Origin of the sequence: Pseudoblastomonas marina (genome assembly GCF_014641655.1) — a bacterium.
Lineage (GTDB): Bacteria > Pseudomonadota > Alphaproteobacteria > Sphingomonadales > Sphingomonadaceae > Alteriqipengyuania_A > Alteriqipengyuania_A marina.
The window spans coordinates 1,157,378-1,271,282 of sequence record NZ_BMID01000001.1; the positions used below are offsets into that span (position 1 = coordinate 1,157,378).

Below are 113,905 nucleotides of genomic sequence, written 5' to 3' on the forward strand. Positions count from 1 at the left end.
CCGAGCCGTCATTGGCCGACACGGTCAGGATGCCCTGCAACAAGGCCGCGACCGAAACCTGCTCGCCGAGACCGAGGAACATGGTCGAGCCCCGACGTCGCCAGTTGCGATAACTGTCCTCGTCGAAAGTGTAGCGCTGGCGCAGGTCGATCTCGCCGCGCTCGATCATCTCGAACGCGGTATAGGCGGTCATCACCTTGGTCACCGAGGCTGGCATGAAGCGGCGCTCGGCGTTCTTCTCGTACAGCGTCTGTCCGGTGCCGAGGTCGACCAGCAGCACCACAGGTGCAAGCGCAGCCTCGGGCGGCGGGGCGACCCGCGCATCGCCGATCGCGATCGAGGGCAGGTCCTGCGAAGCGCCCGAGAGCGGCACCGCGATGGTTGCGATTGCTGCGGCTGTTACCGCGATCGCCTTTGTCATCTCCCGCATCGTTTCCGGCTCAGTCTTCGCTCACCACGCGGGCATCGCCGAAGCCGTCGGCGCGGATCCTGGCGAGGTCGCGATCCGCCTCCGCAGCCGTGGCGAAGGGGCCGCTCCGGACGCGCCACAGGCGGCCGGCCGGGTAGACCTGCCCGCCGATCCGGGCTGCCACCCGATCGGCGCGGGCGCGATCCGAATAGGCGCCGGCCTGCACGTAATAGCCTGTGGAGGCGACCGGCGTTGCCGGAGTGGGACGCTCGGGCGCAGGTGTCGTGGCGGGGGTGGGGCTTTCGACCGGCGCGGGGCGGATCGATGCCTCCGTCCTCGCCTCGGGCAATTTGCGGCGCAGCACCGTCAACAGTCCCTCGGGCGTTTCGATCCGCAGCGGCGCGGGCTCGCCGGAGCGCAGCTTGGCCCGCTCGACCTCGGGCGGGTTGACCCGTCGCACCCGCACCGGAGCCGAGGACGCGATTCCGAGCTGGGCCATCGCGTCGGCGCTCAGCGCGAGCAACTGGTTACCTTTCATCGGTCCGCGCCGCTCGACCCGCACCAGCGCGGTGCGTCCTTCGTCGAGCTCGGTTACCTCGACATAGCTCGGCAGCGGCAGCGTGTGGTGCGCTGCGGTCACGCCGGGCCCCGCGTCCACATCGCGGACGGCGTAGCCCACTTCGTCGTAATTGAGCGCGTCTTCGGGCGTGTAGGTCACCCCGTTGACGGTGTAGGCCGGACCGATGACGACCGGATAGTCGCCTGCCGGTCCTTCCGGATCGAGCGGTCCCGCGGACTGGTCCGAAGCGGGTGGCGCCCCCCCGATATAATCCTCTTCCAGCCCGAGCGTGCTGCACCCGGTCAGGAGCGTGGCGCCCGCGGACGCGACGAGAATCCTAGCGTGCGATTTCATTGGCAAGCAGTCCCACCCCCAAGGCGTAATAATTCGAACAATTGTATTCGAGGATCGTGTGATAATTCCGGGTCAGAAGATAGGCCGTATTGCCGGGCCCGTCGGGCTCGATCAGGCTGACCAGCGTATCGTCGGCGATCGCCTGTTGCGGCCGGATGCCAAGCGCGCGCCATTCGGCCACGGTCCGCCACGGCGCGTGCCGTTCGTGTACCCGCGGGCAATAGGGCGCGGTCATCGGGTTGGCGAAGACGCTGCGGTCGAAGCCGGACGGCACCGTCGCGGGAACGCCCCAGGGCGATCCCCGCTCCCACCCGGCATCGACGAAGTAGCGCGCAATCGAGGCGAGCGTGTCGTGGGCCGAATTCCAGATATCGGCCACGCCGTTGCCATCGCCGTCCTGCGCGAGCCGGAGATAGACGGTCGGCAGGAATTGCGGGTTGCCGAAAGCGCCCGCCCAGCTGCCGACCAGTTGCGAGCGCGGGACCCCCCGATCGACCATCTTCATCAGCGCGATCAGTTCGGGCTCGAACAATTCGCGGCGGCGGCCTTCATATGCCAGCGTCGCGAGCGAGCGGGCGAGATCGAAATCGCCTTTCACCGCGCCATAGGCGCTTTCCTTGCCCCAGATCGCGACGAGGATCTCCGCCGGCACGCCGGATTCGCGTTCGACCTGCTGCGCGATCGAGCGGTAACGCGCCAGCGTGCGTCGCCCGCCATCGATCCGATCCTGCGTGACGGTGCGGCGGTAATAGGGTTGGAAGGCGGGGAAACTGCTCGAATTGGAGCTGGTCGTCGAACCGGGCTGCGACTGGTCGAACCGGACCACGCGTTCGTTGTAGGTCAGCCCGTCGATCACCTGCCGGATCGCACCTTCGCTGACCCCCTCGCCCCGCGCCTTGGCGGCGACGAGTTCGAGGTAGCCGTCGAAGCTCAGCGAACTTTGCGCGCAGGCGGCGACCGGGATGGTCATGGCGGTGGCGGCGAGCGCGGCGAGGATGGTCTTGACGGTCTGCATAGGGCTCCATTGGGGTATAGCGATGAGGATCGGATGAACCAAACGCACGAGCTCGGTAGATGGTGACATTTTAATGCCGCGCGACTAGCGACTCCAGCGACGGACAGGTGGCAGAGCGGTTGAATGCAGCGGTCTTGAAAACCGCCAAGGGTGCAAGCCCTTCGTGGGTTCGAATCCCACCCTGTCCGCCATTCCTACCCGGCACGAGAAAAGGGCCGTCCTCGCGGGCGGCCCTTTCCGGTGCTTCGGCGCCGTTGCGTGATCTACGCGCTCTCTTCCTCGGGAATTACGAGAGCGGCGAATTCCTTGCGTTTCTTCGCAGGATACTGGTCCGCTCCGACCGAGGACTGGTTCTTCAGCGCCGAATGGCGTTCGATGACCTCACCCTGCTGGTCGTAATCGACCTCGGGGTTGTCCCTGATTTCATATTCCACGCGACTCTCCTTTGCGACCCTAACGCGCAAAGTCCAGCGGCGGTTTCCGTTACGGCATGTTGGTAGCGCCGAACGGTGCGGGGTTTGCGCCAAAGGGTCAGACGTGGATCACGCGGCCATAGCTGGCGAGCACGCTTTCGTGCATCGACTCGGAAATCGTCGGGTGCGGGAAGACCGTCTGCATCAGCTCGGCCTCGGTGGTCTCGAGCGTCTTGCCGACGACGAAGCCCTGGATCATCTCGGTCACCTCGGCACCGACCATGTGCGCGCCCAGGAGCTCGCCGGTCTTGGCGTCGAACACGGTCTTGCAGAAGCCTTCGGCCTCGCCCAGCGCGATCGCCTTGCCATTGCCGATGAAGGGGAAGGTGCCAGCCTTGACTTCGTAACCGGCTTCCTTCGCCTTTTCCTCGGTCAGCCCGACGCTGGCGATCTGCGGGTGGCAATAGGTGCAACCCGGGATGTTGTTGCGGTCGAGCGGGTGCGGATGGACGTCCTTGTTGCCGAGCTCCTTGGCGATCGCCTCGGCGGTGGTGACGCCTTCATGGCTCGCCTTGTGCGCCAGCCACGGGCCCGGGGTGCAGTCGCCGATCGCCCAGAGCCCCTTCGACTTGGTGCGCCCGTAATCGTCGATCTGGATGAAGCCGCGTTCCATTTCGACGAGCTTCTCGAGCCCGACATTCTCGGTGTTGGGGACGATCCCGATCGCCACGATGCAGTGGGTGAACTCGGTCTCGGCGACCTTGCCCTTGGCGTCCTTGATCTTCGCCTTGACGCCCTTGTCGGTGACCTTGAGGTCTTCGACCCCCGCGCCGGTCATGATCGTCATGCCCTGCTTGGTGAGCGACTTGTTGAGGAAGGCCGAGACGTCCTTGTCCTCGACCGGCACGATGCGGTCGAGCATTTCGACCACGGTGACGTCGCAGCCCATGTCGTTGTAGAAGCTCGCGAACTCGATCCCGATCGCACCCGATCCGATCACCAGCAGCTTCTTGGGCATTTCGGGTGGCGTCATGGCGTGGCGATAGGTCCAGACGCGCTTGCCGTCGGCCTTGGCGAAAGGCAGGTCGCGCGCGCGGGCCCCGGTGGCGACGATGACGTGCCTGGCTTCGAGCTTTTCCTCGCCCTTGTCAGATTTCACCGTCAGCGAGGTCGGACCGGTCAGCGTCCCCTCGCCCATGTGAACGGCGATCTTGTTCTTCTTCATCAGGTGCGTGACGCCCTGGTTCAGCTGTTTGGCGACGCCGCGGCTGCGCTTCACCACGGCTTCGAGATCGGCCTCGATCTCGCCCGCGATCTTGAGGCCGTAATCCTTCGCATGCTGCGCGTAATGGAGGATCTCCGCGCTCCGCAGCAGCGCCTTGGTGGGGATGCAACCCCAGTTGAGGCAGATGCCGCCCAGCAGTTCGCGTTCGACGATCGCGGTCTTGAGCCCGAGCTGCGCGCAGCGGATCGCCGCGACATAGCCACCGGGGCCCGAACCCAATACGATTACGTCATACTTGTCAGCCATTTGTCGTCCTGTCTTCAAGTCATGCCCGAGGGAGGCATGGACCGGGTGTTACACTGTCCAGGGAAAGGAATCTTCCCGGGCGGAAATGCGGTGCGCGCACAGGCGGTATGCCATGCGCGCCGCACGGTAGGAAAGCGACGTCATGCCGCCGCATCCACGGGCCGCGGGCGGCCGTTGTCGTCGATCGCGACGAAGGTGAACTTGGCCTCGGTCACCTTGCCGCCATGTTCGGAATGACGTTCGCGCCGCCAGGCCTCGGTCGCGATCACCATGCTGGTGCGCCCGACCTTCTCGATCGTACAATAGACCGAGACCTCGTCGCCAACCTTGACGGGCTGGTGGAACTCCATCCCGTCCATCGCAATCGTGACCGCGCGCCCCTTGGCGTGCCGCGCGGCGATCAGGCCGGCGCCATGGTCCATCAGGCTCAGCAACCAGCCGCCGAAGATATCGCCATAGGCATTGGCATCGGCAGGCATCGCGGTGACGCGGATGGCGGGATCGCGCTTCAAAGGAGGGCTCCCTGTCCGGTTGGCGTCAAACCACCAGCCCCATCGGGTTCTCGCACAGCTGCTGGAAGGCTTCCATCAGCTGCGCGCCGTCGGCGCCGTCGATCGCGCGGTGGTCGAAGCTGCCGGTGGCGCTCATCACGGTGGCGACCTGGAGCGCACCGTCGACCACGTGGGGGCGCTGTTCGCCCGCGCCGACGGCGAGGATCATCGCCTGCGGCGGGTTGATCACCGCGTCGAACTGCTTGGTGCCGAACATGCCGAGATTGGAGAGGCTGGCGGTGCCGCCCTGGAATTCGTGCGGCTGCAGCTTGCCGTCCTTGGCCTTGCCGGCGAGTTCTTTCATCTCGGTGCTGATCTGCGCGAGGCCCTTGCGGCCCGCATCGCGGATGATCGGGGTGATCAGGCCCGAGGGCGCGGCGACGGCGACCGAAATGTCCTCGCGGGCATACTGGAACAGCTCGTCGCCCTGGAAGCTGACATTGCACGAGGGCACGCGCTGAAGCGCGCGCGCGAGCGCCTTGATCAGCAGATCGTTGACCGAGAGCTTGACCCCGTCGGCCTCGAGCGAGGCGTTCAATTGCTTGCGCAGGTCGAGCAGCGCGTCGAGCCGCACGTCGACCGTGAGGTAGATGTGCGGGATCGTCTGCTTGGCCTCGGTGAGGCGCTTGGCGATGACCTTGCGGACATTGTTGAGCTTGTGCGCTTCGTAGGGCGCATCGAGCTCCCCGCCCTGCTGGACGGGAGCCGAAGGCGCGGGTGCGGGTGCGGCGCTGTCCTTTGCCGGGGCGGCACCGGGCTTGGCCCCCTCGACGTCGGCCTTCACGATCCGGCCGTTGGGCCCCGAGCCCTTGATCGAGGCGAGATCGACGCCGTTCTGCTCGGCGATCCGACGCGCGAGCGGGCTGGCGATGATGCGCTCGCCGTCGACGGTCGGCGCGGCAGGAGCCTTGGCGACGTCCTGCGACGGAGCGGGCGCCGGTTTCGGCGAGGGTGCTGGCGGAGCGGTTTCGTCCGCCGAGGCAGCCTCTTCCTTCTTCTCGGGAGCAGGTGCGGGCGCGCTATTTCCCGCCGCGGCCTTGGCCTCGTCGAGATCTTCGCCTTCCTCGGCCAGCGTCATGATGACGGTGCCGACCGCGACGCCCTCGGTGCCCTCGTCGACACTGATCGCCGCGACCGTGCCTTCGTCGACCGCCTCGAATTCCATCGTCGCCTTGTCGGTCTCGATCTCGGCCATGATATCGCCGGCGGCGACGGTATCGCCCACTTTCACCAGCCATTTGGCAAGCGTGCCTTCTTCCATGGTCGGCGAGAGCGCGGGCATCTTGATCGCGATGGGCATCGAAAATCCTTGTATGTCGTAGCGGCGGAGCGCGTTCAGCCGCTCTCTGCCCAAACCGCGCGCGCGGGGCAAGCGCGCTGTCCACGCTTGCTTATCGCCGGCTTTGCATCCTACACCCCCGCGCAGGGAGAGGAACTGGATGCGCGTATACCTTGTCATCATCGACGAGAGCCCGGAGGCGAAGGTCGCGATGACCTATGCCTCGCGCCTCGCGCTGCAGGCGGGGGGGCAGGTGCACATGCTCGCGCTGGTCCCGCCGCAACAATTCAGTGCCTTCGGCGGGGTGCAGGCGACGATGGAGGAAGAGGCGCGCAGCCGCGCCGAGGTGATGGTGACCTCGGCCGCCGGGCGCTATTTCTCCGAAAGCGGGCGGATGCCGGTGATCTCGGTCGAGCTGGGCGAACCCGAGCGCGTGGTGCGCGAATACCTCGCCACCCACCCGGAAATATCGGCGCTGGTGCTAGGCGCTTCGCGCGACGGGGCGGATCCGCTGGTCAGCCATTTCAGCACGCATTCGGGTACCCTGCCCTGCCCGCTCTACATCGTGCCGGGCGACTGGGTCCCCGAGACGGTCGAGGACCAGTTCTGAGCGACCGAGGCCCGCTCGTGCCGAACGGGTCCTAGCGCTTTTTCTTGCCGCGCCCCTGGTGGCGGATATTGGCCGGGCGACCGCGCTTGCCCTGGGCATGCTTGGGCTTGTCCTTGGGCGTACCCTTGTGCTTGCCATGGCCCTTGCCGTTATCCTTGCCGCCGTCGCGCTTCTTCTTGCCGTGCGGACGATTGCCGCGCTTTTCGACGCGGCCTTCCTGCCCCGGCACTTCGAATTTGAGCGCGCCGGTGATCGGGTTGGCTTCGGCGAGCTTCAATTCGAGCCGGTCGCCGACGGTGTAGCTTTCGCCCGAACGCTCGCCGACCAGCGACTGCGCCTTCTCGTCATACTGGAAATAGTCGTTGCCGAGCGTCGAGACCGGCACCAGCCCGTCGCCGCCGAACTCCAGGATGGTGGCGAAGAAACCGAAGCTCTGCACCCCTGTGATCCTGGTCTCGAAGGTCTGCCCGACGCGGCCCGAGAGCCAGGCGGCGATATAGCGGTCGGTGGTGTCGCGCTCGGCCTCCATCGCGCGGCGCTCGGTCTTGCTGATCGCATCGGAAATCTTGCCGAGATCGCTGCGATCCTGGTCCGACAGGCCCGAAGTGTCGGGCAGCTTTCCCTTGGGGGCAGGCTGTTCGAGCTTGTAGGCGTCGACCAGCGCGCGATGGACCAAGAGGTCGGCATAACGGCGGATCGGCGAGGTGAAGTGCGCGTAGCTGCCCAGCGCGAGGCCGAAATGGCCGGCATTGGCGGGCCCGTAATAGGCCTGCGTCTGGCTGCGCAGCACCGCTTCCATCAGCAGCGCCTTTTCCTGCTCGTCGGCGACGTCCTTGAGCATGCGGTTGAACAGCGAGGGGGTGATCACCTGCCCCAGCGCGAGCTTGCCGCCGATGCTCTCGATATAGTCCTTGAGCGCGACGATCTTTTCGCGGCTCGGCTGCTCGTGGACGCGGTAGACAACGGGCGCTGACTTGGCTTCAAGAGCCTTCGCTGCGGCGACGTTGGCGGCGATCATGAAGTCCTCGACCACGCGGTGGGCATCGAGCCGTTCGCGCACGGCGATCTCGGTGATGCGGCCCTGGTCGTCGAGCTGGACCTTGCGCTCGGGCAGCTCGAGGTTGAGCGGGTCGCGCGCTTCGCGCGCGGCGTGGAGAGCCTTCCAGCAGGCCCACAGGTTGTTGAGGTTTTCGCCCGCCGCGCCCTCGTCGATCCGGCGCTGCGCGTCCTCGTAGGGGATGACCTCGTCGATCCGCACGATCGCGCGGGTGAAGCGCCAGTCCTTGATCCGCCCTTCGGCGTCGATCTTCATGTGGCAGGCCATCGCCGCGCGGTCCTCGCCCTGGCGGAGCGAGCAGACGTCTGCGCTCAACACTTCGGGCAGCATCGGCACGACGCGGTCGGGGAAATAGACCGAATTGCCGCGCTTGCGCGCCTCGCGATCGAGCTTGCCGCCGGGGCGCACGTAATAGGATACGTCGGCGATCGCGACGAGCGCGTCGAACCCGCCCTCGTCGTTGGGCGCGGCCCAGATCGCATCGTCGTGGTCGCGCGCGTCGGCGGGATCGATCGCGACGATCGGCAGGTGGCGCAGGTCTTCGCGGTGGTCCTCGCTGAGCGGCAGTTTGGCCGCGCTTTCCGCTTCGGCGATCACCTCGTCGGGGAAGATATGCGGGATGCCGTGCTTGGCGATCGCGATCAGGCTGAAGCTCTTGGGCGCGAGCGGATCGCCGATCACCTCGGTGACCTTGACCGACGCACGCTGTCCGCGCCCGACCGTCTCGGCATAGACGAGCTGGCCGTCTTCCGCGCCGCCCAGGTCGGCGATCTTGGAGGAATTGCGCACGCTCTTGTCGACCGGGGCGAGCCAGCCCTGGCCGCTCTTGTCGATCTCGACCACGCCCATCATCTGGTCGAGCCGCTGCGGCAGCTTCTTCATCACGAAGCCGCGATGGCCCTTCCCGGCCTCCTCGGTCCGCGCGAGCACGCGGTCCCCGGTGCGCAAGGCGGCGTGTTTGCCCTTCTTCTCGATCAGGCGGATTTTCGGCGCGGGGGTGCCGGTGTCTGGCGCCCAGTTCTCCGGCACGGCGATCGGTTCGCCGTCCTCGATCTCGACCACCTTGAGCACGGTGACCTTGGGCACGCCGCCCATGCGGTGGAACGCGCTCTTGTTGCCGTCGATCATGCCTTCATCGGCCATGTCGCGCAGCAGCGCCTTCAATTGCACGCGCTCCTGCCCCTTGAGGCTGAACGCCTTCGCGATTTCGCGCTTGCCGGCGGGATTATCGCTGGTCTTGATGAATTTGAGGATCTCGTCCTTTGAAGGCAGCCCCGGATTGCGGTGGCGCGCCCTGTTCTTTTTCGGTTTCGTCATATGCCCGGCGATATGGGGAGCCGGTCAGTCATTGTCACCCCGTGGCGCGATCGGCGCGAACGCCCCGCCCGGGACCGCGCTTGCGATCGGGCTGCACACGCCCTCTGCCGAGCAGGCGCTGACGCCGAAAATCCAGTCGTCGCCGCGTACGCCTGCAAGCTCGATGGCGAAATCGGGTGCATCGGCGTCGCTGCCATGGGCGGAAGCGGATATCGTGCGCAGGGGACCGTCCCGCCAATGGCCCTCGTCGGTCCGCCGCTGCCAGATCCGGTATTCGGTCGCGCCCGGCACTTCATCCCAGCTCAGCTCGGTAAAGGTCCGCACCGCCGCGCGGGCGCGGGGCGCAGGGGGCATCGGCGCACGCGCCAGCCGTTCCAGCGCCTGGACGTTCAGCTTGGTGACTTTCGCGAGATAATCGAAGTCCATCGCGTCGACCGTGTCGCCGTAGGTCACGCCGTCCTCGGTGCGCAGGTCCTGGTGCTGGTGTTCGTAATCCTCGACCGCGACCGAGAAGCGGACCGCGGGATACCCCGCCTCGAGGAACGGGATCTGGTCGCCGCCGCGGCCCATGCGGTCGGTGCGCCAGATCTGGCGCACGTCGAGCCCGGTCGCGTCGCCATCGGCGATCCCGTCGAGCCAGCGTGAGAGGTTGCGAGAGGGACTGTCGTTCTCGCCGCCCTCGCGGCGCTGCGCAGCGCGGTAACGATCGTCGAGATCGGCGCGCGGCCCTTCGGAGAAGACGCGGACATGCGCGGCGTCGCAATAGCCGTCCGACCCGCAGCTATTGCCGACGACGTCGTTGTTGAGCACGGCCTTGACCGTATAACCCTTGCTCTCGACCCAATCGACCAGCAGCCGTGCGCCGAACAGGCCCTGCTCCTCGCCCGAAAGCAGCGCGTAGACGATGGTGGTGGGGTATTGCTGCCCCGACAGCACGCGCGCCGCCTCGATCACCAGCGCGGTGCCCGATCCATCGTCGTTCGCGCCCGGGGCTTCGACCGTGCCGTCCATCACGTCGCTCGCCCGGCTGTCGATATGACCCTGGACGATCACGACCTCGTTGGGGCGCTCGGTGCCGGGCTGGATCGCGACCACGTTGCGCAGGCGCACCGGCTCGGGGATGCGATCGCCGGAGACCATCGTCTCCGGCAGTTCGACCTCGAGGCAACTGCCGCATTCGGCGGAAATGTCGCGAAACACCTCGGCACCCCAATCGACCGCCGCGCCGATCCCGCGTTCGGGGTCGTCCTGCGAGGACAGCGTGTGCCGGGTCCCGAAGGCGACCAGCCGCTCGACATCGGCGCGCAATCGTTCGGCCGAGACCTCGTCGGCGGGGCGATCGTGGGCGATGGCAGGCGTGGCGGCGGTGGCGGCCAGCAGGGCGGCAATGGGGGCAAATGCTTTCATGCGCCGCTTCTCGCGCGCCCGCGACCGCGACGCAAGGGGCTCAGTAGGCGCGCCCGATATAGATCCGCTCGACCGCGGGTTCGCCGGTGAAGGGGCAGGTGCCCGATACGCCTTCGTCGCCCAGCGGCACGTTGCGCATGGTGAGCTTCAGGGACTTGAGCTGTTCGACCACCTTGTCGAGCGCCGCACCGGTGGGGCGTGCCCAGGCCATTTCGACCCATCCGGGATATTTGTCCTTCGATGAGTAAAAAGCGCGCAGCTCGTCGAACGTGGTCAGTCCTCGCGTGATGTTGTCGTCGCGGCGCGCACGCGCCTCCTCGAACAGCGCGGTCTGGATCGCTTCGAGCTCGGCACCGGCGCTCGCGGCGAACTCGTCGGGCGAGGGATCGCGGAAGGCGGGCTTGCCGTTCTCCGTGTTCCACAGCGCATCGCGGCGCAGCAGGCTGATCTTGGCGTTCTCGACGTCGCGCCCGCCGATCTCGACGATCAACGGTGCACCCTTGCGGACCCAGTCCCAACGCTTCTGCGCGGCCTTGCCCGGGCGGGTATCGAGATTGACCCGCAGCGGTTCACCGAACGCGCTTTGCGAACCGAGCTTGGCGGCAAGGTCGCGGCAATAGGCGAGCACCGCCTCGTCCCCGTCATTGTCACGCAGCATCGGCAGGATCACGACCTGCCACGGCGCGACCTGCGGCGGCACGCGAAGCCCGTCATCGTCGCCATGGGTCATGATCACCCCGCCGACCATGCGGGTCGAAACGCCCCAGCTGGTAGTGTGGCAGAACTGCTCGCCGCCTTCGCGATCCTGGTACTTGATTCCCGCGGCTTGCGCGAAGCTGGTGCCGAGATAGTGCGAGGTGCCGGCCTGGAGCGCCTTGCCGTCCTGCATCATCGCCTCGATCGAATAGGTCGCATCGGCGCCCGGGAAGCGTTCGTGCTCGGGCTTCTCGCCCGCGATCACCGGCAGGCCGAGATCTTCCTCGGCGAAGGCGCGGTAGACCTCGAGCATGCGCATCGTGTGCTCGCGCGCCTCTGCCTCGTTCTCATGCGCGGTATGGCCTTCCTGCCACAGGAATTCGCTGGTGCGGAGGAACATGCGGGTGCGCATCTCCCAGCGCACGACATTGGCCCACTGGTTCAATTTCAGCGGCAGGTCACGCCAGCTCCGGATCCAGCGCGCCATCGCATCGCCGAAGATCGTTTCCGAGGTCGGACGGACGATAAGCGGTTCCTCGAGCTTCGCCTCGGGGTCGGGCTTGAGGCCCCCTGCCCCGTCGGCGATCAGCCGATGGTGGGTGACCACCGCCATTTCCTTGGCGAAGCCGTCGACATGCGCGGCCTCGCGCTCGAAATTGCCGAGCGGGATGAACAGCGGGAAATAGACGTTGTCGTGCCCGGTCGCCTTGATCCGGTCGTCGAGCAGGCGCTGCATCCGCTCCCAGATGCCGTAGCCCCACGGCTTGATCACCATGCAGCCGCGCACGCCCGATTCCTCGGCCATGTCGGCGGCGGTGATGACTTCCTGGTACCAGGCGGCGAAATCGTCTGCGCGCCGCGTATTCAGCGCATGGCGGATGTTGGCCACAAATCTTCCTTCGGAGCGCCCGCCCTGGCGGACGGGTCTGGGTCTGTTACTTGTCGAGCTTGTCGAGCTTGTCCTGCATCGCCGCCATCTGGGCGCGCAGTTCTGCAAGGTCGTCGCTATCTTTGCCCTTCGGCGAGGCCTGCTGTCCCGGTGCGAGCACCGCGCGCCAGCCATCGGCGAACATCTTCATGTTGTGCTGCGCCATCTTGGCGAAGGGGTTTTCCGACAGGCCCTTGCCGAAGGAATCGCGCAGTTTTTCCTGGTTGTCGCAGAAGCTCTTCATCGAGGCGTCGAGATAGGACGGGACCAGCGCCTGCATCGAATTGCCGTATAGCGAGATCAGCTGGCGCAGGAACGACACCGGCAGCAGCTGTTCGCCGCTCGATTCGGAATCCATGATGATCTGGGTCAGCACCTGGTGGGTGATGTCGTCGCCCGACTTGGCGTCGACGACCTGGAATTCCTGGTTGTCGCGGGTCATCTGGGCCAGCGTTTCGAGCGTGATGTAGCTCGAGCTGTCGGTGTTGTAGAGCCGCCGGTTCGCGTATTTCTTGATGATGATCGGTTCGTCGGGATCTCTGGGGCGCGCGGCCATCTGGCTCTCCGGAATAGGAATGAGATTTCGCACTAGCAGCACTGCTTAGTGCAGCGCAATATTAGTGCCCTTACGCGCGGAGAAAGCGCGAACCGAGCGCGGTCAGCAACTCGTATTGCGACAGGCCGCTGACCCGTGCAGCCTCGGGCAGGTCGTATTCGGCGCGGACCCAGTCGCCCTCGGCGAGGTCGGGGGCGTGGGTCAGGTCGATCGCGGTCATGTCCATCGAGACACGCCCCAGCACCGGCAATCGGGCGTCGCCGTTGCGCATCGCGCCCTTGCCCGACCAGCAGCGCAGGTAACCGTCGGCATATCCGAGCGCGACCGTACCGATCCGCATCGCGTGCGGCGCGGTGAAGGTCGCGTTGTAACCCACCGTCTCGCCCGCCTGCAGCTCGCGCGTCTGCATGATCGCGGCGTCGATCCGGGCGACCTGGCGGATTACGTCGGCGAGCTCGGGTCGAGGGACACCGCCATAGAGCGACAGGCCGGGACGGGTCAGGTCGTAGTGATAGCCATCACCGAGTGCGATCCCGGCACTGTTCGAAAGGCTCGCTTCGCGGTGGGCGATCCTGGTGCGCGCCGCGTCGAAGGCGGTCCGCTGGCGCTCGTTGGCCTCGCCGTCCTCGTCGGCCGAATGGAGATGCGACATCAACACGTGGATATCGAGCGCGGCGACCTCCGGAGCGTCGAGTTCGGCGAGCGGCAGACCGAGCCGGTTCATCCCGGTGTCGAGCATCAGGTGGCATGGCCCTCCCCCCGCCGCGTTCCACAACCTCGCCTGGTGGATCGAGTTGAGGATCGGTCGAGCCCCCACCGCACGCGCGTAGGCCGCTTCCTCGGCATTGATCGGTCCGTGCAGCACCGCGATAGCCTCGGGTGGCACAACCTCCAGAAGATCGGGCACTTCGGACCAGTGCGCGACGAAAAAATCGCGGCAGCCCGCCTCCCACAGCGTTTCCGCGACGAGCCGTGCACCCAGCCCGTATCCGTCAGCCTTGACCGCCGCCCCTGCCCGCGCCGCACCGCTCATCCGGTCGAGCGCGCGCCAGTTCGTGGCCAGCGCCGCCCGATCGACGGTCAGCCGCAGCGTCGGCGGGGGCAGGTCAGCCATGCGTGTCTTCGAAGTCCTTCGGTGGGCCGCCGTCGACGCCCCACAGGACGATGCCGAGGCCTGCGGCGACCACGACGATCGTGTACCACAGTCCGGCATAGACGTCGCCCGTGCGCGCGACGATGATGCCCGCGATCAACGGGAGGAATCCTCCGAGATAACCGGCCCCGAAATGGTAGGGGATCGACATCGAGCTGTAACGGATCTTGGTCGGGAACATCTCGGTCAGCAGTGCGGCAACCGAGCCGTAGGTCAATGCCGAGAGCACGCCGAGCACGAGCAGCAGGCCGAGGATGCCGAGGATATTGGCGAGCGGCGGGTTCTGGCGGTCGAAATCGAAGCCGCGCTCGGTCAATGCCGCCTGCAACCCGTCGCGTCGCGCGCCAGCGTCGTCGAACCAACCAGCCTCGAGCGGGATCGCAGTCCCGCCCGCGGTTACCGCGAGGTCTTCGGATTGCGTCACCGAATAGGCGACGCCGCTGGCGGTCAGCGTTTCAAGCACCTTGCCGCAATCGCTCTGTTCGCGGTCGAACAGTTCGGCAAAGGGATCGGTGTCGCATTGCCGGCCCGAGACGACGATCGGGGTCTCTTGCGCCGCCTGCGCAAGCCCGGGATTGGCGAGACTGCCCATGCTCCAGAAGATCGGGAACAGCAGGGCAAGCGACGCGAGCGCGCCAATCACGATCGGCTTCTTGCGGCCGACCCGGTCCGACCACCGGCCCACGATCACATAGAAGCTCATCGCGATCAGTCCGGCGATCAGCAGCAGCCACTCGACCAGGCTTTCGTCGAGCCGCATCGGGCCGCGCAGGAAGCTAAGCCCCGAGAAGAACGCCGTGTACCAGATCGTGGTCAGCACGCCGGTGACCCCGAAGGCGACGAGGATGCGCTTCTTGTTGCCGGGATAGGTGAAACTCTCGACGAAGGGATTCCCAGCGGTCTCGCCGGCCTCGCGCATCGCCTGGAACACCGGGCTCTCGGACAATTTCAGCCGCATCCATAGCGAAATGCCGAGCAGGATGATCGACAGCAGGAAGGGTACGCGCCAGCCCCATTCGGCGAAGGCCTCCTCGCTGAACAGGGCACGGCAGGCAATCACCACGATGATCGAGAGGACGAAGCCGCCGACCACGCTCGCCTGGATGAACCCGGTATAGAACCCGCGCTTTTCGGGCGGGGCATGCTCGGCGACGTAGATTGCCGCGCCGCCATATTCGCCGCCCAGTGCGAGGCCTTGCAGGATGCGCAAGCCGATCACGATGATCGGTGCCGCGATCCCGATACTCGCTGCGCTCGGGATCAGGCCGACCCCGGCGGTGGCGATGCCCATCAGCGTGACGGTGACGAGGAAAGTGTATTTGCGCCCTAGTTTGTCGCCGAGAAAACCGAACAGGATCGCGCCCAGCGGGCGGAAACCGAACCCGACCGCGAAACCGGCCCAGACCAGCAGGATCTGGAGCGTCTCGTTGCCGCTCGGGAAGAATGCCGCCCCGATCAGGCCCGCAAGCGTGCCGTAGATGAAGAAATCGTACCATTCGAAGATCGTGCCGGCCGAACTGGCGGCGATCACCAGCCGCAGCTCCTTCTTGGTCGGCTCGCGCCCGTGCAGCGCATCGCTCATCGGTTTTCCCCTCCCGAAAGTTGAGCGATGCTCCTAGCCCGCTACATCGTCGGGGGAAAGCGCCCGGATCGCGGCCTTCCACGGCAGGATGATCGCGCCGTGGCGAGCGGGATAGCCGCGCGCCGGCTCGAGCAAGTCGAAGCCGGGCCAGTCTGGCAAGGGGCCCTCGCCTGCGAGCCAATCGGAGATAGCCGCATGGGCCGTGACGATCGCGGCAAGGCCCGTGCCGCGCGCATCCTGCGCGAAGATCGCCGCCGCTGCCTGGCCGATCGCGCAGGCCTGGACCTGGAGGCCGAGTTGTTCGATGGCGCCGTTCGCATCGACCGCGAGGCCAAGCGCGACCGTGCTGCCGCAGAGCGGCGCGCGCGCTTCTCCGCAGCGATCCCACGTGTTTCCCGCGAACGGATAGTCAGCCAGCGCGACCGCCAGCCCGAGAATTTCGGTGGTGTAGAGTTGCGCGGCGCTGGCCATGTCAGTCCGCGTCGGCGTCGACCGCAGCTTCCTCGGCGGCGTTCTCGCGGCGCTCCTGCAGCGCCTGTCGCCGCTCGGCGATCATCTCGACAAGCGACTGGCTGGCCGAATTGATGAAGGTGTAGCTGCGCGCCTGCGTCACCCAGTCCGGACGCCCGCCAATTCCCCAGACCGTGTCGTAGCCGAGCACCAGCACCGAGAAGGCGAAGACCGTGATCACCACCCCCTTGACCGTGCCGAAGCCGAAGCCGAGCAACCGGTCGAACGGGCCCAGTGCCGAGGCGCGCGAGGCCTTGCCGAACTGGTTGGCGATCAGCTTGACCACCGCGTAGGGCACCAGCAGCAGCAGCGCGAAGGCGAGCACCGGGGCGCCGTTGTTGAAATCGAGATAGGGGGCGATCGCGGTCGTCAGCGGTGTGTGGAGGTAGCGGATCGCGAAGATCGCGCAGATCCAGGCGCACAGCGCGAGCGTTTCTTCCACGAAACCGCGCATGAACCCTGTGATCGCGCCAAGGCCCACGATCAGCAACACAACGATATCCAAACCCGTCATCGCGGCGAGAATTACGCGCCGCCCATGATCCGGTCAACGAGTTTGGGCAGCAAATCGAGCGCGTCGTAGCTTACGCCCTTGATCGTGGCGGCTTCATCGGCCGGAGGACCGTGTGCGCGGTCGAAACCAAGCTTGGCCGCTTCGCGCAACCGCATGCTGGTATGCGCCACCGGGCGTATTTCCCCCGCAAGCGACACTTCGCCGAACCAGGTCGCGCGCGCGGCAAGCGGGCGATCGGCGAGCGCCGAGACGAGCGCGGCGACCACCGCGAGATCGGCCGCCGGATCGGCGAGGCGATAGCCGCCCGCGACGTTGAGATAAACCTCGGCGGAGGAGAAATTGAGCCCGCAGCGAGATTCGAGCACGGCGAGCAGCATCGCGAGCCGCCCTCCGTCCCAGCCGACCACCGCGCGTCGCGGCGTGGCCCCGCTTTGCAGACGGACCACAAGGGCCTGGATCTCGACCAGCACCGGGCGCGTGCCCTCGATCGCGGGGAACACCGCGCTTCCCGCCACCGGTTCCTCGCGCCCCGACAGGAACAGCGAGGACGGATTGGCGATTTCGGCAAGGCCTTCGGCGCCCATCGCGAACACCCCGATCTCGTCCACGGGTCCGAAGCGGTTCTTGAGCCCGCGCAGGATGCGGTACTGGTGCGACCGCTCGCCCTCGAAGGCGAGCACCACGTCGACCATGTGTTCGAGCACACGCGGGCCGGCAATGTTGCCGTCCTTGGTGACATGCCCGACCAGCACCAGCGCGCTGCCGCATTCCTTGGCGAAGCGGATCAACTCGAAAGCGCAGCCACGCACCTGGCTGACGGTGCCGGGCGCGCCCTCGATCTGGTCGGAGAACATCGTCTGGATGGAATCGATCACGATCAGCGCGGGCGGCTCGCCCTGCCCGAGCGTGGTCAGGATATCGCGCGCATTGGTCGCGCTCGCGAGCCGCACCGGCGCATCGGCCACACCGAGCCTGCGGGCGCGCATGCGGACTTGCGCAGGGGCTTCCTCGCCCGAGATATAGACCGCGCCGCGGCCTGATTTCGCGATATTGGCCGCCGCCTGCAGCAGCAGGGTCGACTTGCCGATCCCCGGATCGCCGCCCATCAGGATCGCGCTGCCGACCACCAGCCCGCCGCCGAGCGCGCGATCGAATTCGGCAAGTCCCGTACCGATGCGTTCGGGCGCCTCGCCGGTTTCCTCCATCCCTTCGAGCGCGATCAGCCGCCCACCGGAAGACAGGTCGTGTTTCTGCGAGAACACCGTCGCTGGCGCGTCCTCGACGAGAGAATTCCATTCCTGGCATTCGCCGCACTGGCCCTGCCAGCGCGTCGCGACGCTGCCGCAGGCCTGGCACACATAGCGTTTCTTGGGCTTTGCCATGGCCGTGCGATAGTTGGAACATTTGTGGAACGCAAGCCCGCTATTGCCCCACTCCCCCGCCCCTGCCATCAAGGGGCGGATGCGGCAGAAGGAACTCAGGATCGCGCTCGTCTGCTATGGCGGCATCAGCCTCGCGGTCTACATGCACGGGGTCACCAAGGAAGTGTGGCACCTCGTGCGGGCGAGCTGCCAGTTCCATCGCGAGGGCGGGCAAAAATCGCTCGGTTTGTCCCCCACAGCAAAGATTTACCTCGAACTCCTCGAACGAATCGAGGCCGAGAAGGGGCTTCGCCTGCGGGTGCTTAGCGATATCCTCGCCGGGGCCAGCGCGGGCGGGATCAACGCGTTGTTCCTCGCCGAAGCGGTGCATTCCGGCGGCTCGCTCGAACCGCTTACCGATATGTGGCTGGCCGAGGCGGATACCGATCGCCTGCTCGATCCCGATGCCCACAAATGGACCCGGTTCGCGAAATCGGCCGCCTCGCCGGTAATCCTCGCATTGCTCAACCGCCCGGGCAACGTGGTCAGCGAAAGCGTCGCGCCCGAAACCCGCAACGAGGTGCGGCGCAAGCTTTCGCGGCTGATCCGCTCGCGCTGGTTCGCCCCACCCTTCAGCGGGATCCATTTCAGCCGGTTGATCGACGACGCGCTGGTCAGCATGGCCCAGCAGGCCTGCGGTCCGCGTCTGCTGCCGCCCAAGCACCCGCTCGACGCGCTCGTCACCGCGACCGATTTCAAGGGTCATCTCGAGACGCTCAACCTCAACAGCCCGAAACAAGTGGTCGAAAGCGAGCACCGGCTCGCGATCGAGTTTCGCGCGTTCGGCGGCGAGCACCTCGCGGCGCGTCCCGAACTGGTGCTTGCCGCACGCGCGACCGCCAGCTTTCCGGGGGCCTTCCCCGCGCTCCAGCTGGCCGAGATCGACAAGCTCGTCGCCGAGCGGTCGATCGCCTGGCCGCGGCGCGAGTCCTATCTCAAGAGCCTGCTGCCCGCGCATGCCGAGGCCGGAAACCTCGGCCGCGTCGCGCTGATCGACGGCTCGGTGCTCAACAATGCGCCGTTCGAACATGTCATTTCGCTGTTGTCGGAACGACCTGCGCAGCGCGAAGTCGATCGCCGCATCGTCTATATCGACCCGCGCCCGGACCGGGTCGGCCGGGCGCTGCGCGAGGACGACAGCGCGCCGGGTTTCTTCTCGGTGATCTTCGGTTCGCTCTCGACGATTCCGCGCGAACAGCCGGTGCGAGACAGCCTCGACGAGCTGGCGGGACACTCGCGCGACGTCGAGCGCCTGCGCGACACGGTCGAGGCCTTGCGCCCCGATGTCAGCGCGACGGTCGAGAAACTGTTCGGTCGCACGCTGTTCCTCGACAAACCGACGGTCCCGCGGCTGACCGCGTGGCGACAAAAGGCGCAGGACGCCGCGGCGAAGCAGGCGGGCTACGCATTCCAGGGGTACGGCGAGGCCAAGTTCAACGGAATTGTGGCGGGACTGGCCGCGACAATTCACGAAGCCGCGCCCGAACTGCGGCTCGAAGTGTCCGCGATCGACGTGCGACTCCACAATTACCTCCGGCGCGAAAAGGGACTGCAGATCTCCGGAGCCAAGGGCGCGGCCAGCGCGGAGGCGATCGAATTCTTCCGCACCCACGACCTCGCATTCCGCATCCGTCGCCTGCGCCTGCTCGCGCGCCGCCTCACCCGCGACTGGGAAGGCGACGAGGCGATCCCCGAAACCGAGCGTGAACGCGCCCGAAGCGCGGTGTTCGAGGCGCTGTCGCTCTATCTCGAGCACGAACCGGCCTCTTCGTTGGGGCCCGATTTCGCGGAGATCGCCAAGGATTTCACCCGCCACCCGGGCACCGTGCTCAAGGCGATCGGGCAGCGTCGCGACCTCAAGCGGACCGATCTCGCCGTCGACCGCCTGCTGGCCGATGCCATGATGCAGGTCGGGACCGATCTCAGGCGGCGGATGCTGCTGTCCTATCTCGGGTTCCCGTTCTTCGACACGGTCACGCTGCCGATCCTCCGCGGCGAAGGCCTGACGGAATTCGATCCCGTAAAGGTCGACCGGATCAGTCCCGACGACGCGCTATCGATCCGCGAGGGCGGGACGCTGGCGACCCTGCGCGGGATCGAGTTCTACAATTTCGGGGCGTTCTTCAGCCGCAATTATCGCGAGAACGATTACCTGTGGGGACGGCTGCACGGGGGCGAGCGGCTGCTCGATATCGTCGTGTCGACGCTCGACGAGCCGCTCGACGCGAAGACCATGCGCGCCTTCAAGCGCAGGCTGTTCCACGCCGTGCTCGACGAGGAAGAAGACCGCCTCAAGGCCGATCCGGACCTGATCGCGCGGGTCCGCGCCGAAGTCGACGCGCGGATGGGCTAGGCCCCGAGCACGTCCTTGATGCGATCGAAGAAGCCCTTCGATTTCGGGCATTCGTCGCCGGTCTCGGTTTCGCGGAAGCGGGCGAGGATTTCCTTCTGTTCCTTCGACAGCCTGGTCGGCGTCTCGACCACGATTTCGGCGATCAGGTCGCCGCGACCGCGCGCCTGCAGCACCGGCATGCCGGCGCCGCGCTTGCGCAGCTGCTTGCCCGACTGGATCCCGGCGGGGATCTCCACCGTGATCGTTTCGCCGTCGAGGTTGGGAATGTCGATCGACCCGCCGAGCGCGGCGGTGGTGAAGCTGATCGGGACCTCCGTGACGAGGTTCGAACCGTCGCGTTCGAACACCTTGTGCGGCTTGATCCGCAGGAAGATGTAGAGATCGCCCGGCGGCGATCCGAACGGCCCCGCCTCACCCTTGCCCGACAGGCGAATTCGCGTGCCGGTATCTACGCCCGGGGGAATCGTGACGTCGAGCGTCTGCGGCGCGTCGATCCGTCCCTCCCCGCGACAGTCGCTGCACGGCTTTTCGATCACCTGGCCGCGGCCATGGCAATTGGGGCAGGTGCGCTCGACCATGAAGAAGCCCTGCTGGGCGCGGACCTGGCCGACGCCCTTGCAGAGGTTGCAGGTGCGCATCCCGGTGCCCGGCTCGGCGCCGTCGCCATCGCAGGTCTCGCAGACCTGGCTGGTTTCGATCGTGATCTGCCGCTCGGCGCCGTCGAAGGCCTCGTCGAGCGTGATTTCCATGTTGTAGCGCAAATCGGCACCGCGGCGCGCCTGCTGGCGCCCGCCACCGCCTCCGGCAAAACCGCCGAAAATGGTCTCGAAGATATCGCCGAGATCGGCGAAATCGCCGCCGGGATGGCCGCGTCCGCCCCCGCCGCCCGAGGCGGCCTGGGTGTAGCGTTCGTGTCCGTACTGGTCGTAGGCCGCCCGCTTCTGCGGGTCCTTGAGGCAGTCATAGGCCTCGCTGATCGCCTTGAATTTGCCCTCGCTCTCGGTGCAGCCCGGATTGCGATCCGGGTGGTGCTGCATGGCGAGCTTGCGATAGGCGCTCTTGATCGTCGCGCCGTCGGCATTGCGCGCGACGCCGAGCATCTCGTAATAATCGGTGCTGGTGGCTGGCATTTATCCCGTCCCCGAAACCGTGACGCCACCGATGCGCCGGGCATCGGTGGCGTGACAGGTTTCCATGGTGCGACTTACGACTTTTCGTCTTCGTCGACTTCGGAGAATTCCGCTTCGACGACGTCTTCGTCTTCGGAAGAGGAATCGCCCGAACCGGCTTCGCCACCCTCGGCAGCATCGGCGGCACCCGCTTCCTGCTGCTGCTGGTAGATTGCCTGGCCCATCTTCATGGACAGCTCGGTAAGCTTCTCGGTCTTCTGCTTGATCGCATCGCTGTCCTCACCCTCGAGCGCCGTCTTGGTCTCGGCGATCGCGGTCTCGATCTCGCCCTTGAGGCCGGCGTCGATCTTGTCGCCGTTCTCTTCGAGCTGCTTCTCGGCCTGGTGGACGAGGCTGTCGGCCTGGTTGCGGATCTCGGCCTGCTCGCGACGCTTCTTGTCGTCGTCGGCGAACTTCTCGGCGTCCTGGACCATCTGTTCGATGTCGTCGTCCGAAAGGCCGCCCGAGGCCTGGATCTTGATCTGCTGTTCCTTGCCCGTGCCCTTGTCCTTGGCGGACACGTTGACGATGCCGTTGGCGTCGATGTCGAAAGTGACCTCGATCTGCGGCACGCCGCGCGGTGCGGGCGGGATGCCGACCAAGTCGAACTGGCCCAGCAGCTTGTTGTCCTGCGCCATTTCGCGCTCGCCCTGGAAGACCCGGATCGTCACCGCGTTCTGGTTGTCCTCGGCGGTCGAGTAGGTCTGGGTCTTCTTGGTCGGGATCGTCGTGTTGCGGTCGATCATCTTGGTCATGATGCCGCCCAGCGTCTCGATCCCGAGCGAAAGCGGGGTCACGTCGAGCAGCAGCACGTCCTTGACGTCGCCCTGCAGCACGCCGGCCTGGATCGCCGCGCCCATGGCGACGACTTCATCGGGGTTCACGCCGGTATGCGGCTTCTTGCCGAAGAATTCCTCGACCACTTCGCGGACCTTGGGCATGCGGGTCATGCCGCCGACGAGCACGACTTCGTCGACGCCGGACTTGTCGATCCCGGCATCCTTCAATGCCTTCTTGCACGGCTCGAGCGTGCGCTTGATCAGGTCGCCGACCATCTTCTCGAGGTCCGAGCGGCTGATCGTCTCGACGAGGTGCAGCGGGGTGGACGAGCCACCTTCCATGCGCGCGGTGATGAAGGGCAGGTTGACCTCGGTGGTCTGCGCCGAACTCAGCTCGATCTTGGCCTTTTCCGCAGCTTCCTTGAGGCGCTGGAGAGCGAGCTTGTCGCTCTTCAGGTCCATGTTTTCCTTCTTCTTGAACTGCTCGGCGAGATATTCGACGATCGCGGCGTCGAAATCCTCACCGCCGAGGAAGGTGTCGCCATTGGTCGACTTCACTTCGAACACGCCGTCGCCGATCTCGAGGATCGAAATGTCGAAGGTACCGCCGCCAAGGTCGTAGACCGCGATGGTCTTGCCGTCTTCCTTGTCGAGGCCATAGGCGAGCGCGGCCGCGGTCGGCTCGTTGATGATGCGGAGCACTTCGAGGCCCGCGATCTGGCCGGCATCCTTGGTCGCCTGGCGCTGGGCATCGTTGAAATAGGCCGGGACGGTGATGACCGCCTGCGTGACGGTCTCGCCGAGATAGCTCTCGGCGGTTTCCTTCATCTTCTGGAGGATGAAGGCCGAAACCTGGCTGGGGGAGTAGTCTTCGCCGCCCGCTTCGACCCAGGCATCGCCATTCTTGCCCTTGACGATGTCGTAGGGAACGAGGTCCATGTCCTTCTTGGTCAGAGGATCGTCGAACCGGCGACCGATCAGGCGCTTGATCGCGAACAGCGTGTTGTCCGGATTGGTGACCGCCTGGCGCTTCGCCGGCTGGCCGATCAGGCGCTCATTGTCCTTGGTGAACGCGACGATCGAGGGCGTGGTGCGCGCACCTTCGGAATTCTCGATCACCTTGGGCTTGCCGCCGTCCATCACGGCGACGCAGCTATTGGTGGTGCCGAGGTCGATACCGATAACCTTGCTCATTGATTTCCCTACCTGTTTCGTTGTTGGACGCCGCTCTTCGAAGCTCCCGGCAAACCGGCAAGCCCGCATGGGCGGCTCGTGTAATGACCGGCGCGATATAGGAGGGGTTTTTCTTGTCGCAAGGGATGCGCCACGCTAGTTCGCGTCTCGGTTTCGACGAAGGACGAATGCGATGCGACAAACGCTGTTGGGCACCTCCCTGGTGATCGGGCTGGCCATGCTGGCCGCGTGCGACCGCGCGCCCGAGCAGCCCCCGCAGGAACAGTCCGCGATCGAAGGCCCCGACGGCCGCGAAGGCATCTCGGTCGGCGATGCGCGGCTCGTGCTGCCGCTGGTCGAGGGTCGCCCCGGCGCGCTCTATCTGACGGTTGCCAACGACGGCGCGAGCGCGGCCGAACTGGCGGCGATCTATGTCGAGGGTGCCGAGCGCGTCGAACTGCATGAAAGTCGCATGGAAGGCGGCGCGATGGCGATGGCCGCGGTGGACGCGATCCCGCTCCCGGCCGCGGGATCGGTCGTGCTCGAACAGGGCGGCCTGCACGCAATGGTGTTCGGCCTTGCGCCCGATTTCGATGCCGATAGCACCGAAATCACGCTGATCTTCGCCGATGGCGACAAGACCAGCATCGAAGCGCGCGTGACAACGGTCGCAGAGGCGAGCAACTGAACGAGGCAGCCCCTCTCCCTGCCTGCCCTATCGGCGGCGAACGCTCGCTGACTCCGGGCGAGGTCGAACTGGCGCGAGGCGTGTTCGGCAGCGCGGTCGATTACGGCAAGGTTCGGATAAGGCGGCGCAAGTTCATGCCGTTCCAGCCGAAGAAAGTTACCATGGCCCCGCGCGGCCACCTGCATTTCCATCCCCTCGGCGAAGCTTATTGCGACGATTTTTCGTCCGTGCCGCTGCTCCGCCAAGGCCTCTTCATCCACGAGATGACCCATGTCTGGCAGACCCAGGCGCGCGGCGACTGGTACCTGATCCTCCACCGCCACCCGTTCTGCCGCTACGATTACGCCCTCAAGCCCGGCCAGCCGCTGCACAGATACGGCATCGAACAGCAGGCCGAGATCGTCAAACACGCGTTCTGGCTGCGCAACGGCGCGAAGGTCGCCGGTGTCGCCTCGCGCGAGGCCTACGACTTGCTGGTGAGCTTTCCCGATGCAGGCTGATCCTGCCGCGCAGATGGCTTCGCGGGCCGCCGCCGAGCGGATCGTCAAGCGATACAACAATGCGATGTTTGCGGTCGTCGGCGCGTGGGTCGGCGTCGTCGTGCTGTTCTGGTCCCGCGCCCTGGGGCCCCTGCGACCCTATGATGTTGCCGCACCCGACACGACCGTGTGGCTATGGCTTGCGCTCGGCACGATCCTGGGGGCGGCGGCGACGTGGCTTCCGGGTGCCTATTACCGGCCACGGGCGTTCGAAATGCGGGGCCGTTTCTACGAAGGTCTCGGGATGAAGGCCCTGCGATCGGTCATCACCGACGGCGACATGATCACCCGGGCAGCACGGAGGAAAGACCCGAGCTACCGCAAATACGATTTTTCCGACCGGCTCGAGGGCATCCTCCAGGCGGGGGTGGCGTCCGAGAAATCCCACCATGTGTTATGGTGGTTCGGCGTCGCGACGGGTGCCTGTGCGCTGGCTGCCGACTGGACCGGCTGGGCGATCACGCTTCTCGCCTGGAACGTTCTGGCCAACCTTCTTCCGATGCTCCTGCAGCGCTATACCCGCGCGCGGCTGGCCCGGCTGAAACCGGAACTTGTGGCCGGATTCCTCGCATCGAAAGTCAGCGCAGGATCATGACTCGACCTGATCAACGGCGCCAGTACTGCCGGTAGCCGTCGGTATAGCGGCAGTCATCGTCGAGATAGCCGTTGCGATTGCCGTCGTAGAAGCCGTCGCAATCGTCGTCCTTGTCGGTGAAATAACCCGCGATCGCGCCGGCTGCGGCACCCACCGCGGCATAGGTCGCGATATCCTCGTCCGTGATCGCAGCGACCGCGGCGCCGGCCGCGGCGCCGACGGCGGCGCCTTCGATCGTGTAATTCTGGGCGCAGGCCCCGAGCGTGAGGGTGGAAAGAGCGAGCGCCGGGGCGGCAAGCATCCGAGTTTTCATCTTTTTTCTCCGTTGTCTCCCTGTTGCAAGTTCTACGGCGGGCATGCCCGAGAGTTCCGGAACTGTCCTTTCCGTAGGGGAATCCACAGACCCCGCGCTTGAGCGCCGCATCATCATTTGATAGCGATTGTGGGGTCCGGGCGGCCCAACCCGCGCCCGGCGGACATCTGACATCATGGAGCTTGAAGACTACGGTTTGAGCCGCGAGCGCGGCTATCTTTCGCATTACGAGATCGACGAAATCTCGCTTCCCGAGCAATTCGCCCCGATCGTCGAGGCGGCGGGCAATCTGTCCGCACTGCTGACCACCGGTCGGGTGCGCCATTTTCTCGATGCGCTGCCCGATCCCGAGATCGGCGAATGGGCCGAAAACGCACCTGAAGAAGAGGTCCGCACCGCGATGGTGCACTACTCCTTCCTCGTGCAGGCCTATGTCTGGGGCGAGGACGATCCCCCGGCCCACCTGCCCGCCAACCTGTCGTGCCCGATGTGCGCGCTCGCCGACCGGCTCGGCCAGGCGCCGCTGCTGCCCTATTCGGCCTATGTGCTCGACAACTGGTACCGGCTCGACAAGGACGGCCCAATCACGCTCGACAATATCGCCATGCACCAGAACTTCCTCGGTGGCGTCGACGAGAACTGGTTCGTGCTGGTCCACGTCGCGATCGAGGCCGAAGCGGGCGTGCTGCTCGACAATGCGGCCAAGCTGGTCAGCGTGGCGCGCGAAGGCGACACCACCGAGGCGACCCGCCTGCTGCGCGAAATGGACGCCGCGTGGGAGCGGATCTACGGTCACTTCGGACGCATGACCGAGCGCTGCGATCCCTACGTCTACTTCCATCGCGTGCGGCCTTACATCCATGGCTGGGCCAACAATCCGGCGCTCGAGGGCGGCGGCCTCGTCTACGAAGGCATGGAGCGCTACGAAGGGAAGCCGCAGGCGTTCCGCGGGCAGACCGGGAGCCAGTCCTCGATCGTCCCGGCTATGGATGCGCTGTTCCAGGTCGGCCATTCGGACGACCCGCTCAAGAGCTTCCTCGACGAGCTCCACCATTATCGCCCGGTCGAACACCGGCGCTTCGTCGAAGATCTTGCCAAGAAGTCGACCCTGCGCGAATTCGTCGCGGGTTCGGACGACAAGGCGCTCAAAGAGGCGTTCAACGCCTGTCTCGAACAGTCGGCGCGGTTCCGCACGCGGCATCTCGAATATGCGGCGAGCTACATCAACAAGCAGGCGGGCAGCATCGCGGGCAACGATCCCGATGTCGGCACCGGCGGCACGCCCTTCATGAAATATCTGAAGAAGCACCGCGACGAGAACCGCGCGCAGACCGTCTGATCAATCGCGTCCGGCGCGCCACCAGCCATGTTCGCCTTCGCGCGAACCGACGCTGGTGATCCGCCGGCGCGACAGGTCGATCGCGAGACCGCCGCTGTCCTCGAGATAGCGGCGGTCCGCCTTGAGCCAGCGCGGACGGCAGGAACGCGGCAGCCAGCGGTCCGAAATCACGATATCGGCAGCGCCGCAGGCGGCGGCCAGATCGCGTTCGGGCACATTGTCGCGACCCAGCGAAAGCAAGAGGTGCCAATCCCGGCCACCGCGCTCCATCACCGCCGTGCAGAAGTCGCGGTTGCACGAAGCCTCGGGGCTGTCGGCCAAGACCCGTAGATTGCTGTCGAGCCCGGCCTGTTCGGCGAGATTGTCGCGGACATAGTCGGATTGCGTGTCGCGCAACAGCGCCGCGCCGCTGCCATCGGCATCGACCAGTGCGATATGGCGACCATCGTCCGTTATGAGCAGGTCGGGCGGCCTCAGCGTGGCGAGCGCGAGCACGCCGAAGGCGACTGGTACCAGGCCGAGCAGTCGCGCGCGTCCGTGCCACAGTGCCAGCCAGAGACCGCCAGCGATGAACAGCGCGAAATGCCAGCGCTCCATCGTCGGCAAAAGCTTGACCGCGCCAGGTCGTTCGGCGGTGAAATGGGCGATGGCGAGCAGCAGGTCGAGCGACTTGCCGGTCAGCCACCACAGCGGCGCGCCGAGGCCGACCAGGTCGGCGAGCAGGGCGAGCGCGATCAACGGCATGGTGACGAAGGTCGTGAGCGGGATTGCGATCACGTTCGCGAGCGCGCCGTAGAGCCCCGAGCGATTGAAGTGGTAGAGCGCGATCGGCATCAGCGCGACCTCGATCACAATGCCCGTCAGCAGCAGCATGGCGAGCCAGCGTCCGATCCGGTGCGGGGCGCCCTCCTCACGCGGGCCCATGAAACGGCGGACGAATTGCGTTTCCGACAGCGCGATAATCGACATCACCGCGGCGAAACTCATCTGGAAGCTCGGGCCGATTACCGCCTCGGGCCATAGCAGCATCACCCCACCCGCCGCCACGGCGAGCATCCGCATCGAGAGCGGTTCGCGGCCCAGTGCCAAGGCGATCAGCACCAGCAAGGCCGCCGCGCAGCTGCGTACGGTCGGGACTTCCGCCCCGGTCAGCAGCGTGTAAGCGATCCCCGCGCCCGCGGCGATTCCCGCCGCCACCACCGGCAGGCGCACCCGCAAAGCGAGCCAGGGCGACAGCGCGAGCAGCTTGATAGCGATGAACCACGCCGCGGCCACCACCGCGCTGACGTGCACCCCGCTGATCGAGAGCAAGTGGGTGAGGCCCGCATCGCGCATCGCGTCGTCGTCGGCTTCGGCGATCGCACCGCGGTCCCCGCTGGCAAAGGCCGCGGCGATTGCGCCGGGCGACCCGCCCAGGTTTGCGCGGACATGTGCGGCGAGACGGCGTTGGGCGGAAGCGATCGGCCCCTCGCCCCTGGTCGCTTCGACGAGCTCGGGTTCGCCGATCACCGATCCGGTGGCGGACAAGCCGTCGAACCAAGCGGCGCGCGCGAAATTGTAGCTCCCGGGCAGCATCGGCGGGGCGGGCGGCATCAACCGCGCGCGCAGCCGGATTTGGGCACCCTCGACGAATTCCCGCCGGTCGAGATCGAGCGGGAGGTTGACCCGCACCGCCATCGCCCGACCTTCGTCACCGAGGCGCGTGGCCAAGGTGAGCCGCACCCGGTCGCGCGCGGGCTGTTCTTCCCGCGCGATGATCTCCCCCGTCACCCGCTCGACCATCGGGCGCTCGATCGGTTCGGCCCCCACCAGCTCGGACTTCGCCCACACCAGCGCACAGCCCAGCATCAGCGCGAGCGGGAGCGCCAGCAAAGTCATCCGCAGGTAGGGAAAGCGCTCGGCGAGCAGGGTGTTCGACCAAGCCGCGACGACGACCAGCGCGCAGGCCCCCAACCAGCCGACCCACCAGGCCGCAGCGGGTAGCACGAACCACGCCGCGATCCCTGCCCCGAGACCCACGGCGAGCCACGGCGCACGATCGAATCCCGCCCCCTCGATCCTGCGGTCCAGCCACGCGGCCCCGCTGGACAAGCGCGCACGCTTTCGCCATTGGCTTTGCTGCATCGCAGCGTCGGCCTCGTCGTCGGCGTCGAACGGCCCTGCTGGCGCTTCCCCTTGCCCCACGGCCGCATAGGACAGGAAGGTTTTTCGAATGGCAAGCGAGACGAATGCGTCCGCGCCCGTGGTGACCCGCTTCGCGCCCTCGCCCACCGGGTTTCTTCACATTGGCGGGGCACGCACCGCACTGTTTAACTGGCTCTTCGCGCGCCACCACGGCGGCAAGGTGCTGCTGCGGATCGAGGATACCGACAAGAAGCGTTCGACGCAGGAAGCGATCGACGCGATCCTCGACGGGCTCGACTGGCTCGGGCTCGACTTCGATGACGAACCGGTGTTCCAGTCGCAACGCGCCGAGCGCCATGCCGAGGTCGCGCACCAGCTGCTCGAAAGCGGCCATGCCTACAAGTGCTTCGCCACCTCCGAAGAACTCGAGGCGATGCGCGCCGAGCAGCGCGCCAACAAGCAGCCGATGCGCTATGACGGGCGCTGGCGCGATCGCGAGCCCGGCCCCGAACAGGAAGGCCAGCCCTATACGATCCGGCTCAAGACCCCGACCGAGGGCGAGACGGTGATCGAGGACGAGGTCCAGGGCACGGTCAAGGTCCGGAACGCCGAGATCGACGATTACATCATCCTGCGCGCCGACGGTACGCCGACGTACATGCTCGCGGTGGTGGTCGACGATCACGACATGGGCGTGACCCACGTCATCCGCGGCGACGACCACCTCAACAACGCCTTCCGCCAGTTGCCGATCTACGACGCGATGGGCTGGCCGAAACCGACCTATGCCCACGTCCCGCTGATCCACGGCTCGGACGGTGCCAAGCTGTCCAAGCGCCACGGCGCGCTCGGTGCTGAAGCCTATCGCGACGAACACGGAATCCTGCCCGAAGCGCTGTTCAACTACCTGCTGCGGCTCGGCTGGGGCCATGGCGACCAGGAGGAGTTCACGAAGCAGGAGGCGATCGAATTGTTCGATCTCGACCATGTGGGCAAGAGCCCCTCGCGCTTCGACCTCAAGAAGCTTCTCAACCTGAACGGGCATCATATTCGCGAGGCCGACGATGCGCGGCTGGCCAAGCTCGTGGCGGCGCGGATGGAACAGCCTCCGGCGCACGAATTGCTCGAACTGGCGATGCCGGTGCTCAAGCTCCGCGCGCGCAATCTGGACGAGCTGGCGACCGGCGCGGCGTTCCTCACCCGAAAGCGCCCGCTCGATGTCGACGAGAAGGCCGCGATCCTGCTCGACGAGGAAGGTCGCCAGCGCCTCGCGCTCGTGCATGAGCGGCTTTCTTCCGAAAAGGACTGGACTTTGGAGGCGTTGGAGGCCAGCACGAAGGCGCTCGCCGAAGAGCTCGAAGTCGGGCTCGGCAAGCTGGCGCAGCCGCTCAGGGCCGCGTTGACAGGGACGACCCAGTCTCCCGGAATTTTTGACGTGCTGGTGCTTCTCGGCAGAGAGGAAAGTCTGGCACGGATCGCCGACCAGGCGGTTTGAACATTATACCATCAAAGACGGAGGATCGCGCGTGAGCGACCAGGCCAAACTCGAAACCGGCGGCAACACCTACGAATTTCCCAAACTTTCCGGGACCTGCGGACCCGACGTGGTCGATATCCGCAAGCTCTATGCCCAGACCGGGCAGTTTACCTACGATCCCGGTTTCACCTCGACCGCGAGCTGTGAGAGCGGGCTCACCTTCATCGACGGCGAGGAAGGCGTGCTGCTGCACCGCGGCTACCCGATCGGGCAGCTGGCCGAGCATTCCTCGTTCATGGAAGTGGCCTATCTCCTGCTCAACAAGGAACTGCCCGACCAGTCCGAGCTCGACGAGTTCATCTACACGATCACGCGCCACACCATGGTCCACGACCAGCTGCGCCAGTTCTACCAGGGCTTCCGCCGCGACGCGCACCCGATGGCGATCATGTGCGGCGTGGTCGGCGCGCTGTCGGCGTTCTACCACGACAGCACCGATATTTCCGATCCCGAACAGCGCAAGATCGCCAGCCATCGGCTGATCGCGAAGATGCCAACGATCGCGGCGATGGCGTACAAGTACGCGGTCGGGCAGCCGTTCCTGCAGCCGCAGAACGACCTCAGCTACACTGGCAACTTCCTGCGCATGACATTCGGCGTCCCGGCCGAGGAATACGAAGTGATCCCGGCGGTAGAAAAGGCGATGGACCGGATTTTCATCCTCCATGCCGACCACGAACAGAACGCATCGACCTCGACCGTGCGCCTCGCCGGTTCGTCGGGCGCGAACCCGTTCGCCTGCACCGCGGCGGGTATCGCCTGCCTGTGGGGCCCGGCGCATGGCGGCGCGAACGAAGCCGCCCTCAACATGCTCCACGAGATCGGCACCCCCGACAAGATCCCACACTATATCGAGCGCGCCAAGGACAAGAACGATCCGTTCCGCCTGATGGGCTTCGGCCACCGCGTCTACAAGAACTACGACCCGCGCGCGACGGTGATGCAGAAGACCGTCCGCGAGGTTTTCGATGCGCTCGACGTCAAGGACCCGGTGTTCGAGACCGCGCTCCAGCTCGAGGAAATCGCGCTCAACGACGATTACTTCAAGGAAAAGAAGCTGTTCCCGAACGTCGACTTCTATTCGGGAATCATCCTGTCGGCGATCGGTTTCCCGACGACGATGTTCACCGCGCTGTTTGCGCTCGCCCGCACTGTCGGCTGGGTCGCGCAATGGAACGAGATGATCTCGGATCCCGGCCAGAAGATCGGCCGTCCGCGCCAGCTCTATACCGGTCCGACCCAGCGCGACTACGTCTCGATCGACAAGCGCTGATCGGAGGCCGACCTGGGCGCCGTTGGTGGCGCCCCGGCGCTACTCCTAACCGGCGGCGGAGGGCAGGGTCAGCGTGAAGCGCCCGCCCTCCCCGTCGCTGCTGGTCACGGCGAGTTCGCCGCCCATCGCCCGCGCGAGCTTGCGCGAGATATAGAGCCCGAGCCCCGAACCGCCGTCGCCCGAACGGCCGAGCCGTTCGAACTTGTCGAAAATCTTCTCGCGCTTGTTGGCGGGAATGCCCTGGCCCTCGTCGACGACGTGGACTCGCGCCTTGCCGTCACCCTGGTCGAGCTCGATCCGCACCTGCGAGCCCTGGGGGGCGTAGCGGATCGCGTTGCCGATCAAATTGAGCAGGATCTGGAGCACGCGGCGGAACTCGGCGGTCGCGGGCACGCGTTCGGTGGTGTCGGGCCCCACGAGCGCGATGTCCTTCTCGCGCGCGCGCACGCCGACGATACCCGCGGCGCGCTGCGCGACGTCGGCGAGATCGATCCGGTCGGGCGCGGTGCGGAAATCCGCCGCTTCGACGATTTCGAGGTCCGACAGGTCGTCGAGCAGCGCCATCAGGTGCTGGCCGGCAGACGCGATATCGCCCGCGTAATCGCTGTACTGGTCGGGTAGCGGACCTGCGAGCCGCGCGCGGATGGTCTCGGCGTTGGCGATGATCCGCGCGAGCGGCTGACGCAGCGCCGGCGCGACGTCGCGCGCGATCATGTGATCGACCGCCTCGTCGGGGTCATCGCCCGCGCGCACGCTCCGGTCGAGCGGGCGATCGGCGGTGAGCGTCAGCTCGAATCCGGCGAGATCGCCGACCGGGGTACGCCGGGGGTAGAGTCCGATCGTCCACTTCCGCTCCGACCCTTCGACCATGCATTGCGCGCCGTCCAGCAGGCGCCAATGCAATTTGGCGCGATCGTCGAGCCCTTCGATCCGCACGAACTTGCTCCAACGCTCGCCTTGCGCGCGGGCCATACTCTTGAGCAGCGGTGTGAGGTCGCGCGCCTCGCTCTCGGCGGCGACGATGTTCTGCTCGGCATCGAGGATCGCGGTGAAATCGGCGAGCGCGCGGTCGGCGGCGTGGGGCGCGCCTTCTCCCGAAGCGTCTCCATCGGCTTCGAATGGCATCGCCTGCCAGTTGCGGACACAGATCTCGCAGCCATCCTCGAGCGGGGTCAGCTCGATCCAGGCGGTGATCGCCTCGTGGTCGTCCTGCGCCTGCATCGTGCGCGCGATCTTGAGCCCGTATTCGCGCGCCTTGCGGACCGATTCGAGCAGCGAGGGGATCGCGATCGTGCCGGGGATAGTGCCCCCGCAATTGAATTGCAGGCTCGCCAGCGGCTCCTCGGCCGAAACGAGCCGGTCCCGGCGATCGCTGAAAGCCTTGGCGGCGGTCTTGCCCGGTGCGTTCATTTGCCGGCGACTCCCCGCGCATTGCCGCCGAGCAGCTTGAGCGCGCTGTGCTGGTCGATTTCGCCGAGGCCTTCCGGAAGGCGGGCGTCGGGATGGATCAGCAGGACCGTGCGTTCGACCTGCTGGCGATCGCGTCCGGCTGCGCGCAACATAAGGCCCAGGCGCGGCGCCTGCCCCTCGGCCACGCCGAGCGTTGCATTGTCGCGCGATACCCCGCTCGCCCGCGCCAGCGCGGTGACGAACAGCGCGATGCCCGCCTGTTCGGGATCGAGCGCGGCATCGCGGGTGGCGTCGTCATAGACGAGCAAATTTCCGACCCCGTGGCGGGTATGGCCTTCGTCGTATGAATCCTGGACCGAACGGATCGCCAGCTGCACGTGGCGGCGCGAATCGGCCTGACGATCGACCGCCTTGCGCAGGCTGGTGAGACAGAAATTGAGCAATTCTCCGGGCAGCTCGCCGAGTTCGACCTGCATGCGCCGTGCATGCTGGGCGAAGCGCGCCTGCGCGGTCAGGAAGGCCATCGCGAGCCGCGCGGTCTCGGGCTTGTCGGACCCGACCAGCTCCTTGACCAGCGGGGTCAGCACAAGCTCTGTCGAGCGCCGCTCGGCGAACCGTTGGGCGAGCCGCCATTCGATCGAGAGTGCGTGGAGGTGCGAGAGCAGGTCCTGGTCTTCCGCCAGCGCGGTGACGAGCGCATCGAGCCGGTCGAGCGGGATCGGTTCGTCATTCGCATGGCCCGCGGTGTCGAGATACCGCCGGAGCATCTGGGTCCCGAGGTGGTCGAGCATGCCGCGCACGCGGGCGAGCACTTCCTCGTGGAAAAGCGAACTCTCGCTATTGGCCACCAAGTGCCGCAGCACCGGAGCCGAGGAACTGAGCGCCTGGTCGCAGCGCTGCAGCGCGCCGCGCAGCTCGTCGGACACGGTCCCGTTTGCGCCAGTGGTGAGAGTCTCCTCGCTCATTGTCGCGCGATAGCACTCCGCTGGTTAAGCGCCCGTTAGTTGTCGCCGCGCGTCCCATAATGAAGCGCCAGCGCCAGGCATGCGAGCATCAGGACCTGGGTGACGGGCAGCAAGGCACTGAAAATAGTCGATATACCGAGAATGGCGGCAACCACCGGACGGTCGACCAGCGTCGCCCCCCAATCGCGATCGGCGAGCCGCAGCGACAGCACCAGCGCCACCCCGAGGAACACACGGTCGAGCGGCGCCTCACGCCAACCGTCGAGCGCCATGACGAGGATCCCCGCGAGCAGGATGTCGATGAACAGTCCCGGCCAAGCAGCGAAGCGCCGTCGCGGCTTCCTCGAGCGCGCTCGCGACAGCGCGCGCAGCCGCCGATAGGTGTCGCCCGCAAGCGCCGTGACCCCGAGCGCGGCGAGCGAGCCGCCGGCATAACCGCCGATCGCGAGCGCGCAGGTCGTCAGCGTCCCGAGCGCCACCGCGCCGAGCGCGAGCCCGGGCCCGCGCTCGTCATGCGCAGCCCGCTTTCCGATCAGGTCGGTGACGAAGCGCGAAAGCCGGTTGCGCGGGCCGCTGGTGCGCTTCCAGTCGCGCTCGAACCAGCCGGCCTCAATTGCCTTGGCGTCGATCTCGCTGCGCACGATCGTGTAGGCGTTCGCTTCTTCGCCGCTTTCGGGCACCGCCCGCGTCGGAATGCCCGATTGGAGCGCGATCCGCAGCAGGCTGCCACCCGGCTCGCAATCCTCGGGCAGGTCGGCGAGCCGCGCGACGAGGTTTCCGGGGAGGAACATCAGCCCGGCGGCGAGCCGGGTCAGGTCGATCCGGTCGAAGCCGTCCTCGCCCCCTTCTCGCGCCGGGATCGTCGCAATGCCGTGCCCGTCCTCGACGAAACCGGCGAGACGATCCTCCTCGATCATCAGACCCGGGGAAAAGACCAGCAATTCGTCGCCCGGTCCGACGATCCGGGCGAGCCGGTGGAGATCGCCCACCGGCTGGAACCGCGAGCCCCTGCCCTCGACTTCCTTCTGTAGCGCGAGCGGAGCGGCGATTTCCTGCGGGGCCCAGCACAACACCCGCTCGCAGCCGCAGGCCAGCGCCATCTCGGCCTGCCAGCGATAGATCGCGCGCCCCGCCACGCGGAGCGAGCCGTCAGCGCCGTTGGCCGGCTCTTCGAGCGATATCAGCGCGAACCGCACAGGCGATCGATCCTCCGTCAGGTCAGGGCGGGCGTGCCCGAGCGTGGCATAGAATACACGCACCCGATCCTTTTGGTTAACAGGCTATTTATCCACAGCTGCTTGGTGATACATTGTGGAAATCATGAAACGCACCCGTCTCGTCTCGATCGAAAACGACGCCTCCGAACAGCAGGACGCCGAAACCGTAACTCCCGATAGCGAAAGCGAAAACGGGGCCGAGAACGAAGAGGACGATCCGCTCTTCGAAGGCGAATATTACGCCGAGTACGAGGAGGAGGCTGTTCCAGCCCTGCGCGGTGGATGGATTGCGCCCACGCTCGCGACCCTCGCCATTCTCGGCTGGACGGCATTCTTCGGCTGGGCTCACCGCAGTGCGATCGCCGGTGTGACCCCGCTCGAAGCGATCGAACTGGTCGGAAGCTGGGCGCCGCCGGTCATCGTGATCGCGCTCGCCTGGCTGCTGGCCTTGCGGACGAGCCGCCGCGAGGCGAAACGCTTCGCCGAGGCAGCGCAGGTCCTCCGGGTCGAGAGCGAACAGCTCGAGGCGCGGCTCCACCACGTCAACGGCGAGCTCAGCGTCGCGCGCGAATTCCTCGCCCAGCAATCGCGCGAGCTCGAAACGCTCGGACGGCTCGCGGTTGATCGGATCGGCGAGCATTCGGGCCGCCTCGAGGAACTGATCTCGGACAATGGGCGCGAGGTCGAAAGACTCTCGGATGTCAGCGCGAATGCCTTGGAAAACATGGAGAGCCTGCGCGGCAACCTGCCCGTCATTGCGAGCTCGACCAAGGACGTCACCAACAATATCGCGCAGGCCGGGCGAACCGCGCGCGCACAGCTCGACGAGATGGTCGAGGGGCTCAAGCGGGTCAACGAATTCGGCGAAGCCAGCGAAACGCAGGTCGAACGCCTGCGCGAACGCGTCGGCGAGGCGATGGAAGAGTTCGCCGCCGCCACGCACGAGACCGGCGAAGCGCTGGCCGAACGCTACAACAAGCTCAGCGACAATGTCGGCGCGGCCCGGATCAAGTTCGAACAGGAAGAAATCGAGGCGCTCGCCTCGCTGCGCCAGCGCTGGTCCGCCGTGGGCGAGCAGATCAAGGATGCGCTCGACGAATTGGCGGGCCTCGACGAAGGCGTGATCCAGCCCGCGGCGGGCCGGATCGCCACCATGCGCGAGGAACACGGCGCGCTGCTCGGCGACGCAGCGCGCGCGAACGAGGAATTCGACAGCGAGCTCGCGCGGCGCCGCGAAGCTGCGGAAGCCGACAATCTCGCGTCGATAGACACGCTCCAGGCCCGCCTGGCCGCGCTCGACGGCGAGCTCGAGGAACGGCGCGCCGCCCACGAGGCGAGAGTCCGCGAAACAGGCGACCTGTCCGAAGCGCTCGCGGCCCGGATCGACGAGCTCACCGAAGCTGCCGGTCGGGCGAGGGAAACCGGCAGCGAAGCAGGCGAAACACTCGATCACGCGCTCGCCCGCGCCGGCGAGCGACTTGCCGCGACCGATGCGAGCCTGCGCGAGACCGACGGGCTTCTCGGCACCCTCACCGATACCACGGTGCGGCTGCTCGAACTCGTTCGCGCTACGGCCGATCACGGGAGCCAAGACCTGCCCAAGGCGCTCGTCGAGAGCGAACAGGCGCTCCTGCTGCTCGAGGAGCGCGCCAGCCAGATCAACCAGCGCGTTTCGCAGGCCGGGCGCGACGGTGCGTCCCTCGTCGAGGACCTCGAGAAATCGCAGGCGCGCCTTGCCGGCCTGCTCGCCGAATTCGAAAAGACCAGCGGCGCGCTCGACAAAGGGACCAGCGACCAGGCCGAGCGGCTCGCGAACATCGCGCTCGAATTCGATCGGTTGCAGGAAAAGAGCGAGACGCTCGCCGCGCACGCCCGCGAAGAGCTGTCGGTTTCGCTCGAAGCACTCCGCGAAGCCAATTCGGCGGCGCTGGCCCAGATCGAAAACGATGGCGGCGAAGGTCTCCAGCGCTGGGCCGAGAAGATCGGTGCCGCGAGCGGCGACGCGATCGAGCGCGAATTGCGCACCAAGATCGACGCCACCGCCGGCGCGCTCGACGAAGCCACGACCAAGGCGGCTGAACGCAGCCGTGAAGCCACGCTTCAGCTACGAGACCAGCTCGCCAAGATCGACGAGCTCACCGGCAACCTCGAACGCCGCATAGCGCGCGCCCACCAGCGCGCCGAGGAACAGGTCGACAATGACTTCTCGCGCCGCGCCGCGCTCATAACCGAGAGTCTCAATTCCTCGAGCATCGATATCGCCAAGGCACTGTCGGCCGATGTCGCCGACACCGCCTGGTCCTCCTACCTAAAGGGCGATCGCGGAATCTTCACCCGCCGCGCAGTACGCCTGCTCGACAGCGGCGATGCACGCGAGGTGGCCGATCTCTACGAGGAAGATGCCGGTTTCCGCGAAGACGTCGCGCGCTACATCCACGATTTCGAGAACATGCTGCGCCAGTTGCTTTCGACCCGCGACGGCCACGCACTCGGCGTGACCCTGCTCAGTTCGGACATGGGCAAGCTATACGTCGCGCTGGCGCAGGCAATCGAGCGCCTGCGCAGCTGACCGGCTATTCGGGCGGAGTCACGAGGCGGCTGATGTCGACATCCTCGATCCCGATCCAGCCCATCTCGTAATTGAGAAAAAACAGCGCGAACAGCGCGGTGGCGACGATCGTCGTGCGCAGGATCACGCGGCGCGGGCGGAAGTGTCGTGGTGCGCTTTCGGCCTGCCCGGGGACATAATCGGGATCGTCGCGCGGAACGGGTTCGAAGCCGAACGGCAGCATCGCGAGCCCGGTCAGCACCCAGAACAGGAAATAGATCGCGAGGGCGGAGGTAAACTGCATTTCTAGACCAGTACCTCGACCTGCGGTTTCTTGCCCGACCAGCGTTTGGCGGCGCGGCGCGCGGCAAGGCGTGCAGCTTCGCGGCGCTGTTCGGGATCGCGCGCCTTCCCGCCCTTGAGCTTGCGCAGCGCGGCCAGCACATCGTTGCGAGCTTCGTCGAGGAAGTCCTCCATGTCTTCCTCCAGCGGCAGGCCGATCGCGCTGACCCGCGCGTCCTTGCCGTCGAGCGCGACGATGACGATACCCGATTCGGCGAGGCGACGACGCATCACGATGCTCTCGCCGTCCGCTGGAGCGATAATGTCGCCATCGAGGATCAGCCGCCCGCTGCGCTCCACCCCGATCTTGCCGGGTTTGCCGGGAGCAAGGCGTACGACGTCGCCGTTCGATTGCACCACCTGGTGGCGGATGCCGCGGTCCTTGCCCAGGCGCGCGTGCTCGACGATATGGCGCATCTCGCCATGCACCGGAACGATGATCTCGGGATCGATCCACTCATAAAGTGCTTCCAGATCGGGCCGCCCCGGGTGTCCTGACACGTGGATTGCGGCCTGGTTCGCGGTGACCATTTCGATGCCGTCGCCGGCGAGCTTGTTCATCACCGCGCCGATCGCGATCTCGTTGCCCGGGATCTGGCGGCTCGAGAACAGGATCACGTCGCCCGCCTCGAGCGAGATCGGGTGACTGCCATCGGCGATGCGCGAGAGCGCGGCGCGCGGTTCGCCCTGCCCTCCGGTGGCGATGATCATCACTTCGCCGCGCGGGAGGCCCATCGCGGTATCCCAGTCGACCGTCTCGGGGAAATTCTTCAGGTAGCCGCTCGCCTGTGCGATGCGGATGATGCGGTCGAGCGAGCGCCCCGCGACGCACAACTGGCGCCCGGTGTCACGCGCGACCTCGCCCAAGGTCTCCATCCGCGCGACGTTGGAGGCGAAGGTCGTGATCAGTACGCGCTTGCCCTTGTGACGAAGGATTTCCTCGTCGAGGGCCCTGCGCACCCCGCCTTCCGAACCGGACGCCTTGGTATCGAACACATTGGTCGAATCGCACACCAGCGCGAGCACGCCATCCGCGCCGATAGCGCGCAGTTCTTCTTCGCTCGTCGGAACCCCGACGACGGGCTCCTCGTCGAGCTTCCAGTCTCCGGTGTGGAAAATGCGGCCATGCGGCGTGTCGATCAGCAGCGCATTGCCCTCGGCGATCGAATGCGCGAGCGGGACGTACTGGACCCCGAACGGGCCGAGCTCGAACCGCTCGAGATCGTCGACCACGTTCAACTCGACCTCGTCGACGATCCCGGCCTCTTCGAGCTTTTCCTGGATCAACCGCGCGGTGAACGGGGTTGCGTAGAGCGGCACGCCGAGCTCGTCGGCGAAATAGGGGATCGCCCCGATATGATCCTCGTGTCCGTGCGTGAGCACGATTCCGACGAGGTCCTCACGGCGTTCCTCGATGAATTCGAGATCGGCGAAGACGAGGTCGACGCCCGGATATTGCTGGCCCGAGAAGGTCATGCCGAGATCGACCATCAGCCACTTGCCGTCGGTGCCGTAGAGATTGACGTTCATGCCGATCTCGCCCGACCCGCCGAGCGCGAGGAACAGGAGTTCGTCCTTCTTCGGTTTCATGCCGCCAGCGCCCTTTCCGCGAGGATCGCGAGCCCGTCGAGCGTGAGCCCGGCATCGACCGCGTCGAACAGGTCGGTCGCCTCGTCGAACAGGATAGCGAGGCCGCCGGTGGCGACGACCTTGGCGGGGCGGCCGATTTCTTCCTTCATGCGGGCAACAAGTCCTTCCATCATCGCGACATAACCCCAGAACACTCCGATCAGCATCTGGTCCTCGGTGTTGCGGCCGATCACGCTGGCGTCGCGCGGTTTCTCGATCGCGATCCGCGGCAGCTTGGCGGTATTCCCCACCAGCGCGTCGAGCGAGAGATTGATGCCCGGCGCGATGATCCCGCCCTTGTAGGCGCCGTTGAAGTCGACTGCGTCGAAGGTTGTCGCGGTGCCGAAATCGATCACCACCAAATCGCCGTCATATTTGTCGTGCGCGGCGATCGTGTTGAGCGCGCGATCGGCGCCGAGGCTTCGCGGTTCGTCCACATCAACATCGAAGCCGTATGCGGCCGCCCCCTCGCCCGCGACCATCGGTTCGACCCCGAAATATTTCTGCGACAGCACGGTAAGGTTGTGGATCGCGCGCGGCACCACGGTGCCGATGATGATCGCGTGGATCGCCGACTTGTCGAACCCTTCGAGCGCGAGCAGCTGCATCAGCCACACCGCATATTCATCGCCCGTGCGGCGCGGGTCTGTGGCGATGCGCCAGCGCGTGCGCTGTTCGCGGCCTTCGTAAAGCGCGAAGACCGCATTGGTGTTTCCGACATCGATGGCGAGTAACATTGGTGGATTCCGTCTGTTGGCCGGATCAGGCGTAGCTGAGTTCGCCGGCGTGGATGGCACGGACCTCGCCATTATCCAAGCGCAGCCGTGCCGCGCCCTCTTCGGTCAAACCATCGAAAGTGCCGGCGATGCGCCCTTCCCCGGCTATTTCGGCAGCAAGGCGGGTGCCTTTGGGGTGCGCGGCAGCCTCCCACCGATTGACCAGCGGGGCGAGGCCGTAAGTGCGCCAGCGTTCGAGATCGGCCTTCCATTGCGCGGCGAGGCGCTCGGCGAAGGTGTCGCGATCGGGCGCGGGACCGAATTGTGCCATGGCGATGGTTTCGCGGTCGGGCAGTTCGGGCGCCTGAGCGAGGTTCACACCGATCCCGAGCACCACCGCATCGCCCGTCCCTTCGAGCAGGATACCCGCCATCTTGGCACCGCCGACCATCAGGTCGTTGGGCCATTTGAGTTGCACCTTGGCGGGCGGCGGGACGAGTTCGCCGACCACTTCGTGGAGCGCCACTCCGGCGAGCAGCGCGAGCGTGTTGCGGGGCGGATCGTGCGGTGTGGGATGGATCACCGTCGAGCCCATGAAATTGCCCGCGCCGTCGTTCCACGCCCTTCCCTGCCGTCCGCGCCCGGCTGACTGGCGGTCCACAACCAGCCAGTCGCCCTCGGGCACGCGCTCGCCCGCAGCGAGGCGCGCGGCCAAGTCGGAATTGGTCGAGCCGGTCTCTGCGACGTAGTGGATCAAGAGATCAGACGAAGGCGGTCAGAGCGGCGGCCGCGCGGTCCGCCCAATCGCCGAGCGGGATCGTCAGCAAATATCCAAGCGGGGAGATCACCAGCGCGCAGATCGCGAGGACCACGCCGTAGCTGGTCTCGCTCTTGCCGGTGATCACGTCCGCCGGCTCGTCGAAATACATCAGCTTGACGATCTTGATGTAGTAGTACGCGCCGATCACGCTCGCGGCGATACCGATCGCGGCGAGGATGATGAGGTCGGCCTGGACCGCGGCCTGGAACACCACGAACTTGCCCCAGAAACCGAACAGCGGCGGGATCCCCGCGAGGCTAAACATCAACATCATGAGCGCCAGCGCGATCATCGGACGGGTCTTCGACAGGCCCTTGATCGCGTCGATATCCTCGACCGGCATGCCGTCCGCGTCCTTGAGCATCATGACCGCGACGAACGAGCCAGCGACCATCGCGACGTAGATCGCGAGGTAGACGAGCATGGCGGAAACACCCGCTAGCGTCCCGGTGGCGAGGCCGATCAGAAGGAAGCCGATATTGTTGATCGAGGAATAGGCCAGCAGGCGCTTGATGTTGGTCTGCCCGATCGCGCCCAGGGCGCCCCACAGGATCGAGAGCAGCGCGGCGGTGATGACGATCGGCTGCCACGCGGTCAGCTGGCTACCGAAGGCTTCAACCGTGATCCGAGCGAGCACCGCGACCGCGGCGACCTTGGGCGCGGTGGCGAAGAAGCCGGTCGTCGGGGTGGGTGCACCCTCATAGACGTCGGGGGTCCACATGTGGAACGGGACGGCAGAGATCTTGAAGGCCAGGCCGACGAGCACGAAGGTCAGCCCGAAAACGTAACCGATGCTTCCTCCGTCCATGCCCGCGAGACGCACGGCTTCGTAGGATGTACCGCCCGAGAAGCCATAGAGCAGGCTCATGCCGAACAGCAGGATGCCCGAGGCCAGCCCGCCGAGGACGAAATACTTCACGCCCGCTTCGGTCGAACGGTCGTCGTCGCGCAGGAACGAAGCCATCACATAGGCCGCGAGGCTGTTGAGCTCGAGGCCGACATAGAAGGAGATCAGATCGCGCGCAGAGACCATGATCGACATGCCGAGCACCGCGAACACGATCAGGATCGGGAATTCGGCGCGCATCTTGGCCACGCGCTCGAAGAAGGCGGGACTGACCACCAGCGTCACGATCGCAGCGACGATCGCGAGGATCTTGGCAAAGCCGGCAAAGGCATCTGCGCGGATTTGGCCGCCGAAGGCTTCGCGACCGAGCGTGTCGCCGGTCATCTGGAACGCGGTGATGATCGCTACTGCGGTAAGCACCGACACGCCGACGATCGAAACGAGGCGGCTCGCCTTGTCGCCCACGAAAGCCGCGATCATCAGCATGGCGACGCCGGCGACCGCGAGGATGATCTCTGGGAGGACGACCTGGAGGGAAGACTGGAGGTCCATCAGTGCGCCTCCCCTGCTTCGACATGCGGCATCGCATTGGCAGCCGGGCGGCCCTCCCCTGCGGTGGCGTTACTGTCGTAATCGGGCGTCACGCGTTCGAGGCGCGCATCGAGCGCGGCGATGTCCTGGCGCATCGGGGCAAGGAAACTTTCGGGATAGACGCCCATCCACAGCACCGCGGCGGCGATGGGAGCGAGCATGATCCACTCGCGGGCGTTGAGATCGGGCATGGCGGCGGCGTCTTCATTGCGCTGCGTGCCGAAGGCGACGCGGCGATAGAGATAGAGCATGTAACCGGCGCCGAGGATGATGCCGGTGGTCGCGGCGGCGGTGACCCATGCGGAAACCTGCCAGATGCCCGCAAGGCTGAGGAATTCGCCGACGAAGCCGCTGGTCCCCGGCAAGCCGATGCTCGCCATGGTGAACAGCAGGAAGAACACCGCGTAGTACGGCATGTTGATCGATAGCCCGCCATAGCGGTCGATCTCGCGCGTATGCAGCCGGTCGTAGATCACGCCTACGCACAGGAACAGCGCCCCCGAAACGAGACCGTGGCTGAGCATCAGGATCATCGCGCCTTCGAGGCCCTGCGGATTGAATGCGAAAAGGCCGACCGTGACGATCGCCATATGCGCGACCGAGGAATAGGCGATCAGCTTCTTCATGTCCTGCTGCACCAGCGCGATCAACGAGGTCGCGATCACCGCGATCACCGAGAGGACGTAGATCAGCATCGCGAACTGCGCACTCGCATCGGGGAACATCGGCAGGCTGAAGCGGATGAAGCCGTAGCCGCCCATCTTGAGGAGAACGCCCGCGAGGATGACCGAGCCCGCGGTCGGCGCCTGGACGTGCGCATCGGGCAACCAGGTGTGGACCGGCCACATCGGCATCTTCACCGCGAAGCTGGCGAAGAAAGCGAGCCACAGCCAGGTTTGGGCGTCGGCCGCGAAATCGTACTGCATCAACGTCGGGATGTCGGTGGTGCCGGCGACGTTCACCATCCACAACATCGCGATCAGCATCAGGACCGAACCGAGCAGCGTGTAGAGGAAGAACTTGTAGCTGGCGTAGATCCGGTTCGCCCCGCCCCACACGCCGATGATCAGGTACATCGGGATCAGGCCGGCCTCGAAGAAGATGTAGAACAGGAACAGGTCCTGCGCGCAGAACACGCCGATCATCAGCAGTTCCATGATCAGGAACGCCGCCATGTATTCGCCCACGCGGGTGGTGATCGATTCCCAGCTGGCGAGGATGCAGATCGGCATCAGGAAGACCGACAACGCGATCAGCACCAGTGCGATCCCGTCGATCCCGAGCGCGTAGGAGAAGCCCGCGAACAGCTCCTGCCGCTCGGTGAACTGCCACTGCGCTCCGCCGATATCGAAATTGAGCCACAGCACCACGCCCAGCGCGAGATCGATCAGCGTGGCGACCAGCGCGATCATGCGCGCGAGTTTCGCGTCGACCAGCAAACAGGCGATCGCCGCGACCAGCGGCACGAGAAGCATCAGCGAAAGGATGGGAAAACCGTCCATGTCAGTTCGCCCCCTGGGAGATGATCCAGCTGATCGCGGCGACGAGGCCGGCCAGCATCACGAGGGCGTAGAGGTTGAGAGAACCGGACTGCACGCGTCGGGCGACGCCCGAGCCACGCATCACCGCCGAGGCGGCACCGTTCGGGCCGAAGCGGTCGATGATGCCTTCATCGCCGATCTTCCAGAACTTGCGGCCCAGCCAGAAAGCCGGCTTCACGAAGATCTTGTCGTAAACCTCGTCGAAGTACCACTTGTTGAACAGGAAGGCGTGCAACAGGCGGAACTGCTTGACGAAGGTCGCCGGGATCGTGGTGTCCTTGAGATAGGCGAGCCAGGCGAAGAACAGGCCGACCAGCATCACCACCAGCGGGGTGTACTTGACCCAGTACGGCACTGCGTGGAGCGCGTGGACGAGGTTCTCGTTGTAGAAGATGCTCTCGCCCCAGAACGCGGCGTCGTCGATGAACGGCCCGGCGAAGAACTGGCCGGCGAAGATCGCACCGAGGCTGAGGATACCGAGCGGGATCAGCATGGTCAGCCCGCTTTCGTGCGGGTGATAGCCGCCCGTGCCCGCGCCATAGGCCGGCGATGGCACCGAATGGGTCACGTCCTCGCCCGCGTCTTCCTGCTTGGGCGGGTTGTGGTCCTCGCTGTCGTCGTGACCGTCATGCACCGCGTGCGAAATGTGCTCGGACGCGGCCCAGCGCGGCTTGCCCCAGAAGGTCAGGAACATCAGGCGCCAGCTGTAGAAGCTGGTCAGCAGCGCGGCGAGCGCGCCGAGGAAGAACGCGACCTGGCCGAGCTCGGTCCCGCGACCGAAAGCGGCCTCGAGCACCGCGTCCTTCGACCAGAAGCCCGCAAAACCGACATGGAGGTGATAGACACCGACGCCGGTGATCGCGAGCGTGCCGAACATCATCGCCCAGAAGGTGAACGGGATTTCCTTACGCAGGCCGCCGTAATAGCGCATGTCCTGTTCGTGATGCATCGCGTGGATCACCGACCCCGCGCCGAGGAACAGCAGCGCCTTGAAGAAGGCGTGGGTGAACAGGTGGAACATCGCCACGCCGTATGCGCCAACGCCCGCGGCGAAGAACATGTAGCCCAGCTGCGAGCAGGTCGAATAGGCAATGACGCGCTTGATGTCCCACTGCGTCGTGCCGACGGTGGCGGCAAAGATGCAGGTCGCGGCACCGACGAAGGTGACGAGCGCGAGCGCGGTCGGCGCGGCCTCGAACATCGGCGACAGGCGGCAGACCATGAACACGCCCGCGGTGACCATCGTCGCGGCGTGGATCAGCGCGGAGACCGGGGTCGGACCTTCCATCGCGTCGGGCAGCCAGGTGTGGAGGCCGAGCTGCGCCGATTTCCCCATCGCGCCGATGAACAGGAGGATACAGAGCAGGTCCATCGTGTCGACGGTCGCGCCGAAGAAGCCGACCGTGCTGCCCGCCATGCCCGGTGCCGCTTCGAGGATTTCGGGGATCGACAGCGTGCCGAAGACGAGGAACGTCCCGAAGATGCCGAGCATGAAGCCGAGGTCGCCCACGCGGTTGACCACGAAGGCCTTGATCGCGGCGGCGTTGGCCGAGGGTTTCTTGAACCAGAAACCGATCAGCAGGTAGCTCGCGAGGCCCACCCCTTCCCAGCCGAAGAACATCTGGACGAGATTGTCGGCAGTCACCAGCATCAGCATGGCGAAGGTGAAGAGCGAGAGATAGGCGAAGAACCGCGGCTGGTCCGGATCTTCGTCCATGTAGCCCCAGCTATAGAGGTGGACGAGCGCCGAGACGGTGGTGATCACCACCAGCATCACCGCGGTCAGCGTGTCGACGCGCAGCGCCCAGTCGAACGACATGGTGCCGGACTGGACCCATTGCAGCACCGGCACGACTTCGGACGTGGCGGTCCCGCCGACGAAGCCGAGGAAGATCGGCCAGCTCAGCGCGCAGGCGACGAACAGCGCGCCGGTGGTGACCAGCTTGGACACGAAATTGCCCAGCATGCGGTTGCCCAGCCCGGCGACGATCGCCGCGAGCAGGGGCAGGAATACGATGATCAGGATCGAGGAGGACAAGTGCCTATCCCTGCAACTGGCTGACGCTGTCGACCGCGATGGTGCGGCGGCGGCGGAAGAAGACGACGAGGATCGCAAGCCCGATCGCGGCCTCTGCGGCGGCGACGGTGAGCACGAACATCGCGAAAACCTGCCCCGTCAGGTCGCCGAGGAAGGCACTGAAGGCGACGAGGTTGATGTTCACGGCGAGCAGCATGAGCTCGATCGACATCAGGATGACGATCACGTTCTTGCGGTTGATGAAGATGCCCAGCACGCCGAGCACGAACAGGATCGTGGCAACGACGACATAGTGTTCGACACCGATCATAGCTCGATCCCCTTGCCGATCTCGGGTGTGACGTTGCGCGTCGCCTCTTCGGGACGGCGGCGATTCTGGCGGCTGACGTTCTGCTGTCCGCGCGCCGGGCCCGAGCCCAGGTGGGTCAGCACGATCGCGCCGATCATGGCGACGAGCAGGATGATGCCGGCAGCCTCGAACAGGAACACGTAGCGGGTGAACATCAGCGATCCGATCGCCTCGATATTGCTCGCGCCGAGCGGCGCCGCGCCGGTGCCGTCAGGCGTGCCGAGCTCGATCGCGCCGGTACGATAGGCGCCGATGCCGAGCACGATCTCGGCCAGCAGGATCAGCGCGATCAGCAGGCCCAGCGGCATGTTGCGCATGAAGCCGGCGCGCATTTCGGCATAGTCGATGTCGAGCATCATTACGACGAACAGGAACAGCACCGCGACCGCGCCGACATAGACGATGACGAGCAGCATCGCGATGAACTCGGCACCCACGAGCACCATCAGGCCCGCCGCATTGAAGAACGACAGGATCAGCCACATCACGGAGTGCACCGGGTTGCGCGCGAAGATCACCATCATCGCGGAAGCGATGACCATGGCGGCAAACAGGTAGAAGGCGATTGTATGGATCATCTGGGTCCCGATCAGTCCTGCGCGCGCCTAGCGATAGGGCGCATCGGCTTCAAGGTTCGCGGCGATCGCCCGCTCCCACTTGTCCCCGTTCGCCAGCAGTTTCGCCTTGTCGTAGAGCAGCTCCTCGCGCGTTTCGGTCGCGTATTCGAAGTTCGGCCCTTCGACCACGGCATCCACCGGGCAGGCTTCCTGGCAGAAGCCGCAGTAGATGCACTTGGTCATGTCGATGTCGTAGCGCGTGGTGCGGCGGCTGCCATCTTCGCGCGGTTCGCTCTCGATCGTGATCGCCTGCGCGGGGCAGACGGCCTCGCACAGCTTGCACGCGATGCAGCGCTCCTCGCCATTGGGATAGCGGCGCAGCGCGTGCTCGCCGCGGAAACGCGGGGAGATCGGGTTCTTCTCGTAGGGGTAGTTGATCGTCACCTTCGGCTTGAAGAAGTACTTCAGCGTCAGCCAGTGGGCCTTGACGAACTCCCACAGGGTGAAGGATTTGATCAGGTGCGCGACGGTGCTCATGCGACACCTCCGTAACGGGTAAACATCAGCCAGCCCGAGATCACGGCGACGAACAGCAGCGACAGGGGCAGGAAGACTTTCCAGCCCAGGCGCATGAGCTGGTCGTAGCGATAGCGCGGCACGGTCGCCATCACCCAGCTGAAGCAGAAGAAGAAGAAGAAAATCTTGAGGAAGAACCAGACGAAGCCCGGCACGAGGTAGAGCGGCTCCCAATCGAACGGGGGCAGCCAGCCACCGAAGAACAGGATTGCGGTGAGCGCGCACATCAGCAGGATGTTGGCGTATTCACCGAGCCAGAACAGCGCAAAGCTCATCGAGGAATATTCGGTCTGGTAGCCGGCGACGAGCTCGCTTTCGGCCTCGGTCAGGTCGAACGGCACGCGCTGCGTCTCGGCCAGCGCCGAGATGAAGAACATGAAGAACAGCGGGAACAGCAGCGGGTTCGCGATGAAGCCGTTGATGAAGCCCAGGCCATGGCCGCGCTGCGCCTCGATGATGGTGTTGAGGTGGAAACTGTCCGCCCACAGCACGACGCAGACGATGATGAAGCCGATCGAGACCTCGTAGGAAATCATCTGCGCGGCGGCGCGCATCGAGGAGAAGAACGGGTATTTCGAGTTCGACGCCCAGCCCGAGATCACGACGCCGTAGACGCCCAGCGAGCTGACCGCGAAAATGTAGAGCAGGCCCACATTGATGTCCGCCAGCACCGCGCCCGAATTGAACGGGATCACCGCCCAGGCGATCAGCGCCACGGTGAAGGTGATGATGGGCGCGATCAGGAACAGGCCCTTGTTCGCCGCGCTCGGGATGATGGTTTCCTGCAGGAACACCTTCAGCCCGTCGGCGAAGCTCTGCAGCAGTCCGAACGGCCCGACCACGTTGGGCCCGCGCCGCAAATTGATCGCGGCCCAGACCTTGCGGTCGACATAGATGATCATCGCGACCGCGAGCATCAGCGGCAGTGCGATCAGCAGGATCCCGGCGATGGTCGCGACGAACCACGCCCATTCGTAGGTCATGCCGAGGGATTGGAAGAATTCGGTCATTCCGCGGCCTCCCGCACGTCTTCGCCGTGGATCAGTTCGGCCGAGCAGCGCTGCATCGTGGTCGAGGCGCGCGCAATCGGGTTGGTGAGGTAGAAATCGGCGATCGGGTAGGCAATTTTGCCTTCCGCCTTCGCCGCCTTGCCCGTCTTGGGAAGCGAACCGTAATCGGCGAGGCCTTCGACCGCGAGCGCGGGGACTTCCTCGGTCATCGCGGCGCGAAGCTGGGCGAAATTGTCGAACCCGACCTTCACTTTCAGCGCATCGGCCAGCGCCCGCAGGATCGTCCAGTCCTCGCGTGCATCACCCGGGGCGAACACCGCCTTGTCGGCGAATTGCACACGACCTTCGGTGTTCACGTAGCTTCCCGGCTTTTCCGCGTAACTCGCTGCAGGCAGGATGATATCCGCCGCATGCGCGCCCTTGTCGCCGTGGTGGCCGATATAGACCTTGAGGCTGTCGGCGAACGGCTCCCAATCGACTTCGTCGGCACCCAGCGCGAGCACGAGTTTGGGCTTGGCCTTGGCGATATCGGCTATTCCGCCGTCCTGCGCGAAGCCGAGCATCAGCGCGCCCATCCGCGCGGCGGCGGTGTGGACGACGTTGAAACCGTTCCATCCGTCTTTCACGAGACCGAGGGTCTCGACCAGGCCGAGCGCGCTGTCGTATGCACCGGCGGCAAGGCCCCCTGCCCCGAGGATCAGCGCCGGACGCTCGGCATCCTTGAACGCGTCGGTGACGGCCTTCGGCAGCTTGCCGAGAACCGAGACGTCGTCGCCGAGGAATTCGGCCGGATAGGTCGTTTCCCATTCGGGCCCGACCACGAACACCTTGGCGCCGCGCTTCACCGCCTTGCGGATCCGCACGTTGAGCAGCGCGGCTTCGGTGCGCAGATTGCTGCCGACGATCAGGACCGCATCGGCATTCTCGATCTCGGCAAAGCTGGTGTTGAAATTGACCGCGGCGAGGTTGCCGGTCGGGTAATCCATCCCGGTCTGGCGGCTTTCCACGAGATCGGAGCCCGACGCCTTGACCAGCGCCTTGGCCGCGAACATCGTCTCGCAATCGACCATGTCGCCCGCGATCGCGGCGATGCTCTTGCCCGGCTTGGCCTTGGCGATCGCCTTGAACGCCTCGTCCCAGCTACCCTCGACCAGCTTGCCCCGCTTGCGCAGGAACACCTTGTCGAGGCGGCGGCGCTGGAGGCCGTCGACCTGGTAGCGCGCCTTGTCGGTGATCCACTCCTCGTTGACCTCGTCGTTGATCCGCGGGAGCACGCGGAGCACTTCGCGACCGCGCGAGCACAGCGTGATGTTCGATCCCATCGCGTCCGAAACGTCGATCGAGAGCGTCTTCTTGAGCTCCCACGGTCGGGCTTCGTAGGCATAGGGGCGCGAAGTCAGCGCGCCGACCGGGCACAGGTCGATCACGTTGGCCGACAGTTCGTGCTCGGCCGCCTGCTCGAGATAGGTGGTGATCTGCATGTTCTCGCCGCGATAGAGCGCGCCGATTTCGTCGACCCCGGCCACTTCCTCGGAGAAGCGCACGCAGCGGGTGCAGTGGATGCAGCGGGTCATGATCGTCTTGATCAGCGGGCCCATGTATTTCTCGGTCACCGCGCGCTTGTTCTCGTCATAGCGCGTGTAACCGCGGCCATAGGCCATCGCCTGGTCCTGCAGGTCGCATTCGCCGCCCTGGTCGCAGATCGGGCAATCGAGCGGGTGGTTGATGAGCAGGAACTCCATCACCCCTTCGCGCGCCTTCTTGACCATTTCGCTGTCGGTGCGGATTTCCTGCCCTTCGGTCGCGGGCAGCGCGCAGCTCGCCTGCGGCTTGGGCGGTCCGGGCTTCACCTCGACCAGGCACATGCGGCAATTGCCGGCGATGCTCAGCCGCTCGTGATAGCAGAAACGCGGGATTTCCTTGCCCGCAAGCTCGCACGCCTGGAGGACGGTGGCGCCCTCCGGGACTTCGATTTCGGTTCCGTCGACGGTGACGTTGGGCATTATTCCGTCGCTCCTTCCACACCGCCGCTTCGGCCGCTTTCAGCCCGGAGCGGCGCATAGTGCATGCGCGCCCACATGGCGTCGGCAACCAGTTGCCGGACGATGGAAATCTGCAATTTCACTTCGGTCTCACTGGATTTCATGCACTTCTCGAAGACGGGCATGAGGTCGGCGAATGCTTCGCTCTCTTCATCCGAGGTCGGACGACTGTCGAGCAGCGCGTGTGCGGTTTCGGGCGCAGTGCTGCTGATGCAGTCTCCGGTCTCGAAAATCGCTTGGGTCGGCGGATAGAAGCGCGCCATCCGATAGCGATTGCCGAGCTGTTCCGGCTCGAGCAGGTCGCCCGCAATCGGATCGCGCTGATAATGGAGATAGGCTTCTTCGGCCAACAGGTTGCGCATCGTGCGGTGCGGGAACTGCATGTACATCTTGAATTCGCTCTGGCGCATGGCACGACCGATGCAATCATCGATATTGAAGTCCTCGAACACCTCTTCGGCGTCGGTATCGAGCGCGTCGTAATCGATCTGGAAGAAATCGCTCTTGGCGAGCAGTTCGGTCGTCTCTTCCTTGTTGCGACTGAACGAACACCGCGCGACGACTTTCTGCATCTGGCGGGCGCGGCCGGCCTCGACGCTTTCCGGTTCTTGCAGGAACCGCGTACCGACCTGCTGCTCGCCCTCGATCTCGGCGGCGTCCTGGGCCGAAACGGCTGCGGGCTGGGCCGCCAACGCGGCAAGCGCCAGCGCAAGGCTCGTGCGAAGGATCACGATGCGCCCTCCCCGTCATGCGCCGCCAGCAGCCGGAACGCGGCCGTGGCGAGGATCGAGCGCAACCCCAGCGGCGAGCCTTCGAGGCCTTGGCCTTTGGGCAGGCAGGCATCGGCGATCGGCATCAACGCCGCGATCGCCTGCAATTCCTCGGGCGCGTTGATCTTCGTGTCGAACAGCACGGCGACGAGGTGCGGCGCACCGCGCACCATGCACATCGCCATCGCGTCGCTGCGTCCATAGGTAGCGGCTTCGGTGCCCGCAGCGGCATAGTTGAGTCGGGTCAGCAGCGGGGTCTCGCCCTGCTCGATCAGGCGCTCGGCGAGGCCCCCGGCGAACGGCAACCCGCCGAGTTCGATCCGGCGATAGGCGCGCGGCATCGCGCTGAAGCACTTCTCCGAAACGCGCGTCTTGGCGAGTTCGGTCAGTCCGTCGCGGTATTCGTCGGTGCGGAAATCCATCGCCAGCAGACGCCGGGCGGTCTCTTCCTGCTCGTCCGCGATGCAGGTCGTCCACGCCTCGACCGCGGCGCGCTGGCGCTCGACATTGCGGTCCATCCGCGCACGCTGCTGCGCCTGCGCGGGAAGCGCGAGCGAAAGCGCGACAAGCAGGGAAAGGAGCAGCCGGATCATTCCGCGGCTTCCTTCGTGAATTCGGCGTGTTCGTCGATGCGACGTTCGAGCTCGGGCCGGAAGTGCTTGAGCAGGCCCTGGATCGGCCACGCTGCGGCATCGCCAAGCGCACAGATCGTGTGACCTTCGACCTGCTTGGTCACTTCGTAGAGCATGTCGATTTCTTCGCGACTGCTCTGGCCGACGCGCAAGCGCTCCATCACGCGCCACATCCAGCCCGTGCCTTCGCGGCAAGGCGTGCACTGGCCGCAGCTCTCGTGCTTGTAGAAATAGCTGATGCGCGAAATCGCACGGACGATGTCGGTCGACTTGTCCATCACGATCACCGCCGCGGTGCCGAGGCCGGACCCGACTTCCTTGAGCCCGTCGAAATCCATCGGGCAGTCCATGATCTGCTCGGCGGGGACCAGCGGGACCGAGGAACCACCTGGAATCACTGCGAGGAGATTGTCCCAACCGCCGGTAATTCCGCCGCAATGTTTTTCGATGAGGTCCTTGAACGGAATGCTCATCTCTTCCTCGACCACGCAGGGCTTTTCGACGTGCCCGCTGATCTGGAACAGCTTGGTACCGGCATTTCCCTCGCGGCCAAAGCCGGCGAACCACTCGCCGCCGCGCCGCAGGATGGTCGGGACCACCGCGATGCTCTCGACATTGTTGACCGTGGTCGGGCAGCCATAGAGGCCCGCGCCCGCCGGGAACGGCGGCTTGAGGCGCGGCTGGCCCTTCTTGCCTTCGAGGCTTTCGATCATCGCGGTTTCTTCACCGCAGATGTAGGCGCCCGCGCCGCGATGCAGGAACACGTCGAAATCGTAGCCCGACTTGGCCGCGTTCTTGCCGATCAGGCCCGCGTCATAGGCCTCGTCGATCGCCTTCTGCAGCACCTCCGCCTCGCGAATGTACTCGCCGCGAATGTAGATGTAGGCGGCCCTCGCGCGCATTGCGTAGCCCGCGACCAAGGCGCCTTCGATCAGCTTGTGCGGATCGTGGCGGATGATTTCGCGGTCCTTGCACGAACCGGGCTCGGATTCGTCGGCATTGATGACGAGGAAGCTCGGACGACCGTCCTTCGATTCCTTCGGCATGAACGACCATTTGAGGCCCGTGGGGAAGCCTGCGCCACCACGGCCGCGCAGGCCCGAAGTCTTGATTTCCTCGATGATGGCATCGTGGCCGCGCGCGATCAGCGACTTGGTATCGTCCCAGTCGCCGCGCGCCTGCGCCGCCTTCAGCCCCCAGTCCTGGAAGCCGTACAGGTTGGTGAAGATGCGATCCTTATCGGCGAGCATCAGAAAGCGCCCCCTTGCGAGAGGAAATAGATCGCCGCGACGACGATCAGCGCGATTGCGCCGAACTTGACGATGCCCATCAGGACCTTCCACGCGATCCAGATCAGGATCAGCGCGACGATGATCGTGCCGATTTCCATTACCATTCGCTCCGGTAATCGTGGTTCGCGTCGACCATTTCCTTGAGCGTGGTCGGCCCGCCAGAAGGCTCAGAGGTATGACGCCCCGGCTCCTGCGTGCCTTCCTTCGGCTGCTTGCCGGCGGCCAGCGCATCGAGCACGGCGTCGAGCCGCTCGGGGGTCAGGTCCTCGTAATTGCCGTCGTTGATCTGGACCATCGGCGCGGTGGCGCAATTGCCCATGCATTCGACTTCGGTGAGCGTCCACAGCCCGTCTTCCGACGTGCTGCCCTTCACCATGCCGCGCTTGTAGCAGGCCTCGAGGATATCGTCCGAGCCGCGCAGCATGCACGGCGTGGTGCCGCAAACCTGGACGTGGAAGCGGCCGACCGGCGCAAGGTTGTACATGGTGTAGAAGGTCGCGACCTCGAGCACGCGGATCACCGGCATGTCGAGGTATTCGGCGATGTATTCGATCACCGGCAGCGGTAGCCACCCTTGCGTATTGGTCTCCGCGCCGACCTGGCGCTGGGCGAGGTCGAGCAGGGGCATCACCGCCGATTTCTGCCGCCCTTCGGGATAACGCGACACGAAGGTGCGCGCCTTCTCGGCGTTTTCATCGGTCCAGACGAAGCCACCCCACCGCTCGCGCAGTTCGGGGGTGTCGGGTGCGGGAGCGCGGTCAGCCATGACGGACCTCCGCTGCCTTACGGCCAGATCTAATGGCGACTAGCGAGGGAATTAAAAATGAAGCAACCACGACCATCCCGACCGTCAGCAAAATTTCAAACTCGATAAACTTCAACAGGTGCAGCGCTACAAGACCCGCAAGCACGCTGATTTCTGCGAGTGTGAGAAGTCCCAGTCTACTCACCGATCACACTCCCCGAACACCACGTCGATCGCGCCCAAAATGGCGGTCGCGTCGGGCAACATGTGGCCGCGGCTCATGAAGTCCATCGCCTGGAGGTGGCTGAACGCGGTCGGGCGGATCTTGCAGCGATACGGCTTGTTGGTGCCGTCGCTGACGAGATAGACGCCGAATTCGCCCTTGGGGCTTTCGGTCGCGACATAGACTTCGCCGGCGGGCACATGGAAACCCTCGGTATAGAGCTTGAAGTGGTGGATCAGTGCTTCCATCGACTGCTTCATCTCGGCGCGCTTGGGCGGCGCGACCTTGCGGTCGTCGCTCGCGATCGGCCCTTCGGGCATCTCGGCGAGGCACTGCTTGATGATCTTCGCGCTCTGGTAGACTTCCTGCACGCGGACCATGAAGCGGTCGTAGCAATCCGAATTGGTACCGACGGGGATTTCGAAATCCATCCGGTCGTAGACGTCGTAGGGCTGCGACTTGCGCAAATCCCACGGCAGGCCGGCGGCGCGGATCATCGGGCCCGAGAAGCCCCACTTGATCGCGTCGTCCTTCGAAACCACCGCGATGTCGACGTTGCGCTGCTTGAAGATGCGGTTGTCGGTGACGAGGCTCATCGCGTCGCCGAACAGTTCGGGCAGTCGGTTGTCGACCCACTCGCCGATATCGACCAGCAGTTTCTCGGGCGCATCCTGGTGAACGCCGCCGGGGCGGAACCACGCCGCGTGCATGCGCGCGCCGCTGACCCGCTCGAAGAAGTTCATGCAGTCTTCGCGCAGCTCGAACACCCACAGGTTCGGCGTCATCGCGCCGACATCCATCACGTGTGCGCCGATATTGAGCATGTGATTGCAGATGCGGGTGAGTTCGGCGAACAGCACGCGCAGGTACTGCGCCCGCTCGGGCACCTCGACGTTCATCAGCTTCTCGATCGCGAGGACGTAGGAATATTCCTGCGCCAGCGGCGAGCAATAGTCGAGCCGATCGAAATACGGCAGCGCCTGGAGATAGGTCTTGTGCTCGATCAACTTCTCGGTGCCGCGATGCAGCAGGCCGACATGCGGGTCGATCCGTTCGATGATTTCGCCGTCGAGTTCCATCACCATGCGCAGCACGCCGTGCGCCGCCGGGTGCTGCGGCCCGAAATTGATCGTGTAATTGGTGATGACGTCGTCGTTGGTGGTCGGCGACTCTTCGATTACCATCGCGGTCATTGGTCGCCTCCCTTCTTGGGTTCGGTCGCCTTCGCGGTGTCGGCTGACTTGCCCTTGCGCGCGGGCTCGTCCGGGCGATCCTCGGTCGGAGCGGGCGCGCCCGAATCTTCCACGTTCGTATCCTCTTCGGCAGGCGCGCCTGCGCTTTCGCGCTCGGCAGCCTTCTTGTCGGTCGCCTCGCCGGCCCCGGTGTCCTCGGGCTTTGCCGTGGTCTTGGGGTCGTCGATCGGTGGCGCACCGGGAGCCCCGGCATCACCGGTCGCCTTCTCGTCGCCCGGCAGGATGTAATCGGCGCCTTCCCACGGCGAGAGGAAATCGAATTGCCGGAAATCCTGTGCCAGTTCGACGGGCTCGTACACGACGCGCTTTTCCTCTTCGGAATAGCGCAGCTCGACATAGCCGGTCAGCGGGAAGTCCTTGCGGAAGGGATGCCCCTCGAAGCCGTAATCGGTGAGGATGCGGCGCAGGTCGGGATTGCCGGAGAAGACGACCCCGTACATGTCGAACACCTCGCGCTCGAGCCAGCCTGCGACCGGCCAGAGCGTGGTGACGGTCGGCACCGGCGCATCCTCGTCGGTCGAGACCTTGACCATCACGCGGTGGTTCCTGGTCAGGCTGAGCAGCATGTAGACGACTTCGAAACGCTCGTCGCGCGACGGATAGTCGGCGCCCGCGATTTCCATCAGCTGCTGGTATTCGTGCTCGTCGCGCAGCAGGCGCAGGGCATCCTCGATGCTCTCGCGCTTGACGGTGAACAGCAGTTCGCCGTGCTCTTCGCGCGATTCCACGAGCATGTCGCCGAGCGCCTTGCCGAGCGTATCGAGCAAGCCGTCGTTCGAAGCGTATTTCGGGGCGGAGTGGAGGACGGCCATATCAGCGCTCGATCGTCCCTTCGCGGCGGATCTTCCGCTGCAGCTGCATCACGCCGTAAAGCAGCGCTTCAGCCGTCGGCGGGCAGCCCGGGATATAGATGTCCACCGGCACGATCCGGTCGCAGCCGCGCACCACCGAATAGCTATAATGGTAATAGCCGCCGCCATTGGCGCAGCTGCCCATCGAGATGACGTATTTGGGCTCCGACATCTGGTCGTAGACCTTGCGCAGCGCGGGGGCCATCTTGTTGCACAGCGTGCCGGCGACGATCATCACGTCGCTCTGGCGAGGAGAAGCGCGCGGGGCGACCCCGAAGCGCTCCATGTCGTAGCGCGGCATGTTGACGTGGATCATCTCGACCGCGCAGCAGGCGAGGCCGAAGGTCATCCACCACAGGCTGCCCGTGCGCGCCCACTGGAACAGTTCCTCGGTCGAGGTGACGAGGAAGCCCTTGTCGTTGATCTCGGAATTGACCGCGTCGAAATAGGACTGGTCCGGCATGCGGACCTCGCCCGGCTGTGCGGTCGGCTGGATGCGCGGATCGCGCCCGGCGGGAGTTTCGGTAAGAGTGCTCATTCCCAGTCCAGAGCCCCTTTCTTCCATTCGTAAGCGAGGCCGAGACCCAGGATGGCGAGGAATACCATCATCGCGCCCCACCCGGTCCAACCGGTATATTCGAGGCTGACGGCCCACGGAAACAGGAACGAGGCTTCGAGATCGAAGATGATGAAGCTGATCGCGACGAGGTAGAACCGCACGTCGAACCGGCCGCGCGAGTCCTCGAAGGCGGGGAAGCCGCATTCGTATTCGCTCAGTTTTTCGGCGTCGGGCTTGTGCGATCCCGTCAGGCGCGAAACGCCCATCGGCAGGAACACGAAAGCCGTCGACAGAACCACGGCGATGCCGAGGAACAGGAGGATGGGCAGGTATTGCGAGAGGTCGACCAAGGGTACGATTCCGTGAGGGTTTCGGATGTGGCCCCGCCTCTAGAGGTCCGCATGCCGTGGTGCAAGGGGCCGGAGCCCGGGATTTAGCCCGATTTCCTCAGTCGGTTGGGGACGGCAGCGGCAACCGTCGAATGTGCGTCGGCAAGGGTGGTGCGTCGGTCCTTGCCATTCCGCCCTCCCCGAACCGCGACCATTGCCCATTGCCGATATAATAGAAGGCGCGCCCGAGAATCGTTCCGCCCAGCGGTTCGATCCAATCGGGATGCGCCTGTTCGAGGATCGCGACGTCAGTCACCTGAGTGTAATTCCGATCGAAAGTCAGCGAGACGATGCGTTGCGGCGAGAAGCCGTTCTGGATTCCTACGATCTTGCCGTCGATCAGCCATAAACCGTCGAATCCGTCGAGCGCGACCGGCACCGTGGCGGCGATCCTCCGTACCGATCCGCTTCGGACATCGATGCGCGCCAACCCATAGCGATAGTCGCTCACGATCACTTGGCGGCCACCGGGCAGAGGCACGAGCCCCTGCGGCGAGCGCAAGGTTCCCGGTTCGACCAGCATGCGCAGTTCCGCATCATCCGTCCCCGCCGTGTAGACCGCGCCCGAGAGCGGGTCCGAAGCATAGAGCGGGCCTTTACCCGACAGGGCGATGTCGCTCGGCGTTGCTCCTTCCGGCGCGGCAATACGGTGGACGACGGTGCCATCGGCGACCGAATAGGCGATCAGTCCGCGAAATGCGGTGTCGGGTGCAGGCGTGACGTCGTAGGCGCCCGACGCGAACCACAATGTCGGCGCGATGTTGGCGCGGACGCTGCCGGCGAGACTGCCGGCCCCGGCAATGTCGTGACGCCGCCAGTTCCATTGCCCTGACGTCTCGGTACCATGATAGATCGCGCGATCGACGATGCTCGACACCACCCAGCCACCCAAGACCGGATCCTGGACGACATCCTCGATCAGGCGCGCTCCTGCGGGGACGGTTGCGACCACGCTGCTGTCGGCGATCGTTTCCGGTTGTCGACCAATCCGCCCATTCAGCTGCGGATCGAAATCTTCAAAAAAAGCGATCAGCGTCGCCTGACCTGCCTCGGTGAAGGCGTAACCGCGGTCGAGCAGCCATCCGACCTGTTCGGCCGCCTTCGCTTTGTCGCCTTCGCGGATATAGGCGGTGCCGAGGCGCAGGCGCACCGAAGAGCTGTCGGGAAAATCGCGCGCCAGCTGCTCGAGCCCGCCGATGTCCTGAATCTGGCCGGTCGACATATCGACCTTGCGCCATGTTGCAGGCTGGACCTGTCCGGGCCCTACGGCCGCGGCGCCGACCGCCGATCCCAGAGCCGCCAGCGCGCAGCCACCCAAGAGCAGTGGCGCGACCAGCAGCGCAATCAGTTTCAACCAATCAGAGCTGGCGCTTGATCGCCTTGTCGGTCTTTTCGCCATAGGGCGGTTTGAGCCCTGCCAGGCCCGCCACGTCAACCTTCGTCTGATGGTAGACCGCGCGTGCGTGGCTGAATTCCTTGAACCCCTCGGGTCCATGATACGAGCCGATCCCCGAGGGTCCGACGCCACCGAAGGGCAGGTCGTCCATCGAGACGTGGAAGACAACGTCGTTGACGGTCACGCCGCCCGAGATCGTGCGACCCAAGACATGCTCGCGCTCGCCTTCGTCGCTGCCGAAATAATACAGGCCGAGCGGACGGTCGTTGGCATTGATGTAATCGACCGCCTCGTCGACCTCGCGATAGGTCTTCACCGGCAGGACGGGGCCGAAGATTTCCTCCTGCATCGCCTGCATCTCGTCGGTCACGCCGGTGAGCATGGTCAGCGGCATCTTGCGCGCATTGGTGTTCGAGAAGTCCTCCCCGGCGGGATTGACCTCGATCACCTCGGCACCCTTTTCTCGGGCATCGGCGACCATGCCCTGCAACCGGTCGAAATGCCGGTCGGTCACGACCGAGGCGTAATCGTCATTGTCGAGCAGGGTCGGGTACATCGCGCTCGCGGCCTTTCGGACCCCGTCGATCGCCTCGTCCTGGCGGTCCTCGGGGACGTACATGTAGTCGGGCGCGAGGCATATCTGCCCGGCATTCATCATCTTGCCCATCGCGATCCGCTCGCCCGCCTTTGCGAAATCGGCACTGCGGCCGAGCACGACCGGAGACTTGCCGCCGAGTTCGAGCGTGACGGGGACGAGGTTTTCGGCCGCCGCCTGCATCACCTTGCGCCCGGTCTCGGTGGACCCGGTGAAGACGAGGTGATCGAATGGGAGCGAGGAGAAGGCGAGCGCCGTCTCGGGCCCGCCGGTCACCACGACCAATTCCTCGGGCGCGAAATACTCCTCGACCAGCTGGCGCATCGCCTCGCTCGTCGTCTCGGTGAATTCGCTCGGCTTGATCATCGACCGATTGCCCGCGGCGAACACCTGGACGAGCGGCCCGAAGCTGAGATTGACCGGGAAATTCCACGGGCTGAGGATGCCGACGACGCCTTTCGGCTCGTAGCGAACCTCCCCCTTCGATCCCATGAGGTTGAGTGGAAACTGGATGTGACGCTTGTCCGCCTTGGCCCACTTGTCGAGGTTCTTGAGGCAGTATTTGGCGAAGTTCACGGTGCCGACGATATCGGTGATCATCGATTGCTGCGGCGAGCGGTTGCCGAAATCCTCGCTCATCGCGTCGCACAGGACTTGCGAATGATCGGTCAGCAGCGCGATGACGCGCTTGATCCGGTCGCGCCGCAGCGCCAGCGGCTCGGGTCGGGAGGCGGTGAAGGCCGCACGCTGGGTGTCGAGGATCGCCTGCAGTTCGGCCTTGTCCGCCATCGTTGTTCTCCCGGAAATTTACGTTTCGTCTTGCTACGTATGTCGGGCAATCGTTGTTCCGAGGCAAGCGCGTCATATATCGGACCCGAACGGCGCGCCGATTTGCCAATGCCGCAATGCAGCATTAGACCGCGCGCCAAACACAGTTCCACCAATCGAGAGGCACCCTCCCCATGGCCCAGTTTTCCGAGCAAGATCCCGTCGTCATCCTGTCCTACGCCCGTACGCCGATGGGCGGCATGCAGGGCGCGCTGGCCGACGTTTCGGCGACCGAGCTCGGCGCCACGGCAGTCAAGGCCGCGGTCGAGCGCGCCGGGGTCGACGGCGAGAATGTCGACCGCATCTACATGGGCTGCGTGCTGCCTGCCGGCCTCGGCCAGGCGCCCGCGCGCCAGGCCGCGATCAAGGCGGGTCTGCCCAAGTCGGTCCAGGCGACCACGGTCAACAAGGTCTGCGGTTCGGGCATGCAGACGGTCATCATGGCCGCCGAAGCGCTCGCCGGCGGGACGATGGATTATGCCATCGCAGGCGGCATGGAGAGCATGACCAATGCGCCCTATTTGCTCAAGAAGCATCGCTCGGGCGCGCGGCTCGGCCACGATACCGCCTACGACCACATGTTCCTCGACGGGCTCGAAGATGCCTACGAGGAAGGCCGTGCGATGGGAACTTTCGCGCAGGACACCGCCGACGAATACCAGATGACCCGCGAGGAAATGGACGACTACTCGATCGAATCGCTGCGCCGGGCCAATGCCGCAATCGAAAGCGGCGCGTTCGACGGAGAAGTCGTCCCCGTCACCTTCTCCACCCGCAAGGGCGACGTGACGGTGGACAAGGACGAGCAGCCCGGCCGTGGCCGCCCGGACAAGATCCCGAGCCTGCGCCCCGCCTTCGCCAAGGACGGTACGATCACCGCCGCGACTTCGAGCTCGATCTCGGACGGTGCCGCGGCGCTGGTGCTGACCCGCGACTCGCTTGCGAAGGAAAGCGGTGCGAAACCGGTCGCCAAGATCGTCGGCATGGCCGCGCATGCACAGGAACCGTCGAAGTTCACCACCGCCCCGATCGGTGCGATCGAGAAGGTCCTCGCCAATGCCGGGTGGGACAAGGACGATGTCGACCTGTGGGAAGTGAACGAAGCGTTCGCCTGCGTCGCGATGTTCGCGATGCGCGACATCGGCATCCCGCACGACAAGATCAACGTGAACGGCGGTGGCACCGCGCTGGGCCACCCGATCGGCGCCAGCGGCGCGCGGATCATCGTCACCCTGCTCCACGCCTTGAAGGAACAGGGCAAGAAGCGCGGCGTCGCCTCGCTCTGCATCGGGGGCGGCGAAGCCACCGCGGTCGCGGTCGAGATGCTCTGAGGTTTCCGAGAACAATCGGAAATCACGTGAAAGGGCGGCCCGCGGGTCGCCCTTTTTCGTCCGTCAGGGGGGGCCTTCGCCCCAGATGCTCTCGCCGGCGATCCAACCCCGCCTGTCGCCGATCGCGAATTCGCACCAGCCATTCGCGCATTCGCCGAGCCTGCCGATCACACCCGGCTGCGCGCGCCACAGTAGTTTGGCACTCGGCGATCCCTCTGCGCGAATCTCGGCAAGCCCCTCGACCGTGACGGTGGCAGTGCGATCGCGGCTGAGAAAGCGCGCGAGCATCCACCCCCGCGCCCCGTCCTGGTCCTCGACCAGGCGCCAACCGCCCGATTTGCGCACCACCCTCAGCGGCAGGTCGCGCCGGACATAGACCCAGTCGATCGGATAGGACCGATCGGGCCCGACCCGCATGTTCGCGCGGTCGACCTTGAGCGAGACCCAATAGGGGGGCTCGGCATCCTGCGCCGCGCTCGGCCACGCCAGCAGCAATCCGGCCAAGGCCATAAAAATCATGGGGAAACGTACGATCGACATCGGCATTGCGAATAAATTGTTCGTCGCTGCGAAACAAGCGGTGCTTGATTAGCGCGACCACGCGGGCCAAGCCTTTCGTGTATGAGCGAAGAGCAAGTCGACCGCCGTATCGAAGGAACCCCGCGCGTCCGGGTCACCCGCAGGCTCATGCCGCATGTCGAACAGCGGATGGGCGAATTGTTCGACGTCGCACTCAATCGCGACGATTCGCCGCTCGATCGCGACGCCCTGGGGGCGGCGATGCGCGAATGCGACGTGCTGGTCCCGACCGTGACCGACCGGATCGACGCCGACCTTATCGAGAGCGCGGGCGAGGATTTGCGGCTGATTGCCAATTTCGGTGCCGGGGTCGAACATATCGACCTCGCCGCGGCGCGGAAACGCGGGATCATGGTGACCAACACGCCCGGCGTTTTCACCGACGACACGGCCGACCTTACGATGGGGCTGATTATCGGCGTGCCGCGCCGCATGCGCGAAGGCGTCGAACTCGTGCGGAGTGGGGAATGGACCGGCTGGGCACCGTGCTCGATGCTGGGTTTCGGCCTGCGCGGCAAATGCCTTGCGATCGTCGGGATGGGAAGGATCGGACAGGCGGTCGCGCACCGCGCACGCGCCTTCGGGCTCGAAATCGCCTATCACAACCGCAAGCGCCTCCCCGAAGCGCTCGAGAACATGCTCGGTGCGACCTATGTCGACAATCTCGACGACCTGATGCGCTGCGCCGACATCCTCTCGCTCCACGCGCCAGGCGGGGAGGAAACGCATCACTTGATCGATGCACGGCGGATCGGATTGATGAAACCGGGCTCCTGCCTGATCAACACCGCACGCGGCGACCTTGTCGACCAGGATGCACTGATCGAAGCGCTCGAAGATGGACGCCTCGGCGGCGCCGGGCTCGACGTCTATCCCGAGGAGCCGAAGATCGACCCCCGGCTGCTCAAGGTCCCCAACGTCCTCACCCTGCCCCATCTTGCCAGTGCCACCGTCGAGGGCCGCGAGGCCTCGGGCGAGAAGGTTATCGCCAATATCCGAATTTGGGCCGACGGACATCGTCCGCCCGACCAGGTGCTCGAAGGTTGGGTATAAGCAAGATTATTGCGCGGCTTTGCCCTTGCCGCAGTGCAGCATTGCGCGTTAGCTAGTCGAAACATTTCGGATCGACGGGGGAAATATGCGTTACCTGACGGCTGCACTGGCAATGGGGGCCGCTCTCCTGCCGCAGGTGGCAATCGCGCAACCCGTTACCGCGATCACCGTCGATGTGGCCGATAGCGGTGATACCGCCTGGATCCTGACCGCATCCGCGCTCGTGCTGATGATGGCGATCCCCGGTCTCGCGCTGTTCTATGGCGGACTCGTGCGCGTGAAGAACGCGATGTCGGTCTACCTGCAGGTCGGCGCGATCGTCGCGATCTGCTCGCTGCTGTGGGTCGTGGTCGGATACACGTTGGCCTTCGGCGAGGTCGGCAGCGGCTGGATCGGCGACGGCAGTCGCTGGATGATGATCCGCCTCGATGCCTGGCGCGCCGACACGACGATCCCCGAGAGCTCGTTCGCCCTGTTCCAGATGACCTTCTTCGCGATCACCCCCGCGCTGATGGCCGGGGCCTGGGTGGAACGCGCCCGCTTCGGCTGGGTGGTTGCGTTCTGCGCCCTTTGGAGCCTGATCGTCTATGCCCCGGTCGCGCACTGGATCTGGGGCGGAGGCTGGTTGTCCGACCTCGGCGTCTACGATTTTGCAGGCGGTCTGGTCGTCCATACGACCGCGGGGATTTCGGCGCTGGTCGTCGCGCTGCTGCTCGGGCGCCGCAACGGTTTCCCGGCCAAGCCGATGCTGCCGCACAGCCCGACGCTGGTCATGATCGGCGCGGCATTGCTGTGGGTCGGCTGGTTCGGCTTCAACGGCGGCTCCGCCCTCACCGCGACCGACGATGCCTCGACCGCGATCATCAACACCCACGCCGCCGCAGCAACCGCCGCGCTGATGTGGATCGCGATCGAGAAGGTATCGTTCGGCAAATCGACCGGGATCGGCTTCGCCACCGGTGCGATTGCCGGGCTCGCGACGATCACGCCCGCCGCAGGCGCGGTCGCGCCGGGCGCGGCGATCATCTTCGGCTTGCTCGCCGCCCCGGTCTGCTACTTCGCCATCCGCCTCATCAAGCACCGTTTCCACATCGACGATTCGCTCGACGTCTTCGCGGTCCATGGCGTCGGCGGGATGCTCGGCACGCTGTTGTTCGCCGTGTTCGGCCTCGCCGCGTTCGGCGGCACCACCGAAGGTGTCACCTTCGGCGACCAGTTCATCGCGCAACTGGCCGGCATTGCGGTCGTCGGCGGCTATTCGGCGGTGGCGACCGCATTGATCGCGCTGGCCGTCTCGCTGTTCCTGCCGATGCGCGTCGGCGAAGAGAGCGAGCGCCACGGGCTCGACAGTGCCTCCCATGGCGAACACGCCTTCAAGCTCGACTGATCCGGCGCTCCACGCTTGCACCGCGCGCCCCATCCGCTAGGTGGCTGAGCCCATGGACCAGTTCGCCGCCAAGATCGAAACGCTCGAGCACCAGCTGATGCGCGCCTGGATGGTGCGCGACCGCAAGGCGATGCGCGGCATGATGTCGCGCGACTTCATCTTTCACCTCGGCGGTAGCCGCGGCGCGATCCTCGATCGCCCGAGTTGGCTCGACGCCTCGTCCGGACGGTTCAAGCTTGAAGCCTATCGTTTCGGCGAGATTTACGCGCGCAAACTCGGCAAAACGGCGGTGTTCGTGACCCCCGTCCAATTCGAGATGAAGATGGGCGCGCGCGAATGGACGGGCGCGTTCGGGCTGACCGATATCTGGCAGAAATCGCGCCTTCGCAGGAACTGGCAGCTCGTCGAACGGGTGATCGCACGGCCCGAGAGCGACGAGGACATGGCCGCCGCGATCCGCGATTTGCAGCTCTGGCGCTAGAGCCTCTTCTCGTAGAAAATATTGAAATGGCTCGCGCGATAGGCACCGAACGGTCCGCGTCGTTCGAAGCCATTGCGGGCATAGAGCCTGTTGGCGGGCGCGAATGTTTCGCCGGTTCCGGTCTCCAGGAACAGCGCATGATATCCGCGTTCGCGGGCGACACCCTCGATATGGTCGAGCATCGCCTGCCCGATCCCGCGCCCCATCGCCGATTTGGTCGTCCGCATCGACTTGACCTCACCGGTCCCGGCATCGAGCGCCATCAAGGCACCGACGGCCAAGAGCTCACCCCCGTCCCGCGCGGCAAAGACGGTCACTTCGGGGCGGTCAAGCCCGGCGAGGTCGAGCGCAAAGGACGTTCCCGCCGGGGAACTTTCGGACATCTGCCGCTGGTGGTCCGAAATCAGGGCGCGGACGTCGTCGTCGACAAGGTCCGCGACGCCGATTTCCACGTCAGTCCCCGGTGAGGATACGCTCGACCAGTTCCTTCACCGTCGGGGTGAAATTGTTCGAATAGAACGGGTCCTGCTTGAAACGGTAGGCCGCGTGGCCGGCGAAGGCGAGGTTCTCGTCCGGATCGCCGCCATGCGCGATATCCTGCAAGGTCTTCTGGATACAGAAGCTGCGCGGATCGGCGAGGCGGCCGGTGGTGTGGTCGTCATGATCCTTCCAGCTCGAGAACTGGCAGTGCGAGAGGCAGCCCATGCAACCCTGCTGGTCGGCGCGGATCTGTTCGGCGCTTTCGGGGGTCACGAACACGACGGTGTTGTCGGGCGTCTTGAGCGCCTCGGTGAAGCCCTCGTGCATCCACGCCTGCGCCTTGCGCTGGTCGCCGGGATGGACGAAGAAATATTTCGCCTTGCCGTGATCGGCGAGCGGGATCGTCCCCTCTTCCTCGTCGCGCTTGAAGATCGGGATCTGGCGCTCCGAGCGATGCATCAGGTCGTAGAGGAACGGCGTCTTGACCGCGGAGGAATAGAAGCCGGTGGGCGAGAACTTGTGGAGCAGCACGTCGCCCGGCTCGACCGTGCGCAGCATGTCCTTCCACACGTTCGGGATCGGGCTTTCCTTGGTCAGTAGCGGCCGCGTGCCGAACTGGAAGGCGATCTTGCCGAGCTCGGGATTGTCGATCCACTCTTCCCATTCGCGCAGGAACCACACGCCGCCCGCCATCACGATCGCCGTGTCCTCGGAAACGCCTTCGGCGCGCATCGTCTCGCGCAGCGCCTTGACCCGCGGATAGGGATCTTCGGGCTTGGTCGGGTCCTCCGCGTTCGACAGGCCGTTATGCCCGCCGGCCAGCCACGGATCCTCGTAGACCACAGCCGCCATCAGGTCGGGGACCTTGGAATAGCTGCGCTTCCACAGCGCGCGGAAAGCGCGCGCCGAGCTGATGATCGGGAGGTAGTGGACGTTGAACCGCTGGGCGATCTCGGCGAGCTTGTAGGGCATGCCCGCGCCGCAGGTGACCCCGGTGATCATGCCCTTGCAGTTTTCGAGCACGCCTTCGAGCACGCGCTGCGCGCCGCCCATTTCCCAAAGCACGTTGATATTGATCGCGCCGCGACCGTCGGCGATCTCGTGCGCGCGCTTCACCTGTTCGGTCGCGCCGTCGATCGCGTAGCGGATCAGTTGCTCGAACCGTTCCTTGCGGGTGGCCTGTGGGTACACCTGCGGAATCGGATTGCCGTCCTCGTCATAGCTGTCGGCATTGACGGCGCTCACCGTCCCGATTCCGCCCGCGGCGGCCCAGGCGCCCGAGCTCATGTGATTGGTAGCGGAGACGCCCTTGCCGCCTTCGATCAGCGGCCAGACTTCGCGCCCGCCGTAATTGATGGGTTGGAGACCCTTGAATGCCATGTATCAGTTATCCTCTATCGTCACGCTTCCAAGCTTCGTCTTGGGCGGCGTGCACGGCTCGATCCCGGATGGCGCAGGCCGATCCCCCTCGAGCTCGAATTGTGCGTAGTAGCCCCTGATCTCGGGCTTTCTTATGAACTCGACAAGCCGATAGCCGACGCTGCGCATTTCGCAAAACAACAATGCGGGCGGCATGCCGTGGTTTTGGGGCGGACGGTCGCGATCGACCACGATCACCTGCCCGCCTTCCCGGAGCGCCGGGCGAAGTCGCCACAAGAACGCATAGGGCTCGCGGATCTCATGATACATGTGGACCATGAAGATCCGGTCGAAACTGTCCTTGGGCAGGCGCGGATCGTCTCCGCGGCCCAGGGTGAGCGAGACATTGTCGAGCCGTTCGCGCTCTACCCGCGTGCCGAGCCGGCGGAGAACGTCGCGATCGATGTCCTGCGCCAGCACCCGGCCGCGGCCGCCGACACGTTCGGCCAGGCGCACGGTGTAATAGCCCTCGCCCGCGCCGATATCGGCCACCGTCGTTCCGTCGCCGATATCGGCGAGGTCCATCACCAATTGCGCCTCGCCCAGCTCGTCGCGGCGAATTTCGGTGCCGGCCGAATTGCCCGTGACATCCGCAACCGGACGGTGCGCCCGCGGAAACTCGCGTGAACTCGCGGGCCGGTCGAGGTCTTCCTCGACACGTTCGCAACCCGCCAGCGCGAGGCCGGCGAGCAACCAAACGGCGAGATGTCTTGGGGGGCTCATAGCGTGCGTCTAGCTTGCAAACCCGACCGGGCGCAATGCAGCCCTACTCGACGTCCTCCACATCGACCTGTTCGCCGGTCACCTTCTGCGCCAGTGCCGCCGAGATGAACTGGTCGAGCGCGCCGTCGAGCACGTCGTCCGGCGAAGTCGAGGTAACGCCGGTGCGCAGGTCCTTGACCATCTGGTAGGGCTGAAGGACGTAGGAGCGGATCTGGTGGCCCCACCCGATATCGGTCTTGCTCTCGTACTCGGTCCCGGCGGCGGCCTCGCGTTCGGCCATTTCGCGTTCGAACAGGCGCGCCTTGAGCATGTTCATTGCGGTCGCGCGGTTCTTGTGCTGCGAACGGTCGTTCTGGCTGGCGACGACGATTCCGGTCGGCTGGTGGGTGATCCGGACCGCGGAATCGGTCGTGTTGACGTGCTGCCCGCCGGCACCGCTCGCGCGGTAGGTGTCGATCTTGAGGTCGCTCTCGTTGATCTCGACTTCGAAATCGTCGTCGATCACCGGGTAGACCCAGACCGAGCTGAACGAGGTGTGCCGCCGCGCCGAGCTGTCATAGGGGCTGATGCGGACGAGGCGGTGCACGCCACTCTCGGTCTTGGCGTAGCCATAGGCATTCTCGCCCTTGAGCAGCAGCGTCGCGCTCTTGATCCCGGCCTGGTCGCCGGCCTGGTATTCGACCGTCTCGACCTTGAACCCGCGGCGTTCGGCCCAGCGCGCATACATCCGCAGCAGCATCTCGGCCCAGTCCTGGCTTTCGGTACCGCCCGCGCCGGCGTGGATCTCGAGATAGGTGTCGTTGCCGTCGGCCTCGCCCGAAAGCAGCGCCTGGACCTTGTCGGCATCGGCGCGGTCGGCGAGCCTCTCGAGCGTGGCGAGACCTTCGCTGGCGACATCGTCGTCGCCCTCGGCCTCACCCATTTCGACGAATTCGATCGCGTCGTTTTTCTCGCTCTCGATCTCGCGCACGGTATTGACCGCGGTTTCTAGCCGCTTTTGCTCCTGCGTGATCGCCTGCGCCGCCTTGGGATCGTCCCACAGGGTCGGGTCCTGCACGCGCGCGTCGAGCTCGTCGAGACGGCGCAGCGCCTTCTCCCAGTCGAGCGATTTGCGCACCAGCGCCAGCGCGGCGTCGATCCGGTCGATATGGGCCTGCCCTTCGGCACGCATGTCAGGTCCTCCAAAGCTACCGCCCGCGCGCTTAGGACAGGCTCGCCGCTTTAGCTAGGGGTACACCGCCCTTTCCCGCGCAAAGGCGCTCGACACCGGAGCCGCGTCTCGCCTATGCGACGCGTTAACCGACCGATTAATTCCGGAGACCCCGACCCATGCCCATCCCCGCCCCGTTCGACCGCTTGCGCCTGCCGATCATCGGATCGCCGATGTTCATCGTTTCGGGGCCCGAGCTGGTGATCGCGCAATGCAAGGCGGGGATCGTAGGCAGCTTCCCCGCGCTCAACGCGCGCCCCTCGGGCATGCTCGACGAATGGATGCACCAGATCACCGAGGAACTCGCGGCGCATAATCGTGACAACCCGGATCGCCCCGCCGCTCCGTTCGCGGTCAACCAGATCGTCCACCGCACGAACGGCCGGCTAGAGGAGGATATGCAGGTCTGCGAGAAATGGCAGGTTCCGATGATCATTACTTCATTGGGCGCGCGCGAGGAATTGAACCAGGCGGTGCACAATTGGGGCGGGATCACGATGCACGACGTGATCAACAACCGCTTCGCCAACAAGGCGATCGAAAAGGGCGCCGACGGGCTGATCCCGGTCGCCGCGGGCGCCGGGGGCCATGCCGGCACGCAATCGCCCTTCGCCTTGATGCAGGAAATCCGCGAATGGTTCGATGGGCCGGTGGCGCTGTCGGGTTCGATCGCCAATGGCGCGGCGGTGCTCGGCGCACAGGCGCTGGGTGCCGATTTTGCCTATATCGGCTCGCCCTGGATCGCGACGGTCGAAGCCAATGCCGAGCAAGGCTACAAGGACGAGATCGTGAAGAGTGGCGCTGACGACATCGTTTACACCAACCTCTTCACCGGGGTGCACGGCAATTACCTCAAGGGCTCGATCGAGCAGGCCGGGCTCGATCCGAACGATCTTCCCCAAAGCGATCCGAGCAAGATGAATTTCGGCTCGGGCGGGAATTCGAAGGCCAAGGCATGGAAGGATATCTGGGGCTCGGGTCAGGGAGTCGGCGCGGTCAAGGCGGTCGATACCGTGGCCGAACGCGTCGACCGGCTCGAAGCAGAGTACCGCGCCGCCCATCAGCGCCTGCAGGCCGCGACCGCCCCCTTCGTCGACTGAGGATTAGTGCCGGGTCGCCGCCCACAGCAGCGCGGCCATCCGGTCGAGCTCGGTGAGATCGCGGCCCTCGCCCAGCGGGTCGCGCATATTGAGCCGCATCCGCCGCCCGGGAGCAACCAACTGGCGCCGCAGGCCGCGCTGGAGCAGGAGCAGTCGCATGCGGGAATGCTCGGCCTTGCTGCGCGAAGACTCGTCCGTCGCTCTGGCCCAGTCCCGCTCGATCTGCCCGACACGCTGCCAGACGACCTCCGAATAGCGCGGATGCGGGCCGCGATTGAGCGGCAGGCCGAGTTTCAGGACCTGCGGTTCGCGACAGGGCAGGAGCAAGCCGTTGGCGCGATAATCCTCGAACAGCAGGCGGCCGGGATCGACCGCCGCGAAGAATCGATCGAAAGTCCCTCGCGTCACGAGCGCCAGCGGGAGGAGGTGATGTTTCTGCATCGCCGGATCGTAGGCGGGCGAGCCGCGTCGATTGATCCGCGAGAACGGCAGGCATGGGCGTATTTCCCGATCCTTTGCACCGCTGGCCGATCGATCATTCACTCCATTCGACGACGACGAACCGGCCATTGGCGGAGGGCGCGAGCCGAATCGTGCGTCCGCCTTCTCCGGATAGTTCCAGCGGTGATTGGACCGCATCGCTTTCGACGAGTCGGTCGATCAACCGGGCCGCGAGCGCCCAGCCTTCTGATCCCGCCTCGGCGATCGCGGGATCGAGGCGCAATTCCTGCCCTGTGAAGAGCGCCAGGCCGTGACTGTGCAAGCCGCCATCGGGCGCGGAACGCAATCCGACCATCCCCAGTGCGGGAAACGGCCCGCCCGCCAGCCAGGCGTCGACCACGCGCCTGAAGTAGCCCGGTTCCATCGCGCTGCCGATCGGGCGCCACACGATCGCGAGCGGCGACTTGAAATCGACGATCCGGCGGACCAGCATCGCCCCTGCCCGGACCACCGGCATCGCATGCGCCATGTTCGCGATATCGGGGCCGGGGACGATTGTGAGCCCGGCGCGGTTGAAGATGGTGTCCGGTTCGACGTCGAAGCAGTGTTCGATCGCGGCGTGTTCTTCGCGATTCCAGACGCCGATTGCGGCGATATCGAACCCCAGTCCGCCGACCATGCATTCGATCGTGGGGTATCCCGATGCCGGATTGACGAGCCGTTGGCAGGAAAGTGCGGGCATTCGGCTCTCATCGTCGCCGACCGCATTGAATGCGGCTTGCAGGCGTTCGAGCCTCGGCACCGAGCCGGAGGGATACAGCACTTCCCATGCCATGCCGGTACGCACTTTCCCCCTTGCAAGCCGTCTTCCGCGATCAGAACAGGTTTCTGGCGTCGTGGCGCCCGCGCGTCGAGTCCTAGATCGCTGACCGGTCCGAAATGGATGTGAAACTCAGAAAATACCGAGTTCGAGTCCCTCCGCGAGCGCTTCGCCCAACTCGTTCGCTTCGGCCAGTCGATCGGGCGGAACGGTCTTCTGCGCGAGGATCTCCTCGGGGGTCTGCGCATCCATGTTGACGATCACCGGCGAGGCGGCACGCTTGAGCCGCCAGCCCTTCGCGATCCGGTCGATCTGTGCCTGCGCGCCGCTGCCGTCGGACCCTGCCGCGATGAGCGTGGCGTAGGGACGCCCCTCGATCTTCCCGAGCACCGGGTAATAGCAGCGGTCGAACATTTCCTTCATCATGCCGCTCATCGTCGCGAGATTTTCCGGACAGGCGAAGAGATAGCCCTGCGCTTCGAGCAGGTCATCGGGCGAAACGTCCTCTGCGCACAGCAGCACCGCGCCGTCGCCCGCTCCATCCTTGGCGGCGCGGGCGAGCGCCTCGGCGGTTCCGGTGCGGCTGTGCCATATGATCGCGAGCATGCTGCCGGTCCTATCGCACAGGGGACAGCGGGGCCAAGGGTCTTTCGCCCGCACCCTGGGCGGGATAGCCTCGAACCATGACACTCGCGGCGCGCTCGATCACCGATCTCGGAACTTCGCTCACCGGCCAGCGCTGGACCTGGCGCGGGGGCGCGATGCAGGACATCGCCAGCGGCACCGACCTCGTCGCGCAGCTGCTGCTGGCGCGCGGGGTCACTCCCGAACACCTCGATCGCGAACGGAACCCGAGCCTGCGGTCGTTCCTGCCCGACCCGTCGATCTTCAAGGACATGGATGCCGCCGCCGAACGGCTCGCCCAAGCGGTCATCGCGCGCGAGGCGGTGACGATCTACGGCGATTACGACGTCGACGGCGCGACCAGCGCGGCACTGCTGATCCGGCTGATCCGCATGCTGGGGCACGATGCCGGTCACTACATTCCCGATCGCCTGCTCGAGGGCTACGGCCCTTCGGGCGATGCGCTGCTCAAGATCGCCGAGGGCGGTTCGAGCCTGATCGTGACCGTCGATTGCGGTGCGATGGCGCACGAGGCGCTCGGTGCGGCGCACGACGCCGGCGTCGACGTCATGGTGGTCGACCATCACAAATGCGCGCCCGATCTGCCGAAGACATTGGCGCTGGTGAACCCCAACCGCCTCGACGAGATCGAGGAAGCGGCCGCACACGGCCATCTCGCGGCGGTCGGCGTCGCCTTCCTGCTGGCGATCGCCACCGTGCGCACGCTGCGCGGGCGCGGCTATTTCGAGGATCGCAAGGAGCCCGACCTGCTCTCGCTGCTCGATCTGGTTGCGCTGGGCACGGTAGCCGACGTCGCCGCACTGCGCGGGCTCAACCGGGCGTTCGTCGCGCAGGGGCTCAAGGTCATGCGCCACCGCGCCAATACCGGCATGTCGGCGCTGCTCGATGCGAGCCGCCTGCAGCGCGCTCCCGTGTGCAGCGACCTCGGCTTCGCGCTCGGTCCGCGAATCAATGCCGGCGGCCGGGTCGGCGAATCGACGCTTGGCGTGCGGCTGCTGACGACCGAGGATCCCGACGAGGCCGCCGAGATCGCCAAACGCCTTTCCGAACTCAACGAGGATCGCCGCCAGATCGAGAGCGAGGTGCAGGAAGAGGCCGAGGCGCAGCTCGCCGGACAGGGCAATCGCGCGGTCCAGCTCCTCCACGGCGCCGGCTGGCATCCGGGCGTGATCGGGATCGTCGCCGGCCGGATCAAGGAAAAGACCGGTCGGCCCGCGATCGTGATCGCGCACGGCGCCGACGGCGAACCCGGGAAGGGTTCGGGACGATCGATCGCGGGCGTCGATTTGGGAGCGGCGATCATCGCCGCGCGCGAAGCCGGACTGCTGATCGCAGGCGGCGGACACGCAATGGCGGCGGGTCTCACGGTCGATGCCGACAAGATCGATGCCCTCGCCGACTTCCTTGATGATCGACTCGCGCGCGACGTCGGCGAGGCACAGGGCAATCGCGAGATGAAGCTCGACCTCGCGGTCGCACCGGGCGGGCTCACCCCCGAATTGGTCGATTCGATGGAAGAGGCGGGGCCCTACGGCATGGGCTGGCCGGGACCGCGCATCGCTGTCGGTCCGGTGCACGCGATCAAGTGCGACGTCGTCGGCAAGGACCACGTCCGTATGATCGTGCGCGGCGAGGACGGTGCCCGTTTCAAGGCGATCGCCTTCCGCGCGGCGGAGGGCGAAATGGGCCAGGCGCTGCTCAACAATCGTGGTTCGCGGCGGTTCTGGCTGGCCGGTCGACCCAAGGTCGACGACTGGTCGGGCCGCCGCGAAGCCGAGTTAATCGTCGAAGATGCGATTTGGGCCGATTGAAGGGTTGACCGCCGCTCCAACGAACCGTAATGGGCCGCCTCCACCGCATGCATGGCCCCTTCGTCTAGCGGTTAGGACGCGGCCCTTTCACGGCTGAAACACGGGTTCGATTCCCGTAGGGGTCACCATGCGGTGGCATTTTCTCCCCCACATCGATGGCACTAGCGACACACGCTCCAGCCCACCCGGCCTCCGGCCTGGTCGAGGTGGAAATGGTCGGCATGCGCCGGATTGTAATCGGGCGACAGCGTCGTGCCGAAAATGTCGCAGGCCCCGTCGCGCGCTGTACGCAGGAAGGTGGCGGCAGCCGAATCGTCCGGATCGTTTTCCCAGTCGCGCAGCACGCTGATCGTCCGTCCATCCTCCGTCCGGAAGGCCGCGATATCGATCGCATTGCCGGTCGCGTGCTCGCTCCAGCGGCCGCTGTCGCCACCACCGATTCGCCGACAATTGTTGGTCCCCAGGTGATCGAGCGCGACGATCCGGCTCCCGAGGTGCTCCTGCGCCGCGGGCTGGACGACCTTGTCCATCCACAGCACCAGTCCCGCGGCGACCGCGCAGGTCGCCTGTGGCGCACCGGGACGCAGGCTGAGGCCGCGATTGGGCTCAGGAGCGAGGACCGTCCTGTCCTCGCGGCGACACGCCCCCTCGCCCGCCGGTTCGAAGGCGGTGAAGTCGATCCCGCTGCGTTCCAGCACCGCACGGCATTCCTGTGGGCGGTCGCGCAGCGCCACGAGCTTGCGATCGGTCGCCCAGCCTACGGGATCGTTGAGGTCTAGCGGCGCCCAGGGATCGTGTTGGGGATGCGCGGCGAGCCAGCTGCGCGCACCGACGACGACCGCCCCGATCAGCAGCAGCGCCAGCGCCCACCTGTCGTAAGGCGAGAACCGTCCTGTCGGTGGCCAGTGCGCAGGTTTCCTCAATGGAAATCGCGCGACTTGGGAATGATGCGCACATCGCGCGGATGCCCGCGCGAGGACGGATCGTGCCACCCGCATTCGCGATTGCCCGGAGGCGAGTCCTCGCCGTCTTCGCGCTGGTGGAGTTTTGCGGGCAGCGGATGGTTCACGTGGTCGGCGCGCGCGAGCTGTGGGGTCAGCATGTCGTCGGACAGGCGATGGAGCTGGTCGGTCGCGTCGGTCATGTGGCTGGCGATGACATGGATCACCTCGTCGTCATACTCCACCCTGCCGCGGACCTCCATCAGCCGTGCACCCATCACCACCTTGCGCTGGCGCTCCTTGAGGTCGGGCCAGACGACGAGGTTGATGACGCCGGTCTCGTCCTCGAGCGTGATGAAGCACACCCCCTTGGCCGAGCCGGGGCGCTGGCGGATCAGCACCACGCCCGCGACATTGACCATCGAGCGGAACTTGCGTTCCCTCAGGTCGCAGGCGCGTACGAAGCCACGCTCGGCGAGATCGGCGCGCAGGAAGGCCATCGGATGCGCCTTCAGGCTCAATCGCGTGGTCTGGTAATCGGCCACCACTTCCTCGCTGAGCGGCATCTGCGGCAATTGCGTCGGCTCTCGCTCGCGCCCTTCCTCGCGCGCTTCGGCCGCACGGAACAGCGGCAGGTCGACCCCGCCGACGAGGCTGCGCGCCTCCCACAGCGCCGCGCGACGCGAAATCCCGAGCGAACCGAACGCATCGGCGCTGGCGAGCCGCTCGATATGCGCCGGGCCGATGCGGGCCCTCTCCTGCAGCGCTGCGACATCGGCATAGGGCCCGTTCGCCTCGCGCTCGGCCACGAGCCGCGCGGCGACGTGTTCGGGCAGGCCATCGACCTGTCGCAGCCCGAGCCGCAGCGCGATATGCCGGTCGAGCCGCCCTTCTTGCGCTTCCTGCGCCTCACCGACGGTCTCGAGCGTACAATCCCAGGCCGACAGGTTCACGTCCGCCGGCAGCACTTCGACCCCGTGCTCCACCGCATCGCGAACGATCTGCGCAGGCGCGTAGAAGCCCATCGGCTGCGAATTGAGCAACGCGCAGCCGAATGCCGCGGGGAAATGGCATTTGAGCCAGCTCGATACGTAGACGAGATGCGCGAAGCTCGCCGCGTGGCTTTCGGGGAAACCGTATTCGCCGAAGCCGCGGATCTGGTTGAAACAGCGCTGCGCGAAGTCGCGATCGTAGCCGCGATCGACCATCCGCTCGACCATCATGTCCTGCAACTCGTCGACCATGCCGCGACTGCGGAAGGTCGCCATCGCCTTGCGCAGCCGGTTGGCCTCCTTCGAGGAAAACTTCGCGGCATCGAGCGCGATCTTCATCGCCTGTTCCTGGAAGATCGGCACCCCCAGCGTGCGCTCGAGGATGCTGGAGAGTTCATCGGGCGGGCCATGGGCGGCGTCCGGTGCGGGGATCACCACCTGCTCCGCGCCGCGGCGGCGCTTGAGGTAGGGATGCACCATGTCGCCCTGGATCGGACCCGGACGCACAATCGCGACCTGGATCACGAGATCGTAGAATTCGCGCGGGCGCAGCCGGGGCAGCATGTTCATCTGCGCACGGCTCTCGACCTGGAACACGCCCAGCGAATCGCCCTTGCGCAGCATGGCGTAGGTCTCGGGATCCTCGCGCGGGACGCTGGCGAGGCTCAACCGGCGTTCGTGATGATCTTCGAGCAGGTCGAGGCATTTCCTGATGCAGGTCAGCATGCCCAGCGCCAGCACGTCGACCTTGAGGATGCCCAGCGCCTCGATATCGTCCTTGTCCCACTCGATGAAGCTGCGCTCGGGCATCGCGCCATTGCCGATCGGCACGGTCTCCGTGAGCGCGCCCTCGGTGAGGATGAAGCCGCCGACATGCTGGCTGAGATGGCGCGGCATCCCGATCATCTGCCGCGTCAGCGCGAGCACACGGCGCAAATGCGGATCGGTGATGTCCATCCCCGTTTCCCCGACATGGGCCTCGCCGATCTCGGTTCCCCACCCGCCCCACACGGTGCCCGCGAGCTTGGCGGTGACATCTTCGGTCAGCCCCATCGCCTTGCCGACCTCGCGGATTGCCATGCGGGGACGGTAATGGATCACGGTGGCGCACAGTCCGGCGCGGTGGCGTCCGTATTTTTGATAGATGTGCTGAATCACCTCCTCGCGCCGTTCGTGCTCGAAATCGACGTCGATATCGGGCGGCTCCTTGCGGTCCTCCGAGATGAAGCGGTCGAACAGCAGCTGGTGCTTCGACGGATCGACATTGGTGATGCCGAGGCAATAGCAGACCGCCGAATTGGCCGCGCTGCCGCGCCCCTGGCACAAGATCGGCGGTTCGACCCCGTAACGCGCGAAATCGACGATATCCTTGATCGTGAGGAAATAGCGCGCGAGATCCATCTTCGCGATCAACGCAAGCTCTTTCTCAAGCGTGGCGAAGACCGTTTCTGGGACACCGCGCGGATAGCGCTCGACCGCGCCCCACCAGGTCTCGACCTCGAGGAATTCCTGCGGTCCCATCCCGTCGGGATAGATCTCCTCCGGATATTCGTAGCGCAGTTCGGACAGGCTGAAATCGCAGGCATCGGCGACCGCGCGCGCCGCCGCGATCGCATGCGGCCAGCGCGCGAACAGCGCGACCATCTCCTGTGGGGACTTGAGGTGGCGTTCGGCATTGGCATGGAGCAGGTGCCCGGCGGCGGCGACGGTAGTCCTGTGCCGGATCGCGGTCATCACGTCCTGCAGCGGGCGGCGTTCGGGCGCATGGTAATGGACGTCATTGGTGGCGAGGAGCGCAAGGTTGTTCGCCTTCGCCAGCGCATCGAGGCGGTCGATCCGCGCGATGTCGTCGCCAGTGTAGAGATGACTGGCGGCGACGTGCTTCAGCGTGGGAAGCTGGCCTGCGAGGTGGGGAAGGATCTCACCGAAGGACAGGGCGATGTCGCGCGAAGACACTGCGAGCGAATCCATACCCGGAAACGGCACCACATTGTTCGGCACCGCGATGGTGAACTTCGCTTCGAGATCATCCGGCGGCACCAGGATCAGCTGCACGTCCTCAGCATGTTTCGCCAGCATGGCGAGCGAGATGTCGCACGCGCCCTTCTCCTGCCATTCGCCGTCGAGCGTCGCCATCCGGCCGGCGCTGATCAGGCGGCACAGGCGACCATAGGCGGCGCGATCCTTCGGATAGGCGAGGAAGGCGAGGCCCTCGACCGTCTCGATCCGGCAGCCGATACATGGCCGCAGCTTGAGCGTGTGCGCCTCGGTATGGACGCGCACCACGCCGGCCATGCTGTTCGCGTCGGCGATCCCGATCGCATCGTAGCCGAGCGAGCGGGCCTTCATCACGAGGTCGACCGCGTCGGAAGCCCCGCGCAGGAAGCTGAAGCAGGAGACGAGGCCGAGTTCGACGAAGGGTGCGCGCGGCGGCGCGGCGATCAGGTCCGGATCGAGCTCGATCCGGCGCTTGTCGGGCGTGAGCGGAGCCTCGGGCATGTCACGCCTCCAGTTCCGCCAGGCGTTCGGCGACCGCGACGAGATCGGCATCGAACAACCGCGCCTGTTCCTCGCGCGCTGTGCCCTCGAGGCGGAGCAGGTAGGACGGATGCGCGGTGATCCACAGCTCGCTCCCGTCCTCGAGCAGGATCGGTTCGCCGCGCGCCCGCGAAATGCTCACCGTCTTGCCGAGCATGCCCCGCGCCGCGCTCGCGCCCATGGCGAGTACCAGCTTGGGCTTCACGATCGCGCGCTCGGCCTCGATCCACCAGCGACAGGTGTCGATCTCCTTCGCCCCCGGGTTCTGGTGCAGGCGCCGCTTGCCGCGCTGGACATATTTGAAGTGCTTGACCGTGTTGGTGACATAGGCGCGGCGACGATCGATCCCGGCCTGTTCGAGATGGACGTCGAGCAATTGCCCCGCCGGCCCCACGAAGGGACGGCCCGCCCGGTCTTCCTGGTCGCCCGGTTGTTCGCCGACGATCATCAGAGACGCGTCCCGCGACCCCTCGCCCATCACCGCCTCGTTCTCGAGCGCGCCGATCGGGCATTTGCGACAGGCATGGATGGCGGTGTCGATCGCCGCGAGCGTATCGGGGCGTTGCTCGAACTCGAGCGCGCCCGCTGCGACCATCTGCGATTCGCGGTTCTGCGCACCCGCGACCAGTTCGGGAATGAGCGCGGCCTCGGGCATGTTCTTCCAGTATTTGCGCGGCATCTCCTTGAGCATCGCGCCCACTTTGAGCCGCGCGGGGTTGAAGATCGAGGCATAGTACTTGCGCCACAGATCCTCGGTCGGATCGCCGCTGGGCGCATCGCCGCGCTGCGCGGGCGGACCCTCGGCCAGCGCCTCGCCATCCCAGTGCAGTGAGCCCTGCGGGGTCAGGATCGACCATTTCATGTTGGCCAAGCGACGCACGAAGAAGCCCGCATTGGCGCGCAGGATATGATGCTCGGGCTCGAACCACGCGACGTAGTGCTCTTCGTCATCCTCCTCGTTTTCGACGAGGCGGAAACGCACGAAGGCGTGCATCTTGTGGCTGTCGCGGCGGACGTTCTTGTCGAGCTCCTCGATCCGCCGCACGTCCGGATCGGCCTTGTCCTCCATCGCGCGGGGATTGGCCTGCAACCGCCACAGCAGGCGATAGAGCAGCGCGAAGCGTTCGGGATCGGAATGGAGGATCGCGTTCTTCGCCAGCTTCACGAAGCGCTTGCTCGCGCGCACCGGCGGCGCGTCGTCGTCCGGGATCGGCATCCGGCGCTCACCATGGGCAAAGAGATCCCCGCTGCCACCCGGTTCGACCCAGGCGATCCGGTCGGGTGGCACATCGCACCGGACCAGCGCCCGCGCGCGTTCACGCCAGAAATCGAAATCGTCGGGCTCGATCAGATGCACCACGTAATAGGCGCCCAGCTTGACGTGCTGCATCGCGGTCATGCCGCGAACAGCTCCAACTGCTCCCGCTTCGGCGCCAGCAGCGCGCGCAAATCGGCGCGGTCGGTCAGCATGACGGGGCGCCAGTCGAGCGCGCAGATGAAGGGGCGGACCTTGGTGATCGACACGGTCAGCCGTGCGACGTCATCCAATCGCAGCGTGCGATGGCGGCGCGAGGCGATAATCTGGCCCACAGCCTTCACCCCGAGACCAGGCACACGGAGCAGCTCCTCGCGGGTCGCACGATTGACGTCGACCGGGAACCGCTCGCGGAATTTCAGCGCCCAGGCGAGCTTGGGATCGATATCGAGCGGCAGGTTCCCGTCCGCCTCGGTCGCCTGCATCACCTCGCCGGGCGCGTAGCCGTAGAACCGCATCAGCCAGTCGGACTGGTAGAGCCGGTGCTCGCGTATCAGCGGCGGACGTTTCAACGGCAGCACCGCGCTCGCATCGGGGATCGGCGAGAAGGCGCTGTAATAGACCCGACGCAGGCGGAAAGTGTCGTAGAGGCGGCTCGCCTTGCCCACGATATCGGCATCACTCGCGGCATCCGCGCCGACGATCATCTGGGTCGACTGGCCCGCCGGGGCGAAACGCGGCGCATGGCGGAAACGCTTCGTCTCGTCCTTGGCCTGGCGGATCGCCATCTTCATCCCGCCCATCGCGCCCTCGATCTGGCGCGCATCCTTGTCGGGCGCGAGCCGGGTAAGCCCGCTATCGGTCGGCAGCTCAACATTGATCGAGACGCGATCGGCGTGGAGGCCCGCCTGGTGGACCAGCTCGGGATCGGCCTCGGGGATCGTCTTCAGATGGATGTAGCCGCGGAAATCGTATTCCTGGCGCAGGATCCGCGCACACTCGACCAGCTGCTCCATCGTGTGGTTCGAGCTCTTCACGATGCCCGAGGACAGGAACAGTCCCTCGATATAATTGCGCCGGTAGAAGCTCAGCGTGAGGTCGGCGATTTCCTGCGGGGTGAAGCGCGCGCGCTCGACATTCGAGCTCTTACGGTTGATGCAGTAATGGCAGTCGAAGATGCAGTGATTGGTCAGCAGCACCTTCAATAGCGAGATGCAGCGGCCGTCGGGCGCATAGGCGTGGCAGATGCCCATCCCCTCGGTCGAGCCGATGCCTTTGCCGCCCAAACTGTTCTTCTTCGCCGTGCCCGACGACGCGCAGGAGGCATCGTATTTCGCCGCATCGGCGAGAATCGCGAGCCGGTCGATAAGAGATTTCTGCGCCACATGTTCTCTATATGTTCCATTGTCGGGTTTGCCTAGTCCCAGCGATCGGAATCCCGCTCGTTTCGTCGCAATGATGTTTTCAGCGGCGACCGACCCAACCGACAGCAGCCACAATACCAGCGACGAACAGACATCCCTCCATCGCCCCGAAACCGACCGCCAAGGCACCACCGCCGGACTGGCCACCCCACGGCAACGCGAGCGCCGAACCGGGAAAGCTCTGCGCCAGCGAGGCGAGGCTCCCGCCGAAAAGCGTTCCATCAAGCAGGATGAGCAACGCCCCCGTCGCCGCGCCCAGTACCGCCGCCATGCCAAGCGCCATCCGATGACCACGCAGATCGAGCAGCGCAACGCTCACGCCGCAGGCCAAGCCCAGCACGAGACCTTCGACCGCGCCGGTCATCGCGACCGGGCTGGAGCCGAACAAAAGACCGAAGGCATCCCGACCCAGCAGGTTTGCGAGCGCACCTGTCAGCAACCCGCCCAGCGCTCCGCCGAACATGGTGCGCCACGGCTCATGCTCGCGTCCGCCGATCAGCACGATCCCCAGTGCGATTCCGAGCGCAGAGACACCCGCCGCCAGCGCGGCGACGCAGATCATCACCAGCAACAGCGACAGTGACGAACCCGCGCTTTGCGCCGCCGCGAACCCGTAGACCAGCCCGACGCACGCTCCTGCGGCCGCCCCGCCCAGCACCATGGCCCCGGCCCGCGCCGTCGCGCTATTCCCTTGGGCCGGAGTAGCTGGAGGCGGCGTGTCTGCCGCCGTTCCCGGCGCTGCGATGAAACGATAGCCGTGCTTGGGCACGGTCTCGATGAAACTGGGCGAGGTCGCATCGTCGCCGAGCGCCTTGCGCAGCGCCCGGATGCACTGGGTGATCGCCTCGTCGGTCACCGGGACGCCGCGCCAGACCTCCTCGTGCAACCGCTCCTTGGTGATCACCGCCTGCGGTTCGCTGGCGAGCAGGACGAGCGCATCGAGGTAGCGCCCGCTCAGCGCGACCGGTTCGCCATCATCGAGCAATCGCCGCTGCGCCGGAATCAGTGTGAAACGGTCGAATTGCAGCGGTCCGGCGGTCGATTTCACGGTTTCCTCAGCGATCGCTCATGCCTTTCATCGCGGGTTTCCCGATCAGTTGCTCCGGTTACACAAGGAAAGGCAAGACCATGAACGATACCGTCAACCGCGATCCGCTGGCCGGCCGGCTGTGGCGCATCATCTACTGGGGCGGTGCGGCGCTGCTGCTCGCCCTGCCCGCGCTCGCCATGCAACTGACCGACGAAGTGAACTGGGGCAGCGAGGACTTCATATTCGCCGGCATCCTGTTCGTCGCGGTCGGCGTCGCGCTCGAGTTCACCGTCCGCAAGAGCCGGGACTGGTCCTATCGCGCGGCGATGCTCGGCTTCATCGGCGGCACCTTCCTGACCTTCTGGGTCAATGGCGCGGTCGGCATCATCGACAACGAGTCGCTCGATATCAACACGACGTTCAACGTCATGGCGCTGGCGGGGGTCCTCGCGGCGTTCGTCGTTCGCGCGCAGGCAGGCAAAATGATGGCGATCGCCGGTTTCCAAGCACTCGTCGTGCTGGCCACGGGCTTCGCGGCCGAATTCACCTCGCAGCCCGATTGGGGGCCGGTACTGGTGTTCGCGGCGGGCTGGCTGGTTGTGACGCTGATGTTCCGCGCGGCCCGCCAGGGCTAGGCGCACAGGCCCTGCAGGTACCAGTCGGGGGCGCCGCCGCGCCCGTCGCCCGCAATGCCGTGGCGATAGATCCAGTAGCGGCGCCCCTCGCCATCCTCGATCCGGTAGTAATCGCGCAATCGCACCGTCGAACGCTCGCGCCACCATTCGGGCGCGATCCGCTCGGGCCCCTCGACCCGCACGACATCGTGGCGCTGCCCGCGCCACCGGAACGTCTTGGGATAGCCATCGGGCGTGGCGTAGAGCACGGAAATCCGCTCGGCCTGCTCGAGCATCTTGAGCGGGCGCTGGTGGAAGGCCAACTCGCCCTGCGCGGGCGGCACCGGTTCGAGCGGCGGTTGCCAGCGCTGCGCACGTTCGGGCAGGTGGCTGGCATGCGGCACCGGGCGGCGCACCGCCTGCGCGCCGAGCCGCACGCTGAGCCGGTCGATACAGGCCGCGAGCGAGGTGCCGTGTTCCTCCGCCGCCGCCTCGAAATCGCCCTGCGACAGGCCGAGCGGTTGCGACCAGCTCGCACGCAGCCGCACCAGTTCGATCCCGAACCCGGCGTCGACATCGTCGAGCTTTTCGGAAAACAGCCGCGTGATGTGCCCCGCCTCGCGGGTGGCGGCGGCGAGTTCGAGCGTGCGCACCAGCACCTCGCCATCGAGTTTCCACATGCCCAGCTCGAGCCGCCGCGCGCCTTCCCCCTTGCCCTCGAGCGCGCGCGCCATGTCGAGCGCGAGGTCAGCCAGCACCCGGTCGAGCAACGCACGGTGGCGGATCGGTTCGGCGAGGCGGCGCTGGACCAGCGGCATCTCCTGCGGGACCACCGGCAATAGCGGCTCTGGCACCTTGCCGAGCAGTTGGTCGAGCCGGACCAGCGGGTTGGCGGCGGGCGACCTGCGGTTGCGGAAGCGCCGGTGGAGCGCATCGCGCCCGTCGCGACTGCCGAAGCGGGTGGTGAGATCGCCGAGCCGCTTGAGCCCGAGCCGTCGCAAAATCGCCAGCACGTCGCCATCGAGCCGCAGCGCGGCCGCGGGCAGGTTGGCGAGGCGGGCTTCGGCATCGACATCGGGGGCGAGGATGCTGCCGTCCGCGCCATGATGCGCCAGCGCCCAGGCCGCGCCCGCCGTGGGCGCGATCGCGCTGCGCGACAGCAACCCGCGCGCCGAGACCTTGCGCGCGACATCGGCCAGCAGCTGTGCTTCGCCGCCGAACAGGTGCGCGACGCCCGAGACATCGACCAACGCGCCGTCGGGCGCATCCATCGCGCTCCACGGTCCCCAGCGGCGCGCCCACAGTGCGAAATGTTCGAGGAAATCGAGGTCTCCCGCCGGATCGGCCGGGGCGACCGCGATGGAGGGACACAGGGCGCGGGCATCGGCAAGCATGGTGCCGGGCCGCGCCCCTGCCTCGAACGCCGCCGCGTTGAGCGCCTCGATGCGGGGACCGTGCGCGGTTTCGCCGACCAGTGCGAGCGGCGCGCCGTCCGCGCCCTCGCCGCGTTCACATCCCCGGGCGAGCCGCCAGCGATCGATCGCCAGCGCCGGCAGCCAGATCGCGAGGATCCGGCGTGGCATTGGCTTCATCGGCGCGCGCGAGGGGAGCCAGGGCGGCGAGCCCGCCGCGCTCATCGTGCAGGGCCCAGCGCCCGGGCCGGTGGCGGCGCGAGCGGAACAGCTCCGCCTGCCAGGCGGGCACCCCGGGCGCAGCGGCGTTCCAGCGCGGGGCCGGCGACGAGGCGCTCGCCACCTCCCACCGCATGCGCGCGGCGGACAGGTCGCGCCGGGCATCGAGCCGCACGAGGTAGAGCGGCACGCCATGCCGCTCGGCCGCCAGCGTCAGCCGCCGCGAGGCGGTGAAATCGAGCTCGCGCGGATTGCCCGCCAGCTCGCCGATCACGAACGCGAGCTCGCGGCAGCGCACCCCCTCCTCGAGCGCGAACAGTGCATCGACCGGCCGGGGGGCGAGGACGTGGATCAACCGCCGCCGCCAATCCTCGGGCAGTCCGGCGCGATAGGGCAGCCCGCCGAGCTTCGCGGCCTTGGCATCCTGCACCCACAATATGCCGCGCTCGTCCGAAACGTCGGCCAGTTCGCCGCCATTCAGGTCGCGCCAGCCATCGCGCGCCAGGGCGAGCGCCAGCCCCGCGCCGCTCGCCTCGCGCGCGGGGGCGAAAACTTCGGCATGACACGCTGCCTCCCCCAGACCGGGGCGCCATTGCGCCGACGGCACCGCCCCGCGCGCGAGCAGTTCGGCGGCGTTGGTCAGTTTGGGCGATGTGGCGGAAGAAGGCATGCATTGCTCTGTTTTGCGGCTCTGTTTCGGGCGGAAGCGAATCGAACAACCATTCTGTTCTATCTTTGTTCCGTTAGCAAGCCGGGGCGGAGGAAATCGTCCACGCCTCGGATAGCATCGCCGCCTCGCGCGTTGGAAAACCAAACACATACAGGAGACCCGCATGAAAACGGCCGAAGGCAATCCCGACGAGTTGAAGAAAGAATTCTGGAAGGCGCTTGCCGATTCGCCCTTCCTGTTCCTCCAGCGCCAAGACGATTCGTCGAGTGCGGTGCCGATGAGCCCGCAGCTCGACAAGCACGCCAACAGTGCGATCTGGTTCTTCACCCACACGAAAAGCGATTTCGCCCGGCTCGGCGCGGTCACCGCGACCTTTCAGGGCAAGGGCCACGAAATGTACGCGCGCTTCAACGGCACGCTAGCCAAGGAAACCAGCCAGGAACGCTTCGACCAGTTCTGGAACAACTTCGTCGAGGCCTGGTACGATGGCGGCAAGGACGATCCCGATCTGCTGTTCCTCCGCATGGACCTCGGCGAAGCGGAAATCTGGAACGGCGATCTCGGCCTCCTGAACACCGCCAAGATGGCGCTCGGCATGGACGTCCACGAAGAAGCCGAGGAAGAGCACGTCAAGCACGTCGATATCTGATCGCCCCACCTCCCAACGACAAACAAAAAGGGCCGCGAGACGATCGCGGCCCTTCTTCTATCTAGTGGATGGCCGGCGCATCCGGCTCGATCGAGTCCAGTTCCGCCTCGGGTACTTCGACCACGCCATGTCCGAGGTGACTGCGCGACCGGCTGTAACCGAAGTAGATTACCAGGCCGATCACTGACCACACCGGAAGAACGATCATCGCTTCGCGCGGCAGGTTGAAGAAAAGGAACAGGCAGCCGAGTATCGTCGCCGGCCCGATCAACCACAATGCGGGGACGCGGAACGCCCGCTTGCGCGCCGGATCGGTCCGCCGCAGCACCATCACCGCGACAGCTACCATCATGAAGGCATAAAGCGTGCCGGCATTGGCGATATCGGCCAGTTGCCCGACCGGGAAGAATGCCGCGCCCAGCGCCACCACCGCGCCGGTCAGCGCGGTGACCACGTGGGGCGTCTTCCACTTGGGATGCACGCGGCTGAGTCGCTCGGGAAGCAACCCGTCGCGGCTCATCACGAAGAAGATACGGGTCTGGGCGAACAGCAGCACGAGGATGACCGAGGGTAACGCGAGGAAGGCGGCATAGCCCAGTGCATTGCCAATGCCCGAATAACCGATCTGGCGCAGCACGTGTGCAAGTGCTTCGTCCGAACACACCAGCGCACCGGCATGGACCGGCAGCGCGCACTGCCGCGCCAGTTCCTCGGAACCGGCAGGGAACGGGATCCCGCCCGGACCCATGATCGGCTGCCCCCCGATCGTCCCGATGGCTCCCGCCGCGACGAGGATGTAGAATACCGTGCAGAACAGCAGCGAGCCGACCAGGCCGATCGGGACGTTGCGCTGCGGGTCGCGGGTTTCCTCGGCCGCGGTCGAGACCGCATCGAATCCGACATAGGCGAAGAAGATCGTCGCCGCGGCGCCGACCGCGCCCACACCGGTACCGAAGCCCCCGAAGACGCCGGCAGGCAGGAAAGGATTGAACTGTTCGACATCGACCTGCGGCAGGGTGAGTGCGATGAAGATCGTCAGCGCCGTCACCTTGATCGCGACGAGCACCGCATTGACCTTCGCGCTTTCGCTCGTTCCGATCATCAGGAGCCAGGTGACCAGCAAGGCGATCAGTGCCGCAGGCAGGTTGATCAACCCACCCTCCACGCCACCCAGCGCGAGCGGCCCCGCCGATAGCCATGGCGGAAGATGGATGCCCAGCGTCTCGCCCAGAATCGACCCGGCGAAGTAGCCGGACCACCCCACCGAAACGGCGCTGGCCGCAATTGCGTATTCGAGCACCAGCGCCCAGCCCACGGTCCAGGCGAGCAATTCGCCCATCGTGGCATAGGTGTAAGTGTAGGCGGAGCCCGATACCGGGACCGCCGCGGCGATCTCGGCATAGCAGAGCGCCGCGACCACGCAGATCACCCCTGCGATAGCGAAGGCGAGCATGAGGCCAGGGCCGGCCTTTTGCGCACCCGCAGCGGTGAGCACGAAAATTCCTGTCCCGATTATGCAGCCGATGCCGAACAGCATCAACTGTATGGGACCGAGCGAACGATGGAGCGACTTCTTTTCGGCCGTCTCGAGGATTGCCTCGAGCGGCTTGACCCTTCCCAGCAGCATCGGCGGAAGACCCAGGCGGACCGCGCCGCCGGGACCTACCCGACTCATCGTCCGCAATCGCCGGAATTAGCGTCGTTTGTGTGGCGCGCAATCGCTATTGCGCGCCACCCGCAAATTAGCCTTGGCCGAGGATAGAGGGGAACAGCCCCGTCACCAGGATGATCGCCACCGCGATCGGGCACAGCCAGGCGATCAGGAAGCGCCACACGCCGAGCCAAAACCGCGAAAGCCCCGTCGTCTCCGCAACCAGCCTGCGATCGGCCTTCCAGCCCACGAAGATCGCGGTGAAGAACGCGCCCAACGGCAGCATGATCTTGCCGGTGAAGCCGTCGACCGTGTCGAGGATGTCGGTTTCCGCGAAGATGTCCCAGAATCCCAGCGGGCGAACATCGGCCCAGACGTTGTAGCCGAGCAGGCAGAAGATCCCGATCACGAACGAGCCGAGGCCGAAGATCGTGGCCGACTTCATCCGGCTCCACTTCATTTCGCCGATCCCCCAGGCGGTCGGCACTTCGAGGAGCGAGATCGAGCTCGTTACCGCGGCGACGAGGATGAGGAGGAAGAACAGCAGACCGATCAACGATCCGGCGGGCATTTCCTGGAACGCGAAGGGCAGCGTCTGGAATACCAGGGTCGGCCCCGCGGCGGGATCGAGCCCGACCGACAGCACGATCGGGAAGATCATCAGGCCCGCGAGCAGCGCGACCGAGGTATCGGCGACGGCAATGATCCCAGCGGTCGGACCAAGCCTGTCCGAGCCCCCGATATACGAACCATAGGTAATCAGGCCGGCCACACCGAGCGAAAGGGAGAACAGCGCCTGACCCAGCGCGGAGTTCATGACGCCGGGCGTCAGCTTCGACCAGTCGGGGGTGAACAGAAATGCTACCGCTTCGCCGAAATCGCCGACGAAGGCGCCGTAGATCACGATCCCAACCAGCAGCGCGAAGAACATCGGCATCAGGATCGTCGCGGCCTTCTCGATACCGCTGCCGACACCGCGCGCGATGATGTAGAAGGTCAGTCCCATGAAGGCGGCATGCATGCCGAGGAGCAGGGGAACGTTGGCAAACATGTCACCGAGCCGCTGCTGGATCGCGCCGTGGTCCTCGCCCGCCAGCGCGCCGCGGAACGGTTCGCCCGCGAGCAGCGCACCGCCGAAATCGGCGGCGAACACACCAACATAATACAGCACCCACCCGGCGACGACCGAATAGAAACTGAGGATCAGGAACGCGGCGAGCGCACCGAGACCGCCAAACAGGCCCCAGCTCTTGCTCGCCCGCGAGTGCGCGGCGACGTGGCGGATCGAGCCGACCGCGTCGGTCTGGCCCGCCTTGCCGATGAAGATTTCGGACAGCACCAGTGGCAGGCCGAGCAGGAACACACAACCGATGTAAAACAAGACGAAGGCCCCGCCACCGCTTTCGCCCGCCAGCGTCGGGAAACGCCAGATGTTGCCGAGCCCGACGGCCGCGCCGATCGCGGCGAGGATGAAGGCCGAACGCGAGGACCAGCCTTCGCGCTTTTCGATGCCGTGCATATCGGTGGCTGCTACCATTCCAGAATCCTCCCGCGACCCCAGCGGCCGCCTTCGCCGACCTGCTAGCAAGCACTTCCCCCTCGCGTCGAGTGCACAATTTGCTAGAGGGGGGCCATGTCCACCACTTTCCAGCTCGACACCTCGACCTCACGCGCCAATCCGACGCCTGCGCCGATGAAGCGCCTGACCGTGCCGAAGATCCGTGCGCACAAGCAGGACGGCAAGGTCGAAGAGCCACTCGTCATGCTCACCGCCTACACCGCGCGGCAGGCACAATTGCTCGACGAGCATTGCGACATGTTGCTGGTCGGGGATTCGCTCGGCCAGGTGATTTACGGCCTGCCGTCGACGATCCCGGTCACGCTCGAGATGATGGCCAACCACGCCGCCGCCGTCGTGCGCGGCAGCTATCACGCGGTCGTGATCGTCGACATGCCCTTCGGCAGCTACGAACAGTCTCCGCAGCAGGCGTTCGAGAATGCGAGCCGCCTGCTCAAGGAAAGCGGCGCCGCCGCGGTCAAGCTCGAAGGCGGCGAAGCGATGGCCGAAACGGTCGCCTTTCTCAACCAGCGCGGGATTCCGGTGATGGGGCATGTCGGCCTCACCCCGCAGGCGGTCAACGTGCTCGGCGGCTATGCAGCACGCGGGCGCAGCGATGCAGAAGCCGAAAAGATCGTCGGCGATGCGAAGGCGCTCGACGAGGCCGGTGCCTTCGCGATCGTGATCGAGGGCGTGGTCGAACCCATCGCGATCGCCATCACCGAACAGGTCTCCGCCCCCACGATCGGCATCGGCGCCTCGGCAAAGTGCGACGGCCAGGTCCTCGTGGTCGACGACATGCTCGGCATGTTCGAACGCGTTCCGCGCTTCGTGAAGAAATACGGCGACATCGCCACCACGATCGCCGACACCGCGGCGCAATACGCTTCGGACGTGCGCGATCGCAGTTTCCCCGGTCCCGAACAGACCTACCAACCCAAGAAGTAACCCCCCATGCAGACCCTACTTCGTTTCTACGGCTTCTCGCTGATCTTCACGCTCGCCTGTCTCGGGCTCGGTACATGGTACGGCTGGGAAAGCAGCGGCACCTTCCTCGGCACGCTCGAACTGCTGTGGATCATCGTGGTGCTCTCGGTGCTCGAGATTTCGCTCAGCTTCGACAATGCCGTGGTCAATGCCTCGGTACTCAAGGACATGGACGAGGTCTGGCAACGCCGCTTCCTAACCTGGGGGATCGCCTTTGCGGTATTCGGGATGCGGATCGTCTTCCCGCTCGCGATCGTCGCGATCGCGGCCGGGCTCGGGCCGATGGAAACCATCCGCCTCTCGCTCAACGATCCGGTCGAATACGAACGCATCGTCAGCGGCGCGCATATCGGGATCGCCGGCTTCGGCGGAGCCTTCCTCGCCATGGTCGGCCTCAAGTTCTTCTTCGACGCGGACAAGGAAGTGCACTGGATCTCGGTACTGGAGCGCAACCTCACCAAATTCGCCGCGCTTCCGGCGATCGAGATCGCGATCCTGCTGCTGGTGATCTGGGGTATCTCGACCCAGCTTCCCACCGAAGACGCGCTGACCTTCACCGTCGCGGGCATTCTCGGTCTCGTCACCTTCATCGCGGTCGAGGGGATCAATGCCGTACTCGAAATGAAGGAGGAGGCCGCACGCCTGCAGGGCGCAGTGGTGCGCTCGGGACTTGGTGGCTTCCTCTACCTCAACGTGCTCGACGCCTCGTTCAGCTTCGACGGCGTGATCGGGGCCTTCGCCCTGTCGAACAACATGGTCGTGATCGCGCTCGGCCTCTCGATCGGCGCGATGTTCGTGCGTTCGATGACGATCCACCTCGTGCGCAAGGGCACGCTCGCGCAGTACAAGTTCCTCGAACACGGTGCGTTCTGGGCCATCATCACGCTGGGCGGAATCATGCTGTTCAGCGCGCTGGTGCACATCCCCGAAACGATCACCGGCCTGATCGGGGCGGCGCTGATCGGCCTCTCCTTCTGGTGGTCGGTCCGCGTCAACCGCCGCGCGCCGCTTCCCCCAGGCGATTGAGCGCGCGCGGATATCGCGAGCCATCCGGATTGAGGCCTGCGCGACGACGTGCCACTTCGCGTGAAGCACCGTTGCGCTCGTGCGCGAAAGCAAGGCTCGCAGCAGCCAGCCCGTTATTGGGCTGCAATTCCATCGCCTGCTCGGCGAGCCGCAGCGCGTTTTCGCCGTCGCCCAGATTGGCAGCCGCCTGCGAGGCAAGCGAGAGCAACACGACATCGCGCGAGCCGGAGCTACGCAGCAGGTAGTCGAGCACACTGCGGGCGAGTTCCCAGTCGCCGGCATTCGCCGCCTGCGCCGCGACGATGCGCGAAGCCGTCGCATTGCCCGGCCGTTTTGCAAGGTAGGACTGCGCGACCCTGCGCGCTTCGACGGACCTGCCAGAGGCTTCCAGCGCGCCGACGATGCGCACCAACAGGCGGTCGGTGAAGCGGATCGCCGCGGCGCGCTCGTACTGCTCGAGCGCAGCGCGCATGTCTCGATCGGCGAGCGCGGCATCGCCCGCCAGGACCCGCGCATCGCGCGTATCGGGAAAGCGCGCAACCAGCTCCTCGCTGACCGACCGGGCAAGCGCGCTCCGGTCGGTACCGATCAGAGCACGGACGTAATCGCGCACCGCCACGAATCGCGTCGGATCCTCGCGATAGGCGACGGCCCCGACCTCGGGTCCGAACGCGTCGATCCCCGAGAACCCGCGTGCAGTCGTCTGCGGCGCAGCATCCAGGAAGGAGGCTGCCTCGCTGCGCCGGCCAAGCCGTTCATAGGCGCGCGCCACGATCGTCTTTAGATAGGGATCGGCATTGGCGCTCGCCGCCCTCCCCCCGAAGATCGTGACGATCGCGCTGTTGCGATCGCCGCGGACCAGCGCGCGCGCATACAGCCGTGCGATCACCCGGTCTTCCGGGTCGCGGTTGTAGAGCCGTTCGAACTGCTGCTGCGCGTTCCTGACCCGGTCGGTTTCGAGCGCGACGATCGCCCGAAATGCCGCCGCGCCGTCGCTTTCGCCCTGCGACGGCACCCGCTCGATCAAGGTCTGCGCGGTCTCGAAATCGCCCGCCCGGGCTGCCAGCACGGCCTGTTGGTACAGTGCTCGGTTCGCACCCCCGCGCTCGGCGGCGGACCGCGAGGCGGCGAGGAACGTCGTGGCCTGCCCCGTTTCGCCCAGAGTCGCCGCATAATCGAGCAGCAGGGCGAGATCGCCCGGCACGGCATCGATCGCCTCGACGAAGAATGGGAGCGCGGGCAGTAGGCCGTCCCGCTGGCGGACCAGACGGGCCTGGAGGGCAAGCGCACGTGGATGGCGCGGGTCGAGCCTCAGCGCGAAGGCCAGCGCATCAAAGGCCAGTGCCTCCTCGCTCCCGGTATAGCGGAACTCCGCAATATCGACCCACAGATCGGGATTCCGATTGTCGATCGCGAGCGCCCGGTCATAGGCCTGCGCCGCGGCCGCCGGGTTGCCCGCGCGTCGTTCGAGCCGCCCGAGCAGCTGGAAACCGCGCAGCGCTTCTCCCTCGGCGAATTCTCCGGGTTCCAGCCATTGCCGGGCACACGACAAATTGCCTTCGAGCAGGCAGTTCTCACCGCGCAATACCGCGATCGTCCCGGGCTGCACGCCGCGGGCCTCGATCCGGTCGAGCGCGACATCCGCGGCGACGGTGTCGCCGCGGGCCACGGCATCGCGCGCCGTATCGAGCTGCGCCGGAGCCGCGACGGCCGCTCCGCCGGCACACAAGGCCAGCGCGAGGCCGAGCGAGAGGCGGCGGCGGCTCGACCGGTCAGGTCTGCAGGTCATACTGCTTGAGCAGGTCGTACAGCGTAGGCCGGCTGATCCCGAGCAGCTTGGCGGTGCTCGAGATGTTCCCGTCGGTCCGCGACAGCGCGCGGCGGATCACCTTGCGGTCGGTCTTCTCGCGCGCGGCCTTGAGGTTGAGGACGTCGGCCTCGTCGTCCTCGTCTCCGAGATCGAGATCCTCCGCGCCGACCAGCTTGCCGTCGGTCATGATCACCGCGCGTTTCACGCGATTCTCGAGCTCGCGGACATTGCCGGGCCAGTTCCACTCGTCGATCGCCTGCAAGGCATCGGGCGCGAAACCCTTCACCGACGGGTTCATCTCGGACGCGTAATTGGCGAGGAATGCCTTGGCGAGCAGCGCGGCATCGCCCGGACGTTCGGCGAGCGACGGGATCTTCACCACGATCTCGGCGAGACGATAATAGAGATCCTCGCGGAAACGCCCGTCGGTGATCATCGCCTCGAGATTCTGGTGGGTGGCGCAGACGATTCGCGTATCGACCGGGATCGACTTGCGGCTACCGACGCGCTCGATCACGCGCTCCTGCAGGAACCGCAGCAGCTTGACCTGCAGCGGCAGCGGGATGTCGCCGACCTCGTCGAGGAACAGCGTCCCGCCATCGGCCTGCTCGATCTTGCCCTCGGTGGTCTTAATCGCACCGGTGAACGCGCCCTTCTCGTGCCCGAACAACTCGCTTTCGAGCAGGTTCTCCGGAATCGCCGCGCAGTTGATCGCGACGAACTCGCCATCGGCCCGGTCGCTGGCATCGTGCAGGCCACGCGCAAGCAGTTCCTTGCCCGTCCCGCTCGCACCGAGCAGCATCACCGAGACGGCGGTGTTGGCGACTCGCTCGATCGTCCGGGCAACGCGCACCATTTCGGGCGCCGCGGTGATCATCCGCCCGAGCACCTTGTTGTCGTCGCCTGCCCGCGCGGCGAGCTTGCGGTTCTCTTCCTCGATCCGGTGCAATTGCAGTGCGCGGCGCACGATCAGGCCGAGCTGCTCGATATCGACCGGCTTGCGGTAGAAGTCGTAGGCACCCTTGGCGATCGCTTCGAGCGCGCTTTCGCGGGCTCCGTGCCCACTCGCGACGACGACCTTCGTGTCGGGCTTGAGCGCCATGATTTCGTCGAGCACGGCGAAGCCTTCGCTGGTACCGTCTGGATCGGGCGGCAGGCCGAGATCGAGCGTTACCACAGCCGGGCTTTCGGACCGTAGCGCGGCGATTGCCGAAGCGCGATCGGTGGCGGCGACCACCTCGAAGTCCTCGTAGGCCCATTTGAGCTGTGCCTGCAGGCCCTCGTCGTCCTCGACGATCAGCAGTTTGGGTTTGGGTTCGCTCATTCGGCGGCCTCCGCGCTATTGCGCTCTTGATTGTGGTAGAGTCTGGAAAGTTCGGCGAGCGGGAGCAGGACAACAAAGCGCGAGCCAAGCCCTTCGCGCGATTCGACTTCGAGCCGTCCGCGCATCGCCTTGACCAGTTCGCGTGCTTCGAAGGCACCGATACCGAACCCGCCCGGCTTGGATGACACGAACGGCTTGAACAGCCCTCCGCGCACGAAGTCGGGGCTCATTCCCGTGCCCGAGTCGATGATTTCGATCACACCGTGTGCACTGTCGCGCTTCAGGTTGACGAGCACCGCGGTGTCGTCGCTCGTCGCATCGATCGCGTTCTGGATCAGGTGCGCGAGGACCTGTTCGAGCGCATGCCGGTCGGCATGGACGGCGATCTTGTCCTTCATCGTCAATTCGATGGGGTGGATCGGCGCGAACCGCGACCGCATCTGTTCGAGCAGTTCGCCGATCTCGACCGCGCCGGGCGCGACGGCTTCGCCCGCATTGTAGCGCCCGAGCCGCGCGAGCAAGCCGTTGAGCTTTTCGGCCGAATTGCGCAGCGTCACCAGCATGTCCTGCCGGAATTCGGCATTTTCGGCATGTTTCTCCGCATTGCGCGCGAGCAGGGTCAGCTGGCTGGCGAGGTTCTTGATGTCGTGCATGACGAAGGCGATGCGGCGATTGAACTCGTCGAACTGGCGCGATTCGACCAGCGCCTCCTGACCTTCGCGTTCGGCGAGGTAGCTGCCGAGTTGTCGGCCCGCGACCTTGAGCAAATCGAAGTCCTCCCAGTCGAGCTGGCGCGAATATTGCGGCCGCATCAGCACGACCATCCCGGTCAGGCGCTTGTAATGGATCAGCGGAACCATCGCCCATGCCCGTTCGGCCGCGGTCAGCCATTCTGGCACGAACTCGCTTTCGCGCGCCTGCGATTCGCCGCTGCGCATCGCATCGAGATCGACGATGAAATCCTCGCGGGTGAAGAAATCGGCCTGCTCGGCGCTCATGGCCGATGCCGGCACGTCGAGCGACGCCCAGTTCCAGCGCGCGGCGAGCTGGAGGTCGCCGTTTTCCCCCGGGACGAGCAGGATCCCGCCGGGGCTGTCTGTAATATCGGCGATCGCGTGCACCGCGCGTTCGAACAGCGGCGTGGTCGCCTCTCCCGCACGCCCGATCGTGCGGGTGAACCGCAGCCACTCCTCGCGATAGTCGTAGCGGTGCTGGAACAGGTGCTTGGTGAGCGTGACCTTGAGCCAGCTGCGCAGCTTGGCGGAGGGCAGGAACAAGACCGCGATCACCGATGCGGTGACCACGAAGGCGAGCTGGATGGTCCGCGCGAAATCGCCGCCGAGATAGGCGAGCCATTGCGCGATCCCGACCATCGCGACGAGATAGCCGCCGATCACCATCAGCGAGAAACTCTGGAACGCCACCGATCGCGAGGGGGCGAGCTTGAGTGCACGTCCCGTTACCGCAGCGCCCGGCGCGATCAGCGCCGCCATCGCCAGCGGCAACAGCCCGCGCAGCGCCGCGAAGGTCTCCGGGATGCCGCCGGTCAGGTAGGCGATGGTGAAGAAGTTGAGGTCGTAGACCCACATCAGCGCCAGCGCGCTCGCCGGCCAGCGCAGCAGCTTGCGCGCCGAAGCGCCCCCGCCGACATAAAGGTTGTGCACCAGTACCAGCGCACCGACCGCGACCATCAAGCGGAACAGCACCAGCAGGCTGAAAACCACGCGCGCCGACTCGCCTTCGAGTGGCAGGCTCGGCATCGCGACCGCCAGCGCCAGCTGGAGCGCCTCGACGAAGCAGAGCACCAGCGCGACCGAACGGATCGGCTTGAGGCTTTGATCGCGACCATCGATCGAGAACAGGCGATAGGTCGCGAACAGCCATGCGAGATAGGTCGCGCTGAAGGCGATCGCCCCGGCGATGTTCACGCCGCCGCCCGAGAGCGCCACCACGCACCAGATCGCGGAAATGAGAAGCGCTGCGGCAATTGCCCCCCCGGCCCTGCCGAAGCGCTCACGGCGAGGATATATCCACGCCGCAACCCCCGCGGCGGACGCAGCCCCGGCAATGTAGGTCAAGTTGGCGAAGGCGGCGGGCACGTCGATCATCGCGAGCCCTCGTTCCACAGGACCACCCGCAGTGTCTGAAGCGCGATCAGCAGGTCGAGAAACAGCGAATAGTTCTTCGCATAATAGAGGTCGTATTCGAGCTTGTGCCGCGAATCCTCGATCGAGGCACCGTAGGGATAATTGACCTGAGCCCAGCCCGTGATGCCCGGCTTCACGATATGGCGCTCGGCATAATAGGGCAGCACTTCGTCAAGCTCGCGAACGAATTGCGGGCGTTCGGGACGCGGGCCGACGAAGCTCATATCGCCCTTCAGCACGTTCCAGCATTGCGGCAGCTCGTCGATCCGGGTGGCGCGGATGAAGCGCCCGACCCGGGTGATGCGCGGATCGTTTTCCTGCGCGTATTGCGCGCCGCCGCGTTCGGCATCGGTTCCCATCGAGCGTAGCTTGATGAGATCGAATTGCTGGCCGTAATGCCCGACCCTCGTCTGGCGATAGAAGGCCGGGCCCCGACTATCGAGTTTGACCAGCAGTGCGAACAGCAGGACGATCGGCGCAGTCAGGACAAGCACGAGCCCCGACGCGACAATATCGAAGCCGCGCTTGACCGCACTCGAAATCGCGCGACCGGAGGAGAACCCGTCCGAGAATATCAACCAGCTCGGATTGAGCGTGTCGAGATCGACCCGTCCGGTCTCGCGTTCGAGAAAGCTCGAGAACTCGTTGACCGAGACACCCGCCGTCTTGACCTTGAGCAGGTCCTTCAACGGCAGCGAATTGCGTCGCTCCTCGAGCGCGAGGACAACCTCGGTCCCGTCGAGCCGGTCGATGTGGCGCGAGAGATCGTCGATATCGGCCCGCGGAATCGCCTCCGCAACCGCCGACTGCTCGGTCATCGCGACAAAACCGACGATCCGGAACCCGCTTTCCGGGCGCAGTGACAGCGCCTTGAGTCGCGCCGCGCGCTGGCCCGCACCGAGCACGACGACGCGCCGTTTGAAACCTTCGACGTCGATCGACTTGTCGAGCACGATCCGCAAGGCGAGCAAGGCCGCGCCGGACAGCATCAGTGCCGACAGCAGGGTCGAACGCCAGAAGGTCGCTCCGGGGAAGAAGAATCCCACGAAACCGATAACGAATACCGTCAGCGACAGGCCGACCAGCAACCGCGCGAGCGCATAGCGCGGCGAGCGCAGTTCCTCGGCGCGATAGAGGCCCACCGCCGCCAGCGTGGTCAGTGCCAGCAAGGCGTAGATCACCAGGCTCCCCGCACGATCGGCAAAGAAGCCGGGATGGATCCCCGCCTGATAGGCGCGCAAACGCCATGCCGCTTCGCCGCACAGCACCAGCAGCAGCGCGTCGATCGCGCCGAGCACCAGCACTGCGTGCGAAACGTAGTGTTTGAATACGCGGATCATGGTCCCAAGCCGCCCCTTTTCGAGGGACTATATAGCCCGGGATTATGAAATGTCGGTAAATTTTACAGTGTCGGCGAGCTTTACGCTGTAAGGCGTGCCGACAGGTCGGCGTTATTCGCCGTCGAGTTGCTCGCGCGCGCTGTCTGCCGCCTGGTCGACGCTCTCCGCGGCCCCTTCGACCGCTTCCGCCGCCCCGGCGACCGCGTTGTCCTTGGCGATTTCGGCCCCCGATTGCTGGGTGAAGAACCAGATGGCCGCGATCACCGCAATGATCAGCACGAGCGCGATCAGCCATCCCGAACCGCCGCTTCGCGCCGGTTCGTCGTGAACGACGGTCGTCGTCGTATGCGTCGAGCCATCGGGATCCTGCACTCTCGTGGTACGCTCTTCGGTCATTGTCCTTCTCCCAATGTTGTCAGTCGGAAACCGATGGCATGCGTCCCGGTTCCCTCCCGCGTTTGCAGGTCAAACCGGCGAATCGGCGAGCGGAAACGGGGTTGTGGGCGCGGTGTGGCGTTCGAAGCGGAGCGTTCGTCCGTGCGGCGGGAGCGAACGCTGGAGACAATCCTCGCGCGGGCAGCGAACGCAGGCTGGGCCGATCCGCTCCGCGCCCTCGTCGGCGAGCGCCAGGCCGCGCGCGCCGGCGAGGCTTTCGGCCAATCGTGCCGCAATTCCGAGACCGACGACGAACTCGCCCGGGCGATCGCCCCCCGCACTGCCGCGCTCGACCCGCTTGGAGAAAGTCAGCCATCGGGTTTCGCGTCCATCGACCTGTTGGACCGCTACATGCTGGGTCGCCAGCCTGCCGCCGTTTTCGAAGGCATGATGCAACCGCCAGAGCGGACAGCTTCCCTCGCCCTCGAGGAAATCAGCCTCGCTCGCGCCGACATATCGCTTGGAAAACTGGCCCGCCCGATCGACCCGGAGCATGAAGAACGGCAAGCCGCGCTGGCCGACGCGCTGCAGCGTGGTGAGGCGGTGCGCGAGCTGCTCGAAGCCCACCCCGAAGCGCCGTTCGAGGATCGCGAAATCGTAACGGGTCGCCTCGCACGCCCGCAGGAAACGCCCATAGGGCATCATCACGGCGGCGGCATAGTAACCAGCAAGGTGGCGACGATAGAGCGCCCGCGCCTGGTCGGACGAGAACTCTCCAGCCTCGGAGAGCGAGGCGAGCAATTCGCGCGCCTCGAGCTGGGCCATTTCGAGCGCGAGCTGGAAGGTGCGCGAATGCGGGGGCAGCATCTCTGACAACTGCAATTGCCGGGCGTGGAAATCGAGCCGCCGGACGAGGCCCGGGATCACTTCGCCGGGTACGATCCGGACCGAAAGCTGGTGCTTTTCGCGCAGCCGGGTCGAAAGTGCGGCGAACAGGTCGCTGGTCGACAGCCGCAGCTCGTCGGCGAGGGCTTCGGCCGCATGGTCGAGATCGGCAAAATGATTGCGCCAGCGCTCGATTTCGCGGCGGACCTCGATCGCCGGCGATTGATCCGCGCTGCCCCCGCCCGCAGCGCCCGCGTCGAACAAGCGGGCGAATGCAACGGCAGCCTGCGGTGCCGCCGACAACCACTCGACCACGTCCTCGCGATCGATTTGCAGGTCGGCGAAACGCTCGTCGGCGAGCCGCCGTCGCAACCCGTCGATCCCGCCGACCTGTTCTTCCTGCCGCAGGTCGCGCGGATCGAAATCGAACGCCTCGGCGAGCGAGACCATCAGGCGTGCCGAGATGGGGCGCCGGTTGCGCTCGAGCAGGTTGAGATAGCTCGGCGAGATGTCGAGCCGGTCGGCCATCGCGGCCTGGGTCAGCCCCTCGCGGCGGCGGATCCTGCGAAGTGCAGCCCCGCCGAGAACCGATGATTGTTCGACCATCCTGTCACTTTCTTTACATCCTTACAGCGTTTTCTGCGCTGAAACGGCAAGTGCGACAAGTTATTTTGTCAATTTTTCTGGCGGGCCCGGGAGGATCGCGGCACCCAATGATCAGCACTTCACCGCCGAAGGAATCCTCCATGCCGCAATTCGACGACCTCATTCCTGCCCCCGCCGATCGCTTCGACGGGATTGAGCGCCCCTACGACGCCGCCGAGGTCGCCCGCCTGCGCGGTTCGGTGCCGATCGAGCACACGCTCGCACGCCGCGGCGCGCTCAAGCTGTGGGAGCTTCTCAAGCACGAGGACTACATCAACGCGCTCGGCGCGCTGTCAGGCAACCAGGCGATGCAAATGGTCCGCGCCGGACTCAAGGCAATCTACCTGTCGGGATGGCAGGTTGCGGCCGACGCCAACACCGCCGGCGCAATGTATCCCGACCAGTCGCTCTATCCCGCCAACGCCGGGCCCGAGCTGGCGCGCAAGATCAACAACACGCTGCTCCGCGCCGACCAGATCGAACACGCAGAGGGCGAGGTCAGCCGCGACTGGCTGGTCCCGATCGTCGCCGATGCCGAGGCCGGGTTCGGCGGTCCGCTCAACTGCTTCGAGATCATGAAGGCCTATATTGCCGCAGGCGCGGCAGGCGTGCATTTCGAGGACCAGCTCGCCGCGGAGAAGAAGTGCGGCCATTTGGGTGGCAAGGTGCTGATCCCGACACAGGCGCATATCCGCAACCTCGATGCCGCGCGTCTCGCCGCCGATATTGCTGGAGTACCCACCGTTCTGATCGCGCGTACCGATGCCGAGAGCGCGCGGCTCATCACTTCCGACGTCGACGAGCGGGACCATGAATTCCTCACCGGTGAGCGCACTCCCGAGGGCTTCTTCCGCCTCAGGGAAGGGACCGGGGTCGACCATTGCATCAAGCGGGGCATCGCCTTCGCACCGCATGCCGACCTGCTCTGGTGGGAGACCAGCAAGCCCAATCTCGACGAGGCGAAGCGTTTCGCGGAGGCGGTGCAGAAGGCGCATCCGGGCAAGATGATGGCCTACAACTGCTCGCCCAGCTTCAACTGGGAAGCCAATCTCGACAAGGCCACGATCGCGAAGTTCCAGCGCGAGCTCGGGGCGATGGGCTACAAGTTCCAGTTCGTCACCCTCGCCGGGTTCCACCAATTGAACCACGGCATGTTCGAGCTCGCCCGGGGCTACAAGGATCGCGGCATGGCGGCTTATTCCGAACTCCAGCAGGCCGAGTTTGCGAGCGAAGCCGACGGCTACACCGCCACGCGCCACCAGCGCGAGGTCGGGACCGGCTATTTCGACGCCGTCGCCACCGCACTGTCGGGCGGAGCCAGCTCGACCACCGCGCTCGCCGAATCGACCGAAGCCGACCAGTTCAACAAGGAGGCCGCATGATGACCACCGCCACGCTGACCCAACCGAACAGCGAGCCCACCCGTGCAAGGGCACTGCTCTCCACCGCCGATTTCCGGCTCATCCGCGAGGCCCTCTCGAGCCACGCCAGGACCACCGACGACGCCAAGGAGCTCGGCAAGATCGCGGCGCTGCACCACCGGCTCGGGAGCTACACCTGATCGCGTAATCTCCTGGGGAGGAGTAGGCGGCCGCCGATCACGTTAGCGCGCGATCCGGCGGTCGCCGTTTCCCCTATTTCGCCATCAGCCGCAGCGTTTCGGCGGCGAGCGCCTCGGATGCAGTAGCGATCACCTTCTCTGCGTCGGGCGCCCAGAACGGGCTGTGCAGCGAGGGCAGTCCCTCGCCGCTCTCCTGCGCCGCGTCGTACTGGTCCTGCGGGACCCCGCCGACCCAGAAGATCAGCGACTTCATGTCGTCGTCGCCATTGCGCAGGAACTGGCTGAAATCCTCGCCCCCCATCACGCTGGGCACCTGCATCACGCGGTCCTCGCCGAACCGATCGCGAAAGCCCGCCATCACGGTCTCGGTGTAATCGGGCGAGTTGTAGGTGCTCGGCGTATAAGGATCCTCGACCGTCACCGTGGGCATCCTGTCTTCGGGCATCCCGGCCGCGATCGCCTCGCCGCGCGCAATCCGGGCGATCCCGTCGAGCAGCAGCTTGCGCGATTCGTCGGAGTAGCTGCGCACCGTCAGCTGCAGCTTGGCCTCGTCCGAGATGATGTTGTGCTTCGCGCCGGCATGGAAGCTGCCGACGGTGATCACCGCCGGATCGAGCGGCGAGCTCTCGCGGCTGACCAGCGTCTGCAGCTTCATCACGATCGCCGAGGCGAGCACGATCGGGTCCTTGGTGGTGTGCGGATAGGCACCGTGCCCGCCGATGCCCGGCACGGTGATGTCGACGCTGTCGACATTGGCGAGCGCATAGCCGGGCGAATAGCCGATCATGCCGGCCGGGAACTGCGCCGCATCGTGAAAGGCGATCGCATAGTCGGGCTCGGGGAAGCGGGTGTAGAGCCCGTCCTCGAGCATGGCGAGCGCGCCGAGGCCGAGCTCCTCGGCGGGCTGGAGGATCATCACCAGCGTGCCCGACCACTCGTCCTTCCGCTCGGCGAGCAGTCGTGCCGCACCGATGAAGGCGGCCATGTGCGTGTCGTGGCCACAGGCATGCATCACCCCGGTGGTGACGCCGCTCGCGGGGGTCGCCGTCTGCGTCGAGGCGAACGGCAGCCCGGTCTGCTCGACAACCGGCAATCCATCCATGTCTGCGCGCAGCATCACGACCGGCCCGTCACCGTTGCGCATCACCGAAACGACGCCGGTGCGGCCGACCTGCTCGGTCACCTCGAAGCCTTCGTCGCGCATCAGCTCAGCCAGTTTGGCGGCGGTGCGCACCTCCTCGAAGCTGAGCTCGGGATTGGCGTGGAGGTCCTTGTAGAGCTCCATCAGCGCGGGCATCTTTTCGCCCAGGCTGTCGCGCAATTCGTCGGCCGCGGCCGGCGTGGCGAGCAGTGCGGCCCCGGCGGCGAGCGTAGTCATCAGGCGTTTCATCGGCGTTCCCCCAAATCGAGACATGGACCAGGTGTTACACTGTCCAGGGGAAGGAATCTTCGGCCCCGGCCAGCCACCCATTGCCGGCCAAGCTGACACAGCGCGCGCGAATAGGAAAGCGGCTAGATGCCGTAGCTGACCACCAGTGCGATCGAGAGCGTCACGACCATGATCAGCACCAGCGGCACCCCGGTGCGGACATAGTCGCCGAACTGGTAATTGCCTTCCGACATGATCAGCATGTTCGTCTGGTAGGCGATCGGGGTGGCGTAGCAGAGATTGCAGCCGAACAGCACGGCGAGGACCAGCGGTTCGGCGGGCAGGCCGAGCTGGTTGGCGATGCTGAAGGCGATCGGCGTGCCGACCGTGGCGGCAGTCGCGTTGGAGGCGAAGTTGGTCAGGAAGGTGACGAAGATCATCACCGCCGCGAGCACGGCGGCGGGGGCCAGATGGACCAGTCCGAGGGAAAGGGTCTGGCCGAGCCAGTCCGCTGCCCCGCTATCATCGATCACGCGACCGAGCGCGATGCTGGCGGCGACCAGCACTATCACCTGCGCAGAGAGGGCGCGTCCGACGCGGTCGAATTTCACGCAACCCGTCACGAACATCAGGATCGCCCCTGCCAGCGAAGCGATCGCGATCGGGAATAGACCGATCGCAGCGGTGATCACCGCACCGCCCATGATCGCGCCTGCGAGCACCGCCTTCGAACGGCGCGGGACTTCGCGCATGCCTTCGAGCACGAGGAGGCTGTCGCTGCTGGAGAATTTGCGCAGATCGTCTTCGAGACCCATGACGAGCAGCACATCGCCTTCGGTGATGCGATGGTCGCCGCCGGGACCTTCGCCCTCGTACTGCCCGAGCACGCGCGGCGGATGGTGGATCCCGAGCACCGCGACCTGGTAGTGATCGGCAATCCCGCTACCCGGCAGCGTGCGATTGATGAGCCGCGAATCCGCCGTCACCGTCATCTCGACGACGAGGATGTCTTCGCGCGTCTCGTCGGCCGTGCGACGGATGCGATCGAGCACCCAGATCGGCGCGGCTTCGCCCTTGAGGATCCGCATCGCGTCCTCGAGCCCGTCATGCGTGCCGGTAACGAGCAGGCGCTGCTGCGCCTTGAGCTTGCCTTCCTTGGTTCCGTGGAAGCGGACGTCCTTGGGCAATTTCGCGATCAGCTCCTCGAGGTCCATGCCGACGAGTTCACTTTCCTCGCGAATGCGCAGACGTGCCTCGAAACGACGGGCTTCCTTGAGGTCTTTAGTCCGGTTGTCGCCGAGCAGGCGCGGCATCACCAGCCAGACATAGGGCAGCGCCACCAGCGCCGCGAGCAGGACGATCGGGGTAAAGTCGAACACCCCGATTTCGCGCATGCCGAGATCGGCGGCGATCGAGACGACGAGGATATTGGTCGAGGTCCCGATCGTGGTCGACACCCCGCCCAGCAGCGACGCGGCGTTGAGCGGGATCAGCGTCTTCGAACTGGGCAGCGCCCCGCGCGAGGCGAGCGCGGCGAAGATCGGCAGCATCAGCACCAATACCGGCGTATTGTTGACGAACATCGACAACACGAAGGTGATCACCAACGAGACCAGCAGGCCGAGTTGCAGGTTCATCCGGAACACGCGTTCGAGAAAGCGCGCTGCGGGATCGAGCGCGCCGGTCACCACCAGGCCGCGACCGAGGATCATCAGCGCGCAGATCGTGATCAGCGCGTAATGGCCGAACCCCGAAAACGCGAGCTGGAGCCCGTCCGTCGGCTGGTGGCCCGGAAGCGGGAAGAAATACAAGCCGACCGCGATCACCGCGATGGTCAGCAGCGAGATGATCTCGATCGGCATCTTGCCGCGCGCAAAGCCGATGAACATCGCGATCGTCACCACCAGCGCGGCGAGCGCGTGGAAACTGGGCATGGTAAGGACGGTGGTCAACCCGATGACGCTCGCAGCTTGGCCGTATGGTGCCCCTGGCCAGACTCGAACTGGCACTTCACATGGAAACTCGATTTTGAGTCGAGCGCGTCTACCAATTCCGCCACAGGGGCCCCTCCAGCGTGGAACGCTGCATTATCGGGGGGATTGCGAGGCTTCAAGCAATCCATTCAAAAATCGTCATTCCCGCGGATGCGGGAATCCAGAGCGGTGCAGCGAGGTGCTTCGCTGGATCCCCGCCTTCGCGGGGATGACGGTCAACCTGCCGAACTCGCCAGCTTCCTGCGTGCATCGACGACGAGCTTGTGCACCTTGGAATGAAGCGTGTCGTTGCCCGCGAGCACTTCCTGGTCGCAGATCGGCAGCGAGCGACCGCGATAGTCGGACACGAACCCGCCCGCTTCACGCACCAGCAGGCAGCCCGCCGCGGTGTCCCACGGCTTGAGCCCGGTTTCCCAGAACGCGTCGAAGCGTCCCGCGGCGAGCCAGGCGAGATCGAGCGAGGCGGCGCCGAACCGGCGGATCCCGGCGATTTCGGGGGCGAGGCGATTGTAGATCGCGCTCCATTCGGCCGGATCGCCGGCGCCCGCAAAGGGAATACCGGTGGCGATCAGCGCCTCGTCGAGCCGCTTGCGGTTCGAGACCCGCAGGCGTCCGTCATGCAGCCACGCGCCGTTCGATTTCTCGGCCCAGAAGGTTTCGTCGGTGATCGGGTTGTAGACGATGCCGCTGGTGACTTCGCCCCAACCGCCGCCGCCCAGCTTGGGCTCCTGCACCGCGATCGAGATCGCGAAATGCGGGATCGCGTGGAGGAAATTGCTGGTGCCGTCGAGCGGGTCGATGATGAAACGCGGCTTGTCGGGATCGCCTTCGATCTCGCCCGATTCCTCGAGCACGAAGCCCCAGTCGGGGCGCGCATGCTTCAATTCGTCCCACAACGCGCGTTCGGCGCGCGTGTCGGCTTTGGAGACGAAGTCCGCGGGGCCCTTGCGGCTGACCTGGAGGTGCTCGACCTCGCCGAAGTCGCGGCGCAACCGGCCGCCCGCCTTGCGCGCGGCCTTTTCCATGACGCGGATGATACCGGGGAGTACGGGCATGGCGGCTTACCCGGCCTTCCCGACGTAGCTCTGCTCGTAGACGTCGACCACGATCCGGGTGCCGCTTTCGATATGCGGCGGAACCATGATGCGCACGCCGTTGTCGAGCACGGCGGGCTTGTAGCTGGAAGAGGCAGTCTGCCCCTTCACCACCGCGTCGGCCTCTACGATTTCGGCCTCGATCTGGCTCGGAAGCTGGACCGAGATCGGCTTTTCTTCCCACAGTTCGAGCTGCACGGTCATCCCGTCCTGGAGGAACGGGCGCGCATCGCCGAGCAGGTCCGACGGCAGGTTGATCTGCTCGTATGTGTCGGTGTCCATGAAGACGAGCATGTCGCCCTCTTCATAGAGGAACTGGTAGTCCTTGGTGTCGAGGCGCACCTTTTCGACCGTGTCGGCGCTGCGGAAGCGCACGTTGGTCTTGCGGCCGTCCTGCAGGTTCTTCATCTCGACCTGCATGTAGGCCCCGCCCTTACCCGGCTGGGTGTGCTGGATCTTGGCGACCTTCCAGATGCCGCCTTCGTATTCGATGATGTTGCCGGGGCGGATATCGACGCCGCTGATCTTCATGGGGGTTCGCCTTCGTATGGAATGGGGTTCGCGCGCTGCGCTGTGTGGCGCGCCTCTAGCCGCTGGGCGCTGTGGCGGCAAGCGGGGGAAGCTGCTACGAGCCGATCCGATGTATCAACGCCTCATCCTCTCGATCGCGGCCCTGTCCGCCATGCTGCTCGCACCGGTCGCCCCGGCGCAGGAACGCGCCGCCGGGCAATTGTCGGTCCTGCTGCGCGGATACTGGTCCTGCGCGGTACCCGGCATTGCCAGCGGCGACGCGCGCGAGGTCCGCCCGGCGCTCGATTTCGAGACGATCCGCGGCTCGCGCTACCGCGTCGGCGACGACATCGGCATCTACCTGCGTCTCGGCGACCGGGTGACGATGACCAGCGGGCCGTTCAGGGGCCGCAATTTCCGCGTGACCGGGGACGACAGCATCCGCGAGATCGAAGAAGGCTCGCTGACCCCGGTGCGCTGCCTGCGCCGACCGGCGAACTAGTTTCCGGTCAGCAGCGGGTAGGGATTGATCGGCGTCCCCTCCCACCAGTCGTCGTCGGGCGAGAGTTCCATGATCGCATAGTGGAGGTGCGGGGCGTCGGGCCGGGCATTGCCGCTCGATCCGACGGCGCCGATCGGATCGCCCGCACGCACCTGCTGGCCCTCGCGCAGGTCGTCGGCATAGGCATCGAGATGCGCGTAATAGTGCATTCGTTCGCCGCCTGGCGCGCGGATGTAGACGGTGAGCCCGCCCTTGCGACTGTCGAACAGTTTCTCGACCGTCCCGGCGCTGGCGGAGAGCACGGGTGTCCCCCGCGGAGCCATGATGTCGATCGCGTCGTGCCGCCGAATGCCGCCTTCGCGGGCCTGCGCGAACGTATCTATGAGCTCGTCTGCCGCGATCCCTTGCACCGGCACCACCAGCTCGCCCGGGGCGAGCGGCGCGGGACGTCGATCGGCGATATCGGGGACGTCTTCGGGTGCGGGCATGGCGTCTCCCGCAGGTGGCGCATCGCCGCCTGTCGGCCCCTTCGAATCGCTTGCGGTGCTGCGAACATCGAGAATGCTCTCGCCCTCGCCGAAGACCGAGGGCCAGGCGACGATCCAGCCCGCCGAAACGAGCGTCGCGGTGACGAGGATGGTGACGATGCGATCGAGGGTGCTCATGGCGCGGACCCTAGCGGCGGTTCGCGGCCCGCGCCAGAGAGCGCGGGCCTAGCGCAGCTTCGCCGCGAAGGCCTCCACCGCCGCGACCTCGTCGCCGCTCCAGACCGCATGGCTGACGGCGAGGAAATCGGCCCCTGCCTCGATCAGCGGCGCGCAATTGTCGGGCGTGATCCCGCCGATCGCGACGCTCGGGATCTCGACCATTTCGGACCACCATTCGAGCAAGGAGAGTTCGGGCCGGTGCTCGCTCTCCTTCGTCTGGCTCGGGAAAAACGCACCGAAGGCGACGTAATCCGCCCCCGCCTCTCCGGCTTCGAGCGCGAGGTGGCGACTGGCATGGCAGGTCACCCCGATCTGGACCTCGCGGCCCAGTCGTTCGCGCGCCTCGCGCACGTCGCCGTCGCCCTGCCCCAGGTGAACCCCGTCGGCGCCGAGCCGCTTGGCGAGCGAGACGTCGTCGTTGACCACGAAGGCGACTTCGTGCGCGGCGCAGATCGCCTGCAACGGCTCGGCGAGCCGCGCGGCCTCGTGCTGGTCGATATCCTTGACCCGGAACTGGAACGCGGCGACCGGCCCGGCCTGGACTGCGCGTTCGAGCCGCTGGGGGAAGTCGCCGCCGACGTCGAGCGGCGAGATGAGATAGAGTTGGCAATCGGACATGCGAGCGCTGCTAACGCACGCGATGCCGTTCGTCGATATTCATGCATGCGTCATTTGTAGCGGTGTTATCTCGGCGCGATGAAGACACTCGCCCTGTTCGCCGCGCCATCCGCCGCCCTGAGCCTCGCGGCCTGCGCGGTCGTCCCGCCCTCGCCCATCGTCAGCTCGGACCGCGAGATCGCGGCCAAGGGCGCGCTGGTCCCGTTCAACCAGCCCGTCTGGGTGTCGAACGGGCTCGTGGTGACGCCGATGCGCCTGATCGAAGACAGCCGCTGCCCCGAAAACGCACGCTGCATCCAGGCCGGGCGCGCGGTCCTCGAAACCCGGCTCGACGGGATCGGCTGGCGCCAGACGGTCGAGCTCGAACCGGGCGAGCCCTACACCATCCGCGGCGAAACCGTCCGCCTGACCTCGGTCCTTCCCGAGCGCCAGGCGGAACGGCAGATCCCGGTCGCGAACTACCGGTTCGCTTTCGACGACAATTAGTCGCCGGTGCTGGCGCAGGCGATCTCGTCGATCGCGTTGCCAAGCGCCTGGTCGAACTGCTGGTCGTCCATCTTGGCATTGAGCACTTCGAGCAGCGCGCGGCTGAAGCTGGCGATCATGCCGTCGTTCTTGGCCAGTTCGCGGCACGCCTCTTCGCGGCTGTAGCCGCCCGACAGCGCGACCACGCGCAGCACCTTGGGGTGGTCGATCAGCGGCTGGTAAAGGTTCGGTTCGGCCGGGATGGTGAGCTTCCACATCACCTGCTGGCCTTCCGGCACACGGTTCAACTGGTCGAGGGCGTTGGACAGCACCAGCGCCTCGGCCTGCGCGCGGCTGCCGCTCTTGAGGCTGACTTCGGGCTCGAGGATCGGGACAAGGCCGTTCGAGAGAATCTGGAGGCCGAAATCCATCTGCTGCGCGATGTTGGCGGCGACGCCGTCCTCGTTCGCCTCGTGGATGACCGAGCGCATCTTGGTGCCGAACACGCCGAGTTCCTTCGCACGCGCGCAATCCTCGTCGAGGGTTGGCATCGGCTTCATCAGCTGCGCGCCGTTTTCCTCGTCATGCATGCCCTTGTCGACCTTGAGGAACGGCACGACACCGCGACGTGCGAGCAGTTCGGGGATCGGCGAGCCGTCGCCCGAACACCCGTTCATGGTCTTCTCGAACAGGATCGCGCCGAGCACCTTGCCGTTCGAGAAGCTCGGGGAGTCGACGATCCGGCAGCGCATCTTGTGGATCTGCGCGAACATTTCTTCCTCGCCGTCCCACTCGTCCTCGGCCACGCCGTAGGCAGCCAGCGCCTTGGGCGTCGAACCGCCCGACTGGTCGAGCGCGGCAATGAAGCCCTTACCCGTCGCCATGCGCTGTTTCATCTCGTCGAAATTCATGGATGTCCCTTTCCCATGCGCCTCGCGCACGCGTCGTCCTCGGTGAAAAGCTGCCCGCGCTCTACCCAGCACGCCCCGTGGCGGCAATGTGCCGAGAACGTTCACATGTAACTTTTCCGCGGCTCGCGCGTACCAATTGGGAACACCCAGGACGCGAGGCTTCGAATGCTCGACGACATCCAGGAACGGCTCTGCGCCGAAAACCGGACCGACTTCTCCGATCTCCGCGCGCTGACGATCAACTGCACGCTCAAGCCGTCACCCGAGGGGTCGCATACAGACAAGCTGCTCGGCATCCCCGAGACGATCCTCGTCAGGAACGGGGTCGACCTCGAACAGGTGCGGCTGGTCGACCACGACATCGCCCCGGGCGTCTATCCCGACATGACCGATCACGGCGCCGAGCGAGACGACTGGCCCGAGATATGGAAGAAGGTGAAAGCGGCCGACATCCTGATCGTCGGCACGCCAATCTGGCTGGGCGAGAAGTCGTCGGTCTGTCAGCGCCTGATCGAACGGCTCTACGCCCAGTCCGGGGAGACCAACGACAAGGGGCAATACGCGTTCTATGGCAAGGTTGCCGGGTGCATCGTCACCGGCAACGAGGACGGCATCAAGCATGTCGGCATGGGCCTGCTCTATTCGCTCCAGCATGTCGGCTACACGATCCCGCCACAGGCCGATGCCGGCTGGATCGGCGAAGCCGGCCCCGGACCCAGCTATGGCGACGCGAAGGAAGACGGAGACGGCTATGTCGGTTTCGACAACGATTTCACCCGCCGCAATGCCACCTTCGCGACCTGGAACCTGCTCCACATGGCGCGCATGCTCAAGGATGCAGGCGGGATTCCCTGCCACGGCAATTCGGTCGACCTGTGGAACGAGGGCCGCCGCTTCGACGCACCCAATCCGGACTATCGCTAACGCCTAATGCGGTTTCTTGAGCGCGGCGATCAGGTTGATCGCAATCGAGATCCTGGTGCCCTTGCCGTGGAACGGGCGCACCGCGTGCTGGAGCCAGCTGGGGAAAATCACGATCTGGCCCGAGCTCGGACGCAGCGAGACCTCGTTCGCCATCTGAGCGCCTTCGCTGTCGGCGAGACGCAGGTCGGGCGCGGTCATCCGGACCATCGGCATGCGCGGGTCGAGCAATTGCAGCTCCCCGCCGAGCGCCGGGTCGTCGTCGCCCTCATACCCGTCGTCGATATAGGCGACCGCCGACCAGAAACTGCCGGGGTGGTAGTGATACTGGTTGGCGTTGCCCGCGACGCTAACATTGGCCCACATCTCGGGCACCCAGCCATAGCGCGTGGCATGGGGTGACTTGCTGTCGATGGTGAGTTCGTCGGCCATCGTCATCGCCTTGTAGGCGAGCGCGCGCGCCGCCTCGCCGCCCCAGTCGATCATGTTGGTGTTCGAATGCCACCCGCCGACATTCGAAATCTGGACCCCGTTCGCGTCGCGCGCCCGCTCCGCCTCGATCGAACGGCGCAGCTCGGCGATGCCTTCGGGGCTCTTGAGCGTGTCCGCAGCGAACGGGGTGGGAAAGAGATCGCGGCGGTTCATCGGGTCAGCCTTTCAGCGCGGCCACCCCGGGCAGGGTCTTGCCTTCCATCCATTCGAGGAACGCGCCACCGGCAGTCGAAACGTAGGTGAACTCGCTCTCGACCCCTGCATGCGCGAGCGCGGCGATGGTGTCGCCACCGCCTGCGACCGAGATCAGCGATCCGTCCTGCGTTAGCGCCGCGGCGGTCTTGGCCAGCGCGACGGTGGCCTCGTCGAAGGGCTCGGTCTCGAACGCGCCGAGCGGACCGTTCCAGACCAGCGTGCGGCAGGTCTTGAGCACGTCGGCGAGCGCCTCGACCGCGAGCGGGCCGATATCGAGAATCATCTCGTCGGCGCCGACTTCGTGGACGTTGCAGACCCGCTTGCTGGGCGGATTGGCCGCGAATTCCTTCGCCACCACGACATCGTAAGGCAGGTGCACGGTGCAGCCCGCCTGGTCGGCCGCGTCCATGATCGCGTTGGCGGTATCGGTGAGGTCGTGCTCGCACAGCGACTTGCCGACATTCACCCCGCGGGCGGCGAGGAATGTGTTCGCCATGCCCCCACCGATGATCAGGTGCTGGACCTTGTGGACGAGGTTTTCGAGCACGGCGAGCTTGGTCGAGACCTTGGCCCCGCCAACCACCGCCGCGACCGGCGTTTCCGGCGAACCGAGCGCAGCGTCGAGCGCCTTGAGTTCGGCCTCCATCGCGCGGCCTGCATAGGCGGGCAGCAGGTGCGCGAGCCCCTCGGTCGAGGCGTGCGCGCGATGCGCCGCCGAGAACGCATCGTTGACGTAAAGGTCCGCATGTTCGGCCATCGCCCCGGCGAATTCGGAATCGTTCGCCTCTTCGCCCGGCCAGAACCGGACATTGTCGAGCAGGCCGATATCGCCGTTGCGCAGGATGCCGATCGATTGTTCGACCACCGGTCCGCCGACCTCGGAGATGAACATCACCTCCTTGCCCAGCACGTCCTCGACATCGTCCTGCACGAAGCTGGTCGAGAGCGTCGAGTGGCGCATGCCCTTCGGTCGTCCGAAATGCGCGAGCAGCAGGACCTTCGCCCCCTTGTCCGAAAGTTCGAGGATCGTGGGCGCGACCGCCTTCACCCGGGTGAGGTCGGTCGCGCGCCCGTCCTTCATCGGCAGGTTGAGATCGACGCGCACGAGCGCGACCTTGCCGGCGATGTCACCGAGATCGTCGAGGGTTTTGAACTGCGCCATCATTTACTCCGTCATTCCGGCAAATGCCGGAATCCAGTCTGGACCGTGCGACACCTGCCGTCTGGACCCCGGCCTGCGCCGCGGTGACGATAGGGCCTAGATCAGCCCCGCCATCACGCCGGCGGTGTCGATCATGCGGTTCGAGAAGCCCCACTCGTTGTCGTACCAGCTGACGACGCGGGCGAGCTTGCCTTCCATCACGCTGGTTTCGAGGCTGTCGACCGTCGAGCTGGCCGGATAGTGGTTGAAGTCGCTGCTGACGAGCGGCTGGTCGGTGTAGTCGAGCACGCCCTTCATCGCGCCTTCGGACGCGGCCTTGAGCGCGGCGTTCAGTTCCTCGGCGCTGGTGTCGCGGCCGGGGGTGAAGACGAGGTCGACGAGGCTGACATTCGGCGTCGGGACGCGCACCGAGGAGCCGTCAAGCTTGCCGGCGAGTTCGGGCAGGACGAGGCCGACCGCGCGGGCGGCGCCGGTGGTGGTCGGGATCATGTTCTGGGCCCCGCCGCGCGCCCGGCGCATGTCGCCATGCATCTGGTCGAGCATGCGCTGGTCGTTGGTGTAGGAATGGATCGTGGTCATGAAGCCGCGCTCGATCCCGACAGTGTCGTGCAGCACCTTGGCGACCGGCGACAGGCAGTTGGTGGTGCAGCTGGCGTTCGACACGATCACGTCTTCGCTGGTCAGCGTGTCGTGGTTCACGCCGTAGACGATCGTGGCCGAGACGTTCTTCGCCGGGGCCGAGATCAGCACACGCTTCGCGCCCGCCTTGAGGTGCGGTTCGGCAGCTTCGTGGCTCTGGAAGAAGCCGGTGCATTCGAGCACGATGTCGATGCCCTGCTCGCCATGCGGGAGGTTGCCCGGATCGCGCTCGCTGGTGACGGCGATCTTCTTGCCGTTCACGACGAGGTGATCGCCATCGACGTCGACGCTGCCGGGGAAGCGGCCATGGGTGCTGTCGTACTGGAACAGCAGCGCGTTCGACTTGGTGTCGGCGAGATCGTTGATGCTGACCAGTTCGAGATCGTGATCGTCACGCTCGAGGATCGCGCGCGCGACAAGGCGACCGATGCGCCCGAAACCGTTGATTGCAACCTTGGTCGCCATGTGAATAACTCCTGATTAGGCTTTGAGTTTGTTCATGATTTGCGGGACGATCGCGTCCACGGTGAAACCGAATTTCTCGAACAGGTCGCCCGCGGGCGCGGAGGCGCCGAAACGGTCGAGACCGATCTGGAGGCCGTTCGCCATCGTGTAGCGTTCCCAGCCCAAAGTCGCGCCGGCCTCGATCGAAACGCGCAGGATTTCGCTTGGTGCTGCATCGGGCAGGAGGTCGGCCTTGTAAGCCTCGTCCTGCTGCTCGAACAGTTCCATCGAGGGCATCGAGATCACGTCCGCGCCGACGCCCTTCTCCTCGAGCGCCTTGGCGGTGTCGAGCGCGAGCGCCACTTCCGAACCGGTCGCGATCAGGATCACCTTGCGATCGGCATCGGCAGCCTTGAGGCGATAGGCGCCCTTCGCCGATAGCATATCGCCATCATGACGGACCTGCGGCAGGCCCTGGCGCGACAGGCACAGCACCGAGGGCGTGTACTTGTCTTGCAGCGCGAGCTGCCAGCACTCGGCGGTTTCGATCACGTCGGCCGGGCGGAAGACGTTGAGATTGGGGATCAGGCGCAGGCTCATCACCTGCTCGATCGGCTGATGCGTGGGCCCGTCTTCGCCGAGCCCGATGCTGTCATGCGTCATCACGTAGATCACGCGCGTCTGCTGGAGCGCGGAGAGACGGATCGCGTTGCGGCAATAATCGCTGAAGATCAGGAAGGTGCCGCCATAGGGGATCACCCCGCCATGCAGCGCCATGCCGTTCATCGCCGCCGACATACCGAATTCGCGGATGCCCCAATAGAGGTAGCGGCCAGAGTAATCGTCGGCGGTGAACGGACCGATTTCGCCCGCC

At 65.8% G+C, this 113,905-nt stretch carries 104 protein-coding genes and 3 tRNA genes (2 of these 107 cut by a window edge); 26 read left to right on the forward strand and 81 right to left on the reverse strand.

Features of this window, described 5'->3' with window-relative positions; translation table 11 throughout:
- The 3 genes in view from IEW49_RS05625 to IEW49_RS05635 are tightly spaced (at most 19 nt apart) and all read right to left on the reverse strand, a layout consistent with a single transcriptional unit that may run on beyond the window.
- Positions 1-421, reverse strand: partial view of a D-alanyl-D-alanine carboxypeptidase family protein gene (locus IEW49_RS05625; protein WP_188641761.1) — the start only. It extends 767 nt beyond the left edge of the window; 421 of the gene's 1,188 nt are visible here — the first part of the coding sequence; the start codon lies at positions 419-421; its stop codon lies beyond the left edge, outside the window.
- A gap of 19 nt (positions 422-440) precedes the next feature.
- Positions 441-1,322 (reverse strand): septal ring lytic transglycosylase RlpA family protein, encoded by an 882-nt coding sequence (locus IEW49_RS05630; protein ID WP_188641762.1) that lies wholly within the window; start codon positions 1,320-1,322, stop codon positions 441-443.
- Positions 1,306-2,337, reverse strand: a complete 1,032-nt coding sequence (locus IEW49_RS05635) for a lytic murein transglycosylase (protein WP_188641763.1) — start codon at positions 2,335-2,337, stop codon at positions 1,306-1,308. The genes IEW49_RS05630 and IEW49_RS05635 overlap by 17 nt, the downstream gene beginning before the upstream one ends.
- 101 nt (positions 2,338-2,438) lie before the next feature.
- Here IEW49_RS05635 and IEW49_RS05640 point away from each other — a divergent pair.
- Positions 2,439-2,528: transfer RNA gene (locus tag IEW49_RS05640), tRNA-Ser, on the forward strand.
- 72 nt (positions 2,529-2,600) lie between these two features.
- Here IEW49_RS05640 and IEW49_RS05645 read toward each other — a convergent pair.
- From IEW49_RS05645 to IEW49_RS05660, 4 genes are all read right to left on the reverse strand, one after another.
- Entirely contained in the window at positions 2,601-2,771 is a 171-nt protein-coding gene (locus tag IEW49_RS05645) for a hypothetical protein (protein WP_188641764.1), read from the reverse strand.
- A gap of 97 nt (positions 2,772-2,868) precedes the next feature.
- The gene (lpdA, locus tag IEW49_RS05650) at positions 2,869-4,281 is read right to left on the reverse strand and encodes a dihydrolipoyl dehydrogenase (protein WP_188641765.1); all 1,413 of its coding nucleotides are present in this window, start codon (positions 4,279-4,281) and stop codon (positions 2,869-2,871) included.
- 140 nt (positions 4,282-4,421) lie between these two features.
- On the reverse strand, positions 4,422-4,760 hold the full coding sequence (locus IEW49_RS05655) for an acyl-CoA thioesterase (RefSeq protein WP_188643105.1): 339 nt from the start codon (positions 4,758-4,760) through the stop codon (positions 4,422-4,424).
- Positions 4,761-4,818: 58 nt separating this feature from the next.
- Positions 4,819-6,132, reverse strand: coding sequence for a pyruvate dehydrogenase complex dihydrolipoamide acetyltransferase (locus IEW49_RS05660; RefSeq protein WP_188641766.1), 1,314 nt, complete (start codon positions 6,130-6,132; stop codon positions 4,819-4,821).
- A gap of 139 nt (positions 6,133-6,271) precedes the next feature.
- On the opposite strand from IEW49_RS05660, the gene IEW49_RS05665 reads away from it, so the two are divergent.
- A complete protein-coding gene (locus IEW49_RS05665) occupies positions 6,272-6,721 on the forward strand; it encodes a universal stress protein (RefSeq protein ID WP_188641767.1) in 450 nt (149 codons plus the stop codon).
- 31 nt (positions 6,722-6,752) lie between these two features.
- Here IEW49_RS05665 and rnr read toward each other — a convergent pair whose 3' ends face one another.
- From rnr to radA, 9 genes are all read right to left on the reverse strand, one after another.
- A complete protein-coding gene (gene rnr, locus IEW49_RS05670; RefSeq protein ID WP_188641768.1) occupies positions 6,753-9,095 on the reverse strand; it encodes a ribonuclease R in 2,343 nt (780 codons plus the stop codon).
- Positions 9,096-9,119: 24 nt separating this feature from the next.
- Positions 9,120-10,502: a M20/M25/M40 family metallo-hydrolase gene (locus IEW49_RS05675; protein WP_188641769.1), complete on the reverse strand. Its 1,383-nt coding sequence runs from the start codon at positions 10,500-10,502 to the stop codon at positions 9,120-9,122.
- A gap of 40 nt (positions 10,503-10,542) precedes the next feature.
- Positions 10,543-12,087, reverse strand: coding sequence for an aminoacyl--tRNA ligase-related protein (locus tag IEW49_RS05680; protein ID WP_188641770.1), 1,545 nt, complete (start codon positions 12,085-12,087; stop codon positions 10,543-10,545).
- A gap of 46 nt (positions 12,088-12,133) precedes the next feature.
- Entirely contained in the window at positions 12,134-12,682 is a 549-nt protein-coding gene (phaR, locus tag IEW49_RS05685; protein WP_188641771.1) for a polyhydroxyalkanoate synthesis repressor PhaR, read from the reverse strand.
- Positions 12,683-12,752: 70 nt separating this feature from the next.
- Positions 12,753-13,796: an alanine racemase gene (gene alr / locus IEW49_RS05690; protein WP_188641772.1), complete on the reverse strand. Its 1,044-nt coding sequence runs from the start codon at positions 13,794-13,796 to the stop codon at positions 12,753-12,755.
- Positions 13,789-15,417, reverse strand: coding sequence for an MFS transporter (locus IEW49_RS05695; RefSeq protein WP_188641773.1), 1,629 nt, complete (start codon positions 15,415-15,417; stop codon positions 13,789-13,791). Before IEW49_RS05695 ends, alr begins: the two co-directional genes overlap by 8 nt.
- Positions 15,418-15,450: 33 nt before the next feature.
- A complete protein-coding gene (locus IEW49_RS05700) occupies positions 15,451-15,888 on the reverse strand; it encodes an iron-sulfur cluster assembly scaffold protein (RefSeq protein WP_188641774.1) in 438 nt (145 codons plus the stop codon).
- 1 nt (position 15,889) lies between these two features.
- A complete protein-coding gene (locus IEW49_RS05705) occupies positions 15,890-16,441 on the reverse strand; it encodes a CvpA family protein (RefSeq protein WP_188641775.1) in 552 nt (183 codons plus the stop codon).
- Between the two features lie 11 nt (positions 16,442-16,452).
- Positions 16,453-17,823 (reverse strand): DNA repair protein RadA, encoded by a 1,371-nt coding sequence (radA, locus tag IEW49_RS05710; protein ID WP_188641776.1) that lies wholly within the window; start codon positions 17,821-17,823, stop codon positions 16,453-16,455.
- Between the two features lie 79 nt (positions 17,824-17,902).
- On the opposite strand from radA, the gene IEW49_RS05715 reads away from it, so the two are divergent.
- On the forward strand, positions 17,903-20,215 hold the full coding sequence (locus IEW49_RS05715) for a patatin-like protein (RefSeq protein ID WP_188641777.1): 2,313 nt from the start codon (positions 17,903-17,905) through the stop codon (positions 20,213-20,215).
- On the opposite strand, the gene dnaJ is transcribed toward IEW49_RS05715, so the two are convergent.
- Both dnaJ and dnaK read right to left on the reverse strand, forming a co-directional pair.
- Positions 20,212-21,345 carry a molecular chaperone DnaJ gene (dnaJ, locus tag IEW49_RS05720; RefSeq protein WP_188641778.1) on the reverse strand — a complete coding sequence of 378 codons (1,134 nt, stop codon included), beginning with the start codon at positions 21,343-21,345 and terminating at the stop codon, positions 20,212-20,214. The two genes, IEW49_RS05715 and dnaJ, sit on opposite strands and share 4 nt — an antisense overlap.
- A gap of 74 nt (positions 21,346-21,419) precedes the next feature.
- On the reverse strand, positions 21,420-23,357 hold the full coding sequence (gene dnaK, locus IEW49_RS05725) for a molecular chaperone DnaK (protein ID WP_188641779.1): 1,938 nt from the start codon (positions 23,355-23,357) through the stop codon (positions 21,420-21,422).
- Positions 23,358-23,544: 187 nt separating this feature from the next.
- Between dnaK and IEW49_RS05730 the strand changes: the two genes are divergently transcribed.
- The 3 genes from IEW49_RS05730 to IEW49_RS05740 are packed head-to-tail and all read left to right on the forward strand — an operon-like array spanning position 23,545 to position 25,158.
- Positions 23,545-24,024 carry a copper chaperone PCu(A)C gene (locus IEW49_RS05730; RefSeq protein WP_188641780.1) on the forward strand — a complete coding sequence of 160 codons (480 nt, stop codon included), beginning with the start codon at positions 23,545-23,547 and terminating at the stop codon, positions 24,022-24,024.
- A gap of 29 nt (positions 24,025-24,053) precedes the next feature.
- Positions 24,054-24,524 (forward strand): vgr related protein, encoded by a 471-nt coding sequence (locus IEW49_RS05735; protein WP_188643106.1) that lies wholly within the window; start codon positions 24,054-24,056, stop codon positions 24,522-24,524.
- Positions 24,514-25,158 (forward strand): glycosyl-4,4'-diaponeurosporenoate acyltransferase CrtO family protein, encoded by a 645-nt coding sequence (locus IEW49_RS05740; protein WP_188641781.1) that lies wholly within the window; start codon positions 24,514-24,516, stop codon positions 25,156-25,158. The genes IEW49_RS05735 and IEW49_RS05740 overlap by 11 nt, the downstream gene beginning before the upstream one ends.
- A 10-nt stretch (positions 25,159-25,168) precedes the next feature.
- Here the strand turns inward: IEW49_RS05740 and IEW49_RS05745 are convergent, their stop codons facing one another.
- Positions 25,169-25,471 carry a YMGG-like glycine zipper-containing protein gene (locus IEW49_RS05745; protein ID WP_188641782.1) on the reverse strand — a complete coding sequence of 101 codons (303 nt, stop codon included), beginning with the start codon at positions 25,469-25,471 and terminating at the stop codon, positions 25,169-25,171.
- A gap of 175 nt (positions 25,472-25,646) precedes the next feature.
- Here IEW49_RS05745 and IEW49_RS05750 point away from each other — a divergent pair, with 175 nt between their 5' ends.
- The gene (locus tag IEW49_RS05750) at positions 25,647-26,810 is read left to right on the forward strand and encodes a PrnB family protein (protein WP_188641783.1); all 1,164 of its coding nucleotides are present in this window, start codon (positions 25,647-25,649) and stop codon (positions 26,808-26,810) included.
- Here the strand turns inward: IEW49_RS05750 and IEW49_RS05755 are convergent, their stop codons facing one another.
- Complete coding sequence (locus IEW49_RS05755; RefSeq protein WP_229658096.1) at positions 26,811-28,994, reverse strand: ComEC/Rec2 family competence protein; 2,184 nt, start codon at positions 28,992-28,994, stop codon at positions 26,811-26,813.
- A gap of 28 nt (positions 28,995-29,022) precedes the next feature.
- Here IEW49_RS05755 and gltX point away from each other — a divergent pair, with 28 nt between their 5' ends.
- Together gltX and IEW49_RS05765 are read left to right on the forward strand one after the other, a co-directional pair.
- On the forward strand, positions 29,023-30,429 hold the full coding sequence (gene gltX / locus IEW49_RS05760) for a glutamate--tRNA ligase (RefSeq protein WP_188641784.1): 1,407 nt from the start codon (positions 29,023-29,025) through the stop codon (positions 30,427-30,429).
- Positions 30,430-30,460: 31 nt separating this feature from the next.
- Positions 30,461-31,744: a citrate synthase gene (locus IEW49_RS05765; protein ID WP_188641785.1), complete on the forward strand. Its 1,284-nt coding sequence runs from the start codon at positions 30,461-30,463 to the stop codon at positions 31,742-31,744.
- A 45-nt stretch (positions 31,745-31,789) separates the two neighbouring features.
- On the opposite strand, the gene IEW49_RS05770 is transcribed toward IEW49_RS05765, so the two are convergent.
- Genes IEW49_RS05770 through IEW49_RS05780 form a run of 3 tightly spaced genes read right to left on the reverse strand, consistent with a single transcriptional unit; the run spans position 31,790 to position 35,378 of the window.
- A complete protein-coding gene (locus tag IEW49_RS05770; RefSeq protein ID WP_188641786.1) occupies positions 31,790-33,154 on the reverse strand; it encodes a sensor histidine kinase in 1,365 nt (454 codons plus the stop codon).
- Entirely contained in the window at positions 33,151-34,119 is a 969-nt protein-coding gene (locus IEW49_RS05775; RefSeq protein WP_188641787.1) for a hypothetical protein, read from the reverse strand. Before IEW49_RS05775 ends, IEW49_RS05770 begins: the two co-directional genes overlap by 4 nt.
- Positions 34,120-34,154: 35 nt before the next feature.
- Positions 34,155-35,378: a hypothetical protein gene (locus tag IEW49_RS05780; protein ID WP_188641788.1), complete on the reverse strand. Its 1,224-nt coding sequence runs from the start codon at positions 35,376-35,378 to the stop codon at positions 34,155-34,157.
- Positions 35,379-35,439: 61 nt separating this feature from the next.
- Here IEW49_RS05780 and IEW49_RS05785 point away from each other — a divergent pair, with 61 nt between their 5' ends.
- Positions 35,440-37,905 (forward strand): coiled-coil domain-containing protein, encoded by a 2,466-nt coding sequence (locus IEW49_RS05785; protein ID WP_188641789.1) that lies wholly within the window; start codon positions 35,440-35,442, stop codon positions 37,903-37,905.
- A 4-nt stretch (positions 37,906-37,909) separates the two neighbouring features.
- Here the strand turns inward: IEW49_RS05785 and IEW49_RS05790 are convergent, their stop codons facing one another.
- The 23 genes from IEW49_RS05790 to IEW49_RS05900 all read right to left on the reverse strand — a co-directional run bounded on the left by IEW49_RS05790 (position 37,910) and on the right by IEW49_RS05900 (position 60,436).
- Entirely contained in the window at positions 37,910-38,188 is a 279-nt protein-coding gene (locus IEW49_RS05790; RefSeq protein WP_188641790.1) for a DUF1467 family protein, read from the reverse strand.
- Positions 38,189-38,190: 2 nt separating this feature from the next.
- A complete protein-coding gene (locus IEW49_RS05795) occupies positions 38,191-39,816 on the reverse strand; it encodes a ribonuclease J (protein ID WP_188641791.1) in 1,626 nt (541 codons plus the stop codon).
- Positions 39,813-40,592 carry a type III pantothenate kinase gene (locus tag IEW49_RS05800; protein ID WP_188641792.1) on the reverse strand — a complete coding sequence of 260 codons (780 nt, stop codon included), beginning with the start codon at positions 40,590-40,592 and terminating at the stop codon, positions 39,813-39,815. Before IEW49_RS05800 ends, IEW49_RS05795 begins: the two co-directional genes overlap by 4 nt.
- A gap of 25 nt (positions 40,593-40,617) precedes the next feature.
- On the reverse strand, positions 40,618-41,328 hold the full coding sequence (locus IEW49_RS05805) for a biotin--[acetyl-CoA-carboxylase] ligase (protein WP_188641793.1): 711 nt from the start codon (positions 41,326-41,328) through the stop codon (positions 40,618-40,620).
- Positions 41,329-41,332: 4 nt separating this feature from the next.
- Positions 41,333-42,790, reverse strand: coding sequence for an NADH-quinone oxidoreductase subunit NuoN (nuoN, locus tag IEW49_RS05810; protein ID WP_188641794.1), 1,458 nt, complete (start codon positions 42,788-42,790; stop codon positions 41,333-41,335).
- Positions 42,790-44,331 (reverse strand): NADH-quinone oxidoreductase subunit M, encoded by a 1,542-nt coding sequence (locus IEW49_RS05815; protein ID WP_188641795.1) that lies wholly within the window; start codon positions 44,329-44,331, stop codon positions 42,790-42,792. The genes nuoN and IEW49_RS05815 overlap by 1 nt, the downstream gene beginning before the upstream one ends.
- Position 44,332: 1 nt before the next feature.
- Positions 44,333-46,408, reverse strand: a complete 2,076-nt coding sequence (gene nuoL / locus IEW49_RS05820; RefSeq protein ID WP_188641796.1) for an NADH-quinone oxidoreductase subunit L — start codon at positions 46,406-46,408, stop codon at positions 44,333-44,335.
- A 4-nt stretch (positions 46,409-46,412) separates the two neighbouring features.
- Positions 46,413-46,718 carry an NADH-quinone oxidoreductase subunit NuoK gene (nuoK, locus tag IEW49_RS05825; protein WP_188641797.1) on the reverse strand — a complete coding sequence of 102 codons (306 nt, stop codon included), beginning with the start codon at positions 46,716-46,718 and terminating at the stop codon, positions 46,413-46,415.
- On the reverse strand, positions 46,715-47,335 hold the full coding sequence (locus IEW49_RS05830) for an NADH-quinone oxidoreductase subunit J (protein ID WP_188641798.1): 621 nt from the start codon (positions 47,333-47,335) through the stop codon (positions 46,715-46,717). Before IEW49_RS05830 ends, nuoK begins: the two co-directional genes overlap by 4 nt.
- A gap of 27 nt (positions 47,336-47,362) precedes the next feature.
- Complete coding sequence (gene nuoI / locus IEW49_RS05835; RefSeq protein ID WP_188641799.1) at positions 47,363-47,851, reverse strand: NADH-quinone oxidoreductase subunit NuoI; 489 nt, start codon at positions 47,849-47,851, stop codon at positions 47,363-47,365.
- Positions 47,848-48,900: an NADH-quinone oxidoreductase subunit NuoH gene (nuoH, locus tag IEW49_RS05840; protein WP_188641800.1), complete on the reverse strand. Its 1,053-nt coding sequence runs from the start codon at positions 48,898-48,900 to the stop codon at positions 47,848-47,850. Before nuoH ends, nuoI begins: the two co-directional genes overlap by 4 nt.
- A complete protein-coding gene (gene nuoG / locus IEW49_RS05845; RefSeq protein ID WP_188641801.1) occupies positions 48,897-50,903 on the reverse strand; it encodes an NADH-quinone oxidoreductase subunit NuoG in 2,007 nt (668 codons plus the stop codon). The genes nuoH and nuoG overlap by 4 nt, the downstream gene beginning before the upstream one ends.
- Positions 50,903-51,673, reverse strand: coding sequence for a hypothetical protein (locus IEW49_RS05850; RefSeq protein ID WP_188641802.1), 771 nt, complete (start codon positions 51,671-51,673; stop codon positions 50,903-50,905). The genes nuoG and IEW49_RS05850 overlap by 1 nt, the downstream gene beginning before the upstream one ends.
- Entirely contained in the window at positions 51,670-52,305 is a 636-nt protein-coding gene (locus IEW49_RS05855; RefSeq protein ID WP_188641803.1) for a hypothetical protein, read from the reverse strand. Before IEW49_RS05855 ends, IEW49_RS05850 begins: the two co-directional genes overlap by 4 nt.
- Positions 52,302-53,594 (reverse strand): NADH-quinone oxidoreductase subunit NuoF, encoded by a 1,293-nt coding sequence (gene nuoF / locus IEW49_RS05860; RefSeq protein WP_188641804.1) that lies wholly within the window; start codon positions 53,592-53,594, stop codon positions 52,302-52,304. The genes IEW49_RS05855 and nuoF overlap by 4 nt, the downstream gene beginning before the upstream one ends.
- The gene (locus tag IEW49_RS05865; RefSeq protein ID WP_188641805.1) at positions 53,594-53,740 is read right to left on the reverse strand and encodes a hypothetical protein; all 147 of its coding nucleotides are present in this window, start codon (positions 53,738-53,740) and stop codon (positions 53,594-53,596) included. Before IEW49_RS05865 ends, nuoF begins: the two co-directional genes overlap by 1 nt.
- A complete protein-coding gene (locus IEW49_RS05870) occupies positions 53,734-54,402 on the reverse strand; it encodes a complex I 24 kDa subunit family protein (RefSeq protein ID WP_188641806.1) in 669 nt (222 codons plus the stop codon). The genes IEW49_RS05865 and IEW49_RS05870 overlap by 7 nt, the downstream gene beginning before the upstream one ends.
- A gap of 180 nt (positions 54,403-54,582) precedes the next feature.
- The gene (locus tag IEW49_RS05875) at positions 54,583-55,797 is read right to left on the reverse strand and encodes an NADH-quinone oxidoreductase subunit D (protein WP_373282479.1); all 1,215 of its coding nucleotides are present in this window, start codon (positions 55,795-55,797) and stop codon (positions 54,583-54,585) included.
- Positions 55,794-56,669, reverse strand: coding sequence for an NADH-quinone oxidoreductase subunit C (locus IEW49_RS05880; RefSeq protein ID WP_188641807.1), 876 nt, complete (start codon positions 56,667-56,669; stop codon positions 55,794-55,796). Before IEW49_RS05880 ends, IEW49_RS05875 begins: the two co-directional genes overlap by 4 nt.
- A gap of 1 nt (position 56,670) precedes the next feature.
- Entirely contained in the window at positions 56,671-57,246 is a 576-nt protein-coding gene (locus tag IEW49_RS05885; protein WP_229658097.1) for a NuoB/complex I 20 kDa subunit family protein, read from the reverse strand.
- Positions 57,243-57,617, reverse strand: a complete 375-nt coding sequence (ndhC, locus tag IEW49_RS05890) for an NADH-quinone oxidoreductase subunit A (RefSeq protein ID WP_188641809.1) — start codon at positions 57,615-57,617, stop codon at positions 57,243-57,245. Before ndhC ends, IEW49_RS05885 begins: the two co-directional genes overlap by 4 nt.
- A gap of 97 nt (positions 57,618-57,714) precedes the next feature.
- On the reverse strand, positions 57,715-59,010 hold the full coding sequence (locus tag IEW49_RS05895) for an SMP-30/gluconolactonase/LRE family protein (RefSeq protein ID WP_188641810.1): 1,296 nt from the start codon (positions 59,008-59,010) through the stop codon (positions 57,715-57,717).
- A gap of 4 nt (positions 59,011-59,014) precedes the next feature.
- Positions 59,015-60,436, reverse strand: a complete 1,422-nt coding sequence (locus tag IEW49_RS05900) for a coniferyl aldehyde dehydrogenase (RefSeq protein WP_188641811.1) — start codon at positions 60,434-60,436, stop codon at positions 59,015-59,017.
- Between the two features lie 173 nt (positions 60,437-60,609).
- On the opposite strand from IEW49_RS05900, the gene IEW49_RS05905 reads away from it, so the two are divergent.
- Positions 60,610-61,806 (forward strand): thiolase family protein, encoded by a 1,197-nt coding sequence (locus IEW49_RS05905; RefSeq protein ID WP_188641812.1) that lies wholly within the window; start codon positions 60,610-60,612, stop codon positions 61,804-61,806.
- A gap of 63 nt (positions 61,807-61,869) precedes the next feature.
- Here IEW49_RS05905 and IEW49_RS05910 read toward each other — a convergent pair whose 3' ends face one another.
- On the reverse strand, positions 61,870-62,325 hold the full coding sequence (locus tag IEW49_RS05910; protein WP_188641813.1) for an SH3 domain-containing protein: 456 nt from the start codon (positions 62,323-62,325) through the stop codon (positions 61,870-61,872).
- A 102-nt stretch (positions 62,326-62,427) separates the two neighbouring features.
- Between IEW49_RS05910 and IEW49_RS05915 the strand changes: the two genes are divergently transcribed.
- From IEW49_RS05915 to IEW49_RS05925, 3 genes are all read left to right on the forward strand, one after another.
- Positions 62,428-63,438: a 2-hydroxyacid dehydrogenase gene (locus IEW49_RS05915; RefSeq protein WP_188641814.1), complete on the forward strand. Its 1,011-nt coding sequence runs from the start codon at positions 62,428-62,430 to the stop codon at positions 63,436-63,438.
- Between the two features lie 85 nt (positions 63,439-63,523).
- On the forward strand, positions 63,524-64,825 hold the full coding sequence (locus IEW49_RS05920) for an ammonium transporter (protein WP_188641815.1): 1,302 nt from the start codon (positions 63,524-63,526) through the stop codon (positions 64,823-64,825).
- 52 nt (positions 64,826-64,877) lie between these two features.
- Positions 64,878-65,306 carry a nuclear transport factor 2 family protein gene (locus tag IEW49_RS05925; RefSeq protein ID WP_188641816.1) on the forward strand — a complete coding sequence of 143 codons (429 nt, stop codon included), beginning with the start codon at positions 64,878-64,880 and terminating at the stop codon, positions 65,304-65,306.
- Here the strand turns inward: IEW49_RS05925 and IEW49_RS05930 are convergent.
- From IEW49_RS05930 to prfB, 4 genes are read right to left on the reverse strand one after another with little or no spacing between them, the layout of a single operon-like run.
- Positions 65,303-65,758 carry a GNAT family N-acetyltransferase gene (locus tag IEW49_RS05930; protein WP_229658098.1) on the reverse strand — a complete coding sequence of 152 codons (456 nt, stop codon included), beginning with the start codon at positions 65,756-65,758 and terminating at the stop codon, positions 65,303-65,305. The two genes, IEW49_RS05925 and IEW49_RS05930, sit on opposite strands and share 4 nt — an antisense overlap.
- Before the next feature lies 1 nt (position 65,759).
- Positions 65,760-67,166 (reverse strand): NAD(P)H-dependent flavin oxidoreductase, encoded by a 1,407-nt coding sequence (locus tag IEW49_RS05935; protein ID WP_188641817.1) that lies wholly within the window; start codon positions 67,164-67,166, stop codon positions 65,760-65,762.
- 3 nt (positions 67,167-67,169) lie between these two features.
- Positions 67,170-67,928: a class I SAM-dependent methyltransferase gene (locus IEW49_RS05940; protein WP_188641818.1), complete on the reverse strand. Its 759-nt coding sequence runs from the start codon at positions 67,926-67,928 to the stop codon at positions 67,170-67,172.
- 43 nt (positions 67,929-67,971) lie between these two features.
- A complete protein-coding gene (gene prfB, locus IEW49_RS05945; protein ID WP_188641819.1) occupies positions 67,972-69,099 on the reverse strand; it encodes a peptide chain release factor 2 in 1,128 nt (375 codons plus the stop codon).
- Between the two features lie 158 nt (positions 69,100-69,257).
- On the opposite strand from prfB, the gene IEW49_RS05950 reads away from it, so the two are divergent.
- Positions 69,258-70,238 (forward strand): NAD(P)H-dependent flavin oxidoreductase, encoded by a 981-nt coding sequence (locus IEW49_RS05950; RefSeq protein WP_188641820.1) that lies wholly within the window; start codon positions 69,258-69,260, stop codon positions 70,236-70,238.
- Between the two features lie 3 nt (positions 70,239-70,241).
- On the opposite strand, the gene IEW49_RS05955 is transcribed toward IEW49_RS05950, so the two are convergent.
- The 3 genes from IEW49_RS05955 to IEW49_RS05965 all read right to left on the reverse strand — a co-directional run bounded on the left by IEW49_RS05955 (position 70,242) and on the right by IEW49_RS05965 (position 72,105).
- Positions 70,242-70,781: an AHH domain-containing protein gene (locus IEW49_RS05955; protein WP_229658099.1), complete on the reverse strand. Its 540-nt coding sequence runs from the start codon at positions 70,779-70,781 to the stop codon at positions 70,242-70,244.
- Positions 70,774-71,514 (reverse strand): hypothetical protein, encoded by a 741-nt coding sequence (locus IEW49_RS05960; RefSeq protein WP_188641822.1) that lies wholly within the window; start codon positions 71,512-71,514, stop codon positions 70,774-70,776. The genes IEW49_RS05955 and IEW49_RS05960 overlap by 8 nt, the downstream gene beginning before the upstream one ends.
- Before the next feature lie 117 nt (positions 71,515-71,631).
- On the reverse strand, positions 71,632-72,105 hold the full coding sequence (locus IEW49_RS05965) for a flavodoxin family protein (RefSeq protein ID WP_188641823.1): 474 nt from the start codon (positions 72,103-72,105) through the stop codon (positions 71,632-71,634).
- Between the two features lie 77 nt (positions 72,106-72,182).
- Between IEW49_RS05965 and recJ the strand changes: the two genes are divergently transcribed.
- Both recJ and IEW49_RS05975 read left to right on the forward strand, forming a co-directional pair.
- A complete protein-coding gene (recJ, locus tag IEW49_RS05970; protein WP_188641824.1) occupies positions 72,183-73,955 on the forward strand; it encodes a single-stranded-DNA-specific exonuclease RecJ in 1,773 nt (590 codons plus the stop codon).
- A gap of 53 nt (positions 73,956-74,008) precedes the next feature.
- A tRNA-Glu gene (locus IEW49_RS05975) sits at positions 74,009-74,083 on the forward strand.
- Positions 74,084-74,116: 33 nt separating this feature from the next.
- Here the strand turns inward: IEW49_RS05975 and IEW49_RS05980 are convergent.
- The 5 genes from IEW49_RS05980 to IEW49_RS06000 all read right to left on the reverse strand — a co-directional run bounded on the left by IEW49_RS05980 (position 74,117) and on the right by IEW49_RS06000 (position 82,153).
- Positions 74,117-74,878: an extensin-like domain-containing protein gene (locus IEW49_RS05980; RefSeq protein ID WP_229658100.1), complete on the reverse strand. Its 762-nt coding sequence runs from the start codon at positions 74,876-74,878 to the stop codon at positions 74,117-74,119.
- Positions 74,875-78,387 carry an error-prone DNA polymerase gene (locus IEW49_RS05985; protein ID WP_188641826.1) on the reverse strand — a complete coding sequence of 1,171 codons (3,513 nt, stop codon included), beginning with the start codon at positions 78,385-78,387 and terminating at the stop codon, positions 74,875-74,877. The genes IEW49_RS05980 and IEW49_RS05985 overlap by 4 nt, the downstream gene beginning before the upstream one ends.
- Before the next feature lies 1 nt (position 78,388).
- Positions 78,389-79,825 carry a UdgX family uracil-DNA binding protein gene (locus tag IEW49_RS05990; RefSeq protein WP_188641827.1) on the reverse strand — a complete coding sequence of 479 codons (1,437 nt, stop codon included), beginning with the start codon at positions 79,823-79,825 and terminating at the stop codon, positions 78,389-78,391.
- Positions 79,822-81,066 carry a putative DNA modification/repair radical SAM protein gene (locus IEW49_RS05995; RefSeq protein WP_188641828.1) on the reverse strand — a complete coding sequence of 415 codons (1,245 nt, stop codon included), beginning with the start codon at positions 81,064-81,066 and terminating at the stop codon, positions 79,822-79,824. Before IEW49_RS05995 ends, IEW49_RS05990 begins: the two co-directional genes overlap by 4 nt.
- A gap of 79 nt (positions 81,067-81,145) precedes the next feature.
- A complete protein-coding gene (locus IEW49_RS06000) occupies positions 81,146-82,153 on the reverse strand; it encodes a winged helix-turn-helix domain-containing protein (RefSeq protein WP_188641829.1) in 1,008 nt (335 codons plus the stop codon).
- A gap of 80 nt (positions 82,154-82,233) precedes the next feature.
- Here IEW49_RS06000 and IEW49_RS06005 point away from each other — a divergent pair, with 80 nt between their 5' ends.
- The gene (locus IEW49_RS06005; RefSeq protein ID WP_188641830.1) at positions 82,234-82,770 is read left to right on the forward strand and encodes a hypothetical protein; all 537 of its coding nucleotides are present in this window, start codon (positions 82,234-82,236) and stop codon (positions 82,768-82,770) included.
- Here IEW49_RS06005 and IEW49_RS06010 read toward each other — a convergent pair.
- Entirely contained in the window at positions 82,767-84,332 is a 1,566-nt protein-coding gene (locus tag IEW49_RS06010) for a DUF6504 family protein (RefSeq protein ID WP_188641831.1), read from the reverse strand. The genes IEW49_RS06005 and IEW49_RS06010 overlap by 4 nt on opposite strands.
- A complete protein-coding gene (locus IEW49_RS06015) occupies positions 84,259-85,050 on the reverse strand; it encodes a hypothetical protein (protein WP_229658101.1) in 792 nt (263 codons plus the stop codon). The genes IEW49_RS06010 and IEW49_RS06015 overlap by 74 nt, the downstream gene beginning before the upstream one ends.
- A gap of 163 nt (positions 85,051-85,213) precedes the next feature.
- On the opposite strand from IEW49_RS06015, the gene IEW49_RS06020 reads away from it, so the two are divergent.
- A complete protein-coding gene (locus IEW49_RS06020) occupies positions 85,214-85,699 on the forward strand; it encodes a pyridoxamine 5'-phosphate oxidase family protein (protein WP_188641832.1) in 486 nt (161 codons plus the stop codon).
- 61 nt (positions 85,700-85,760) lie between these two features.
- Here the strand turns inward: IEW49_RS06020 and IEW49_RS06025 are convergent, their stop codons facing one another.
- Together IEW49_RS06025 and IEW49_RS06030 are read right to left on the reverse strand one after the other, a co-directional pair.
- Positions 85,761-87,326, reverse strand: a complete 1,566-nt coding sequence (locus IEW49_RS06025; RefSeq protein WP_188643111.1) for an amino acid permease — start codon at positions 87,324-87,326, stop codon at positions 85,761-85,763.
- Between the two features lie 115 nt (positions 87,327-87,441).
- Complete coding sequence (locus IEW49_RS06030) at positions 87,442-88,887, reverse strand: sodium-dependent transporter (protein ID WP_229658102.1); 1,446 nt, start codon at positions 88,885-88,887, stop codon at positions 87,442-87,444.
- A gap of 96 nt (positions 88,888-88,983) precedes the next feature.
- Here IEW49_RS06030 and panB point away from each other — a divergent pair, with 96 nt between their 5' ends.
- The gene (gene panB / locus IEW49_RS06035; RefSeq protein WP_188641833.1) at positions 88,984-89,856 is read left to right on the forward strand and encodes a 3-methyl-2-oxobutanoate hydroxymethyltransferase; all 873 of its coding nucleotides are present in this window, start codon (positions 88,984-88,986) and stop codon (positions 89,854-89,856) included.
- Between the two features lie 6 nt (positions 89,857-89,862).
- The gene (locus IEW49_RS06040) at positions 89,863-90,921 is read left to right on the forward strand and encodes a DUF475 domain-containing protein (protein WP_188641834.1); all 1,059 of its coding nucleotides are present in this window, start codon (positions 89,863-89,865) and stop codon (positions 90,919-90,921) included.
- On the opposite strand, the gene IEW49_RS06045 is transcribed toward IEW49_RS06040, so the two are convergent.
- The 6 genes from IEW49_RS06045 to IEW49_RS06070 all read right to left on the reverse strand — a co-directional run bounded on the left by IEW49_RS06045 (position 90,887) and on the right by IEW49_RS06070 (position 99,408).
- Positions 90,887-92,710: a tetratricopeptide repeat protein gene (locus IEW49_RS06045; RefSeq protein ID WP_188641835.1), complete on the reverse strand. Its 1,824-nt coding sequence runs from the start codon at positions 92,708-92,710 to the stop codon at positions 90,887-90,889. The genes IEW49_RS06040 and IEW49_RS06045 overlap by 35 nt on opposite strands.
- Positions 92,694-94,055, reverse strand: a complete 1,362-nt coding sequence (gene prsR / locus IEW49_RS06050) for a PEP-CTERM-box response regulator transcription factor (RefSeq protein WP_188641836.1) — start codon at positions 94,053-94,055, stop codon at positions 92,694-92,696. Before prsR ends, IEW49_RS06045 begins: the two co-directional genes overlap by 17 nt.
- Positions 94,052-96,181 carry an XrtA/PEP-CTERM system histidine kinase PrsK gene (gene prsK, locus IEW49_RS06055; RefSeq protein WP_229658103.1) on the reverse strand — a complete coding sequence of 710 codons (2,130 nt, stop codon included), beginning with the start codon at positions 96,179-96,181 and terminating at the stop codon, positions 94,052-94,054. The genes prsR and prsK overlap by 4 nt, the downstream gene beginning before the upstream one ends.
- Positions 96,160-97,542 carry a TIGR03013 family XrtA/PEP-CTERM system glycosyltransferase gene (locus IEW49_RS06060; protein WP_188641837.1) on the reverse strand — a complete coding sequence of 461 codons (1,383 nt, stop codon included), beginning with the start codon at positions 97,540-97,542 and terminating at the stop codon, positions 96,160-96,162. The genes prsK and IEW49_RS06060 overlap by 22 nt, the downstream gene beginning before the upstream one ends.
- A 111-nt stretch (positions 97,543-97,653) precedes the next feature.
- Entirely contained in the window at positions 97,654-97,938 is a 285-nt protein-coding gene (locus IEW49_RS06065) for a hypothetical protein (RefSeq protein WP_188641838.1), read from the reverse strand.
- A gap of 69 nt (positions 97,939-98,007) precedes the next feature.
- Complete coding sequence (locus tag IEW49_RS06070; protein WP_188641839.1) at positions 98,008-99,408, reverse strand: helix-turn-helix domain-containing protein; 1,401 nt, start codon at positions 99,406-99,408, stop codon at positions 98,008-98,010.
- Between the two features lie 140 nt (positions 99,409-99,548).
- Between IEW49_RS06070 and aceA the strand changes: the two genes are divergently transcribed.
- Both aceA and IEW49_RS06080 read left to right on the forward strand, forming a co-directional pair.
- A complete protein-coding gene (aceA, locus tag IEW49_RS06075; protein WP_188641840.1) occupies positions 99,549-100,829 on the forward strand; it encodes an isocitrate lyase in 1,281 nt (426 codons plus the stop codon).
- Positions 100,826-101,008 (forward strand): hypothetical protein, encoded by a 183-nt coding sequence (locus tag IEW49_RS06080; RefSeq protein WP_229658104.1) that lies wholly within the window; start codon positions 100,826-100,828, stop codon positions 101,006-101,008. The genes aceA and IEW49_RS06080 overlap by 4 nt, the downstream gene beginning before the upstream one ends.
- A gap of 73 nt (positions 101,009-101,081) precedes the next feature.
- Here IEW49_RS06080 and IEW49_RS06085 read toward each other — a convergent pair whose 3' ends face one another.
- The 5 genes from IEW49_RS06085 to efp form a co-directional block, all read right to left on the reverse strand.
- The gene (locus IEW49_RS06085; RefSeq protein WP_188641841.1) at positions 101,082-102,398 is read right to left on the reverse strand and encodes an amidohydrolase; all 1,317 of its coding nucleotides are present in this window, start codon (positions 102,396-102,398) and stop codon (positions 101,082-101,084) included.
- Positions 102,399-102,520: 122 nt separating this feature from the next.
- Positions 102,521-104,311 carry an SLC13 family permease gene (locus tag IEW49_RS06090; protein ID WP_188641842.1) on the reverse strand — a complete coding sequence of 597 codons (1,791 nt, stop codon included), beginning with the start codon at positions 104,309-104,311 and terminating at the stop codon, positions 102,521-102,523.
- A gap of 45 nt (positions 104,312-104,356) precedes the next feature.
- Positions 104,357-104,442: transfer RNA gene (locus tag IEW49_RS06095), tRNA-Leu, on the reverse strand.
- 144 nt (positions 104,443-104,586) lie between these two features.
- On the reverse strand, positions 104,587-105,426 hold the full coding sequence (locus IEW49_RS06100) for an inositol monophosphatase family protein (RefSeq protein ID WP_188641843.1): 840 nt from the start codon (positions 105,424-105,426) through the stop codon (positions 104,587-104,589).
- 6 nt (positions 105,427-105,432) lie between these two features.
- Positions 105,433-105,996, reverse strand: coding sequence for an elongation factor P (gene efp, locus IEW49_RS06105; protein WP_188641844.1), 564 nt, complete (start codon positions 105,994-105,996; stop codon positions 105,433-105,435).
- A 109-nt stretch (positions 105,997-106,105) separates the two neighbouring features.
- Here efp and IEW49_RS06110 point away from each other — a divergent pair, with 109 nt between their 5' ends.
- Positions 106,106-106,477 carry a hypothetical protein gene (locus IEW49_RS06110; RefSeq protein WP_188641845.1) on the forward strand — a complete coding sequence of 124 codons (372 nt, stop codon included), beginning with the start codon at positions 106,106-106,108 and terminating at the stop codon, positions 106,475-106,477.
- On the opposite strand, the gene IEW49_RS06115 is transcribed toward IEW49_RS06110, so the two are convergent.
- Together IEW49_RS06115 and thiE are read right to left on the reverse strand one after the other, a co-directional pair.
- Positions 106,474-107,142, reverse strand: a complete 669-nt coding sequence (locus IEW49_RS06115; protein ID WP_188641846.1) for a M23 family metallopeptidase — start codon at positions 107,140-107,142, stop codon at positions 106,474-106,476. The genes IEW49_RS06110 and IEW49_RS06115 overlap by 4 nt on opposite strands.
- A 48-nt stretch (positions 107,143-107,190) precedes the next feature.
- Positions 107,191-107,802, reverse strand: coding sequence for a thiamine phosphate synthase (thiE, locus tag IEW49_RS06120; protein ID WP_188641847.1), 612 nt, complete (start codon positions 107,800-107,802; stop codon positions 107,191-107,193).
- Positions 107,803-107,880: 78 nt separating this feature from the next.
- On the opposite strand from thiE, the gene IEW49_RS06125 reads away from it, so the two are divergent.
- Complete coding sequence (locus IEW49_RS06125; RefSeq protein ID WP_188641848.1) at positions 107,881-108,288, forward strand: hypothetical protein; 408 nt, start codon at positions 107,881-107,883, stop codon at positions 108,286-108,288.
- On the opposite strand, the gene IEW49_RS06130 is transcribed toward IEW49_RS06125, so the two are convergent.
- Complete coding sequence (locus tag IEW49_RS06130; protein WP_188641849.1) at positions 108,285-109,178, reverse strand: fructose bisphosphate aldolase; 894 nt, start codon at positions 109,176-109,178, stop codon at positions 108,285-108,287. The genes IEW49_RS06125 and IEW49_RS06130 overlap by 4 nt on opposite strands.
- Positions 109,179-109,343: 165 nt before the next feature.
- Here IEW49_RS06130 and IEW49_RS06135 point away from each other — a divergent pair, with 165 nt between their 5' ends.
- Entirely contained in the window at positions 109,344-110,102 is a 759-nt protein-coding gene (locus IEW49_RS06135; RefSeq protein ID WP_188641850.1) for a flavodoxin family protein, read from the forward strand.
- A 3-nt stretch (positions 110,103-110,105) separates the two neighbouring features.
- Here IEW49_RS06135 and IEW49_RS06140 read toward each other — a convergent pair whose 3' ends face one another.
- From IEW49_RS06140 to tkt, 4 genes are all read right to left on the reverse strand, one after another.
- Positions 110,106-110,744 (reverse strand): 2OG-Fe(II) oxygenase family protein, encoded by a 639-nt coding sequence (locus IEW49_RS06140; RefSeq protein WP_188641851.1) that lies wholly within the window; start codon positions 110,742-110,744, stop codon positions 110,106-110,108.
- 4 nt (positions 110,745-110,748) lie between these two features.
- Positions 110,749-111,948 (reverse strand): phosphoglycerate kinase, encoded by a 1,200-nt coding sequence (locus IEW49_RS06145; protein ID WP_188641852.1) that lies wholly within the window; start codon positions 111,946-111,948, stop codon positions 110,749-110,751.
- Between the two features lie 96 nt (positions 111,949-112,044).
- Positions 112,045-113,052, reverse strand: a complete 1,008-nt coding sequence (gap, locus tag IEW49_RS06150; RefSeq protein ID WP_188641853.1) for a type I glyceraldehyde-3-phosphate dehydrogenase — start codon at positions 113,050-113,052, stop codon at positions 112,045-112,047.
- 15 nt (positions 113,053-113,067) lie between these two features.
- A protein-coding gene (tkt, locus tag IEW49_RS06155) for a transketolase (RefSeq protein WP_188641854.1) crosses the window boundary here: on the reverse strand, positions 113,068-113,905 show its end. The gene runs 1,151 nt beyond the window's last position; only the last 838 of its 1,989 coding nucleotides appear in the window; its start codon lies off the right edge, out of view; its stop codon occupies positions 113,068-113,070.

Coding starts and splice junctions, on each gene's coding strand:
- gap (WP_188641853.1), bottom strand. CDS start 113,052: ATGGCGACCAAGGTTGCAATCAACGGTTTCGGGCGCATCGGTCGCCTT.
- dnaK (WP_188641779.1), bottom strand. CDS start 23,357: ATGAGCAAGGTTATCGGTATCGACCTCGGCACCACCAATAGCTGCGTC.
- IEW49_RS05815 (WP_188641795.1), bottom strand. CDS start 44,331: ATGGACGGTTTTCCCATCCTTTCGCTGATGCTTCTCGTGCCGCTGGTC.
- IEW49_RS06145 (WP_188641852.1), bottom strand. CDS start 111,948: ATGGCGCAGTTCAAAACCCTCGACGATCTCGGTGACATCGCCGGCAAG.
- IEW49_RS06025 (WP_188643111.1), bottom strand. CDS start 87,326: ATGCTGCTGGGAAGGGTCAAGCCGCTCGAGGCAATCCTCGAGACGGCC.
- IEW49_RS06020 (WP_188641832.1), top strand. CDS start 85,214: ATGAAAACGGCCGAAGGCAATCCCGACGAGTTGAAGAAAGAATTCTGG.
- IEW49_RS05920 (WP_188641815.1), top strand. CDS start 63,524: ATGCGTTACCTGACGGCTGCACTGGCAATGGGGGCCGCTCTCCTGCCG.
- phaR (WP_188641771.1), bottom strand. CDS start 12,682: ATGGCCGCGCGCCCCAGAGATCCCGACGAACCGATCATCATCAAGAAA.
- IEW49_RS05960 (WP_188641822.1), bottom strand. CDS start 71,514: ATGGCATGGGAAGTGCTGTATCCCTCCGGCTCGGTGCCGAGGCTCGAA.
- nuoF (WP_188641804.1), bottom strand. CDS start 53,594: ATGCTCGCCGATAAGGATCGCATCTTCACCAACCTGTACGGCTTCCAG.
- nuoN (WP_188641794.1), bottom strand. CDS start 42,790: ATGGACCTCCAGTCTTCCCTCCAGGTCGTCCTCCCAGAGATCATCCTC.
- IEW49_RS05660 (WP_188641766.1), bottom strand. CDS start 6,132: ATGCCCATCGCGATCAAGATGCCCGCGCTCTCGCCGACCATGGAAGAA.
- IEW49_RS06115 (WP_188641846.1), bottom strand. CDS start 107,142: ATGAGCACCCTCGATCGCATCGTCACCATCCTCGTCACCGCGACGCTC.
- IEW49_RS05700 (WP_188641774.1), bottom strand. CDS start 15,888: ATGGCCAGCGCCGCGCAACTCTACACCACCGAAATTCTCGGGCTGGCG.
- IEW49_RS06090 (WP_188641842.1), bottom strand. CDS start 104,311: ATGCCCAGTTTCCACGCGCTCGCCGCGCTGGTGGTGACGATCGCGATG.
- IEW49_RS05885 (WP_229658097.1), bottom strand. CDS start 57,246: ATGAGCACTCTTACCGAAACTCCCGCCGGGCGCGATCCGCGCATCCAG.
- IEW49_RS06040 (WP_188641834.1), top strand. CDS start 89,863: ATGCAGACCCTACTTCGTTTCTACGGCTTCTCGCTGATCTTCACGCTC.
- nuoH (WP_188641800.1), bottom strand. CDS start 48,900: ATGACCGAATTCTTCCAATCCCTCGGCATGACCTACGAATGGGCGTGG.
- IEW49_RS06070 (WP_188641839.1), bottom strand. CDS start 99,408: ATGGTCGAACAATCATCGGTTCTCGGCGGGGCTGCACTTCGCAGGATC.
- IEW49_RS05790 (WP_188641790.1), bottom strand. CDS start 38,188: ATGCAGTTTACCTCCGCCCTCGCGATCTATTTCCTGTTCTGGGTGCTG.
- IEW49_RS05925 (WP_188641816.1), top strand. CDS start 64,878: ATGGACCAGTTCGCCGCCAAGATCGAAACGCTCGAGCACCAGCTGATG.
- radA (WP_188641776.1), bottom strand. CDS start 17,823: ATGGCAAAGCCCAAGAAACGCTATGTGTGCCAGGCCTGCGGCAGCGTC.
- IEW49_RS05905 (WP_188641812.1), top strand. CDS start 60,610: ATGGCCCAGTTTTCCGAGCAAGATCCCGTCGTCATCCTGTCCTACGCC.
- IEW49_RS06045 (WP_188641835.1), bottom strand. CDS start 92,710: ATGACCTGCAGACCTGACCGGTCGAGCCGCCGCCGCCTCTCGCTCGGC.
- IEW49_RS05795 (WP_188641791.1), bottom strand. CDS start 39,816: ATGAAACCGAAGAAGGACGAACTCCTGTTCCTCGCGCTCGGCGGGTCG.
- gltX (WP_188641784.1), top strand. CDS start 29,023: ATGGCAAGCGAGACGAATGCGTCCGCGCCCGTGGTGACCCGCTTCGCG.
- IEW49_RS05880 (WP_188641807.1), bottom strand. CDS start 56,669: ATGGCCGTCCTCCACTCCGCCCCGAAATACGCTTCGAACGACGGCTTG.
- IEW49_RS05990 (WP_188641827.1), bottom strand. CDS start 79,825: ATGACCGCGATGCAGCACGTCAAGCTGGGCGCCTATTACGTGGTGCAT.
- IEW49_RS05865 (WP_188641805.1), bottom strand. CDS start 53,740: ATGGTAATGGAAATCGGCACGATCATCGTCGCGCTGATCCTGATCTGG.
- IEW49_RS05855 (WP_188641803.1), bottom strand. CDS start 52,305: ATGATCCGGCTGCTCCTTTCCCTGCTTGTCGCGCTTTCGCTCGCGCTT.
- IEW49_RS06065 (WP_188641838.1), bottom strand. CDS start 97,938: ATGACCGAAGAGCGTACCACGAGAGTGCAGGATCCCGATGGCTCGACG.
- IEW49_RS05775 (WP_188641787.1), bottom strand. CDS start 34,119: ATGAGCGAGGAGACTCTCACCACTGGCGCAAACGGGACCGTGTCCGAC.
- IEW49_RS05940 (WP_188641818.1), bottom strand. CDS start 67,928: ATGAGCCCCCCAAGACATCTCGCCGTTTGGTTGCTCGCCGGCCTCGCG.
- IEW49_RS05830 (WP_188641798.1), bottom strand. CDS start 47,335: ATGATCCATACAATCGCCTTCTACCTGTTTGCCGCCATGGTCATCGCT.
- IEW49_RS05770 (WP_188641786.1), bottom strand. CDS start 33,154: ATGAACGCACCGGGCAAGACCGCCGCCAAGGCTTTCAGCGATCGCCGG.
- dnaJ (WP_188641778.1), bottom strand. CDS start 21,345: ATGCCAGCCACCAGCACCGATTATTACGAGATGCTCGGCGTCGCGCGC.
- IEW49_RS05900 (WP_188641811.1), bottom strand. CDS start 60,436: ATGGCGGACAAGGCCGAACTGCAGGCGATCCTCGACACCCAGCGTGCG.
- recJ (WP_188641824.1), top strand. CDS start 72,183: ATGACACTCGCGGCGCGCTCGATCACCGATCTCGGAACTTCGCTCACC.
- IEW49_RS05800 (WP_188641792.1), bottom strand. CDS start 40,592: ATGTTACTCGCCATCGATGTCGGAAACACCAATGCGGTCTTCGCGCTT.
- IEW49_RS05745 (WP_188641782.1), bottom strand. CDS start 25,471: ATGAAAACTCGGATGCTTGCCGCCCCGGCGCTCGCTCTTTCCACCCTC.
- alr (WP_188641772.1), bottom strand. CDS start 13,796: ATGGCTGACCTGCCCCCGCCGACGCTGCGGCTGACCGTCGATCGGGCG.
- nuoG (WP_188641801.1), bottom strand. CDS start 50,903: ATGCCCAACGTCACCGTCGACGGAACCGAAATCGAAGTCCCGGAGGGC.
- IEW49_RS05665 (WP_188641767.1), top strand. CDS start 6,272: ATGCGCGTATACCTTGTCATCATCGACGAGAGCCCGGAGGCGAAGGTC.
- panB (WP_188641833.1), top strand. CDS start 88,984: ATGTCCACCACTTTCCAGCTCGACACCTCGACCTCACGCGCCAATCCG.
- IEW49_RS05965 (WP_188641823.1), bottom strand. CDS start 72,105: ATGCTCGCGATCATATGGCACAGCCGCACCGGAACCGCCGAGGCGCTC.
- IEW49_RS06100 (WP_188641843.1), bottom strand. CDS start 105,426: ATGCCCGTACTCCCCGGTATCATCCGCGTCATGGAAAAGGCCGCGCGC.
- prfB (WP_188641819.1), bottom strand. CDS start 69,099: ATGCGTGCCGAAGGGCAGGCCCATATCGACCGGATCGACGCCGCGCTG.
- IEW49_RS05695 (WP_188641773.1), bottom strand. CDS start 15,417: ATGAGCGATGCGCTGCACGGGCGCGAGCCGACCAAGAAGGAGCTGCGG.
- IEW49_RS05985 (WP_188641826.1), bottom strand. CDS start 78,387: ATGCCCGAGGCTCCGCTCACGCCCGACAAGCGCCGGATCGAGCTCGAT.
- IEW49_RS05635 (WP_188641763.1), bottom strand. CDS start 2,337: ATGCAGACCGTCAAGACCATCCTCGCCGCGCTCGCCGCCACCGCCATG.
- IEW49_RS05630 (WP_188641762.1), bottom strand. CDS start 1,322: ATGAAATCGCACGCTAGGATTCTCGTCGCGTCCGCGGGCGCCACGCTC.
- IEW49_RS06030 (WP_229658102.1), bottom strand. CDS start 88,887: ATGGTAGCAGCCACCGATATGCACGGCATCGAAAAGCGCGAAGGCTGG.
- thiE (WP_188641847.1), bottom strand. CDS start 107,802: ATGTCCGATTGCCAACTCTATCTCATCTCGCCGCTCGACGTCGGCGGC.
- IEW49_RS05675 (WP_188641769.1), bottom strand. CDS start 10,502: ATGAAAGCATTTGCCCCCATTGCCGCCCTGCTGGCCGCCACCGCCGCC.
- IEW49_RS05705 (WP_188641775.1), bottom strand. CDS start 16,441: ATGACGGGTTTGGATATCGTTGTGTTGCTGATCGTGGGCCTTGGCGCG.
- nuoK (WP_188641797.1), bottom strand. CDS start 46,718: ATGATCGGTGTCGAACACTATGTCGTCGTTGCCACGATCCTGTTCGTG.
- aceA (WP_188641840.1), top strand. CDS start 99,549: ATGCCGCAATTCGACGACCTCATTCCTGCCCCCGCCGATCGCTTCGAC.
- efp (WP_188641844.1), bottom strand. CDS start 105,996: ATGAAGATCAGCGGCGTCGATATCCGCCCCGGCAACATCATCGAATAC.
- IEW49_RS05655 (WP_188643105.1), bottom strand. CDS start 4,760: ATGCCTGCCGATGCCAATGCCTATGGCGATATCTTCGGCGGCTGGTTG.
- IEW49_RS06060 (WP_188641837.1), bottom strand. CDS start 97,542: ATGATCCGCGTATTCAAACACTACGTTTCGCACGCAGTGCTGGTGCTC.
- lpdA (WP_188641765.1), bottom strand. CDS start 4,281: ATGGCTGACAAGTATGACGTAATCGTATTGGGTTCGGGCCCCGGTGGC.
- IEW49_RS06135 (WP_188641850.1), top strand. CDS start 109,344: ATGCTCGACGACATCCAGGAACGGCTCTGCGCCGAAAACCGGACCGAC.
- IEW49_RS05915 (WP_188641814.1), top strand. CDS start 62,428: ATGAGCGAAGAGCAAGTCGACCGCCGTATCGAAGGAACCCCGCGCGTC.
- IEW49_RS05740 (WP_188641781.1), top strand. CDS start 24,514: ATGCAGGCTGATCCTGCCGCGCAGATGGCTTCGCGGGCCGCCGCCGAG.
- IEW49_RS05950 (WP_188641820.1), top strand. CDS start 69,258: ATGCCCATCCCCGCCCCGTTCGACCGCTTGCGCCTGCCGATCATCGGA.
- prsR (WP_188641836.1), bottom strand. CDS start 94,055: ATGAGCGAACCCAAACCCAAACTGCTGATCGTCGAGGACGACGAGGGC.
- IEW49_RS06130 (WP_188641849.1), bottom strand. CDS start 109,178: ATGAATTTCGACGAGATGAAACAGCGCATGGCGACGGGTAAGGGCTTC.
- IEW49_RS06085 (WP_188641841.1), bottom strand. CDS start 102,398: ATGAAACGCCTGATGACTACGCTCGCCGCCGGGGCCGCACTGCTCGCC.
- IEW49_RS06015 (WP_229658101.1), bottom strand. CDS start 85,050: ATGCCTTCTTCCGCCACATCGCCCAAACTGACCAACGCCGCCGAACTG.
- IEW49_RS05870 (WP_188641806.1), bottom strand. CDS start 54,402: ATGGCTGACCGCGCTCCCGCACCCGACACCCCCGAACTGCGCGAGCGG.
- IEW49_RS06140 (WP_188641851.1), bottom strand. CDS start 110,744: ATGAACCGCCGCGATCTCTTTCCCACCCCGTTCGCTGCGGACACGCTC.
- nuoI (WP_188641799.1), bottom strand. CDS start 47,851: ATGAGCACCGTCGCGCACCTGATCAAATCCTTCACCCTGTGGGAGTTC.
- IEW49_RS05750 (WP_188641783.1), top strand. CDS start 25,647: ATGGAGCTTGAAGACTACGGTTTGAGCCGCGAGCGCGGCTATCTTTCG.
- IEW49_RS06010 (WP_188641831.1), bottom strand. CDS start 84,332: ATGCCACGCCGGATCCTCGCGATCTGGCTGCCGGCGCTGGCGATCGAT.
- IEW49_RS05715 (WP_188641777.1), top strand. CDS start 17,903: ATGCGGCAGAAGGAACTCAGGATCGCGCTCGTCTGCTATGGCGGCATC.
- IEW49_RS05910 (WP_188641813.1), bottom strand. CDS start 62,325: ATGATTTTTATGGCCTTGGCCGGATTGCTGCTGGCGTGGCCGAGCGCG.
- IEW49_RS05935 (WP_188641817.1), bottom strand. CDS start 67,166: ATGGCATTCAAGGGTCTCCAACCCATCAATTACGGCGGGCGCGAAGTC.
- IEW49_RS06080 (WP_229658104.1), top strand. CDS start 100,826: ATGATGACCACCGCCACGCTGACCCAACCGAACAGCGAGCCCACCCGT.
- IEW49_RS06005 (WP_188641830.1), top strand. CDS start 82,234: ATGAACGATACCGTCAACCGCGATCCGCTGGCCGGCCGGCTGTGGCGC.
- rnr (WP_188641768.1), bottom strand. CDS start 9,095: ATGACGAAACCGAAAAAGAACAGGGCGCGCCACCGCAATCCGGGGCTG.
- IEW49_RS06125 (WP_188641848.1), top strand. CDS start 107,881: ATGAAGACACTCGCCCTGTTCGCCGCGCCATCCGCCGCCCTGAGCCTC.
- IEW49_RS06110 (WP_188641845.1), top strand. CDS start 106,106: ATGTATCAACGCCTCATCCTCTCGATCGCGGCCCTGTCCGCCATGCTG.
- IEW49_RS05875 (WP_373282479.1), bottom strand. CDS start 55,797: ATGACCGCGATGGTAATCGAAGAGTCGCCGACCACCAACGACGACGTC.
- IEW49_RS05785 (WP_188641789.1), top strand. CDS start 35,440: ATGAAACGCACCCGTCTCGTCTCGATCGAAAACGACGCCTCCGAACAG.